General features: G+C 67.8%; 99 protein-coding genes and 1 pseudogene (2 of these 100 running past the window's edge). 40 read left to right on the top strand and 60 right to left on the bottom strand.

Going from position 1 to position 113,714, the window contains the following annotated elements; translation table 11 throughout:
- The 5 genes from ACFVVK_RS06710 to ACFVVK_RS06730 form a co-directional block, all read right to left on the bottom strand.
- Positions 1-227, bottom strand: the 5' portion of a protein-coding gene (locus tag ACFVVK_RS06710) for a DUF779 domain-containing protein (protein WP_390265169.1). Its footprint begins 181 nt before the window's first position; the window shows 227 of its 408 coding nt (coding positions 1-227); its start codon is at positions 225-227; the stop codon falls past the left edge of the window.
- Between the two features lie 109 nt (positions 228-336).
- Entirely contained in the window at positions 337-1,860 is a 1,524-nt protein-coding gene (locus tag ACFVVK_RS06715; RefSeq protein ID WP_390265172.1) for an aldehyde dehydrogenase family protein, read from the bottom strand.
- Positions 1,861-2,015: 155 nt separating this feature from the next.
- Entirely contained in the window at positions 2,016-3,389 is a 1,374-nt protein-coding gene (locus ACFVVK_RS06720; protein ID WP_390265175.1) for a GAF domain-containing protein, read from the bottom strand.
- Between the two features lie 95 nt (positions 3,390-3,484).
- Positions 3,485-4,255: an ion transporter gene (locus tag ACFVVK_RS06725; RefSeq protein ID WP_390265177.1), complete on the bottom strand. Its 771-nt coding sequence runs from the start codon at positions 4,253-4,255 to the stop codon at positions 3,485-3,487.
- Between the two features lie 62 nt (positions 4,256-4,317).
- Positions 4,318-5,754 carry an FAD-dependent oxidoreductase gene (locus ACFVVK_RS06730; RefSeq protein ID WP_390265179.1) on the bottom strand — a complete coding sequence of 479 codons (1,437 nt, stop codon included), beginning with the start codon at positions 5,752-5,754 and terminating at the stop codon, positions 4,318-4,320.
- Between the two features lie 173 nt (positions 5,755-5,927).
- Here ACFVVK_RS06730 and rarD point away from each other — a divergent pair, with 173 nt between their 5' ends.
- Genes rarD through ACFVVK_RS06750 form a run of 4 tightly spaced genes read left to right on the top strand, consistent with a single transcriptional unit; the run spans position 5,928 to position 9,713 of the window.
- Positions 5,928-6,923 (top strand): EamA family transporter RarD, encoded by a 996-nt coding sequence (gene rarD / locus ACFVVK_RS06735; RefSeq protein ID WP_390265615.1) that lies wholly within the window; start codon positions 5,928-5,930, stop codon positions 6,921-6,923.
- Between the two features lie 54 nt (positions 6,924-6,977).
- A complete protein-coding gene (locus tag ACFVVK_RS06740) occupies positions 6,978-7,379 on the top strand; it encodes an STAS/SEC14 domain-containing protein (protein ID WP_390265182.1) in 402 nt (133 codons plus the stop codon).
- Positions 7,366-8,889: a putative bifunctional diguanylate cyclase/phosphodiesterase gene (locus ACFVVK_RS06745; protein WP_390265185.1), complete on the top strand. Its 1,524-nt coding sequence runs from the start codon at positions 7,366-7,368 to the stop codon at positions 8,887-8,889. Before ACFVVK_RS06740 ends, ACFVVK_RS06745 begins: the two co-directional genes overlap by 14 nt.
- Positions 8,886-9,713 carry a class I SAM-dependent methyltransferase gene (locus ACFVVK_RS06750; RefSeq protein ID WP_390265188.1) on the top strand — a complete coding sequence of 276 codons (828 nt, stop codon included), beginning with the start codon at positions 8,886-8,888 and terminating at the stop codon, positions 9,711-9,713. Before ACFVVK_RS06745 ends, ACFVVK_RS06750 begins: the two co-directional genes overlap by 4 nt.
- Here ACFVVK_RS06750 and ACFVVK_RS06755 read toward each other — a convergent pair.
- From ACFVVK_RS06755 to ACFVVK_RS06765, 3 genes are all read right to left on the bottom strand, one after another.
- On the bottom strand, positions 9,710-10,582 hold the full coding sequence (locus ACFVVK_RS06755) for a universal stress protein (RefSeq protein WP_390265191.1): 873 nt from the start codon (positions 10,580-10,582) through the stop codon (positions 9,710-9,712). The genes ACFVVK_RS06750 and ACFVVK_RS06755 overlap by 4 nt on opposite strands.
- A 241-nt stretch (positions 10,583-10,823) precedes the next feature.
- Complete coding sequence (gabT, locus tag ACFVVK_RS06760; protein WP_390265194.1) at positions 10,824-12,179, bottom strand: 4-aminobutyrate--2-oxoglutarate transaminase; 1,356 nt, start codon at positions 12,177-12,179, stop codon at positions 10,824-10,826.
- Positions 12,180-12,273: 94 nt separating this feature from the next.
- On the bottom strand, positions 12,274-13,704 hold the full coding sequence (locus ACFVVK_RS06765) for a gamma-aminobutyraldehyde dehydrogenase (protein ID WP_390265197.1): 1,431 nt from the start codon (positions 13,702-13,704) through the stop codon (positions 12,274-12,276).
- Between the two features lie 156 nt (positions 13,705-13,860).
- On the opposite strand from ACFVVK_RS06765, the gene ACFVVK_RS06770 reads away from it, so the two are divergent.
- The 5 genes from ACFVVK_RS06770 to ACFVVK_RS06790 all read left to right on the top strand — a co-directional run bounded on the left by ACFVVK_RS06770 (position 13,861) and on the right by ACFVVK_RS06790 (position 21,301).
- Positions 13,861-15,303 carry a PucR family transcriptional regulator gene (locus ACFVVK_RS06770; RefSeq protein WP_390265200.1) on the top strand — a complete coding sequence of 481 codons (1,443 nt, stop codon included), beginning with the start codon at positions 13,861-13,863 and terminating at the stop codon, positions 15,301-15,303.
- Between the two features lie 97 nt (positions 15,304-15,400).
- A complete protein-coding gene (locus ACFVVK_RS06775; protein WP_390265203.1) occupies positions 15,401-16,642 on the top strand; it encodes an MFS transporter in 1,242 nt (413 codons plus the stop codon).
- A complete protein-coding gene (locus ACFVVK_RS06780; protein WP_390265205.1) occupies positions 16,639-17,319 on the top strand; it encodes a FadR/GntR family transcriptional regulator in 681 nt (226 codons plus the stop codon). Before ACFVVK_RS06775 ends, ACFVVK_RS06780 begins: the two co-directional genes overlap by 4 nt.
- A 339-nt stretch (positions 17,320-17,658) precedes the next feature.
- Positions 17,659-18,501, top strand: a complete 843-nt coding sequence (gene ppk2, locus ACFVVK_RS06785) for a polyphosphate kinase 2 (RefSeq protein WP_390265208.1) — start codon at positions 17,659-17,661, stop codon at positions 18,499-18,501.
- Between the two features lie 28 nt (positions 18,502-18,529).
- Complete coding sequence (locus ACFVVK_RS06790) at positions 18,530-21,301, top strand: cation-translocating P-type ATPase (protein WP_390265211.1); 2,772 nt, start codon at positions 18,530-18,532, stop codon at positions 21,299-21,301.
- Between the two features lie 77 nt (positions 21,302-21,378).
- Here the strand turns inward: ACFVVK_RS06790 and ACFVVK_RS06795 are convergent, their stop codons facing one another.
- Both ACFVVK_RS06795 and ACFVVK_RS06800 read right to left on the bottom strand, forming a co-directional pair.
- Positions 21,379-22,104: a YcnI family protein gene (locus ACFVVK_RS06795; protein ID WP_390265214.1), complete on the bottom strand. Its 726-nt coding sequence runs from the start codon at positions 22,102-22,104 to the stop codon at positions 21,379-21,381.
- 108 nt (positions 22,105-22,212) lie between these two features.
- The gene (locus tag ACFVVK_RS06800; RefSeq protein ID WP_390265217.1) at positions 22,213-22,824 is read right to left on the bottom strand and encodes a hypothetical protein; all 612 of its coding nucleotides are present in this window, start codon (positions 22,822-22,824) and stop codon (positions 22,213-22,215) included.
- 134 nt (positions 22,825-22,958) lie between these two features.
- Here ACFVVK_RS06800 and ACFVVK_RS06805 point away from each other — a divergent pair, with 134 nt between their 5' ends.
- Both ACFVVK_RS06805 and ACFVVK_RS06810 read left to right on the top strand, forming a co-directional pair.
- A complete protein-coding gene (locus tag ACFVVK_RS06805) occupies positions 22,959-23,846 on the top strand; it encodes a DUF1206 domain-containing protein (protein ID WP_390265220.1) in 888 nt (295 codons plus the stop codon).
- A 134-nt stretch (positions 23,847-23,980) separates the two neighbouring features.
- Positions 23,981-24,562, top strand: coding sequence for a hypothetical protein (locus ACFVVK_RS06810; RefSeq protein WP_390265222.1), 582 nt, complete (start codon positions 23,981-23,983; stop codon positions 24,560-24,562).
- Positions 24,563-24,581: 19 nt separating this feature from the next.
- On the opposite strand, the gene ACFVVK_RS06815 is transcribed toward ACFVVK_RS06810, so the two are convergent.
- The 12 genes and pseudogenes from ACFVVK_RS06815 to ACFVVK_RS06870 all read right to left on the bottom strand — a co-directional run bounded on the left by ACFVVK_RS06815 (position 24,582) and on the right by ACFVVK_RS06870 (position 38,184).
- On the bottom strand, positions 24,582-25,574 hold the full coding sequence (locus ACFVVK_RS06815; protein WP_390265225.1) for a DNA topoisomerase IB: 993 nt from the start codon (positions 25,572-25,574) through the stop codon (positions 24,582-24,584).
- A 120-nt stretch (positions 25,575-25,694) separates the two neighbouring features.
- Entirely contained in the window at positions 25,695-27,161 is a 1,467-nt protein-coding gene (locus tag ACFVVK_RS06820; RefSeq protein ID WP_390265228.1) for an FAD-dependent oxidoreductase, read from the bottom strand.
- A gap of 89 nt (positions 27,162-27,250) precedes the next feature.
- Positions 27,251-28,507: a uroporphyrinogen-III C-methyltransferase gene (gene cobA, locus ACFVVK_RS06825; protein ID WP_390265230.1), complete on the bottom strand. Its 1,257-nt coding sequence runs from the start codon at positions 28,505-28,507 to the stop codon at positions 27,251-27,253.
- A 244-nt stretch (positions 28,508-28,751) separates the two neighbouring features.
- The gene (locus tag ACFVVK_RS06830; RefSeq protein WP_390265233.1) at positions 28,752-29,048 is read right to left on the bottom strand and encodes a putative quinol monooxygenase; all 297 of its coding nucleotides are present in this window, start codon (positions 29,046-29,048) and stop codon (positions 28,752-28,754) included.
- A 161-nt stretch (positions 29,049-29,209) separates the two neighbouring features.
- Positions 29,210-30,148: an ABC transporter permease gene (locus ACFVVK_RS06835; RefSeq protein ID WP_390265236.1), complete on the bottom strand. Its 939-nt coding sequence runs from the start codon at positions 30,146-30,148 to the stop codon at positions 29,210-29,212.
- The gene (locus ACFVVK_RS06840) at positions 30,138-30,863 is read right to left on the bottom strand and encodes an ABC transporter ATP-binding protein (protein ID WP_390265240.1); all 726 of its coding nucleotides are present in this window, start codon (positions 30,861-30,863) and stop codon (positions 30,138-30,140) included. Before ACFVVK_RS06840 ends, ACFVVK_RS06835 begins: the two co-directional genes overlap by 11 nt.
- 58 nt (positions 30,864-30,921) lie before the next feature.
- Complete coding sequence (locus ACFVVK_RS06845; protein ID WP_390265243.1) at positions 30,922-32,112, bottom strand: ABC transporter substrate-binding protein; 1,191 nt, start codon at positions 32,110-32,112, stop codon at positions 30,922-30,924.
- 283 nt (positions 32,113-32,395) lie between these two features.
- Positions 32,396-33,844, bottom strand: a complete 1,449-nt coding sequence (locus ACFVVK_RS06850; RefSeq protein ID WP_390265246.1) for a sulfate adenylyltransferase subunit 1 — start codon at positions 33,842-33,844, stop codon at positions 32,396-32,398.
- The gene (gene cysD / locus ACFVVK_RS06855) at positions 33,844-34,815 is read right to left on the bottom strand and encodes a sulfate adenylyltransferase subunit CysD (RefSeq protein WP_390265248.1); all 972 of its coding nucleotides are present in this window, start codon (positions 34,813-34,815) and stop codon (positions 33,844-33,846) included. The genes ACFVVK_RS06850 and cysD overlap by 1 nt, the downstream gene beginning before the upstream one ends.
- On the bottom strand, positions 34,812-35,582 hold the full coding sequence (locus ACFVVK_RS06860; RefSeq protein WP_390265251.1) for a phosphoadenylyl-sulfate reductase: 771 nt from the start codon (positions 35,580-35,582) through the stop codon (positions 34,812-34,814). The genes cysD and ACFVVK_RS06860 overlap by 4 nt, the downstream gene beginning before the upstream one ends.
- Positions 35,546-37,294, bottom strand: a complete 1,749-nt coding sequence (locus ACFVVK_RS06865; RefSeq protein WP_390265254.1) for a nitrite/sulfite reductase — start codon at positions 37,292-37,294, stop codon at positions 35,546-35,548. The genes ACFVVK_RS06860 and ACFVVK_RS06865 overlap by 37 nt, the downstream gene beginning before the upstream one ends.
- A gap of 54 nt (positions 37,295-37,348) precedes the next feature.
- Positions 37,349-38,184: pseudogene (locus ACFVVK_RS06870) on the bottom strand (sirohydrochlorin chelatase).
- Between the two features lie 61 nt (positions 38,185-38,245).
- On the opposite strand from ACFVVK_RS06870, the gene ACFVVK_RS06875 reads away from it, so the two are divergent.
- Together ACFVVK_RS06875 and ACFVVK_RS06880 are read left to right on the top strand one after the other, a co-directional pair.
- Positions 38,246-38,911, top strand: coding sequence for a trimeric intracellular cation channel family protein (locus tag ACFVVK_RS06875; protein ID WP_390265257.1), 666 nt, complete (start codon positions 38,246-38,248; stop codon positions 38,909-38,911).
- A 20-nt stretch (positions 38,912-38,931) separates the two neighbouring features.
- Positions 38,932-39,360: a hypothetical protein gene (locus ACFVVK_RS06880; RefSeq protein WP_390265260.1), complete on the top strand. Its 429-nt coding sequence runs from the start codon at positions 38,932-38,934 to the stop codon at positions 39,358-39,360.
- Between the two features lie 221 nt (positions 39,361-39,581).
- Here ACFVVK_RS06880 and ACFVVK_RS06885 read toward each other — a convergent pair whose 3' ends face one another.
- The 4 genes from ACFVVK_RS06885 to ACFVVK_RS06900 form a co-directional block, all read right to left on the bottom strand.
- Positions 39,582-40,418 carry a type IV toxin-antitoxin system AbiEi family antitoxin domain-containing protein gene (locus ACFVVK_RS06885; RefSeq protein ID WP_390265263.1) on the bottom strand — a complete coding sequence of 279 codons (837 nt, stop codon included), beginning with the start codon at positions 40,416-40,418 and terminating at the stop codon, positions 39,582-39,584.
- Positions 40,419-40,939: 521 nt separating this feature from the next.
- Complete coding sequence (locus ACFVVK_RS06890) at positions 40,940-42,040, bottom strand: polyprenyl synthetase family protein (protein ID WP_390265266.1); 1,101 nt, start codon at positions 42,038-42,040, stop codon at positions 40,940-40,942.
- On the bottom strand, positions 42,037-43,413 hold the full coding sequence (locus ACFVVK_RS06895; RefSeq protein WP_390265269.1) for a geranylgeranyl reductase family protein: 1,377 nt from the start codon (positions 43,411-43,413) through the stop codon (positions 42,037-42,039). The genes ACFVVK_RS06890 and ACFVVK_RS06895 overlap by 4 nt, the downstream gene beginning before the upstream one ends.
- 12 nt (positions 43,414-43,425) lie before the next feature.
- Complete coding sequence (locus ACFVVK_RS06900) at positions 43,426-44,205, bottom strand: demethylmenaquinone methyltransferase (RefSeq protein WP_390265617.1); 780 nt, start codon at positions 44,203-44,205, stop codon at positions 43,426-43,428.
- A gap of 125 nt (positions 44,206-44,330) precedes the next feature.
- On the opposite strand from ACFVVK_RS06900, the gene ACFVVK_RS06905 reads away from it, so the two are divergent.
- From ACFVVK_RS06905 to ACFVVK_RS06920, 4 genes are all read left to right on the top strand, one after another.
- Complete coding sequence (locus ACFVVK_RS06905) at positions 44,331-45,746, top strand: isochorismate synthase MenF (protein ID WP_390265272.1); 1,416 nt, start codon at positions 44,331-44,333, stop codon at positions 45,744-45,746.
- A 217-nt stretch (positions 45,747-45,963) separates the two neighbouring features.
- Complete coding sequence (locus ACFVVK_RS06910) at positions 45,964-46,917, top strand: ABC transporter substrate-binding protein (protein ID WP_390265274.1); 954 nt, start codon at positions 45,964-45,966, stop codon at positions 46,915-46,917.
- 35 nt (positions 46,918-46,952) lie between these two features.
- Positions 46,953-47,912 (top strand): amino acid ABC transporter permease, encoded by a 960-nt coding sequence (locus ACFVVK_RS06915; RefSeq protein WP_390265277.1) that lies wholly within the window; start codon positions 46,953-46,955, stop codon positions 47,910-47,912.
- On the top strand, positions 47,909-48,685 hold the full coding sequence (locus ACFVVK_RS06920; RefSeq protein WP_390265280.1) for an amino acid ABC transporter ATP-binding protein: 777 nt from the start codon (positions 47,909-47,911) through the stop codon (positions 48,683-48,685). Before ACFVVK_RS06915 ends, ACFVVK_RS06920 begins: the two co-directional genes overlap by 4 nt.
- Positions 48,686-48,886: 201 nt before the next feature.
- Here ACFVVK_RS06920 and ACFVVK_RS06925 read toward each other — a convergent pair whose 3' ends face one another.
- The 5 genes from ACFVVK_RS06925 to ACFVVK_RS06945 form a co-directional block, all read right to left on the bottom strand.
- Positions 48,887-49,831 (bottom strand): hypothetical protein, encoded by a 945-nt coding sequence (locus tag ACFVVK_RS06925; RefSeq protein ID WP_390265281.1) that lies wholly within the window; start codon positions 49,829-49,831, stop codon positions 48,887-48,889.
- 78 nt (positions 49,832-49,909) lie between these two features.
- The gene (gene menD / locus ACFVVK_RS06930; protein ID WP_390265284.1) at positions 49,910-51,640 is read right to left on the bottom strand and encodes a 2-succinyl-5-enolpyruvyl-6-hydroxy-3-cyclohexene-1-carboxylic-acid synthase; all 1,731 of its coding nucleotides are present in this window, start codon (positions 51,638-51,640) and stop codon (positions 49,910-49,912) included.
- Positions 51,637-53,427, bottom strand: a complete 1,791-nt coding sequence (gene argS, locus ACFVVK_RS06935; RefSeq protein ID WP_390265287.1) for an arginine--tRNA ligase — start codon at positions 53,425-53,427, stop codon at positions 51,637-51,639. The genes menD and argS overlap by 4 nt, the downstream gene beginning before the upstream one ends.
- A gap of 251 nt (positions 53,428-53,678) precedes the next feature.
- Complete coding sequence (locus tag ACFVVK_RS06940; protein WP_390265289.1) at positions 53,679-55,763, bottom strand: PhoX family protein; 2,085 nt, start codon at positions 55,761-55,763, stop codon at positions 53,679-53,681.
- Between the two features lie 169 nt (positions 55,764-55,932).
- Positions 55,933-56,874, bottom strand: a complete 942-nt coding sequence (locus tag ACFVVK_RS06945) for an o-succinylbenzoate synthase (protein ID WP_390265619.1) — start codon at positions 56,872-56,874, stop codon at positions 55,933-55,935.
- 237 nt (positions 56,875-57,111) lie between these two features.
- Between ACFVVK_RS06945 and ACFVVK_RS06950 the strand changes: the two genes are divergently transcribed.
- The gene (locus tag ACFVVK_RS06950; RefSeq protein WP_390265292.1) at positions 57,112-58,053 is read left to right on the top strand and encodes a phosphatase PAP2 family protein; all 942 of its coding nucleotides are present in this window, start codon (positions 57,112-57,114) and stop codon (positions 58,051-58,053) included.
- A 223-nt stretch (positions 58,054-58,276) separates the two neighbouring features.
- Here the strand turns inward: ACFVVK_RS06950 and ACFVVK_RS06955 are convergent, their stop codons facing one another.
- From ACFVVK_RS06955 to ACFVVK_RS06970, 4 genes are all read right to left on the bottom strand, one after another.
- Complete coding sequence (locus ACFVVK_RS06955) at positions 58,277-59,488, bottom strand: MFS transporter (RefSeq protein ID WP_390265294.1); 1,212 nt, start codon at positions 59,486-59,488, stop codon at positions 58,277-58,279.
- A 52-nt stretch (positions 59,489-59,540) separates the two neighbouring features.
- Positions 59,541-60,278, bottom strand: coding sequence for a GAF and ANTAR domain-containing protein (locus tag ACFVVK_RS06960; RefSeq protein WP_390265297.1), 738 nt, complete (start codon positions 60,276-60,278; stop codon positions 59,541-59,543).
- 107 nt (positions 60,279-60,385) lie between these two features.
- Positions 60,386-61,672, bottom strand: a complete 1,287-nt coding sequence (locus ACFVVK_RS06965) for a MinD/ParA family protein (RefSeq protein WP_390265299.1) — start codon at positions 61,670-61,672, stop codon at positions 60,386-60,388.
- A 116-nt stretch (positions 61,673-61,788) separates the two neighbouring features.
- Entirely contained in the window at positions 61,789-62,604 is an 816-nt protein-coding gene (locus ACFVVK_RS06970; RefSeq protein WP_390265302.1) for an MBL fold metallo-hydrolase, read from the bottom strand.
- Positions 62,605-62,821: 217 nt separating this feature from the next.
- Here ACFVVK_RS06970 and ACFVVK_RS06975 point away from each other — a divergent pair, with 217 nt between their 5' ends.
- Positions 62,822-63,451, top strand: coding sequence for a TMEM175 family protein (locus ACFVVK_RS06975; protein ID WP_390265304.1), 630 nt, complete (start codon positions 62,822-62,824; stop codon positions 63,449-63,451).
- A gap of 26 nt (positions 63,452-63,477) precedes the next feature.
- On the opposite strand, the gene ACFVVK_RS06980 is transcribed toward ACFVVK_RS06975, so the two are convergent.
- The 3 genes from ACFVVK_RS06980 to pdhA are packed head-to-tail and all read right to left on the bottom strand — an operon-like array spanning position 63,478 to position 67,558.
- The gene (locus tag ACFVVK_RS06980) at positions 63,478-65,178 is read right to left on the bottom strand and encodes a dihydrolipoamide acetyltransferase family protein (RefSeq protein ID WP_390265306.1); all 1,701 of its coding nucleotides are present in this window, start codon (positions 65,176-65,178) and stop codon (positions 63,478-63,480) included.
- Between the two features lie 2 nt (positions 65,179-65,180).
- The gene (locus ACFVVK_RS06985) at positions 65,181-66,305 is read right to left on the bottom strand and encodes an alpha-ketoacid dehydrogenase subunit beta (RefSeq protein ID WP_390265309.1); all 1,125 of its coding nucleotides are present in this window, start codon (positions 66,303-66,305) and stop codon (positions 65,181-65,183) included.
- Positions 66,302-67,558, bottom strand: a complete 1,257-nt coding sequence (gene pdhA / locus ACFVVK_RS06990) for a pyruvate dehydrogenase (acetyl-transferring) E1 component subunit alpha (protein WP_390265312.1) — start codon at positions 67,556-67,558, stop codon at positions 66,302-66,304. Before pdhA ends, ACFVVK_RS06985 begins: the two co-directional genes overlap by 4 nt.
- 160 nt (positions 67,559-67,718) lie before the next feature.
- Here pdhA and ACFVVK_RS06995 point away from each other — a divergent pair, with 160 nt between their 5' ends.
- Positions 67,719-68,183, top strand: coding sequence for an Lrp/AsnC family transcriptional regulator (locus ACFVVK_RS06995; RefSeq protein ID WP_390265314.1), 465 nt, complete (start codon positions 67,719-67,721; stop codon positions 68,181-68,183).
- Positions 68,184-68,203: 20 nt separating this feature from the next.
- Here the strand turns inward: ACFVVK_RS06995 and ACFVVK_RS07000 are convergent, their stop codons facing one another.
- Positions 68,204-69,331, bottom strand: a complete 1,128-nt coding sequence (locus ACFVVK_RS07000; RefSeq protein ID WP_390265316.1) for a glycosyltransferase — start codon at positions 69,329-69,331, stop codon at positions 68,204-68,206.
- Between the two features lie 265 nt (positions 69,332-69,596).
- Between ACFVVK_RS07000 and ACFVVK_RS07005 the strand changes: the two genes are divergently transcribed.
- From ACFVVK_RS07005 to ACFVVK_RS07015, 3 genes are read left to right on the top strand one after another with little or no spacing between them, the layout of a single operon-like run.
- Positions 69,597-70,871 carry a glycosyltransferase family 4 protein gene (locus ACFVVK_RS07005; RefSeq protein ID WP_390265319.1) on the top strand — a complete coding sequence of 425 codons (1,275 nt, stop codon included), beginning with the start codon at positions 69,597-69,599 and terminating at the stop codon, positions 70,869-70,871.
- Positions 70,868-71,896 (top strand): GDP-mannose 4,6-dehydratase, encoded by a 1,029-nt coding sequence (gene gmd, locus ACFVVK_RS07010; RefSeq protein ID WP_390265321.1) that lies wholly within the window; start codon positions 70,868-70,870, stop codon positions 71,894-71,896. The genes ACFVVK_RS07005 and gmd overlap by 4 nt, the downstream gene beginning before the upstream one ends.
- On the top strand, positions 71,896-72,870 hold the full coding sequence (locus tag ACFVVK_RS07015) for a GDP-L-fucose synthase family protein (protein ID WP_390265324.1): 975 nt from the start codon (positions 71,896-71,898) through the stop codon (positions 72,868-72,870). Before gmd ends, ACFVVK_RS07015 begins: the two co-directional genes overlap by 1 nt.
- Positions 72,871-72,912: 42 nt before the next feature.
- Here the strand turns inward: ACFVVK_RS07015 and galU are convergent, their stop codons facing one another.
- The 7 genes from galU to paaA all read right to left on the bottom strand — a co-directional run bounded on the left by galU (position 72,913) and on the right by paaA (position 78,925).
- Positions 72,913-73,803: a UTP--glucose-1-phosphate uridylyltransferase GalU gene (galU, locus tag ACFVVK_RS07020; protein WP_390265327.1), complete on the bottom strand. Its 891-nt coding sequence runs from the start codon at positions 73,801-73,803 to the stop codon at positions 72,913-72,915.
- A 97-nt stretch (positions 73,804-73,900) separates the two neighbouring features.
- Entirely contained in the window at positions 73,901-74,680 is a 780-nt protein-coding gene (locus tag ACFVVK_RS07025; protein WP_390265330.1) for an enoyl-CoA hydratase/isomerase family protein, read from the bottom strand.
- Positions 74,681-74,721: 41 nt separating this feature from the next.
- The gene (gene paaE, locus ACFVVK_RS07030; protein ID WP_390265333.1) at positions 74,722-75,948 is read right to left on the bottom strand and encodes a 1,2-phenylacetyl-CoA epoxidase subunit PaaE; all 1,227 of its coding nucleotides are present in this window, start codon (positions 75,946-75,948) and stop codon (positions 74,722-74,724) included.
- 16 nt (positions 75,949-75,964) lie between these two features.
- Positions 75,965-76,522, bottom strand: a complete 558-nt coding sequence (gene paaD / locus ACFVVK_RS07035) for a 1,2-phenylacetyl-CoA epoxidase subunit PaaD (RefSeq protein ID WP_390265621.1) — start codon at positions 76,520-76,522, stop codon at positions 75,965-75,967.
- An 11-nt stretch (positions 76,523-76,533) separates the two neighbouring features.
- Entirely contained in the window at positions 76,534-77,481 is a 948-nt protein-coding gene (paaC, locus tag ACFVVK_RS07040) for a 1,2-phenylacetyl-CoA epoxidase subunit PaaC (protein ID WP_390265336.1), read from the bottom strand.
- Positions 77,478-77,891, bottom strand: coding sequence for a 1,2-phenylacetyl-CoA epoxidase subunit PaaB (gene paaB, locus ACFVVK_RS07045; protein ID WP_390265339.1), 414 nt, complete (start codon positions 77,889-77,891; stop codon positions 77,478-77,480). The genes paaC and paaB overlap by 4 nt, the downstream gene beginning before the upstream one ends.
- Complete coding sequence (gene paaA / locus ACFVVK_RS07050) at positions 77,888-78,925, bottom strand: 1,2-phenylacetyl-CoA epoxidase subunit PaaA (protein ID WP_390265342.1); 1,038 nt, start codon at positions 78,923-78,925, stop codon at positions 77,888-77,890. The genes paaB and paaA overlap by 4 nt, the downstream gene beginning before the upstream one ends.
- A gap of 189 nt (positions 78,926-79,114) precedes the next feature.
- Between paaA and ACFVVK_RS07055 the strand changes: the two genes are divergently transcribed.
- From ACFVVK_RS07055 to ACFVVK_RS07065, 3 genes are all read left to right on the top strand, one after another.
- Positions 79,115-79,753: a low molecular weight phosphatase family protein gene (locus tag ACFVVK_RS07055; protein WP_390265345.1), complete on the top strand. Its 639-nt coding sequence runs from the start codon at positions 79,115-79,117 to the stop codon at positions 79,751-79,753.
- A 91-nt stretch (positions 79,754-79,844) separates the two neighbouring features.
- The gene (locus ACFVVK_RS07060; RefSeq protein ID WP_390265348.1) at positions 79,845-80,903 is read left to right on the top strand and encodes an LCP family protein; all 1,059 of its coding nucleotides are present in this window, start codon (positions 79,845-79,847) and stop codon (positions 80,901-80,903) included.
- Positions 80,904-80,978: 75 nt separating this feature from the next.
- Positions 80,979-82,070 carry an LCP family protein gene (locus tag ACFVVK_RS07065; RefSeq protein ID WP_390265351.1) on the top strand — a complete coding sequence of 364 codons (1,092 nt, stop codon included), beginning with the start codon at positions 80,979-80,981 and terminating at the stop codon, positions 82,068-82,070.
- 46 nt (positions 82,071-82,116) lie between these two features.
- Here the strand turns inward: ACFVVK_RS07065 and ACFVVK_RS07070 are convergent, their stop codons facing one another.
- Entirely contained in the window at positions 82,117-82,452 is a 336-nt protein-coding gene (locus ACFVVK_RS07070; protein WP_390265354.1) for a hypothetical protein, read from the bottom strand.
- Positions 82,453-82,734: 282 nt separating this feature from the next.
- Here ACFVVK_RS07070 and ACFVVK_RS07075 point away from each other — a divergent pair, with 282 nt between their 5' ends.
- On the top strand, positions 82,735-84,963 hold the full coding sequence (locus ACFVVK_RS07075) for a S9 family peptidase (RefSeq protein ID WP_390265357.1): 2,229 nt from the start codon (positions 82,735-82,737) through the stop codon (positions 84,961-84,963).
- A gap of 55 nt (positions 84,964-85,018) precedes the next feature.
- Here the strand turns inward: ACFVVK_RS07075 and ACFVVK_RS07080 are convergent, their stop codons facing one another.
- Complete coding sequence (locus ACFVVK_RS07080) at positions 85,019-85,489, bottom strand: hypothetical protein (protein ID WP_390265360.1); 471 nt, start codon at positions 85,487-85,489, stop codon at positions 85,019-85,021.
- 310 nt (positions 85,490-85,799) lie between these two features.
- Between ACFVVK_RS07080 and ACFVVK_RS07085 the strand changes: the two genes are divergently transcribed.
- Positions 85,800-86,558, top strand: coding sequence for a peptidoglycan-binding protein (locus tag ACFVVK_RS07085; RefSeq protein ID WP_390265363.1), 759 nt, complete (start codon positions 85,800-85,802; stop codon positions 86,556-86,558).
- A 7-nt stretch (positions 86,559-86,565) separates the two neighbouring features.
- Positions 86,566-89,124 carry a hypothetical protein gene (locus tag ACFVVK_RS07090; protein WP_390265366.1) on the top strand — a complete coding sequence of 853 codons (2,559 nt, stop codon included), beginning with the start codon at positions 86,566-86,568 and terminating at the stop codon, positions 89,122-89,124.
- Between the two features lie 156 nt (positions 89,125-89,280).
- Here the strand turns inward: ACFVVK_RS07090 and ACFVVK_RS07095 are convergent, their stop codons facing one another.
- A complete protein-coding gene (locus tag ACFVVK_RS07095; RefSeq protein WP_390265369.1) occupies positions 89,281-89,844 on the bottom strand; it encodes a GNAT family N-acetyltransferase in 564 nt (187 codons plus the stop codon).
- Between the two features lie 113 nt (positions 89,845-89,957).
- Positions 89,958-91,127 (bottom strand): acetate kinase, encoded by a 1,170-nt coding sequence (locus tag ACFVVK_RS07100; RefSeq protein ID WP_390265372.1) that lies wholly within the window; start codon positions 91,125-91,127, stop codon positions 89,958-89,960.
- 383 nt (positions 91,128-91,510) lie between these two features.
- Here ACFVVK_RS07100 and ACFVVK_RS07105 point away from each other — a divergent pair, with 383 nt between their 5' ends.
- The gene (locus ACFVVK_RS07105) at positions 91,511-92,653 is read left to right on the top strand and encodes a globin domain-containing protein (protein ID WP_390265375.1); all 1,143 of its coding nucleotides are present in this window, start codon (positions 91,511-91,513) and stop codon (positions 92,651-92,653) included.
- Positions 92,640-93,155 (top strand): DivIVA domain-containing protein, encoded by a 516-nt coding sequence (locus ACFVVK_RS07110; protein WP_390265378.1) that lies wholly within the window; start codon positions 92,640-92,642, stop codon positions 93,153-93,155. Before ACFVVK_RS07105 ends, ACFVVK_RS07110 begins: the two co-directional genes overlap by 14 nt.
- A 9-nt stretch (positions 93,156-93,164) precedes the next feature.
- Here ACFVVK_RS07110 and pta read toward each other — a convergent pair whose 3' ends face one another.
- Positions 93,165-95,303, bottom strand: coding sequence for a phosphate acetyltransferase (pta, locus tag ACFVVK_RS07115; RefSeq protein ID WP_390265381.1), 2,139 nt, complete (start codon positions 95,301-95,303; stop codon positions 93,165-93,167).
- Positions 95,304-95,394: 91 nt separating this feature from the next.
- Here pta and ACFVVK_RS07120 point away from each other — a divergent pair, with 91 nt between their 5' ends.
- The 4 genes from ACFVVK_RS07120 to ACFVVK_RS07135 all read left to right on the top strand — a co-directional run bounded on the left by ACFVVK_RS07120 (position 95,395) and on the right by ACFVVK_RS07135 (position 98,908).
- Complete coding sequence (locus ACFVVK_RS07120) at positions 95,395-95,943, top strand: hotdog fold thioesterase (protein ID WP_390265383.1); 549 nt, start codon at positions 95,395-95,397, stop codon at positions 95,941-95,943.
- Positions 95,944-95,959: 16 nt separating this feature from the next.
- A complete protein-coding gene (paaK, locus tag ACFVVK_RS07125; protein WP_390265385.1) occupies positions 95,960-97,288 on the top strand; it encodes a phenylacetate--CoA ligase PaaK in 1,329 nt (442 codons plus the stop codon).
- Between the two features lie 95 nt (positions 97,289-97,383).
- Entirely contained in the window at positions 97,384-97,989 is a 606-nt protein-coding gene (locus tag ACFVVK_RS07130; protein ID WP_390265388.1) for a TetR/AcrR family transcriptional regulator, read from the top strand.
- Positions 97,990-98,053: 64 nt separating this feature from the next.
- Complete coding sequence (locus ACFVVK_RS07135) at positions 98,054-98,908, top strand: DUF427 domain-containing protein (RefSeq protein WP_390265391.1); 855 nt, start codon at positions 98,054-98,056, stop codon at positions 98,906-98,908.
- A gap of 173 nt (positions 98,909-99,081) precedes the next feature.
- On the opposite strand, the gene ACFVVK_RS07140 is transcribed toward ACFVVK_RS07135, so the two are convergent.
- Together ACFVVK_RS07140 and paaZ are read right to left on the bottom strand one after the other, a co-directional pair.
- Positions 99,082-99,489: a VOC family protein gene (locus ACFVVK_RS07140; protein WP_390265394.1), complete on the bottom strand. Its 408-nt coding sequence runs from the start codon at positions 99,487-99,489 to the stop codon at positions 99,082-99,084.
- A gap of 207 nt (positions 99,490-99,696) precedes the next feature.
- Positions 99,697-101,793: a phenylacetic acid degradation bifunctional protein PaaZ gene (gene paaZ, locus ACFVVK_RS07145; RefSeq protein ID WP_390265397.1), complete on the bottom strand. Its 2,097-nt coding sequence runs from the start codon at positions 101,791-101,793 to the stop codon at positions 99,697-99,699.
- A 140-nt stretch (positions 101,794-101,933) separates the two neighbouring features.
- Here paaZ and ACFVVK_RS07150 point away from each other — a divergent pair, with 140 nt between their 5' ends.
- Both ACFVVK_RS07150 and ACFVVK_RS07155 read left to right on the top strand, forming a co-directional pair.
- A complete protein-coding gene (locus tag ACFVVK_RS07150; RefSeq protein WP_390265400.1) occupies positions 101,934-102,350 on the top strand; it encodes a PaaI family thioesterase in 417 nt (138 codons plus the stop codon).
- Positions 102,351-102,610: 260 nt separating this feature from the next.
- Positions 102,611-103,813 (top strand): globin domain-containing protein, encoded by a 1,203-nt coding sequence (locus tag ACFVVK_RS07155; protein WP_390265403.1) that lies wholly within the window; start codon positions 102,611-102,613, stop codon positions 103,811-103,813.
- A 95-nt stretch (positions 103,814-103,908) separates the two neighbouring features.
- Here ACFVVK_RS07155 and ACFVVK_RS07160 read toward each other — a convergent pair whose 3' ends face one another.
- Both ACFVVK_RS07160 and ACFVVK_RS07165 read right to left on the bottom strand, forming a co-directional pair.
- Positions 103,909-106,707, bottom strand: coding sequence for a trypsin-like serine protease (locus tag ACFVVK_RS07160; protein WP_390265405.1), 2,799 nt, complete (start codon positions 106,705-106,707; stop codon positions 103,909-103,911).
- A gap of 9 nt (positions 106,708-106,716) precedes the next feature.
- Complete coding sequence (locus ACFVVK_RS07165; RefSeq protein WP_390265408.1) at positions 106,717-107,418, bottom strand: tyrosine-protein phosphatase; 702 nt, start codon at positions 107,416-107,418, stop codon at positions 106,717-106,719.
- 191 nt (positions 107,419-107,609) lie between these two features.
- Between ACFVVK_RS07165 and ACFVVK_RS07170 the strand changes: the two genes are divergently transcribed.
- The gene (locus ACFVVK_RS07170; RefSeq protein ID WP_390265411.1) at positions 107,610-108,455 is read left to right on the top strand and encodes an SGNH/GDSL hydrolase family protein; all 846 of its coding nucleotides are present in this window, start codon (positions 107,610-107,612) and stop codon (positions 108,453-108,455) included.
- A 13-nt stretch (positions 108,456-108,468) separates the two neighbouring features.
- Here the strand turns inward: ACFVVK_RS07170 and ACFVVK_RS07175 are convergent, their stop codons facing one another.
- The 5 genes from ACFVVK_RS07175 to ACFVVK_RS07195 all read right to left on the bottom strand — a co-directional run bounded on the left by ACFVVK_RS07175 (position 108,469) and on the right by ACFVVK_RS07195 (position 112,818).
- Positions 108,469-109,086, bottom strand: coding sequence for a GNAT family N-acetyltransferase (locus ACFVVK_RS07175; protein WP_390265414.1), 618 nt, complete (start codon positions 109,084-109,086; stop codon positions 108,469-108,471).
- A 58-nt stretch (positions 109,087-109,144) separates the two neighbouring features.
- The gene (locus ACFVVK_RS07180) at positions 109,145-110,032 is read right to left on the bottom strand and encodes a 3-hydroxyacyl-CoA dehydrogenase family protein (protein WP_390265417.1); all 888 of its coding nucleotides are present in this window, start codon (positions 110,030-110,032) and stop codon (positions 109,145-109,147) included.
- Positions 110,033-110,034: 2 nt separating this feature from the next.
- Complete coding sequence (locus ACFVVK_RS07185) at positions 110,035-110,763, bottom strand: enoyl-CoA hydratase/isomerase family protein (RefSeq protein WP_390265623.1); 729 nt, start codon at positions 110,761-110,763, stop codon at positions 110,035-110,037.
- Positions 110,764-110,834: 71 nt separating this feature from the next.
- Positions 110,835-112,046: a thiolase family protein gene (locus ACFVVK_RS07190; RefSeq protein ID WP_390265419.1), complete on the bottom strand. Its 1,212-nt coding sequence runs from the start codon at positions 112,044-112,046 to the stop codon at positions 110,835-110,837.
- A gap of 109 nt (positions 112,047-112,155) precedes the next feature.
- Complete coding sequence (locus ACFVVK_RS07195; RefSeq protein WP_390265422.1) at positions 112,156-112,818, bottom strand: pentapeptide repeat-containing protein; 663 nt, start codon at positions 112,816-112,818, stop codon at positions 112,156-112,158.
- A gap of 182 nt (positions 112,819-113,000) precedes the next feature.
- Between ACFVVK_RS07195 and ACFVVK_RS07200 the strand changes: the two genes are divergently transcribed.
- Complete coding sequence (locus ACFVVK_RS07200; RefSeq protein WP_090951487.1) at positions 113,001-113,177, top strand: CsbD family protein; 177 nt, start codon at positions 113,001-113,003, stop codon at positions 113,175-113,177.
- A gap of 147 nt (positions 113,178-113,324) precedes the next feature.
- A protein-coding gene (locus ACFVVK_RS07205; RefSeq protein WP_390265425.1) for a dienelactone hydrolase family protein crosses the window boundary here: on the top strand, positions 113,325-113,714 show its start. 402 nt of this gene lie beyond the right edge of the window; 390 of the gene's 792 nt are visible here — the first part of the coding sequence; the start codon lies at positions 113,325-113,327; the stop codon falls past the right edge of the window.

A 113,714-nucleotide genomic window follows, 5' to 3' on the forward strand; every position in this document is an offset into this window, starting at 1 on the left:
ATGTCGAACAGGCCCAGCAGGACGTCGGAATCGCCGGTCAGGAATTCCCCGGCGGGGTAGCACATGGGCGCGGACCCGTCACAGCAGCCGCCGGACTGGTGAAACATCAGGGGCCCGTGCTGCTCCCACAGTTTGCGCAGCAGATCGGCGGCTTCAAGGGTGAGCGCGACGCGGGAGAAGTCCTCGCCTTCGCGGGTGACGGCGGCGTGCAGCCTGGCGTGGGGCATCGGCGTTATTCCTCGGATTCGGCTGCGAGCAGGAACGGGGTGGTGCGGGCGGGGCGGATCATTCGAATCCCGCGGATCAGTTGAATCCGCCCCGCCCGGTCGTTGCGGCTTAGAAGAAGCCGAGCTTGTTCTCGTTGTAGCTGACCAGGAGGTTCTTGGTCTGCTGGTAGTGGTCCAGCATCATCGCGTGGTTTTCACGCCCGATGCCGGAGGACTTGTACCCGCCAAACGCAGCCCCGGCCGGGTACGCGTGGTAGTTGTTGACCCACACACGCCCGGCCTGGATCTCGCGGCCCGCACGGTAGGCAACGTTGCCGTTGCGGGACCAGACCCCGGCGCCGAGGCCGTAAAGCGTGTCGTTGGCGATCCCCATGGCGTCGTTGTAGTCGCTGAAGCGCGTCACGGACACCACCGGCCCGAAGATCTCCTCCTGGAAGATCCGCATCTTGTTGTGGCCTTCGAAGATGGTCGGCTGCACGTAGTAGCCGCCTGCGAGGTCCCCGGCGAGCTCGGCGCGGGCGCCGCCGGTCAGGGCCTTGGCGCCTTCCTGCTTTCCGATGTCGATGTAGGACAGGATCTTCTCCAGCTGGTCATTGGAGGCCTGGGCTCCGAGCTGCGTCTCGGTGTCCAGCGGGTTGCCCTGGATGATCTTCTGGGTGCGGGCCAGCGCGTCGGCCATGAAGGAGTCGTAGATGCCTTCCTGGACCAGAGCACGGGAAGGACAGGTGCAGACCTCGCCCTGGTTGAAGGCGAAGAGCGTGAACCCTTCAAGGGCCTTGTCGTAGAAGGCGTCGTTGTTCTCGGCGACGTCGTTGAAGAAGATGTTCGGGCTCTTGCCGCCGAGCTCCAGGGTGACCGGGATCAGGTTCTGGCTCGCGTACTGGCTGATCAGGCGGCCGGTGGTGGTTTCGCCGGTGAAGGCGATCTTGCGGATCCGCGGGCTGGAGGCCAGCGGCTTGCCTGCCTCGACGCCGAAGCCGTTGACCACGTTGACAACACCGGCCGGCAAGAGGTCGCTGATCAGTTCCATCAGGACCAGGATCGAGGACGGCGTCTGCTCGGCCGGCTTCAGCACAACGGCGTTGCCGGCGGCGAGGGCGGGTGCGAGCTTCCAGACAGCCATGAGGATCGGGAAGTTCCAGGGAATGATCTGGCCCACGACGCCGAGGGGCTCGTGGTAATGGTAGGCGGTGGTGTCGTCGTCGAGCTGGGAAAGCCGGCCCTCCTGGGCGCGGACGGCGGAGGCAAAGTAGCGGAAATGGTCGGCGGCGAGCGGAATGTCGGCGTTGAGGGTTTCGCGGATCGGCTTGCCGTTGTCCCAGGTTTCAGCGACGGCGAGCATCTCGGTGTTCGCGTCGATCCGGTCCGCGATCTTGTTGAGGATTGCGGCCCGCTCGGCCACGGAGGTCTTGCCCCAGGACGGCGCAGCCTTGTGCGCGGCGTCCAGCGCCAGCTCGATGTCCTCGGCCGTGCCGCGGGCGACCTCGCAGAATGCCTTGCCGGTCACCGGGGTGATGTTCTCGAAGTACTGGCCCTTGACCGGGGCGACCCATTCGCCGCCGATCCAGTTTTCATACCGGTCCTGGAAGGTAACCTTCGAGCCCTCGGTGCCGGGCTGGGCGTAAACAGTCATTGCTAGCTCCTTTGCTGTGCAAGTTCGGGGGGCAGCAAGGCGCTTCCGGCCCCGGTTGCACCCAGCGTAGGGAGAGAAAGGTTGCAGTCAGGTTGCAACCGTGTGAGGCGGATCACCCACTGGCGCCGGCGGCGCCAGGATTCAGGCGCAACGGCTCAGACGCCCAGTTCCCGGTCCAGCCGTTCCAGATCGGCGACGACGGCGGTCCGCTTGGGCGAGCGGGGCGGCAGCAGCTTGAGCGCGGCTATCCGGACCTCGACGTCGTCCCTCGCCTCGGGCAGCTCGGCGTACTTCAGGAGCGATTCGGCGCTGCCGTCGGTCAGCAGTGCTTCGCGCATGAGCGCGGAGACCCTGGTCCGCAGTTCCACAATGCCGGGGGCTTCGGAGCGCGGCAGCACGGCGCCGCGGTAGATTTCCAGTGCTATCCGGTGCGCGCCGCGCTGCAGGCAGTTCAACACCTGTCCGGCGTCCGGAACGAGGTCCAGCGGCAGCCGGTAGGGGCGTGACTCCGGGACGGCGTCAGGATTGAGCTCCTGGAGGACCTTGCGCAGCCGGACCATCTCGGCGCGCAAAGTCATGGTGGGGGCGTCCTTGGCGTAGAGGAGGGCGCCCAGTTCCCCGGCGGTCAGCCCTCCGGGGTGGGTGCTGAGCAGGGCCAGGATCTCACTGTGCCGGGCGGACAAGGCGACAGTACGGCCGTCGATGCTCAGCAATGCCTGATCGCGGCCGAGCAGCTGGAGGCTGTTGCGGTAGAGGCTATTCGCCCCCGCAGGTTTCGGTCCGGCCGGGCTCCGCCGCCTGGCTGGCGGGGATTGGCGTGCGGCTGCCAGCTGCAGCCGTTCCACCCGCAGATGCGCCTGGGCGGCGGCTACGGTGGCTTCAACCAGCGATAAGGTGTGCGGGGCCACGGCCGATTCTGTGCCGGTGATGTCCACTACCCCCAGCAGGGCGCCGGAATCCGGATCGTGGAACGGCACCGCCGTGCAGCTCCACGGATGCACCGACCGCTTGTAGTGTTCCGCACCGGAGATTTGGATGCCGCGGCCGAGGGCCAGCGCAGTGCCCGGGGCGCTGGTGCCGACTTTCGCTTCGGACCAGTCGGCACCCGGGACGAACATCATGCCTTCGGCCCGACGCTGCAGGCCGGCGTCGCCTTCCACCCACAGCAGCCTGCCAACCTCGTCCCCCACTGCCACCAGCATTCCACTGTCGTGGCTGGGCAGGACCAGGAGCTTGTGGATCACGGGCATGATCGCGGCCAGCGGATGCTGCCGGCGGTACTCCTCAAGTTCTTCGCGGTCCATGGCCAGCGGGGCCTCGGGGTGGTCAGGGTTGGCCAGCAATTCTACCGACCGCTGCCACGATTCCTGGACCAGCCTGCTGAGCCCGGGCAGGGGCAGGCTCGCGGGGAAATCGGGTCCGCGCGAGTCCAGTGCCTCGTGCCCGGCGCTGGCATGCCGCTGACGCAGCGCTGCGGGAACCCCGCCTGCTGGCGGCAACAGTGCTGCCGGACGGACCAGATTCGTCATTGAACTCCCACCGGACGGGCTCGACGGCGCGCCGGAGGCCGCCTCGTCCGGCCCAGTGTAATGCCGTCCGGGACGTTTGCAAACGCGCAGGTTCGCTAGGTTGGCTCGACGAGCAGCTTTCTGATCTCGGCAAGCTTGGCTTCGGACTCTTCGAGGCGCAGGCGGAGTCCTTCGACCGTCGCGGTCCCATTGTCGGCCGCATCGCCGTGGGGTGCGGGAGTCTTGGGAGACAGGAAGAAGTTGGCCAGGTAACCGGTGAATGTGCCGAAGATCCCGACGCCGAGGACGATGATGCCTGACCCGATGATGCGGCCCGCAAAGGTGACCGGATATTGGTCACCGTATCCAACGGTCGAGATCGTCACGATCGTGTACCAGATGGCGTCCGAGGCGCTCGTGATGTTGGCCCCTGGCGCGTACTGCTCGACGCGGAGCATCATGAGGCTGCCGAATTCCAGGACCAAAATGCCCATGAGCAGCAGTATGTACAGGGAACTGCCGGCCCGGTCTTTGACCAGCGCGCGGCCGATCGTGCGGGCGCCGAGCGCCCGGAGCAGGCGGTAGACCCGGATCAGCCGGAAGATACGCAGGATCTTGAACTGGGCGACAGGCACACTGGCCAACAGGTCTGCCCAGCCGAAGTGCTTGAAGAAATAGGCACCCGCCGATGGCGCGGTGACAATGCGGAGGAGGAAGTCAGCGAGGAAGATCACGCTGAAAAGGGCATTCATCACGGTGAGCACGGTGCTGAGGGCCTGGTCCTGCACCACATACAGGAGCACGAGATTGACGATCGACAGAACGGAAAGGATACCGATGAAGATCTCGTATCCGGTGCTCTTCAGTTCACTGCGTTCCTTGGTCATGGAAGGATTCTGGCACGCAGGCAGCGGCGTAGCCGACACTTTTTTCTTCTGGAAGAGTTCCCCTACCCGCGCGAAATCTCAATCATGTCCTCGCGCGGCACAACCTTGATTCGCTCCCGCTCGATCCCGCTCGCGGAATCCGCCGCGGACCACTCCGCACCGAGGGCGAGCTCGTGCGCATCGAGCTTGATCCACCCTTCCCAGGTGGTGTACTCGATGCCCCGCTCCTGGAGCAGGTCGATGATGGCCTGCGGGTCGGGGTTCTGCGCCGGCGGCAGCGTCAGCCGGTCCTCCAGCAGGCAGCCGATGGTCTCGAGGGCGTCGCCCTTGGTGTGGCCGATCAGCCCGACCGGTCCGCGCTTGATCCAGCCCGTGGCGTAGATCCCGGGCACCGGGTTTCCCTCGGCGTCGAGCACGCGGCCGCCCTCATTGGGGACGATGCCGCGGCGGGCATCGTATGCCAGTTCGTCCAGCGGCGACCCGTGGTAGCCGATCGCCCTGTAGACGGCCTGGACAGGGTAGTCGATGAACTCCCCGGTGCCTTTGACGTTCCCCGTGCCGTCCAGCTGCATGCGTTCAAACTTGATGCCGGCGACTTTGCCGGGGTTCTCGGCGTCGTCATGGATCTCGACGGGGCTGTGCAGGAAGTGCAGGTGCAGCCGGCGCGAGGACGGCTCGTCGGCCTCGGCGTGCTCCTCGACCAGCCAGTTCGTCAGCGTGTTGACCATGGTCCGGGTCTGGTTGTTGCTGCGGATGGCCTCGTCCGAGGCCTCGTCGAACTCGAAATCCTCCGGGTACAGGACGATGTCCACGTCCTTGGCGTGGCTGAGTTCGCGCAGCTCCAGCGGCGTGAACTTCACCTGGGCCGGTCCGCGGCGGCCGAACACGTGGACGTCCGTGACCGGAGAGTCCTTCAGGGCGCGGTAGACGTTGTCGGGGATTTCCGTGACCAGGAGTTCATCTGCATGTTTGACCAGCATGCGGGCGACGTCCAAGGCCACGTTGCCGTTGCCGATCACCGCGATTTCCTTGGCCTCCAGGGGCCAGTCACGCGCCACGTCCGGGTGCCCGTCGTACCAGGAGACGAAATCGGCGCCGCCAAAGGACCCCTCGAGCCCGATCCCGGGGATGTCCAGCTCCGCGTCCTTGATGGCCCCGGTGGAGAAGATGACGGCGTCGTAGAAGGCCCGGAAGTCGTGCAGGGTCAGGTCGCGGCCGTACGTGACGTTGCCCAGGAAGCGGATGTCCCCGCGGTCCAGGACCTTGTGCAGTGCGTTGACGATCCCCTTGATCCGGGGATGGTCAGGAGCCACACCGTAGCGGATCAGGCCGTACGGCGCCGGGTAGGCCTCGAAGAGATCGATGCTGACCTCGACGTCGCCTTCTTTGACCTCGCTGGACTTCGTCAGGATGTCCGCAGCGTAGACGCCGGCCGGGCCCGCGCCGACAATCGCAACACGGAGGGGACGAGGGGATGTGGATTCGGCCGAGTTGGACACCGGGAGCCCTTCTGAGTCTTAGGACAGCGCCAATAGATGCAGCGCACAGGCACCCATTCTAATGTCGCCGGGCCGCGCGGGGCCCGGTTGGCAGGAATAGGGTCCGCGCAAGTGGTGTTATTGCTCTTGTGCCTAAACCCGAAGGATCCTACTCCCCAGCTCCGCCGGCCGCCTTGCGCGCCTCGCCCCCTGCAGCCCGGCCGCCGGCGGGGCCAGAAGCGCTGCGGCCCGCGGGACCGGCACCGGTAGACAAGGAAACGACGGCGGGGATCCTGTTCGGGATCGGCGCCTACGGGCTGTGGGGCCTGCTGCCCCTGTACTTCTTCGTGCTCCATCCGGCCGGGGCCGTGGAAATCGTCGCCAACCGGGTGGTGTTCTCCCTAGTCTTCTGCGTCCTGCTGATCACCGTCACCCGGTCCTGGCGGGTGCTGGCGGCAGCGTTCCGGAACCGCACGGTGATCGGCCCGCTGTCCATCGCCGCGGCCCTGATCGCGGTGAACTGGCTGACCTACACCTACGGCGTCACCACCGGCCAGGCGGTCGAGGCCTCCCTGGGCTACTTCATCAACCCGCTGGTCTCCGTGCTGTTGGGGGTCTTTGTCCTGAAGGAAAAGCTGCGTCCGCTGCAGTGGGCGGCCGTCGGCATTGGCTTCATTGCGGTAGGTGTCCTGACGGTCTCCTACGGCAAACTCCCCTGGATTGCCCTGACGCTGGCGTTGAGCTTCGGCCTCTACGGCTTCGTCAAGAAGCGCGTGGGACCGCGGGCGGACGCGCTCACAAGCCTGACCGTGGAGACGGTTGTGCTGGCGCCGCTGGCCGGGGCGACCATGATCGTGCTCGCGGTCAGCGGGGCGGCCACGCTGGCGTCCAATGGCGCCGGGCACTTCTGGCTGCTGGCGGCGTCGGGCGTCATCACCGCCGTGCCGCTGCTGTTCTTCGGGGCCTCCGCGCGGCGGCTGCCGATGACCACCATCGGACTGCTGCAGTACTTCGCACCCGTCCTGCAGTTCATCGTGGCGCTGGTGGTGTTCAAGGAAACCATGACGCCGGATCGCTGGATCGGCTTCGGCGTCGTCTGGCTGGCTTTGCTGGTGCTGACCCTGGACATGCTGTGGACCGCCCGGAGAAACTCCGTGACCCGGAAGCTGGCCCGCGCCGGGGTGCACTAGCGTCATTGCGCTAGTGTCATTATGAACGGACACGCCGTGGCGGAATTGAGGATATTGGTGTCAGAATCGGATCTTGGAACTCCGGACGGGCGGGATATCTCTTCCCTGGGCTTCGACAGCAACGGCATCCTGCGCCTCGAGTGGACCCGGGGCGTCGTCATTGATGCCCCCAACGCCCAGCTGGCCATGGACCGCGTCAACGAGATGTGCGGCGGCAGGCCCACACCACTGCTGATCGACATGGCCACCACGGAGTCGGTCAGCCGGGCCGCCCGGGCCGTGTTCGCCAAGCGCTGCGACGCCTCTGCAATCGCCCTGCTCGGATCGTCCGCCGTCGACCGGGTCCTCGCCAACTTCTTCCTGGGCGTCAATGCGGCACCGGTTCCGACACGCTTTTTCACCAAGGACGATGAGGCGGTCCGCTGGCTGGCCTTACAGGGCAATGACGAGGCCTGATGATGAGCGCCGCCTCGAGGAACTCGTGGACGGCATCGTTGTACTGTCCTCCGGCGACCTCTCCAACCGCCTGCAAGTCTCGCCGGCACGCGACGGCATTGACGCCGTCACGACCGGCATCAACCTGCTCGCCGACGAGCTCCAAAGCATGTATGAAGAGCTCGAAGTCCGTGTTGCCCAGCGGACTGCGCTGTTGGAAGCAGCCAAGGCGGAACTCCGCCGCGTGATCGACACCGACGAGCTGACCGGGCTGGCCAGCCGCTCACTCCTGCAAGAAAAAGTGGCCGAGGCTGTAGCCGCGGCGGGTGGGGGCCGGCAGCCCGCGCTCATCCTGCTGGACCTCGACTCGTTCCAGCTCATCAATGACAGCCTTGGCCATGCTGCCGGGGACGCGGTCCTGCGGGAGGCGGCCTTGCGGCTTGGCGCGGCCGGGGCCGGACACCTGATTGCCCGCCTCAGCGGCGATGAATTCGCCGTGCTCGTTGTGGACCAGGAACCGGATGCCGTGCTGGAGATCGCGGCCCGGCTCGGCGACTCGCTGAAGGACAGGATCGATGCCGGCGGCGTCGCGGTCGCCCTCACTGCGGGAACCGGTGTCCGGCTGGGCCAACCCGGGCTGCAAAGCGAGGAGCTCATCCGTGATGCCGACATCGCGATGCACGAGGCCAAGAAGCGCGGCCGGGACACCCTTCTGGTGTTTTCCGCGGCCATGCACGAGGCCGCCAAGCAGCGTGTCCATCTGGTGGCCGAGCTCAGGACGGCGCTGACCGCGGACGAACTCGAGCTCGAATACCAGCCCATCATGGACCTGCGCACGGGAAAGGTCGCCGGCGCCGAGGCCCTGATCCGCTGGCAGCACCCTGACTTGGGTCCGCTGGCGCCGGCCACGTTCCTCGATGCCGCCGACGAAGCCGGTCTCACCGGGGAAATCGGCCACTGGGTGCTCCGGAACGCCATCGCGCAAACGGGCCGGTGGAAGTCCGATCCCGGGATTCCGGCGGACTTCCGCACGCATATCAACCTTGCGCCGGCGGACCTGCACCACGTCGATCTCGCGCCCTTTGTCGAAGGCCTGCTGGACCAGCACGGCGTCGAACCGAGCCATGTCTCGATCGAAATCACCGAAACCGCGATCATGCGCGGCGGCCCTGAAGTCACGGCCACCATGCAGTCGCTCAATGATCTCGGCGTCCGGATCGAGATCGACGACTTCGGCACGGGCTATTCATCCATCAGCTACCTGCGTGCCCTGCCCGCAGCGCAGGCGAAGATCGACAAATCCCTGTTGGACGGCCTGAACACGGACCGGCAGCAGGAGGAGTTCGTCGCGGCCATCCTGCAGTTGATCCATTCGGCCGGACTAAGCGCCGTGGCCGAGGGAATCGAGGACCGCGAGCAAGCTGAGAGGTTGCGGCAACTCGACTGTGAATTCGGCCAGGGGTACTTTTTCAGCCGGCCGCTCCCCGTTGCCGGCATGACGGAACTTCTGGCGGGCAGGGACGCCGCATGAGCGCACCCGTCCGGACCGGAGACACGGCCCGGCTGGTGGCCAGGGTCGCCGCACTGTCGCTGCACCGGCCCCGGCACCCGGACCGGCGGTGGGATGACTTCTGGCGCGGGGTGTCGCAGGGATCCCTCACGGAACCGATTATCTGGGACGCCGCCGGTGCCGGGCACGAAGAGACCCGGAATCACCTGCAGACCATGGCTGATCTGATGGACACCAGCCTCCCCGTGATCGATCTCGGCTGCGGAAACGGGGCCATCTCCCGGCAGCTCGCCGACCTCTTCCCATCGGTGCTCGGAGTCGACGTCTCCCCCGGGGCCGTGGCCGCGGCGGGGTCCGCCCACGCGCGTATCCCTGGCCTCAGCTTCCGGAGCCTGGATGCCACGCGGCCGGCCGACGCGGCCGGGCTCGCACAGGAAATCGGCGACGCCAACGTCTTCGTCCGCGGCGTTTTCCACGTGCTCAGCCGGCGGCGGCAGGCGGGCCTCGCGGCCTCGGTCGAGGCGCTGCTCGGCGCGGGAGGACGGATCTATCTGGTGGAGACGAACGTCCCGGGCGGGGCGCTGAGCTACCTTCGACGCCTGGGCGCCACAGGCGACCGGATTCCGGGACCGCTCCGCCAAGCCATTTCCGCTCTGCCGAAACCCGGCCACTTCGGCGCCCGGCAACGCTCGCGCGTCTTCCCCGCCAGCCGCTGGACACTCGTTGCCGAGGGTTCCACCTTTCTGACAACCGTGCCGATGGAGCCCGGCGGACGGCCCGGCAGCATTCCGGCGTACTGGGCGGTCTTGGGCCGCAGGCCGCCGGGCGGGTTCGCCCGGCCCTAGACCTCCGGGAAGCTATCCACCCGCTGGTAGTCGCGCGGGATCACCACCATCGGCACGGGGAGAGCCCGGAGCACCTTGTTGGCGGTACTTCCGATGAACAGCTTGTACTTTTCCGCCAGGCGGGAGGACCCCACGATCATGACCTCGCCCTCGTCCCACTCCAGGCCCTCGATCGCTTCCTCGATCGTGCGGCCGTGGGCGACCTCGACACTGACATGATGGCCCTCGGGCAGACGGTGCGCGGCGGCGGTAAGAACGGTGTTGGCGTGGATGTGCGCAGCATTGACGTTCTCGCCGCTCTCGCCCTCGACGTCGAGCTCCACCAGGGAAACGAGCCGGAGTGGCACACCGCGGCGCTCCGCGGATTCGATCGCGACGTCGATGGCCGCCTCTGCTCCGACGCGCTGGCCCACGGCGAGGGTCAGTCGGCTAATGGCTTCGTTCCGGCGGTAGCCGCGCGGCGCCAGCGCCACCGGCACCGGGGCCGCGTGCAGGAGTGAGTTGGCCACGGTGCCCACGGTGTGACGCTTGAACAAGCCGTCGCTCGCAGCGCCGACCACGATCAGGCCCGCCCGGTACTCCTGTGCTGCGTCGATCAGGCCGGCCGCGAACGAGTCCGCCTGGCGGACGTGGAAGTGCGCCTCCAGGCCTTCCGGGACCAGCGCCAGGCCCTCGCGTTCCGCCGCCAGGACCCGCTGCTCGGCGGCGCTCCCCCGGTTTCCTTCCGGGTTCATGGTCACATGGGGCGTGTGCCGGTCCGCGACATAGACAAGGTCGAGATGAGCTCCCTGGGCCCGCGCCATGGCCGAAGCCAGTGCAACGGCGTCCGCGCCGCTTTCGGTGGGCGTATAGCCGACTACGTATCGCATGTGTGAACCCCTCTATGGGTCTGTGGCAGCAGCCAGTTGCGCCCGGGATACCGGGCGACGTCGGCCGGTCTGCGTTCCTGCAGTGGATAGGAACGACTCTAGTCCAGCTGGCGCAAGAAAGGGGATGGCTTATGGCCCTGAGCAGGGCAATCTTCCACGAAGAGCCGCGGACGAGGTGTCCGCGGCTCTTCGTATGTCCGGCAGGGCCGGTCTCCGGGACGGGGGCCCGGCGGTTGCTGGCTTAGGCGTTCGCCTTGATGGCCGCGGCCAGGACCTCCAGGCCGTCCAGCAGCAGTTCGTCGCTGATCACCAGCGGCGGCAGCAGGCGGATGACGTTGCCGTAGGTGCCGCAGGTGAGGATGATGACGCCCTCCTTGAGGCAGGTTGCCGCAACGGCCTTCGTCAGCTCGGGGTTCGGCTCCTTGGAACCGGCCTGGACGAGTTCGATGGCCAGCATGGCTCCGCGGCCGCGGACATCGCCAATCACGGAAAGCTCGGTTGCGAGCTCGCGGAGCTTGCCCAGCGCGATCTCCTCGATGTGGCGGGCACGGGCGTTGAGGCCGTACTGCTCCATCGAGCCGATTGACGCCAGCGCGGCGGCGCAGGCCACCGGGTTGCCGCCGTAGGTGCCGCCGAGGCCGCCCGGGTGGACGGCGTCGAGCAGGTCGGCGCGGCCGGTGATGGCGGAGAGCGGCATGCCGCCGGCGATGCCCTTGGCCATGGTGAGGATGTCCGGGACAACGCCTTCGTGGTTCACCGCGAACCATTCGCCGGTGCGGCAGAAGCCGGACTGGACCTCATCGGCGATGAAGACGATGCCCTTCTCCTTGGCCCAGGCGGCCAGCGCCGGCAGGAAGCCCTCGGCCGGGACGATGAAGCCGCCTTCGCCCTGGATGGGTTCGATGATGATCGCGGCAACCTGTTCGCCGCCGATCTGCTTCTCGATCATGGTGATGGCCCGCTTGGCGGCCTCGGCGCCGGTGATCTCCGGGTTTTCCTCGCGGAACGGGTAGCTCATCGGCATGCGGTAGACCTCGGGCGCGAAGGGGCCAAAGTTGGTCTTGTACGGCATGGCCTTGGCGGTCAGCGCCATGGTCAGGTTGGTCCGGCCGTGGTAGGCGTGGTCGAAGGCGACGACGGCGTCCCGGCCGGTGGCGAGGCGGGCCACCTTGACGGCGTTTTCGACGGCTTCGGCGCCGGAGTTGAAGAGCACGGTGCGCTTCTCGTGGTCGCCCGGCGTCAGCCGGTTCAGCTGCTCGGCGACGGCGACGTAGCCTTCGTAGGGCGTGACCATGAAGCAGGTGTGGGTGAAGTGCTCCACGGCTTCCTTGACGGCCCCGACGACGGCGGGATCGGAGGCACCGACGCTCGTCACGGCGATGCCGGAGCCGAGGTCGATGAAGGAGTTGCCGTCGACGTCGTGGATGATGCCGCCGTCGGCGTCGGCGACGAAGACCGGAACGCTGGACGCGACGCCGGCGGCGACGACCGCTTTGCGGCGCTCGGTCAGGGCAACGGACTTGGGGCCGGGGAAGTCAGCCTGGACGCGGCGTTTCTGCTCGAGCCGGTAGGTGATGTCGTGCGCGGTGGTGGTCATGGGAAGGCCTTTCTTTACTGAATGGGGCACGCCGGCAGGGTTCACTGGCCGAAGCGGAGCGAGGTTAGGGCGCCGGTTGGATCATGCGGTAGCGTCATGCGTCCAGCGCACTCATGACGTGCTTGATGCGGGTGTAGTCCTCGACGCCGTACATGGACAGGTCCTTGCCGTAGCCGGACTGCTTGAAGCCCCCGTGCGGCATTTCGGCGGTGAGCAGGATGTGGGTGTTGATCCAGACGGCGCCGAAATCCAGGTCCCGGCTCAGGCGCATCGCCGTGCCGTGGTTCGAGGTCCAGACGCTGGAAGCCAGGGCGTAGTCGACGTCGTTCGCCAGTTCCACGGCCTCGTCCTCGGTGCTGAACTTCTGCACCGTGATGACCGGGCCGAAGGTTTCCTTCTGGACAATGTCGTCGCTCTGCTTGGCGCCGGTGACGATGGTGGGTTCGAAGAAGAAGCCCTTCTCCCCCGCGCGGTGCCCGCCCGTCTCGATCTTGCAGTTCGCCGGCAGGTGCTCCACCACGGAGGTCACCGCGTCGAAGTGGTTGATGTTGTTCAACGGGCCGAAGTAGTTGTCTTCATCGTTCTGGGAACCGGTGTGGAGGGTCTTGGTGTGCTCGACCATCGCGGCGACGACGTCGTCGTGCACCGAATCCTGGACCAGCACACGGGTGATTGCCGTGCAGTCCTGACCGGCGTTGAAGAAGGCGAACTCGGCGATGGCCGCGGCGCTCTTCTTGATGTCGGCATCGGCGAACACAATGGCCGGGGCCTTGCCGCCGAGTTCGAGGTGGGCCCGCTTGAGTCCCTTCGCGGCGCCCGAGGCGACGGCAATACCGGCGCGGACCGAACCGGTGATGGAGACGAGGCCGGGGACCTTGTGCTCCACCATCATGGCGCCGGTCTCGCCGGTGCCGAGGACAACGTTCAGCACCCCGGCCGGGAAGATCTCACCGGCAAGCCGGGCCAGCACCAGGGTGGATTCGGGGGTGGTGTCGGAGGGCTTGAGGACAACGGTGTTGCCCGCGGCCAGGGCGGGGCCGATCTTCCAGACAGCCATGAGGAACGGGTAGTTCCACGGGGCCACCTGGGCCACGACGCCGATCGGTTCCCGCCGAACGTAGGAGGTGTGGCCCTCGAAGTACTCGCCGGCGGACTTGCCTTCGAGGACGCGGGCGGCACCGGCGAAGAAACGCAGCTGGTCGGCGCCGGCGGCCACTTCCTCGGCGGCGATCAGGGAGCGGACCTGGCCGGTGTTGCGGTGCTGGGCCTCGACGAGCTCGTCGCTGTTGGCCTCAACCGCGTCGGCGAGCTTGAGCAGCATCAGCTGGCGCTGCCCCGGCGTGGCGCGCTTCCAGGTCTTGAAGGCGTTCTTGGCGGCGGTCATCGCGGCGTCGACGTCGGCCTGCACCGAGATCGGCGACTGGGCCACGACTTCGCCGTTTGTCGGGTTCACGATGGGCAGCAACCCGGTGCCGGCGGGGGTGACGAACTCGCCGTTGATGAAGTTCTGCAAGGTTTGAACCACGGTGTACAACCTCTTTCCTACTGCCAATGACTGCCAACGACTGATGTGTGACTGGTCACGAGCCTATGCCAGGCGACCTAGCCAGGGAATAGGCACCTGCACACCGGGCGCGCAATACTTTAGTGCGCTTGACCAGCACGCGGTTATGCTGACTTTATGGCCATTTCACTCGCCGCCCTGCTGGGAGTTCCGTCCCTGAAACTCGCCAAGGCCGGCCTCGCCGAAACCACCTGGCACGAGGACATCCTTTGGGTAGCCGTCACCGAACAGGAGGATCCGCAGCGGTTCCTCAACGGCGGGGAGCTGATCCTGACGACCGGGATGCGGCTCAGGAGCGCGGCAGAGCAGCGCCGCTTCGTCCGCCAGGTCCAGCGGGCCGGCGCTGTGGGGATCGGTTTCGGCGTCGGCCTGACCCATGACGCAGTGCCGCAGGCCCTCATCGCAGAGGCCAACCGCTGGGGACTGCCGGTGGTGGAGGTGCCCTACGAGACGCCCTTCATCGCCATTGGAAAGCTGGTGGCCGACGCGCAGTCCGCGGACCATTTCGTCAAGCTGGAACGGCTCATCGCCGGGCACCAGATCCTGGCGCGCGCGCTGCTGACCGGCGGCGGCCTCGCCGAACTCCTGAAACACCTGGGCTCGATGCTGCGCACCGAGATTGTCCTGACCCAGTTCACGGCCCAGCTGTACGACAGCATTCCCGGCCATCCAGCGCCCACGGCCGAGGCCTGGGCGTCCTACCCGATCCCCACGGGGCGCCGTGATGCCTGCACGCTGTGGGTGAAGCAGCCCTTCGAGGACTCGGGCATTGTGGGCTACGCCCAGAACCTGATCAGCGTCGAGCTCAACAACATGGTCAAGCAGCGGCAGGCCCAGCGGGCGCTGGCCGGTCAGGTCCTCGACGACGTCATCCACGGAACGCTGGAGACGTCCGAAGCCACCCGCCGACTTGCCGGCGTCGGCATCAACAGCACCCGCAAGAACGTGGTCCTACTCGCCGAATCGGCCGCCCATCACAAGCAACTCGGGAGTTCCTCCCTGCCCCAGCCGCTTGAGGGGGCGGTCAGCGCCGTCGTCGGGAAGGACCTCGTGGTGGTCATGCCCGACGACGGCAGCGGCGCCAGCGCCCTCGCCCGCAGTCTCAGCGGCCACCTGGCCGAGGCTGGGATCCACGCCACGATCGGCATCGGCGGGGCGTATACCAAGCCGAACGGCCTGCGCTGGAGCTATTTCGAGGCCCGCGACGCGGCCACCCATGGCCTGCCGGTCAACGAACCCGAGCGGCTGAGCCTGACGTCGCTGCTGCTGGCCAGCGAAGACGTTCCGCTCTCGGACATGGCCAACGAATCGCTGAACCCCCTGCGGGCCTTCGACGCGACGCACGGCGCCGAACTGATGGCCACGCTCGGAAGCTACCTCAACAACAACGGCTCGGTGGCAGCCGTGGCCGAGGAACTGACCCTGCACCGCAACACCGTCCGCTACCGCTTGGCGCAAATTACGGAGCTCACCGGCTACGACCCGGCCCAGACAGCTGACCGGGTGCAGCTCTGGCTCGCATTGGCGGTGCAGCGCCTCGGCGCCCGACAGCCGCACTGACCGCCTCAGCCCTTCCCTCGCCGCCGCCCCGGCTACAACCGCGAGATTTTCGCCACTAAAGGCTGCAGCCCAGACATCAAACGTCTAACCTTTGAATATGGTAAGCATGGCCAGCAGCACGGCGGTTTCCGCCCTTTCCCAGACAGCCCCACCCGGCGCCGCGCGCCCGCGCGCCGTGTTCGCCGCCGGCGTCGTGGCGCTCGTGCTGATCGGCCTCAACCTCCGCGCCGGCATCACCGGCTCCGCCGCGCTCTTCCACGACCTGCAGGCAGTCCTGGGCTACGGCCCGCTGATCGCCGCCGTGCTCCCCTCGATCCCCACCCTGTGTTTCGCCGTGGCCGGCGCGGCCACGTCCTGGCTCACCCGGCAGCTGGGCCTGGAAAAAGCCATCCTGCTCTCCCTCGTAATGCTGGCCGCGGGCCTGCTGCTGCGGGGCGTTCCGTCCACTGGAATGTTGCTCGCGGGGACCGTGGCGGGGATGTCCGGGCTGGCCGTCTGCAACGTGGCGATGCCTGCCTTCATTCGGGTTCACTTCGCGGACCGCACGTCGCTGATGACCGCCCTCTACACGGTGACCATGACCACCGGCGCCACCGTCACGGCCATGCTTATCGTGCCGGTGGCGCAGGCCCTGGGCTCGCCCTCCGCAGGCGTAGGGTCTATTGGCATCCTCGCGCTGTCCGCCTGCCTCGGCTTCCTCCCGATCGTGGTGCACGCCCACCGCAATGCATCCGGCGGCAGGGCTGCCCGGGTGTCCCCGTGGCCCCTGCTGCGGACCCGGACCGGGGCGCTGATCACCCTCGGCTTCACGGTGCAGGCGCTCTTGGCCTATGCCGTCCTCAGCTGGTTCCCCTACATGCTGGTCACGATGGGACTCACCGCCTCCGGAAGCGGACTGATGTTTGGACTCATGCAGCTCGTGTCCGTCCCCGCCGGCATGGTGCTCGTGGCCATCGGCTCGCGTCCGCGGATGCTGCGGACCTCGTTTTACCTGGCCACCGTGACCATGGCGCTGGGCGTCCTGGCGATGCTGGTCCTGCCGGTGGACTGGGCGCCGCTGACGGCGGTGCTGCTGGGCTTCGGGCTCGGCATCTTTCCCCTGGTCATGGTGATGATCAGCCGCAGCGGCCGCACCACGGCCGAGACCACCGCGTTGTCCACCGTGGCCCAGTCCGCCGGGTACCTGCTGGCGACCCTCGGCCCGTTCGGCATGGGTCTGCTGCACAGCGCCACCAACTCCTGGACGCTGCCGCTGGCCCTCCTCCTGGCCGTGGCCGCGGGCCAGATCGCCGTGGGCCACCTGCTGACGGCGCGGCCCGCAGAAGGGAGCCGGCGATGACCCTCACCGCATCGCACCGGCCGCCGCTGGCGGAGGAGATCACCGCCAAGCTGCGGGCGCTGATCCACTCGGGTGACTGGGCGCTGCAGCAGCGCATTCCGGCTGAACCGGAGCTCATGGCCGCGTTCGGCGTCTCCCGCGGCACCCTGCGCGAAGCCGTCAAGGCGCTGGCCCACAGCGGCATGCTGGAGGTCCGCCGCGGGGACGGTACCTACGTGCGCGCCACCAGCGAGATCGCCGGGGCCACGCAGCGGATGTATGCGGACCATTCCCAGGAGCACATCCTCGAGGTCCGCGTCGGGCTGGACACCCAGGCCGCCCGGCTCGCTGCCCGTCACGCCACGGCCGACGACGTCGCCGCCATGCGCGGACTGCTCACCGAACGCCGCGCCGCGTGGCTGGCCGAAGACTACGCCGCCTGGGCCCAGGCCGACTGGGACTTCCACGTACGGGTGGCGCAGGCCTCCGCCAACCCCCTGCTGCACGAGCTCTATGTCAGCTTCGGCGCCGTCTTCCATAACGACCTGCTTCGGCAGCAGCGCCGGGCCGGCTTCAACGGACTGCCCCATGAGGGCCACGACGAACTCGTGGATGCCATTGCTGCCCGGGACGAGGCGGCCGCCGTCGGGAGCGTCACCAGGAACCTGAATTCCTGCGCCGAGTGGCTGCAGGAGTAGCTTCTCAGGGTTTTCCTAAGGTGGCGGGAAGATGCTCTCTCTCAGCCGTCCCCTTGCGCCCAGCAGCAGGGCCACGGCAGGTCAGAGGCCCCCGGGCAGGAACCTATGTTCCGGCCCGGGGGCCTTTGCCGTGTTCCGCGGGCAACGCGGTCCCGGCTGGCTCCTCAATAGGGTCTTAGTGCCGTAGACCCGGCCCTGGCCTGGGTCAATACTGACAGGTGCAGGACGCGAGTGTGCACGCGTTGGCCGGATGTGCCGTGCGCACGTAAATGCCGGACTCGCCGGACCTCGCAGTGCGGCTTCTGGATTCGCCCCAGCAAGGACTCGGCGAGGAGGTCGATGGTGGGCAAGAAGAAGAAGAAAAAGAAAAACACGGGCGACGCGGCAGGGCCCGACGGGCAGCCCGGAACAAAGATGAGCCGCAAGGAATACGAAGCCGAGATGGCCGAGCTGCAAGGCGAACTGGTCGCCCTGCAGGAGTGGGTCAAGTCCGCCGGGGCCAAGGTCTGCATCGTGTTCGAAGGACGGGACACCGCCGGCAAGGGCGGAACCATCAAGCGCATCGTGGAACGGGTGAGCCCCCGGGTGTTCCGGGTGGTAGCGCTCCCCACCCCGACCGAGCGGGAGAAATCCCAGATGTATCTCCAGCGCTACATGTCGCACTTTCCGGCGGCGGGCGAGGTGGTCATCTTCGACCGCAGCTGGTACAACCGCGCGGGAGTGGAGCGCGTGATGGGGTTCTGCACCCCGGAACAGACCCAGAAGTTCCTCGACCTGGTCCCGCAGGTTGAGAAGGCGATGGTTGACTCCGGCATCATCCTGCTGAAGTACTGGCTCGAGGTCAGCCCGGACGAGCAGACCCGGCGGCTGGAGAGCCGCATGGACGATCCGCGCAAGACCTGGAAGTTGTCGCCGATGGATCTGTTGTCCTACAGCCGGTGGTACGACTACTCCCGCGCGAGGGACGCCATGTTCGAGGCATCGGACACCGCATGGGCGCCCTGGTATGTCGTGGACAACAATGTCAAGAAGCGCGGGCGGCTCAACATCATCAGCCATCTGCTCAGCCAGGTACCCTACGAGCCGTTCCCAGGGCTCGACGTCGAACTGCCAAAGCGCCAGAAGGCCGGCAACTACAGCGAGCCGCCCCTTGTAGTACGGCGCATTCCGACCCCGTTCTGAGCTGCGCGCCCGCGAGCAGGAGGAAGCCATGAATGACAAGACCGGAGCAGCACCAGCAGGGGTGGCACCGGCCGAGGCGGACGCAACCTGGTATGCGCTCTCACCAAGGGACGTCGCAGGCCGGCTGGCCGTTGATCCGTCCCTCGGGCTGACCACGGCCGAGGCGCAGCAGAGGCTGCAGGAGCACGGCCCCAACGCGCTGGCCGCGGCCAAGCAGGAGCCGGTATGGGTACGGTTCTTCAAGCACTACCGCGACTACATGCAGATTGTCCTCGTCGGGGCCGCGCTGGTCAGCCTGCTGATCGGGGAATACGGGACCGCCATCGGGCTCGCGCTGCTGACGCTGTTTAACGCCTGGTTGGGCTATCACCAGGAAGGCAAGGCGGAAGCGGCCGCCGCCTCGCTGGGGGCGATGATGAAGTCGATGGCCAAGGTGCGCCGTGACGGTGACGTTGTGGAACTGGCCGCCGACCAGATTGTGCCCGGGGACATTGTGGTGGTCGACGCCGGCGACCGTGTCCCGGCCGATGGCCGGATCATCATCGCGGCGACCCTGCAGATCGAGGAGGGCGCCCTGACCGGCGAGAGCGTCGCCGTCGAGAAGGACACCGCCGCCATCGGGCGCCACGACGTCGGCATCGGCGACCGCCTGAACATGGCGTTCATGAACACCAACGTCACCCGGGGCCACGGGGAAATCCTGGTCACGACCACCGGCATGGGGTCCGAGGTCGGCCACATCGCCCACATGCTGTCCGGCCAGAAAGTGGAGAAGTCCCCGCTGACCAAACAGGTGGACCGGCTCACCATTTTCATCATCCTCGCGGCACTTTTCGCCTTCATCGCGATCGTCGTCATGGGCCTGGCACAGGGCGAGTCCTTCGTGGTGCTTTTCGGGATCGGCGTGGCGCTGGCCGTCGGCTCGATCCCGGATGCGCTGCCCGCCGTCGTGACGACGATCCTGTCCGTCGGCTCGGTCAACATGGCCAGGAAGAACGCCATCATGAAGGTCCTGCCGGCCGTCGAGACACTCGGTTCCACGTCGGCGATCAACTCGGACAAGACCGGCACGCTGACCCTGAACCAGATGACGGTGCGCGAAATCACCACCGTGCAGCACCGTTACACCGTGGGCGGTGAGGGCTACAGCTTCGAGGGCCAGGTCCAGCGGACCACCGGCGACGCCGAGCGGGACCTGGACTACGTGATGTACTCCTGCGCGTTGTGCAACGACTCCGACATCCAGGACGGCGAGGTGGTCGGGGACCCGACGGAGGCCGCGCTCTACGTGCTCGCGCAGAAGGGCGGCGTGGACGTCAGGGAATTCCGCAGGAACAACCCTCGCGTGGCGTCGGTACCCTTCGACTCCGACTACAAATTCATGGCCACGTTCCACCTGATGCCGCGCGCCGACGGCAAGGCCGTGGTCCGCGCCTATGTGAAGGGGGCACCCGACGTCCTCCTCAGCAGGTCATCGTTTGCCCGGATGCCCGGCGGCAGGGCCGAGCCGCTCACCGAGGAGATGCGCGCGAAAGTGCTCGCGGAGAACAACCGGATCGCGGGTCAGGGCAGGCGCGTCCTGGCGCTGGCGCAGCGCGAGTTCGATCCCGCGACGTTCGATCCGACCGGGGACCTCATGGGCCTCATGCAGGATTTGGAGATTTCGGCACTGATCGGCGAGGTCGACCCGCCGCGGGCCGAGGCGGTGGCTGCCATCGCCAAGGCCAAGCACGCCGGAATCCGCGTCCGGATGATCACCGGCGACCACGCCGTCACCGCGGCGGCGATCGCCGACGAGCTGGGCATCCGGGGCCGCGCCGTGACCGGGGCCGAGTTCGCGGCGATGAGCGATGCCGAGGCCGAGAGCGAGGTGGACGGGATCGGTGTGATCGCCCGGGTGGCACCAGAGCACAAGGTCAGGCTGGTCGAGGTGCTCAAACGCAAGGGCAACGTCGTCGCCATGACCGGCGACGGCGTCAACGACGCCCCGGCGATCGCGGCGGCGGACATCGGGATCGCGATGGGCATCACCGGCACCGACGTTGCCAAGGGCGCGGCCAAGATGATCCTGGCCGACGACAACTTTGCCACCATCGTGGCGGCCGTTGAAGAGGGCCGGCTGGTATATGACAACCTGCAGAAGTTCATTCGGATCCAGGTCGCCAACCTGTTCATGTTCATCCTGGCGTTCATCGGGTCATCGGCGTTCGCGATCGCCGGCACGGCCCTGCTCAGCCCGGCCCAGGTGCTGTGGATCCACATGGCGATCGTCGCACCCATCGGTGCGGTGATGGGGCTGGACCTCGCGACGCCCGGCATCATGGACCGCAAGCCGCGACCCTTCAACCAGCCAATCATTGTCCGGTCAATGATGGTGCGCCTGTTCATCGTCGGGCTCTTAATGGCGGCCGCGACGCTGATCCTCGTGCAGATCGGCAAGACCACCTACGGTTCACTTGAGATCGGCCAGACCATGGCCGTCGTGGGGCTGGGCCTGATGAACATCTTCGTCGCGCTCAACCTCCGGTACCCCACGGAGAGTGCCTTCGGGCCCGCCACGGTGTCCAATCCGAAACTGCTCTGGGCGTTCGCGTGGGCCGTCCTCGGCTCGATGCTCATCAGCCAGATGCGGGTGCTGCAGGATCTGTTCGGCACCCAGCCGCTCACCGGGGAACAGTGGCTGATCTGCCTTGTGCCTGGCGTGGTGCTGCTGCTCCTCGGCGAGCTCTTCAAGATCGTCCTGCGGGCCAGGCAGCGGAGCGGCAGGACCAAAGTCGTGGCCCCTGCCCTTTCCGCATGAGCCACCGAAACCCCGGCCAACTGCTGCCAGCCGGGGTTTCGTTGTCTCGGGTTACTTGATCCCGGTGCTTTGTCCCGCTACTTGGTGCGGGCGGGACGAGTGCGGATCAAAGCCGTGACGCCGGCGGCGAGACCCAGCAGGCCGGCCACCAGCCCGATCCAGCCAGCCGCGGAGCCGGCATCACCGGAGTCGGGTGCTGTGGAGCTGCTGTCCGCGGCCGCCGGCGCCGTTCCTGCCGGGGCGGGCTCGGCGTCCTTGGCTGTGGTCACGAACGAGGGCGCCGGGTGTTCGGGTTCGGCCTGGCCGTCTACCGTTTTCTCGTCCCATTTCGCCACCGTCCCGTCGGTGTACGTCTGGGTCACGGGCAGGACCACGGTTGTGCCAGCATCGGGAAGGACGCCGACGGAGAGAGCGAACGCCTGGTACTCGTTCTGGCCGATCTGGTGGGCCTCGTCGGCCGTCCAGACGACAGAACTGGGCGCCTTGGTGACAGTGGCGCCAGCGACGGTGACGGGCTTGGGCAGGTCGCTTGTGGTGACTACGGCTTTCCAGCCCTCGACCGGCTTCACCGACACTGAGGTGAGCGGGGTGTCCGTGGGCAGGGTGACTTCGAGCTTGCTGGTCTTGGCCGTCGGGGATTCGTTGGGCACGTTGAAGGTCAGGTGGGTGTAGCCGCCGGCGGCGGTGTTGTCCGGGTCGACGTGGACGTGGGCCGAGGCGGCTGCGGCGCCGACGGCGAGCAGGCCGGCGGTCACTGTTGCGGCTGCGGCGGTCTTGAGGGTACGGCGGAGAGAGGTCTTCATGGCAGGGTGCCTTTCACAAAACGGGTCGGGAAACAGCCGGCGCATTGTCCGGCCGGGAAGCAGGCCGCCGCCCCACTCCCGGTCCGCAGCGTGAACGGCGGGATGGTCCTAGGCGGCGCGAAGGCACGCCGGAGGTCCCCGCCGGGCAGGAAGACGGCAGCCGGCACGTCCCAGCGGGATGGTTCTGAAGGCCATGAAGGGCCAGGTGACCGGGGCGGGCGCAATGGCGTCGGCCTCCGGAGTGCAGACCAGCGGCCGGAACCACGAGGCCAGGGCGGCCAGGGCGCGCTCCCCGCGGGCCAGCAGCAGGGCAGTGCCGAGGGTCGCCACCGCATGCGCGGCGAACATGGCGGCGTCCATGCCCGCCGGGGTGGCGGGCATGACGGCGTCGATCAGCTCCGGTGGCAGTGCGGCGGCCGCATGGCCGGGATGGCTGTGCGGCACAGTTTCGGCGACCGGCAGGGGGCGCGCGGCTGACAACGCCTCGAACGACCAGTGAAGCCAGGCCTGGCCCGCGCCGAGCAGCCCGGCCAGGACAGGAAAGGAGAGCCGGAACCGGGTCAGGAACGCCGTCGGAATCATGGCCACGGCGCACACCGCAGTCAGGATCACCGGATGCGGGAGCAGGCCCCCGCCAGCCAGGTGCCCGCCCGCGGCCAGCGCCACGATGACGGATCCGATGAGGCAGGTGCGGAAGAGCCGGAAGGAGGCACGCGTCATGGGGGCGGTCCTTTCCGGGTTCTTGGCTCAACGTTGGACTTCCCTTCACATCCTACCGATCGGCCCGGCACGTGCCATTCCCCCGGCCAGGCATAATGCGGCCCGGACGGCCGCGCCTGAGTAGACTCGGCACCATGGAATTTTCGGCGGCGGGGAACGAGCCCCCGGTTCTGCGGGAAACAGGCCAGGCAGCAGATAGTGGCGGAAAGCCTGCCGGGGAAGCAGCCGTCGACACCGCCGAGGCGGTGTCGAACAGCCCCGTGCTCGACGCCGTCGCCCGCGCCGGTTTCGCCGTCATGGCGCTGCTGCATGTGGTGATCGGGGCCATCGCCGTCGCCCTGGTCCTGGGCGCCCCGGGCCAGGCCGACCCCAGCGGTGCCATCGAACAGCTCGCCGCCAACCCTTGGGGCCCGGCGGTGATGTGGGCCGGGTTCGTCGGCTGCGCGGGACTCTCCCTCTGGCAGCTATGTGAAGCGACGCTGCGGGCGCGTCGGCTGCCCCGCGGCCAACGGGTCGGCAAGCTCATTTCCTCCGGCTTCCTCGCCATCGCGTACGGCAGCATCGGGCTCAGCTTTGCCGGGTTTGCGATCGGCCAGCCCGGCGATTCCGGCGACTCGACGCGTGACTTCAGCACCGCCGTCGTCCACAGCCCCTTCGGCGTGCCGTTCCTGATAGGCCTGGGCCTGACGATCATCGGCATCGGCATCTACTTCATCGTCAAGGGCTTCGGCAAGAAGTTCAAAGAAGAGCTGCACCATTTCGAGGGCACCAGGCGCGGACGGTTGGTCAGCGCGTTCGGCGTGTGGGGCCACACGGCCAAAGGAGCGGCACTGATCCTCACCGGACTGCTGTTTGTCATCGCCGCGGCCACCAATAACCCCGAGTCCTCCAGAGGTCTGGACGGGAGCCTCAAGGCCCTGCGGGACCATCCCTTCGGCCCGTACCTGCTCCTGGCGATCGGCGCGGGCTTCATCGCCTACGGGGTGTTCGCCCTGGTCAGGGCCCGCTTCGGGCGGATGTAGCCGGACGCCTCCCCCTGCTCAGGGGGACGCCGGGGCGCGGTTTCCTTGTTGGCTGCCACGCTCGGGGCTATCGTGGAGCTACCCCTCGGGCCGGGCTGGGCGCCTACCGGCGGCAGGTCTCGCAGAGGTACGTCATGAGTTACATCCCGGTCAGCAGACGCACTCTCAGACGGCACCGTGAATCCGAGCGGTCCACCCGCCGCCTTGTGGCCGCCTTGTCCGCCGCGGCCGCCCTAGCCTGGCTGTTGACCGTCATGTTGTCCTCCGCCGTCCATGTCGGCGCCCTCGTCCACACGATCGCCGTCGTACTGCACGTCCTGTCCTTGGTGCTGGCTTTTGGCGCCATCATCCTGGTGGACTGGCACGGCTTCCTGTGGCTCATCGGCCGGCGCGGGCTCGCCGAAATCATCCGCCTGGACGGTGCGGCCACACCGCTGATCTGGGGCGGCCTCGCCGGCATGCTGGCCACCGGCGTGTTCTTGAACCCGCACCTGACGAATCCCATGACAGACGTCAAGCTCGCCGCCGTACTGGTGCTCAGTTTGAATGGGATCATGCTCATCCCGCTCATGCGTCGGCTGGCCCGGCTGCCCACCAGCTCCTCGTTCAAGGACCTGACCGTCGGGCAGCGGACCCATCTGCTGCTGTGCCTGGTGATCTCGCAGGTCTGCTGGTGGACGGCGATTGTTGTCGGGTTCATCAACGCCGAGTTCTGAACTGCGAGCAGGCGGTGCCCTAGGCACCCAAGGGGACAACGTCCTCGCCCTGGTACAGCAGGGCCCGGATCTCTGATTCGGCCGAGTCAAGCCGTTTAGGGTCGATGGTCACGCCGGAGGCGTAGTGGTCCAGCACCCGGGGGTCCACGTAGCTCTTGCGGGCGATCGACGGCGTGTTGCCCAGAACCGCGGCGGCATCGACCATGGCCCGGCTCACCGCCCGTTTGCGCGCTGAGGTCTTCGTCTGGGGCCCGCTCGCCGCGAGGCTGACGGCGGCAGCCACCGTTCCCCGCAGGGTGCGGAAATCCTTGGCGGTGAAGTCCTCCCCCGTGCGTTCCTTGACGTACTCGTTGATTTCCGCGCTTGATACCGGATGCCAGCGGCCGCCGGTCTTGTAGGCCAGCAGCCGGGCGTTGCCGCCGCGGCGCTTGAGCTGGCGCACGACGGCGGCGAGGTCGGCGTCGTCGATCCGGGATTCCCAGGTCTTGCCGCTCTTGGCGGGGAAACTCAGCCGGAGCTCGTCCTTTCGCACGCGGACGTGCGCGCACAGCAGGGTGGCAAGGCCGTGGCTGCCGTTCTCGTTGGTGTACCGCTCGGACCCCACCCGGAGAGATCCGCTGTCCAGCATCCGGAAGGCGGCCGCCAGCACGCGTTCGCGGGTGAGCCCCTGGGAGCGCAGGTCCATGGTCACGAGGCGGCGGGCTGCGGGGAGGGTTTCGGCGAGTTGGAGGGAGCGGTCAAACTTGAGCCGATCTTTCTTCTCGCGCCAGCCGGGGTGGTAGATGTACTGCCGACGGCCCACGGCGTCGAGCCCTGTCGCCTGGATGTGCCCGTTGTCGTAGGGAGCGATCCACACGTCGGTCCAGGCCGGCGGAATGCCGATTTGTTCCAGCCGGTCCCGCACCGGGCCGGGTGGCAGCGTGGACCCGTCCAGGTCCTTGTAGCTAAAGCCGGTACCGGAGGGGACCCGGCGGTAACCGCGGCCGGATGCGTTGCTGTGACGGAGCCTCATGACAGTAAGCCTACTGACCACCGGCCGGTTTCCGCCCGCACACAGCAACGCGAGGTCACTTCGCGCCCATGATTGTTGTCGATTGGGCGCGAGGTGCCCCGCGTTGCTTGGTGTCTGGGGTTAGAGCTGGGCGGCGACTCCGCCGCGGGAAATGGCCACCATCTCCTCGCGCGGGACCACCTTGACGCGTTCGCGGGCTACCTCAACACCGTGGGAGGTGCCGGCTTCCGTCGCAGCCTCGCCCAGGCTACGCTCGTGCGCGTCGAGGGCCAGCCAGCCTTCCCAGCTGGTGAACTCCACGCCGCGGCTCTCCAGGAGTTCGACGACGGCCTCGGGCGCCGGTGCCGCGGCCAGCGGCAGGTTCTCGCGGTCCTCGAGCAGGTAGGTCACGGTTTCGAGGGCGTCGCCCTTGGTGTGGCCGATCAGGCCCACGGGTCCGCGCTTGATCCAGCCGGTCGCGTAGATCCCGGGGACGTGTGTGCCGGAGGCATCCAGGACGCGGCCGCCGTCGTTCTGCACGACGCCCTTGCTGTGGTCAAACTCGACGTCGGGCAGCGAGGAGCCGAAGTAGCCGATGGCGCGGTACACGGCCTGGACCGGGTAGTCGACAAACTCGCCGGTGCCACGGGCGTTGCCGGTGCCGTCCAGCTCGGTGCGCTCAAACTTTATCCCCGCGACGCGGCCGGGAGTCTCGGCGTCGTCGTACACCTCCACGGGGCTGTGCAGGAAGTGCAGGTGCAGCCGGCGGGATGCCGTGAGTTCGGAGAGGTCCTCGGGCTGTTCGGCGATCCAGTTGGTGAGCGTGCCCACCATGGTCTTGGTCTGGTTGTTGCTCTGGATCTGCCGGTCGGATTCGGCGTCGAACTCGAAGTCTTCAGGGTAGAGGATGATGTCGACGTCCTTGGAGTGCGAAAGTTCGCGCAGCTCCAGCGGGGTGAACTTGACCTGGGCCGGTCCGCGGCGGCCGAAGACGTGCACATCGGTGACGGGAGAGGACTTCAGCCCGGCGTAGACGTTGTCCGGGATTTCCGAGACCAGAAGGTCATCGGCGTGCTTGGAGAGCATGCGGGCCACGTCGAGGGCCACGTTGCCGTTGCCGATCACGGCGATTTCCTTGGCCTCCAGCGGCCATTCACGGGACACGTCGGGGTGGCCGTCGTACCAGGAGACGAAGTCGGCGCCGCCGTAGGAGCCCTCGAGTTCGATGCCCGGGATGTTCAGGTCCGCGTCCTTGATGGCGCCGGTGGCGAAGATGACGGCGTCGTAGTGGGTGCGCAGGTCCTCGATGGACAGGTCCGTGCCGTAGTCCACGTTGCCGAAGAACCGGATGTCGCCGCGGTCCAGGACCTTGTGCAGGGCGTTGACGATGCCCTTGATGCGGGGGTGGTCGGGGGCCACACCGTAGCGGATCAGGCCGTAGGGTGCCGGGTAGCGGTCAAAGAGGTCGATGCTGACGGTGAGTTCACCGCTCTTGACGGCCTCGCTCTTGGTCAGGATGTCCGCGGCGTAGACGCCGGCGGGGCCGGAGCCGACGACGGCGACGCGCAGCGGGCGGGCAGCGGTTCCTACGGTGGTGCTAATTGACACGGCTGTGTTCCTTTATTCTTCGGCATCCGCTGCTCCGTAGCTGCCCTTTTGATGCTTGATAAGGGCGGCTATGGAGCAATCGACGGGTTTTAGGCGGTCAGTACTCGGGGTTTGTTCGGGGCGGTGGTGCTGTAGTCCGCGGTCTTGAAGTGCGACGGCGCAAACGGGCTGACGCGGACCACGTCGCCGATCACGATCACGGCGGGGTTCGCGACGCCGACGGCCTCCGCCTGGTCCGCGATGGTCCCGAGCGTCCCGATGGTCACCCGCTGGTCGGGCAGGTATCCATTCTCTACGATGCCAACCGGCGTGCCCGCTGGCAAACCGGCCTGCGCCAGGGAAGCCGCGGAATCGCGGAGCTGGCCCACGCCCATGAGCAGGATCACGGTGTGGTCGGCGCGCGCCGGGACCTCGGAGAGCTCTTCGTGGCCGGTGACCACGCTGAAGCCCTTGGCCAGTCCGCGGTGGGTGACGGGGATGCCGGCCGCGGCCGGAACGGAGATCGCGGAGGTCACGCCGGGGACCACTTCAACGTCGACGCCGTTTTGCCGGCAGAACTCGGCTTCCTCGCCGCCGCGGCCCAGGACATACGGGTCGCCGCCCTTGAGCCGGACCACGCGGTGCCCCTGGCGGGCTTCGTCGACCAGGATGCGGTTGATCTCGGACTGCGGGACCGGGTGGTGGCCGGGGGTCTTGCCGACCTCGATGACACGGACGTCCGGGGCGAGTTCGTTCAGCAGTTCGCGCGGGCCGAGGCGGTCTGCGACCACGACGTCGGCCTGGCCCAGGAGCCGGCGGCCGCGGACGGTGATCAGCCCGGTGTCGCCTGGCCCGCCGCCGACAAGTGCCACGGTGCCGGTGGAAGCCCGGCGCCGGCGCAGCGGGAGGTCTCCGGCGTCCAGGGCGGTGGCGACGGCGTCGCGCAGGGCCATGGCGCGGCGCGGGTCTCCCCCGGCGTTGACGGCGATCTTGACGTCGTCGACGACGGCGACGGCGGGGGTCCAGGCGGCGGAGGCTTCGTGGTCGGAGGCGTTGACGCACCAGATGCGCTGCGCCTCGGCGTCGGCGGCGACCTGCGCGTCCACGGCGGGGTCGCCGGTGGCGGTCTGGACGAACCAGACGCCGCCGACGTCGGACGCACGGTACGGGCGGGGCTCCCAGCTGAGGAGCCCGGCGCCGGCGAGTTCGGCCATGGCGGGTGAGGCATCGGGCGCCACGACGGTGACGCGGGCGCCGGCGTCGAGCAGGCCCTTGGCGCGGCGCGCGGCCACCGGGCCGCCGCCGACCACCAGCACGGGACGGCCGAGGAGGCGCAGCGCCGTGGGGTAAATGTCCTGAATTGCCATGCATCGACGATAGGGCGCCGTCACATTACGGAACAACGGTACGGAAACACCAGTTCACGCAAGGTAATGCCGCGTCACATAATTGGGCGTCCCTGTGGGCCCCAGCGGCACGCGGGTGGCACACCGAGGACCCGGGCGACGGTCCGGGGGCACTTTGACGGCCGGATTAGCCAGTTCGGGCGGAAACCCCGGCGTGTCCGTGTCAATGTGCCCCCGCTCCGGACCCAGCGGAGCGACACTGCGGCTATTTCACCGCGATGAGTTCGATCAGTCTGATGTCCGGGTCCTTGGACAGCAGGGTGGGTCCGTGTTCACCGAGGGCCGCGGGGATGGCCCCGTTGAGGTGCGCCTGCCGGTCTTCCTCGGTGTCAAAAGTGTCGAAGATGCCGAAGGTGTAATCGTTGACCCTGAAGGCATACCAGGTCCGGGTCCCCGGTTCTTTCAGGACGACCTCACGGGCCCCGTTGAGGAAATCCCAGACCTCTTGCTCCTTCCCCAGTTTGGCTTCGACCAGTGCCAGCACTCCATATTTTGCCGCCACGGCTACCTCCTGAACAGTTTTGGGATGGGGCCGGACGCCGGCCTTGTCGTGAGTCTAGGCACGCGGTCTCGGCGGTACAAGGGTCCGCCGGCGGACAGCAGAAAGCCCGACGGCGAACATCGCCGTCGGGCATTCTTTTTGTTTGGTATTGCCGAGGTGCTTTACCGGGTGCTGCCGGCGAGGAGGCCCCGGCGGCGGAGCAGCCGCTTTTCGACCGGGGCGAAGACGAGCAGCTCGATCAGGATGCCCACGGCGAGGATCAGCAGGATGGCGCACATCACGATGGTCATGTCGGACAGGACCCGGCCCTGGTCCAGCAGGGAGCCGAGGCCGAAACCAATGGTCCCGCCCACGGCGATGATTTCCGCGGCCATGAGGGACCGCCAGGAGAAAGCCCACCCCTGCTTCAGGCCGCCGAGGTAGCCGGGCAGGGCGGCCGGCAGGACGATTTGCAGGGCCAGCTGGAACCGGGACGCGCCCAAGACCTTGCCGACGCTGCGGTACTGCGGCGGAATCTGGTCCACGCCGGAGATCAGTCCGTTGATGATCGACGGGATGGCACCCATGAACACCACGAAATACACGGTGGCATCGGTGATCCCGAACCACAGGATGGCCGCGGGCACCCACGCCACGGACGGCAGCACCTGCAGCCCGGAGATCAGCGGCCCGAAGGCACGCCGGAGCGGTGCCACCTGCGCCAGCAGGAGCCCCACCGGCGTCGCGACCACCACGCTGATGAGGAAGCCGACAACTCCGCGCTGCAGCGAGGTCCAGACGGCCTCCTGCAGCTTGCCCTCACCCCATAGGGTTCCGACCTGGCCGAGGACGTCCAGCGGTCCGGGCACCACGTCCCGGCGCTTGAAACCAAGAGATACGTAGAGCTGCCACGCCACCACCAGCACGGCCAGGGCCGCGACGGGTAAAAGGATCCGGCTCCAGTCAATGCCGGCCTTGCGCCCGGCGTCGGACTGCAGGGAATCGAGCCCGGACTCCAGTTCGCGCAAGTCGGCCGAGCCGGTGGAAGACCGGGTCAGGGCCGCGTGCACTTTGCGGGCCTCGGCCGGTGCTTCCACCACGGGGAGTTGGTTACTTGGCATGGCGGCGGATCTCCTCGCGTAGCCGGGCCGTGATGACCCCGGTCAGTTCACCGGCGAGGCTGGCGTCGGTGCGGTGCTCTTCGGTGACGTGCCATTCCTGTACCACCCGGCCGGGCCGGGAGGAGAGCAGCAGCACGCGCTGGCCAAGCCGGACGGCCTCACGGACGTTGTGCGTGACGAAGACGATGGTGCGGCCGGTTTCCTTCCAGATGCGTTCGAGCTCGTCGTGGAGCAGGTCGCGGGTAATCGCGTCCAGCGCCGCGAAGGGCTCGTCCATCAGGAGCAGCTGCCGGTCCTGGGCCAAGGAACGGGCCAGGGACACGCGCTGGCGCATCCCGCCGGAAAGCTCGTGCGGGCGTTTGTCGCCCGCCCCGCCCAGGTGCACCAGGTCCAGCAGCTCCCCCGCCCGGACCCGGCGCTCAGCCTTCCCGACGCCGCGCAGCTTCAGGGCCAGCTCGATGTTCTCCCGCGCGGTCAGCCAGGGAAACAGTGCGGCGTCCTGGAACATGAAGGCTGCGCCGTCGCTGGGCACCTCCAGGGCGCCCGACGTCGGTGCCTCCAGCCCCGCCATAATGTTGAGCAGAGTGGACTTGCCGCAGCCGGAGGCACCGAGGAGGGCAACGAACTCGCCCTGCCCGATGGTGGCGTTGACGTCGTCCAGCACCGGGGCGCCAGCGCCGAAGCGCTTGCCCAGGTTTTCCAGTACGACTGGCATGGTCAGGTCCTTACTGTTGTGGCGGAACTGTTGTGGCGGATGGCTGGTGGCCAGGAAACTAGTCCTTGCCAAGCCCTTCGGCGGAGACCTTCTTGCCTGCAGAACTCTCGCCCAGGACACTGTTGAGCGCCGTGAGGTCGAAGATGCCGTTGATGTCGGCCTGCTTGGTGGTGCCAGCGTCGACGCCGTCCTGAAGCAGCTTCTTGTACGTCCCGGCGAGCGGGTCGGTGGTGAAGACGATGTTCTTCAGGGACCGGTCGATGACGTCGGCCGGCAACGCCTTGCCGGCGGCTGCCTTGAGTGCGTCATTGAGGACCGTGGCCTTCTCGGCGGCGGGCGCCGCATTGAGCCAGTTGACAGATTCCACATGGCCCTTGAGCAGCGCCTGCACGGTGGCGGGGTGTTCGGCCGCGAACTTCTTGTTGACGATGAGGACGGTGGTGATGAATTCGCCCTTCTCCCACAGGTCCTTTTCGTCGACCAGAACCTTCGCGCCGGCCTGGAGCACCAGGCGGGAGGCCCAGGGCTCCGGCAGCCATGCGCCGTCGAGCTTGCCGTCCTGGAACAGTTTGAGGGTCTGGGCGTTCTCGGTCGGGTTGATCGCGACGTCGCCGCTGCCGTCGGTGGAGGTCTTGAAGCCCTGCTTGCCCAGCCAGGCCCGGAGCGCGACGTCCTGGGTGCCGCCGAGCTGCGGGGATGCGAGCGTCTTGCCCTTGAGGTCGGCGGCGGAGTTGATACCGGGCCTGACCACCAGCTGGGCACCGCCGGATGCTGCGCCAGCGATGATGCTGATGGATTGGCCGTTGCTCTTGACGTAGGAGTTGATGGCCGGGTTGGGTCCGATGTAGGTGGCGTCAATGGCGCCGGCGTTGAGGGCCTCGATCGCGGCCGGGCCTGCGTTGAAGGTCTGCGTGGTGAGCTTGGTTGCGCCGAGGTCCTTGGCGATGAGGCCCTTGCTGACGCCGACCAGGGCCGGGGCGTGGGTGATGTTGCCGAAGTAGCCGAGCTTGAGTTCGGTGGCCGGGCTGGTGTTCGCGGCGGCCACTGCCGGGGCGGCCTCCGGACCGCGGGACAGCGTCGAGGCCACGGCCGCGCCGGCGCCGATCAGGAGCACCAGCCCCGCGATCAGGGCGATTTCAAGGGTGCGCTTGCGCTTGGGCTTGGTGTTCTGGCCGGCGACGATCCGCGTGGTGCCGGCCCGCGGTTCCGGCTGCGAACCGGGCGCGGGGTTTTCGGGGGTGCGTGACATGGGAGAAGTCCTGTTCTGGGGATGTGTTCGGAAGGGCCGGGCGGATGCGTCAACGCCGGCGACATCGCCCCGGGAGATACCTGAGGGGGCGGCTTAAGAACCGTTCCGATGAAGTCATGAATTCACCATAGGGAGTGTCACGAACGCGGTTCAATGGTCCGGAAACCCGGGGTCACGGGGGTTCACGCAGCGTCATATTCGGCTGCAAAAGACGGCAGCCTGCCTCCCGGCCCCGCACTTCGCGTCGGGCCGGGAAACAGGCTGCGTCTGGGCGCCCGTGAGCCTAGATCGAGTAGCGCTCGTCCTCATGGTCGCCGGGGTGGTCCTTGACCAGGCCGGCGGCGAGGGTGTTGCCGTCCAGCGGGTCGATCACGAGGAACGCCCCGGTGCGGCGGTGGTGCAGGTAGTTCTCCAGCGGCAGCGCGGCGGCGAGCCGCAGCTGCGCGTGCCCGATGTCGTTCAACTCCAGGGACGTAGTCGGCTCCAGGCCAAAGCTGGCGAGGTCCAACTTGCCCGTCACATTCCGGACCAGGGCCTGGACCGTGCGGGTGCCGTGCTTGACCAGCACCTTGGCGCCCTCCCGGAGCGGCTTCGGGGACAGCCAGCAGAGGGCGGCGTAGAGGTCGGCGGAGGCCTCGCGGACGGTGCCCACGGCCGCGATGGTGTCACCGCGGGCGACGTCGAACTCATCTGCCAGGCGCAGCGCCACGGACTGCGGGGCGGCGGCCTCGGCGAGCTCGCGGCCGGCGAAGTCGATCCCGGTGACGGTGGTGGTGCGCGGGGACTGGCCCGGTGTCAGGATGCTGACCTGGTCACCGAGTTTCACGGAGCCTTCGGTGATCTGGCCGGCGTAGGCGCGGTAGTCCCGGTACGCCTCGGGATCGAGGCCGCCGTCGATGGCGTCGGGAGCCAGGGCGCCCTGCGGCCGGATGACCAGCTGGACCGGGAAGCGGAAGCTTTCCAGATGGCTTTCGAGTTCGTCGGCGGCCGGCAGGGTCTCGAGGACTTCCAGCAGCGCCGGGCCCTCGTACCACGGGGTCCGCTCCGAGCGGTCCACGACGTTGTCGCCGTCGAGCGCGGAAACGGGGATGACGAAAAGATCGGCCACCCCGCCTGTATTTGATTCTTCACGGCCCAGTCCGAGTTCGCGGCCGACCTGATGGACGTCCGCCTCGATCCGGCGGAACACGTCCTCGCTGAAGTCCACGAGGTCGATCTTGTTCACGGCCACGATCACGTGGGCCACGCGCAGCAGCTGCAGCACGGACAGGTGCCGGCGGGTCTGCTCCAGGACACCCTTGCGGGCGTCGATGAGCACGACGACGGCGTCCGCGGTGGACGCGCCGGTCACCGTGTTCTTGGTGTACTGCACGTGGCCGGGGCAGTCCGCGAGGATGAAGCTGCGGCGGTCCGTGGCGAAGTAGCGGTACGCGACGTCGATGGTGATGCCCTGCTCGCGCTCGGCACGCAGGCCGTCGGTCAGCAGGGCGAGGTCAATCGCCCTTGTCCCGGTGGCTCCTTCGCCGCCGAAGCCGCGGTCCGCAGAGGTGCGGGCGACGGCGTCGAGCTGGTCGGCGAGGATCGCCTTCGAGTCGTGCAGGAGCCGGCCCACCAGGGTGGACTTGCCGTCATCGACGGAGCCGGCGGTGGCGAAACGGAACAGGGAAGCGGACGCCAGCGGGGCCTCGTCCAGGAGCGCCGCGGCGCGGGCGGTGTCAATGTCGGTAGTCATCAGAAATAGCCGTCCTTCTTGCGGTCTTCCATGGCGGCCTCGGAGATCCGGTCATCGGCCCGGGTGGCGCCACGTTCGGTGATGGTGGAGGCGGCAACTTCAACGACGACGTCGCGCACGGTGGCGGCGGCCGATTCCACGGCGCCGGTGCAGGACATGTCCCCCACGGTCCGGTAGCGGACCGTCTTGGTGAGGACTTCCTCGTGCTCGCGCGGCTGGGAGACCTCGCCGACCGCGCGCCACATGCCGTCGCGGGCGAAGACTTCGCGGTCGTGGGCGTAATACAGGCCCGGCAGCTCAATGTTTTCACGCTCGATGTAGCGCCAGACGTCCAGCTCGGTCCAGTTGCTGATCGGGAACGCGCGGACGTGCTGGCCCACGGTGTGCCGGCCGTTGTACAGGTTCCACAGCTCCGGGCGCTGGTTGCGGGGGTCCCACTGGCCGAACTCGTCCCGCAGGCTCAGGATCCGCTCCTTGGCCCGCGCCTTGTCCTCGTCGCGGCGGCCGCCGCCGAAGACGGCGTCGAACTTGTTGCGCTGGATCGCGTCCAGCAGCGGGACAGTCTGCAGCGGGTTGCGGGTGCCGTCGGCACGCTCGGCCAGCTCACCGGAATCGATGAACTCCTGGACGGAGCCTACGACGAGCTTGAGGCCCAGCCGCTCCACGGTGCGGTCACGGAAGTCGATGACTTCGGGGAAGTTGTGGCCGGTGTCGACGTGCAGCACCGGGAAGGGCACCTTGCCCGGCCAGAAGGCCTTGGTGGCCAGGTGGAGCATGACCACGGAGTCCTTGCCGCCGGAAAACAGCAGCGCGGGCTTCTCGAACTCGGCAACGACCTCGCGGATGATGTGGATGGCCTCGGACTCGAGGGTGTCCAAAGACGACAGCCGGGCGGTGGAGGTTGGCGTCTCAGCCGCGTCAGTTTCCAGCACAGACAGCTCCAGGTCCTCGGTGGTGATTTGAGTGCTCATACGTGTAGTCCGCATTCTGTCTTGTCGGTTCCTGCCCAGCGGCCGGCGCGGGGATCGTCGCCGGGCGCCACCTTGCGGGTGCAGGGCTGGCAGCCAATGGACGGGTAGCCCTGTGCCAGCAACGGGTTGACGGGAAGGAGGTTGTCATCGGAGTACTGCACCAGCTGGTCGAAGCTCCAGGCCGCCACGGGGTTCACCTTGACCAGGCCGTTGGCCTCGTCCCAGATGATCAGCGGGGTGTTGGTGCGGGTAGGCGCCTCGTCGCGGCGGACTCCGGTGAACCAGAGCTCGTAGCCGGCGAGGGTGCGGCGCAGGGGCGCCACCTTGCGCAGGGCGCAGCACTGGGCGGCGTCGCGGGCGAAGAGGTCCTTGCCCAGGAGCCGGTCCTGCTGCTCCACCGTGTTCTCCGGCAGCACGTCCACGACGTTGACGCGCAGGTTCGCCGCGACCTCGTCGCGGGTCGCGTAGGTTTCCGGGAAGTGGTAGCCGGTCTCCAGGAAGAGAACGTCGACGCCGGGAAGCTGGTCCGCGACGAGCGCCGGCAGGACGGCGTCGGCCATGGAGCAGGCGACGGCGACGGCGGGCAGCTCGAAGTTGCGGGCCACCCAGGCGATCACATCGCGGGCCGGGGCATCCCAGCCGAGCTCGGCGGCGCCGGACTCGGCCAGCGCCTTGAGCTCGTCGTGTGAGCGGAGGGCGGGGCCGGTGGCAGGCGATGCCTGAACCCCGCTCACTGCAGTGCCTCCTCGTCGGCTGCGTGGGCCCATTCGGCGAAGGTCTGGCCCTCGACCCGGTCCGCCACGAACCTCCGCACCACGCGTTCGACGTAGTCCGGAAGGTCCGCGACGTACACCTTCAGGCCGCGGACTGTGCGTCCCAGGCCGGCCTCTTCACGGTCCGAGGACGCGAGCCCGCCGCCGAGGTGGACCTGGAAGCCGGGCGTCGGGTCGCCGTCGGGCGTCGGAAGCATCATGCCCTTGAGGCCGATGTCGGCCGTCTGGATCCGCGCGCAGGAGTTGGGGCAGCCGTTGATGTGCAGGGACAGCGCCTGCGGCAGCTGCTTGCTCTCGGCGAGGTCGGCGAGACGGCGCTCCAGCTCGGCAACCGCGGTGGCCGCGGTGACCTTGGTTTCGACGATCGCGAGCTTGCAGAACTCGATGCCGGTGCAGGCGATGGTGCCGCGCCGGAACACGGAGGGACGGGCGGACAGGCCCAGGGCATCGAGCTCGGCCACGAGCGGTTCAACCTCGTCCTTGGCCACGTCGAGGACCACGATCTTCTGGTGCGGGGTGGTGCGCAGGCGCCGGGAGCCGCGGGCCTCAAGGGTGTCGGCGAGCTTGACGAGCTGGCTGCCGGAGAGGCGGCCGGCCAGCGGGGTGGCGCCGATGAAGAACTTGCCGTCCTTCTGCTCGTGCACGCCGACGTGGTCGCCGGGCGTGGACGGCTTGGGCGCCGCCGGGCCGTCGGAAAGCTTGAAGCCGAGGTATTCGTCCTCCAGGATCTGGCGGAACTTCTCCGGCCCCCAGTCGGCCAACAGGAACTTCAGGCGCGCCTTGGTGCGCATGCGGCGGTAGCCGTAGTCGCGGAAGATGCTGGTCACGCCGAGCCAGACCTCCGCGGCCTCCTCGGGCTTGACGAACGCGCCGAGCCGCTTGGCCAGCATGGGATTGGTGGAGAGCGCCCCGCCGACCCAGAGGTCGTAGCCGGCGCCGAGTTCGGGGTGGACCATGCCTACCAGGCCGAAGTCGTTGATTTCGTGGACCACGTCCTGGCTGGGGTGCCCGGTGATGGCGGTCTTGTATTTCCGGGGCAGGTTGGCCAGCTCCGGGTCGCCGATGAAGCGTTCCGAGAGTTCCTGGATCAGCGGCGTGGGGTCGATGATCTCGTCCTTGGCGATGCCTGCCACCGGGGAGCCGAGGATCACGCGCGGGACGTCGCCGCAGGCCTCGGTGGTGGACAGTCCCACGGCCTCCAGCCGGCGCCAGATTTCCGGCACGTCCTCGACCCGGATCCAGTGCAGCTGGATGTTCTGGCGGTCGGTGAGGTCGGCGGACTCGCGGGCGAAGTCCACGGAGATCTGGCCGATGACGCGCAGCTGCTCGGTGGTGAGGGCGCCGCCGTCGATCCGGACGCGGAGCATGAAGTACTTGTCTTCGAGTTCGTGCGGCTCCAGCGTGGCGGTCTTGCCGCCGTCGATCCCGGGTTTGCGCTGGGTGTACAGGCCCCACCAGCGGAAGCGGCCGTGCAGGTCCGTGCCGTCGATGGAGTCGAAGCCGTGCTTGGCGTAGACGGACTCGATACGCTCACGGACATTGAGGCCGTTGTCTTCCTGTTTCCAGGTCTCGTTGGCGTTCAGCGGCTCAGTGCCGTCCACTTTCCACTGCCCGTGCGGCTTTGCGGCGGGACGTGAGGTGGGGCGCTTGGTACGGCCGGGTGCAGCCTGGTCCGTGGACGCTCCGGCTAGAGCTGTATCAGTCATGCATCGACTGTAGGGCGGCCCGTAATGCCGTCACAAAGGGTCAGAAACGGGAGGTCACCTAGGGAAATATTTCGTCACGAACCGCCGTAAAGCCTTGAACAAGCCCGGCCGCTGTGCATCCGCCGGTGCATCCGCCGGGCTCGCTACGCGCCGGGTCGGGAGGCCGCCGCGAGGGCAGCGTCATAGCGTTCCAGCGCGATCTCGGCGAGCACAGGGGACGGCAGCAAGGGCTCGGTCACGAGGTCCGCGCCTGCCTTGCCGAGCTGGTCGTGGAAGAAGCCGTGGGCCAGCAGGTAGGAGGCGATGACCACGCGGCCGCCTAGGTCCACCGCACCGGCGGACTCCCCGGCGCCGGCCCCGCCAGCGGCCTCTTCGCGGAGCATGGCGACGGCCTCCGGGACCGAGGGTTTGGCGGAAGCGCCGTAGGCGGCCACGATCCGGTTGGACCGCAGCGCCCGCAGCTGGTCGGCGAGTTCCTCGACGTTCCGCGACGCATTGGGGTCGGAGGAGCCGGCGGCGGCGAGGATGACGGCGTCGTTGTCTGTCACACCGGCCTCGCGCAGGCGCTGATCCAGCAGGGCGGCGAGCCGGGGGTCCGGACCCAGCGGCGCCGCGGCCCGGGTGCCCGGCCGGCTCTTCACGGCCCGGGCAATGTCCACCTTGACGTGGTACCCGACGCTCAGCAGCAACGGAACCACCACGGCGGCCTCCCCCGCCGGAAGCCCTGCCACGACGGCCGGCAGGTCCGGTTCCTGCACGTCGACGTAGGCCTCGCCGACGTGCAGCCCCGGCCGGAGGGCGGCGATTCCGTCCCGCAGGGCATTGACCTCCGCGGCTCCCTGGGGGCTGGACGTGCCGTGGGCGCAGGCGATCAGGATGGGGCTATTCATAGCGGCTAGCGTAACCTTGGAGCCGCCCTATCCGCCCTCTTGCTATCGACCGGGACGCTTCATGACCTTCTCCTTCAGCTTTGTCCTGGTCTGGCTCGAACTCGCCGGAGTCTTCTTCTTCGCGGTCTCCGGATCGCTGCTCGCGGCGCGGAAACAGTTCGACCTGATCGGCTCGCTGCTCCTGGCCTCGGTGGTAAGCCTGGGCGGCGGCGTCATCCGCGACATCATCCTGAACACCGGGCCGCCCGCCGCCTTCACCAACCCGGCTTACCTGGCCCCTCCCGTCCTTGCCGTGGTGCTGGTGTACTTCCTCTTCTCCAGCGTCCAGCGCTTCACCTCGCTCCTGGTCCTCTTCGACGCCGGCGGCCTGGCCCTGTTCTGCATCACTGGAACCCTGAAGGCCCTGTCGGCGGGGATGAATCCTGTGTCTGCCGTGCTGCTGGGTGTCACGACGGCGGTGGGCGGCGGCCTGCTCCGGGACATCACGGCCAACGAGGTGCCGCAGCTTTTCGACCCGCGGGATCTGTACGCCGTTCCGGCGTTCGCCGGGGCCACTGCGACCGTGGTCCTGTCCCTGACGGGCGCCTTCACCGGGGTCACGGCCTGCGCCGTCGCCGCCGTCGTGTTCGCCTTCCGGATCACGGCCTGGCGGTTCCGCTGGCACCTTCCGCTGGCAGTGCGCGGCTGGCACCGGCTGGGCTTGGATACGGCGGAAAACGGCAGCTGAAGTTTGGCTAGGATAAGACCATGACTGACATGTTCCTCGAGAAATTCCGCGCGCTTGTCCCGAAGTATCTCGAAGACGAATGGCAGGAAGAGGATGGCCTCGCAGCCGATGAACTCGACACCGCTCTGGCCGAGCACCAGTTCCAGATCCCGCTGGTCCTGCGCGAGTTCTACCTCGCGATCGGCGGCTGCGAGGACCTCATGGAGGCCTACCACTACTTCTGGGACCCCGAAGAGCTGGAAGTTGATGACGAGGGCTTCCTGATGTTCCTCGAGGACGAGGAAGAACAGTTCACCTGGGGATTCCGCGTGGGCGATCTCAGCGTCCCGGATCCGATCGTGTACCGCCGCAACAACGCCCGCGCCCAGTGGAAGAGCGAGGAAGGGACCTTTTCCGAATTCGTCTTCGACATGTTCGAGTGGGCCTTCAACGACGAGGACGAAGACTAGGGCAGCTGCCGGTTGGGCCCCGGGGCCACAAACACTGTGTGACCTCCAAGCCGCCAGTACCTTGGGAAATCGGCGGTGCGGGGGCACTTTGGCGCCGGACACGCCGCCACACAGCCGGGAAACCCCCACTGAGGCCTCAAAGTAGCCCCCGACGGCGGCCCGCCCCCCGGTCGTCACTGCTGGAAGTCGCACGGGGCGCCGACGACGGCCACGACGGCTCTTCACGGGTGGAAGCCACCCCCACGCCACAGCTCCAAGACCGCCAAGACCTGCGCAAGCATCCGTTCGGGGTGGTGGACGACGAGGTCGTAGCCGAATCTGAGAACCAGGTATCCTGCGACGACGCTTGCGTTGTTCCGCCCCCGGTCTTTCTTCACCTGCTGCGGCGCCAGATGCGATTCGCCGTCTGTCTCCACCACGAGGAAGTCCTCAATGAGGAAGTCCACCTCGCCGACTCCGGGGATCTCCACATGTCGCCGGACATGCAGCCCGGCCCGGCAAAAGGCGGTGTTTGCCAGAACTTCCAGCAGCGAATCCGCCCGGGGAATGACCAGGTCCAGCACCGCTCTGGCCCGGCCGTTTCGGTTGCCATCGAGTTTGCCGCGCAGGAAATCCAGACTGATGTCTCCACGCCCTACGGCACATTGAACCATGACCAGGGATTCCAACTCGGGAAGACAGTGGAGTGCGTGAATCAGGACATCGGCGAGGCCGGCCACAGGCAACCACGGGTGCCGAGGATGCCGGCAACGGCCATGCGCTATGGAGCCGGGCGGCGGCGTCCGATGGCCAACAGATAGATGCAGGCTTTGCGCCGGCATCAGCGTCCACAACGCGTAGTCCGGAGCGGCCGACAGACAAGTCAGCAGACCCGTCACCTCGCACGCGGCCCGGTACGCGCTGGGATCCAGCGGCAGTCCGTATTGACCGCGGCGGATCCGCACAATGGTGCCGTCCGCCACGGCTGCGGATATCCGGTGGCGGCTCAGTCCAGCGAGTCTAAGGTCAGCAGCGGTGGCTGTTCCTCCCCGCGAGGCAAGATAACTGGCAATGTTCATTCCGCCAATTTGCTCTGCCGCGGGGCAGCCCGGCCCACCACGGATGGGCTATGTGGAGAACTACGGACCGGACAACCTCGACACAACCAGGGCACTTTGACGCGGACACGCCGGTTGACCAGCCGGGTCAGAGCCCGCAGGGACCCAAAGTTGCCCCCGGCGGCCGCGGCCAGGCCGACCGAGGCGCGCTCTTACACTGACACGACGGCGGACCGGCCGAGTAGGGTCCCACAGGGGTTACAGGGCTTCCAGAGGGCGCCGCTCCGGTTCAGAAAACCCCGTGACAACCAATTTACAAAAAGTGCTGGACAACATGACAAATCTGTCATAGTCTCTTTCTTGGGTTCACCAAATGCCTCCGGTGGATCTGATGCGAACGGAGAAATGGCCCCGGTTCGGCACAACGGAAGACTCGAACGTTGTGAGGAACCGGGGCCATTCCGTTTAAGCCGGGGGGCCAGCAGGCGGGTGGGCCGGCACCGGAAACCGGCGGGATGCCGTAAACCAGCGGCGGCGGAAGCCTAGCTGCTGCGGTCCACCACGGCGTGCGCGAAGCTGGTCAGCGAGGCCTTCACGACGCCTTCGGGCAGCGGCGCCAAGGCGGCAATGGCCTCGTCGGCCCAGGTGCGTGCCACCACCCATGACTGGGCGGTGACGGGGTGTTCCCGCAGCCCGGCCACGGCGGCCGCCAGCGCCTCGTCCGAGCTGAGGTCGCCGTCGACCAGCGTCAGGAGTTCCACGGCGGACTGGTCACCGTCGCGGGCGGCCTTGCGCAGCAGCAGCACGGGCAGTGTGGGGACGCCTTCGCGCAGGTCGGTACCCGGGGACTTGCCGGACTTGACCTTGATCCCGGTGACGTCGATGACGTCGTCGGCGAGCTGGAAGGCAACACCCACCTTTTCGCCGTACTCCACCAGCAGGGCCTCGTAGGCCTCGTCGGCGCCGGAGAAGATGGCGCCAAGCTGCCCGGAGGCCGCCACGAGCGAGCCCGTCTTGTCCGCGATGACGGAGAGGTAGTGCGCCAGCGGGTCCTCGTCCGGCCGCGGCCCCACCGTCTCGTGGAGCTGGCCGAGGCAGAGCCGTTCGAAGGTCCGCGCCTGGATGCCCAGGGCACGGGAGCCGAGCTCCGAGACCAGGATTGAAGCGCGCGCAAAGATGAGGTCGCCGGTCAGGACGGCGACGGAGTTGCCCCACACTTCGTGGGCCGTGGGCGCGCCGCGGCGGAACGGCGCGGAGTCCATGACGTCGTCGTGGTAGAGCGTGGCGAGGTGCGTGAGTTCCACGACGACGGCGGCCTGCACCACGGCGGGCAGGGATGCGTCGCCGAGGTGGGCGCACAGCAGGGTCAGCAGCGGGCGGATCCGCTTGCCGCCGGCTTCCACGAGGTGACGCGACGTTGCGTCGGCCAGCGGATCGGAGTTGGCAATGGCTTCGCGCAGCTTCTTTTCGACCCGGGCCAGGTTGGTGGTGATCGCGGGGCCGAGATCGGGGTCCCCCGCAATGGCTGTGAAGCCTGTCGGCAACTGGAGTCCGGTGGCGATCGCCGTGGTGTTAAGGTCGGGTTCAGAGCTCGGCAGGCCGTGTCCGGCGTGCTCCCAGCTTTGGTCTGCAGAGTTGGTCACGGGTTAACCCTAACTTTAGTCGCGGAAACCGCGGAGTTGGTGCCGGTGTGCGAAGCGCTGCCCGCGGCGGGGTTGGTCTGGTTGGAGGTGGCGGGGACCAGGGATTCCAGGACGCGGATGACTCTGTCCTCAAAGCCGTTGGCGGCCGGATCGGTGAGGTTGGCCAGCATCCGGACCACGAACCGCATGAGCACGGGGATGGGCATGCCCGTGCGCAATGCCAGTTTCATCACGGCGGGTTTGCCGATCAGGGCGGCGAATGCCCGGCCGAGCGTGAAGTGGGAGCCCCATTGCTGCTGCACGTAGCCGGCATACCGCGCGAGGTGCGCGTCGGCGGCCCTGGCGGCCGCCGTCCCGGAACCCCAGCCTGCCGAGGCGGACCGGGCGGCGGTGTCGGCGATGAATTCGGCGGCGAAGCGGGCGGACTCCATTGCGTAGGAGATGCCCTCGCCGTTGAACGGTGACACCATGCCGCCGGCGTCGCCGAGCAGGAGCAGACCGGGAGAGTAGTGCGGCGTGCGGTTGAAGCCCATGGGCAGCGCGGCGCCGCGGATCTCGCCCACCTGGTTCTCCGGGGTGAAGCCCCATTCGGCGGGCATGCCGGCGGTCCACTCACGCAGCACCTGCTTGTAGTCCAGCTTGCCGAACTCCTTCGAGGAGTTCAGGATGCCCAGGCCCACGTTGGAGGTGCCGTCGCCGACGCCGAACACCCAGCCGTAGCCGGGGAGGAGCTTGCCGTCCTGGCCGGGAAGTTCGAGCCAGCCTTCCATCCAGTCGTCGTCGTGCCGCGGCGAGGTGAAGTAGGTCCGCACGGCCACGCCGAGCGGGCGGTCGTCGCGTTTCCGGATGCCCAGGGAGACGGCGGTGCGGGTCGAGTTGCCGTCCGCGGCGAGGACGACGTCGGCAGTGAAGTCGCGCGTTTCGCCCGTCTTCCGCCCGGCGTCGTCCAGCAGTGCGGCGCGGACGCCGGTGACGCGGCCGTCCTCGGCCCGCAGGGCTTCGCTGACGCTGTGGCGCTCGAGCACGACGGCGCCCGCCGCCTCGGCGTGCCGGGCCAGTTGCTCGTCGAAGCCGAGGCGGGTCCGGATGAGCCCGTACTGCGGGAAGTCGGAGACCTCGGGCCAGGGCAGTTCGATCGTGCGGCCACCGGCGATCAGGCGCAGGCCCTTGTTCCGCCGCCAGCCCTCGGTTTCGGGATGCGGCAGTCCGAGCTTCTGGATCTCGCGGACCGCGCGCGGCGTCAGCCCGTCGCCGCAGACCTTCTCGCGCGGAAAGCTGGTCTTCTCCAGCACCGTGACGTCAATACCGGCTTTGGCAAGGTAGTAGGCGGCGGTGGATCCGGCCGGGCCCGCCCCGACAATCAGTACATTCACAACGGGTATCGGCTAACGCCCGGGCCGGACGATGTTGCGGCGCAGTTTGGCCACGGGCCCGGTGGGCGCGCCCGCGGCAGGGTCAGCCGCGGCGCCGGAGAGCGGCTTCTGGGCGCGGTGCACGGCGACGATGCCGCCGCTGAGGTTCCGATAGGTGACGGATTCCCAGCCGGCTTCCTGCAGCCACGCGGCCAGGTGGTCCTGGTCCGGCCACGCACGGATGGATTCGGCAAGGTAGACGTAGGCGTCCGGGTTTGAGGAGACCTTGACGGCGATGGCCGGCAGAGCCCGCATGAGGTACTCGGTGTACATGGTGCGCCAGAGCGGCACCACGGGCTGGGAGAACTCCGCGATGACCAGCCGGCCGCCGGGCTTGGTGACCCGCAGCATCTCGGCCAGGGCCTTCTTCGGCTCGTTGACGTTGCGCAGGCCGAAGGAGATGGTGCTGGCGTCGAAAGTGTCGTCCGCGAACGGCAGGCGCGTGGCATCCCCGGCGATGAAATCGATGTCCGGGCGGCGGCGTTTGCCGACCTTGAGCATGCCTAGGGAGAAATCACATGCAACGACGTTGATGCCGGCGTCCGCGTACGGTTCGCTGGACGTGCCGGTGCCGGCGGCGAGGTCCAGCACGCGCTGGCCGGTCGACACCCCCACGGCGTCGACGACAACCCGGCGCCAGCGGCGCGTCTGCCCCATCGACAGGACATCGTTGACGACGTCGTATTTGGGCGCCACGTCATCAAACATCGTGGCTACTTCGTCCGGACGCTTATCCAAGGATGCTCGGTTCACCATGTAATTGTCTCAAATGATCGGGGCGCCTACGAACCACGCCCTGAGCAGGGACTCTGCGCGCAGATTGTCACCGCCCGGCCCTGAAACCCGGCGGCGAAACGCAGTAGTAGTGTTGTGCCATCATGACGAGCACGTTCCGCACCTTGACAGTAGCCCTCGATGCCGAAACTTTCCCCGGGGGCCTGCCGTCGTTTCTCGTCCGGGACGATGTCCTCTGCTGGACGCGGCGCGAGGCCGGGCTCGTGGGCTTCGGTGAGATTGCCCGGTTCACCGCCACGGGCCCCGAAAGGTTCCTGGAAGCGGACATCTGGTGGCGCCACCTGGTCCTGGAGGCGGACATCGAGGATGCTGTGGACTGCCCCGGCACCGGCCCGGTTGCCTTCGGCTCCTTCGCGTTCTCCAAAGCATCCGACCACGAGTCCCGCCTGCTGGTCCCCGAAATCGTCGTCGGGCTCCGTGACGGCCAGGCGTGGCTGACCCAGTTGACGTTCGACGACGGCGAGCTCACCGCCGTCGGGGCCCGCGCCGCGCTGGAGCGCTGGCTTGGCAGCGTCAGTGGCGAGGCCGGCGGCGCCGGCGGCGGCAGTGCGATAAGCGAAGGTGCCGTGGCCGGCGCCGCCGTCGTGGACCCTCCGGCGCCGGGAGCCGCGGAGGCCGGGGCCGCCGTCGCCCGTGGCCTGCCGCTGGCGGCAGAGGCAACGCTGCACACCGGCTCGCTGAGCGAGGAAGGCTGGATGGCCGCCGTCGCCGCCGGGGTGGACGAGATCCGGGCGGGAGCGCTGGAGAAGCTGGTGTTGGCGCGGGACATCGTGGCCACCGTGCCCACGGGCGTCAATGCAGCGCAGGTGCTGCGGGAACTGTCCGCACGGTACCGCGAATGCTGGACGTACGGCGTGGACGGGCTGGTGGGGGCCACACCGGAGATGCTGATCCAGGTGGAGGGCCGGACCGCCCAGGCCCGCGTCCTGGCCGGCACCCTGGACCGCCGCGACGCCGAGGGCCTGGCCGGTTCTCCGCTGGAATTCGCCGAACGCGTGCTGGCCGGTTCCGAGAAGCAGCGCCACGAACACGACATCGCGATCCAGTCCCTGACCACGCAGCTGGCCCCCTTTTCCGAGGCCATGAACGCGCACAGCGAGCCGTTCATCCTGGAGCTGCCCAATGTGTGGCACCTGGCGTCGGATGTGAAGGCCGAGCTGGCCGAAGTGGAAGGCCATGTCCCCACGTGCCTGGCCCTGATCAATGCACTGCACCCGACCGCCGCCGTCTGCGGCACTCCCACCTCGGTCGCGGGCGCCTTGATCCGCAAGCTGGAGCATCTGGACCGCGGCCCGTACGCCGGGCCGGTCGGCTGGCTCGACGCGGCCGGCAACGGCGAGTGGGGCATCGCGCTGCGGGGCGCCGTCATCGAGTCGCCGCAGAGCGTCCGGCTTTACGCGGGCTGCGGCGTGGTGGACGGCTCCGTGCCCGAGACCGAGCTCGCCGAGACGTGGGCGAAGTTCCGCCCGATGCTGGAGGCGCTGGGCATCAGCAGCTAGCCTTTTTGAACCGGAAAGCTGGCTTGCACGCCGCCGTCGGCAGCAGCCCCCAGGGTGAATCCGGGATCACAGACGGAACGGGCGCTGGCGGCATTGCAATCGGGTCTGATTTAGTTATCCAATAGTGAAACTTAGTTTTCTGTGACGTACATCTCCTGTTCGGCGCTACACTATAACCGGCCTCGTTACCATCCCTCCGGCAACAAAAGGTAAGAAAATGCAGATCTCCCGTTCGTTCCTGAGCCACCCCGCGCTGAAGACCGCCACACTCCTCGCCGTTAGCGCCCTGGCCTTGTCAGCCTGCACGAACGCCTCCGAGACCGGCACCACCGGCGCGGCTTCCGCGTCCGGCAGTGCCGCAGCCAGCTTTGACCCCAGCACCGTCAAGAAGGACGATGCGCTGGCGGCCATGGTGCCTGAGGCGATCAAATCCAAAGGCACGCTGACCGTCGGCTCGGACACTTCCTACGCACCCGCAGAATTCCTCGGCACCGACGGCCAGACCCCCGTGGGGTACGACGTCGACCTCGCCAAGGCGATCGCTGCCACGCTGGGGCTGAAGGCACAGGTCCAGACCGCAGAATTCACCGGCATCCTTCCGGCCCTGGGCCCGAAGTACGACCTCGGCATCTCGTCCTTCACGATCAACCCGGAGCGGCTGGCCGCTGTGAACATGGTCAGCTATTTCAACGCAGGCACCGGCTGGGCTGTTCAGAAGGGCAACCCGAAGAAGGTCTCGCTGGATGACCTGTGCGGCAAGTCCGTCGGCGTCCAGACCGGGACGGTCCAGGAAGATCCGGATGTCTCGGGCCGCAACAAGAAGTGCACCGCCGAGGGCAAGCAGCCCATCAACGTGGTGACGCTCAAGAACCAGACGGATATCACCACGCGCCTGGTCAACGGCAGCATCGACGCGATGGCCGCCGACTCCCCCATCATCGGCTACGCGCTGACCCAGACCAACGGCCAGATCGAGAAGCTCGGCGATGTCTACGACGCCGCGCCCCAGGGCATTGCCGTCGCGAAGTCCGACAAGGCCCTGGCCGACGTCATCCAGAAGACCGTCACGAAGATGATGGAGGACGGCTCCTACAAGAAGATCCTTGAGGGCTGGGGCGTCGCTGACGGCGCCATCACCAAGTCTGCGGTCAACCCGGCGGCTACGTCTTGAGCCTCCCCTCAACCGAGCACACAGCAGGTGCAAAGATGGACAGCCAGGCCGCACCGGTACTGAATAATGCAGTACCGGTGCGGCACCCGGGCCGGTGGATCAGCGCCATCATCATCGTTGGCGTCCTTGTCGCCTTCCTGCAGAGCCTGTTCACGAATCCCAACTTCCGCTGGGATGTCGTCGGCACTTACATTCTGGACACCAAGGTGGTCCAGGGTGTCATGTGGACGCTCGTCCTGACGTTTGCCTCCATGGTCCTGGCCATCATCCTGGCCATCCTGCTGGCCTTCATGCGGCAGTCGGACAATCCCGTTTTCCGCTGGTCCAGCTGGACCTGGGTTTGGTTCTTCCGCGGCACCCCTGTCTACACCCAGCTGCTTTTCTGGGGACTCGCCACCGTGCTCTATCCGACGATCACTTTGGGAATCCCCTTCGGCCCGGACCTCATCACCTACGTGACCTCGGACCCGACGCGCGGCCTGATCCCGGCCATCCTTGGCTTGGGTCTGAATGAATCCGCGTACCTCGCCGAGATTTTCCGGGCGGGCCTGAAGTCCGTGGATCAGGGTCAGAGTGAGGCTGCCGAGGCGCTGGGTATGACCAAGGGCAAGATCATGCGCCGGATCATCCTTCCGCAGGCCATGCGAGTCATTGTTCCGCCTACCGGCAACGAGACCATCGGCATGCTGAAGACCACCTCCCTGGTGCTGGCCGTGCCGTTCACATTGGACCTGACCTTCGCGACCAACGCCTTGGCCAACCGCATTTACCTGCCCATTCCGCTCCTGATCGTCGCAGCCTTCTGGTACCTCGTCATCACCAGCATTCTCATGGTGGGCCAGCACTTCCTTGAGGCGTACTACGGCAAGGGCGTGGACAACCGTGCCCCCGCCATGGTGAACCCCGCTGCCGCCAAGGCCGCAGCAGCCGGTGTTCCAAGTGCCGACGCCGAGCCGGCCCTCAAAATGGACTTCCCTGGGGAGGACTCAAAATGACCGTCACCACTGAGAAACCGCTGGTTCAGATCGAGGGCCTGCACAAGTACTACGGCCACCACCACGTGCTGCGCGGCATCGACCTGACCGTCAAACAGGGCGAGGTGTCGGTGGTGATCGGCCCGTCCGGTTCGGGCAAGTCCACCATGCTCCGCTGCGTGAATCTGCTGGAGACCATCAGCGCCGGCCGCATTTCCGTGGGCGGCGAGCTGATCGGCTACCGCGAGGTCAAGGGCCGGCTCCACGACCTGAAGACCAAGGAAATCGCTGCGCAACGCCGCGAGATCGGCATGGTGTTCCAGCGCTTCAACCTGTTCCCGCACAAAACGGCCCTGCAGAACATCATGGAAGCCCCGATGCAGGTCAAGGGACAGTCCAAGGCAGAGGCTCGGAAGCGGGCCCTAGAGCTGCTGGACCGGGTGGGTCTCGGCGACCGAGCCGGGCACTACCCCTCCCAGCTGTCCGGCGGCCAGCAGCAGCGGGTTGCGATTGCCCGGGCCCTGGCCATGGAGCCGGAGCTCATGCTCTTCGATGAGCCCACGTCCGCGCTCGATCCTGAACTCGTCGGCGATGTCCTGAACGTGATGAAGGACCTCGCCAAGTCCGGCATGACGATGATCGTGGTGACCCACGAGATCGGTTTCGCCCGGGAGGTCGGGGACCGGCTGACGTTCATGGACGGCGGCGTCGTCGTGGAGTCGGGCGACCCGCGGGAGGTCCTGGCCAACCCCCAGCACCCGCGCACCAAGGAGTTCCTGAGCCGGGTGTTGTAACCCGACACTCAATTCGCCTAACGATGCGCAAATGCCCCGTCGCTACCGGAATTCCGGTAGCGACGGGGCATTTGCGCATCGCGGGCCAACTGCAGCGTCATGGCCACCGCGCGGATCGGGCCCGACGGCGGGGCGCACCGGACGCGGCCAGCTTCTGTTCCAGCCGGCCGGCCTCCATGAGGTCCGCCCAGACCCACCTGACTACGCGGAGCCCTGTGGCCCGGATCCGGTCTTCACGTTGCTTTTCGTCCACGACAGCCTGCGACGGGGTCCGGCCTCGGAGATATTCAGGTTCAGATATTTTTCGACGCCGTCGAACTCTCCCACCAGCCGTGCACCTCTCCAGTAATAGTCCGTGTAGGCCACGAAGCCGGAGCCGTCCCGGACTTCGTGCTGCAGTTCCGGTGGCTGGAAACCGGCCACGGACATGAGTGCGCGGCCGTAGGATTCCCCCGGGGACCCGGACCGCGGATCCGCGAAGTCCACAGCAGCCCGGATCCGGCGCGCGGCCGCCGCAGTGTAATTGCCGTCGACCCCGGCAAGAAGCTCATCCTTGGTGAGCGCGGGCAATCTCTGTGCCGCATCTGGCCCGAGCACATGGTCCAAGGGAACGATGGCTTGAGCAAAGGGTGTGAAAGCTGCGAGATCCAGCACCGTGCGCGCCCTCCCCGTCACCAGAAGCCCTTCGCGCCGGAAAACCTTGAGCCGGTCCGGCGCTGCATAGTGCCGCAGGACGCCAGCACGCGAGCGTCCGCCATCGTTCTGAAGCGTCAGCGCATGAACGGGGTGGCGCTGCCCAATGGTCGGGACGCCCCACACAGATGCGGCGGAATGCCGAGCAAAGACTGTGGGCGCCGTGAACGACTCCGCGGCGGCGCCTACGCGGAGCCGGTACTGTTGCCACGGCTGCAATGCCCTCCACGCCTCTCCGTCGACGTAGACGCCTTGGCGCACGCGAACGAGCGCACCCAACCGGCAACGCTCGGCCAGCTCTTTCGGCGTGAGCCCATGCTGGATGTGCTCACGCGCCAGGATCAGCCTGGGCAATTCGTTCATGAATTGAAGATCGCAACCGGGGGTCGGTAACACCAGAACTGAATGCCCGGGTGTGGAAAACCGACGCACATTCGGTTCGGCGACGCGCAAATTTCCCGGCGCTGCTTGTAGTCGGGTATCGGTGGGTATTTTGCGCGTCGCAGGGCACGACGCGCGTCCAATTCCGAGCTAGGCCTGTGGGAGGCCTTCCACGGCGGTGGCCACGGCGGCGCGGATGGCCCGGTGCAGCTCCCCGAGCCGGTGCCGGTCCGTGCGGACTTCGATGATGCTGCGGCCCTCCACCGGGGCGGACAACGCGTCGGCGAGTTCCGCCGTCGTCCCGACCCTGCGGTGAGCGACGCCGTAGGCCGCGGCAAGCGCGGCGAGGTCCACCTGCTGCGGGGTGGCGAAGAGGCGTTCGACGGCGGTGCCGTAGCGGCCGGACGCGGCCACCGCGCCGTGCTCCAGGAGCCCGAAAATGGCACCGCCCGCGTCGTTGAGCACCACGATCCGCAGCAGCGGTTCGGCCTCCCCGGCGCCGAGCAGGAGCCCGCCGGCGTCGTGCAGGAACGTCACGTCCCCCATCAGCACGGTGGTTTCCTGCCGTCCGCCGAGCGCGATGCCCGTGGCGGTGGAGGTGGTGCCGTCGATCCCGGCGAGTCCGCGGTTGGCGTACATGGTGGCCTGGGGCTCCGCCGGCGGCGCCGCCGCGAGGTCGACGTCACGGATCCCGTTCGAGGAGCCCAGGACAAGCTGGCCGCGGCTGTGCTTCCAGACCTCGGCGCCGACTGACGGTCCGGTCGCGGCGTCGGCCCCGGCGAGGACCAGGTCGACGGCGTGCTGCGCTGCGGCCCCGGCCAGTAGCCAGGCATCGAGCCACGCGGCGGACCCGCGGCCGGCGAAGTCGGCCAGGTCCGCGAGGGTTTCCAGCGGCAGTTCGGTCCGGCGGCCGGGCTCGTACCATGCGACCGGCACGGGCTGGTACAGGGCAGAGGGCACGTCGGCCCTGGCCAGCAGCTCGGTGACCGGGCGGGACAGGGTGGGCCGGCCGAACAGGACCACACGCTCGATCGGCTGTGCCGCGTCCGGGCCGAAGTGCTCCAGCAGCAGCCGGTAAGGCCCCACGGCGTTGGGGCCGAACCTGGCATTCGAGGAGGGCTCGGCCAGCAGCGGCAGGCCGTGCGCGCGGGCGAACGCCTCGGCGACGGGACCGGCGTCGTGCCCGGCCAGCACCACGGTGCGCCGCTCCGGCAGGTCCGCCGACGCGGCCGGAAAGTCCAGCGCCAAGGGGTTCCGCGCGGTCCGGTACACGCTCCGCCCCGCGGCGGCTGGCAGGCTGTCTCCCGCGGCCGGGACCAGCGGGTCGCGGAAGGCCAGGTTGAGCTGGACCGGCCCGGGCGGCGTGTCCTCGAAAGCACCGGTGGCTGCGCTGAGGGCCGTTTCCACCGCACGCCGCGGATCGCTGCCTGCCGGCACGTCGACGGCGAAGCGAACGTGCTCGCCGAACAGGTCAAGCTGCACGGTGGTCTGGTTGGCCCCGGTCCCCCGCAGTTCCTCCGGCCGGTCCGCGGAGATGACCACAAGCGGCACGGCGGCGTGGTTGGCCTCCATCACGGCCGGCATGAGGTTGCCGACCGCCGTGCCGGACGTGGTGAGGACGGCGGCGGGGGCACCGGTGGACAGGGCCAGGCCGAGGGCCGTGAAGCCGGCGGAGCGCTCGTCGGTCCGGACCAGCAGCTCCACGCGGCCGGCGGCGTCGGCCTCGGCCAGGGCGTAGGCCATGGGCGCCGAGCGGGAGCCCGGGGACACCACGACGTGGCGCACCCCGGCGTCGAGCAGCGTGTCGACGGCGATCCGCGCCGCCGCCACCGCGGCCAGGCCGCCCGAGGCGGGCGCGGCGGCCGGTTCGGCCGGGCTCACATGTTCTCCGGCGTCTCGATGCCCAGCAGGTCCAGCCCGAGGGACAGGCGGCGCAGCACGAGCGCGCACAGGGCCAGCCGCGAGTTCCGGACGGATTCCTCGGCCTTGAGCACCGGACACTGGTCGTAAAAGGACGTGAACAGCTGCGCAAGCTCGAAAAGGTAGCCGCAGAGACGGTGCGGCTCGAGCGTGTCCCGCACCTTGTTCAGTGTCGTGGTGAATTCCAGCAGGTGCAGGGCGAGCGCGCGTTCGGCGGGTTCGACGACGGCGATCGCCGTGGCTGGCCCGTCGGGGCCAGTCTCGGCGGCACCGCCGCTGGTGAACTGTTCCAGCACGCCGGCTTTGCGCAGGATGGAGCGGATCCTCGCGGCGGCGTACTGCACGTAGGGGCCCGTATTGCCGCTGAGTGCGAGCATGCGGTCGAAGTCAAAGACGTACTCGGTGTCGTGGCCGGTGGAGAGGTCCGCATACTTGACGGCGCCGATGCCCACCTGGCGGGCGGTCACCGCGCGTTCCTCGTCGCTGAGCTCGGGACGGCTCGCGTCAATGACGGCACGGGCACGGTCCACGGCTTCTTCGAGCAGGGCCATGAGCTTCACCGGGGCGCCCGAACGGGATTTGAGGATCTTCCCGTCCTCGCCCAGCACGTTGCCGATCTGCACGTGCACGGCCTGGACCGTGTCCGGCAGCCAGCCGGCGTCGCGGGCGGTGGCCATGACCATCCGCAGGTGGACGTTCTGCGGGGCGCCCACGACGTAGAGGATCCGGTCGGCCTGCAGATCGCGGACCCGGTAGCGGATGGTGGCCAGGTCCGTGGTGCCGTAACCGTAACCGCCGTCGGACTTGCGGATGATAAGCGGCAGCGGCTGCCCGTCCCGGCCGGTGAAGCCTTCGGGGAAGGTGCACAGGGCGCCGTCGCTGGTCCGGGCCAGGCCGCGTTCCTCGAGTTCTTGGCACAGTTGTGCCAGATGAGCGTCATAGGAGCTTTCGCCGGCGATGTGGTCGTCGGTGAGGCTGATGCCCAGCGTGGAGTAGATGGCGTTGAAGTACCGCTTGGACTGGGCCACGAGCCGCTGCCAGACGGCGAAGGTCTCCTGGTCACCGCCCTGCAGGGCCACGACGCGGAGCCGGGCCCTGGTGGCGAAGCCGTCCGCGTCGGTGGCGGAGGCATCGAACTTGGCCCGGGCCGCCTGGTAGAACGCGCTGGGATCCTCCACCAGCAGCGCCGCCTCCGGGGAGTCCTCGCCGATCTCCAGCCAGTGCTCGATCAGCATGCCGAAGGGGGTGCCCCAGTCGCCGATGTGGTTCTGCCGGATCACCGAATCCCCGAGGGCTTCGAGCACCTTGACGAGGCTGTCGCCCACCACGGTGGTGCGCAGGTGGCCCACGTGCATTTCCTTGGCCACGTTCGGGGAGGAATAGTCGACGACGACGCGCTGCGGTGCTGCGGCGGGCGGGACGGCTTTGGCGGGGGTCGCGGCTTCGGCGGATTCTGAGTTGAGCAGTTCCTCGATCCAGGTGCCGTCGTAGCTCAGGTTGATGAATCCCGGCCCGGAGATTTCCACGCCGGTGCAGATGCCGTCCAGATTCAGGGCGGCCACGATCTTTGCGGCGGCGTCCCGCGGCGGCAGGCCGGCCTTCTTGGCCAAAGCCATGGCGGCGTTGACCTGGATGTCGGCGAACTGAGAGGGCCTGACCACCGGGTCCGTCTGCCGGAACTCGTCGCCGAACGCGGTGGCAATTGCAGCCTGGACTCTGGGGACAACCAATTCGGCCGGATTATTCACAGTCCCAAATTATCAGTTCGCACCTCCCCCGACGCTCCCTCACCTCCGGTCCCCAAACAACCGACGCTCCCTCACGTCCGGCCGGCGAACGCCCGACGCTCCCTCACGTCCGGCCCCCAAACGACCGACGCTCCCTCACGTCCGGCCGTGAAAATTCCAAACGTGAGAGAGCGTCCGGAGAAAACCTGCCAAATGTGCGGGAGCATCGACACCGAACCCGGCAAACGTGAGAGAGCGTCGGGGGTGGGGGGCTATGCGTCGGTGCGGAACACCTGGACCACGGACGGACGCGGGGCGCGGACCTGGCCCGGCCGCGGCGCCGCGCCGGCGGCAACGTAGTCGGGGAAGTACGAGTGCTGCTCGGCGAACGTGCCTTCCTCGCCCGGGTGCTGCACGGCAACGAAAACGGTCCGTTCGTCGTCGTGGATGACCGGGCCGCAGGTCTCGGCGTCGCGCGGGACGGCGAGGAACTGCTCCACCTTGCCGCGTTCCGCACCGTCCAGCGTCACCTTGAAGAGGCCGTCCGCGTAGCCGACGGTGGAGGGCGCCCCGTCCGTGGAGATCCAGAGGTTGCCCACCGAGTCGAAGGCGACATTGTCCGGGCAGGAGATCGGCGAGACCCGGTCCGCGGGGAAGCCGGCGAAGTACGTCGCGGAGTTCCTTGCCGGGTCGCCGCAGACCATCAGCAGGTTCCAGCCGAAAGTGGTGGACGCCTGGTCCCCGGTTTCGGTGATTTCCACGATGTGGCCGTCACGGTTGAGGTTGCGCGGGTTGACCTCCGTGGCCGCCTCCTTGCCCGCCTTGCCGCGGTCCGTGTTGTTGGTGCAGACGACGTACACCTTGCCCGTGTGCAGGCTGGGCTGGACGTCCTCGCAGCGGTCCATTTTGGTCGGGCCGACCTTGTCCGCGGCGAGGCGGGTGTAGACCAGCACCTCTTCCACGGACATCCCGGCCACCTTCGACTGGCCGCCTACCACGAGCGGCAGCCACACACCTGCGCCGTCGAAGGCGCCGTCGGCCGGGAGCTTGCCCGAGCCGTCGATCTCGGCCGGGGCGGAGCTGCCCGTGAACTTGGCGACGTAGAGGTCGCCCGCCGAGAGGAGGGTCAGGTTGTGCCGGCGGTCGCCTTCCCGGTACGTGTCCCTGGAGACGAACTTGTACAGGTAGTCGAAGCGCTCGTCGTCGCCCATGTACGCCACCACGTGGCCGGACTTGGCGACAATCACGTTGGCACCCTCGTGCTTGAAGCGGCCCATCGCCGAGTGCTTGCGGGGTGTCGACGACGGATCGAAGGGGTCAACTTCCACGATCCAGCCGAAGCGGTTGGCCTCGTTCTCGAACCCGGCGTTGCGGGTGTCGAAGCGCGGGTCATCGAGTTCCCACTGGCGGGCCGTCGGTTTGCTGGTCAGGCCGTAGCGCTTATCGGCGTCGGAGGTCCCGGGCGTGGCGAAGTAGCCGTTGAAGTTTTCCTCGCCCGAGAGGATGGTGCCCCAGGGGGTGGTGCCGCCGGAGCAGTTGCCCAGGGTGCCCTTGATGGCCCGGCCGGACGGGTCGGCGACGGTCTTCAGGAGCGCGGATCCTGCGGCGGGACCGTCGAGCTGGTACGTGGTGTCGGTCAGGAAGCGGCGGTTCAGGCGGGCGCCCTTGACGTAGCTCCACGGCTTGTTCTTGTTCTTCCGTTCCAGCTCCACGACCGTGAGTCCGTGCGCGGCACGGCCGATCGCGCGGGTTTCGGCGGGGTCGAAGCCGGCCGGGACCATGATGTTCTCGTTGGTGTACTCGTGGTTCGTGAAGAGCACCGCCCGGCGGTCCTTGGCGCCTTCGATCGGCAGGATGTCCGTGTAGTCGTTGTTGTAGCCGAACTGGCGGGCCTGTGCCGCCGCGCTCTGGTGCTCGAGGTCGAAGGCCGGCGAGTCGTGGAACAGCGGGTCGCCCCAGCGGATGACCGGCTGCCAGGTGAACCCGGCGGGGACGGTCAGCTTGTCCACTGCGGCGTCCACCGGTGCGATGGCGGTGAACTGCAGCTTGGAGGGGCCGAAGCCGTTCTTGGCGGCGGCAGCGAGGCCGGGACCGCCGTCGGCAACGGCCGTTCCGGCGGACGTCACGGCGTTTCCGAGCACGACGGCGAGCGCGCCGGCGGCGCCGAAGCCCAGGGCGGCGCGGCGGGACATTGTGGCGGAGGCGATGTCACGGAAGTAGCTGTTGGAGCTGGTGTTGCAGACCTCGCCCGAGCAGGCGTTGTCGCACTTCAGGGCACACGTGACGGGGCTGCGCTTGCCCTTCGTGTGGCCGAGCATGGGGAGCAGGGAAAACTTGCGTTCGGAGGATACCGACATGGAGAGACCTTCCATGGGAGTGAGATGCGGTCGCGCTCACCCTTCCAGCCGCGGGCTACCGAGAGACGTCTCCTAGATGAAGAACCGGTGAACGCTTCCCCCTGTCCCGAACCCCATCCGCTGCTCCGTAAAAGCCCTGTTCAGGGCCGGTAAAGGTCGAAAAGAGTCGTTACTGAGCAGTCGATGCGGCCAGCACGGCGTGCACCCGCCGCAGCCGGTCCAGCCACCAGTCCCGGCGCTCCGGGGATGCCGCGTGCTCGGCCAGGAGTTCCGGTGCCGGGCGGACGTCCCGGAGGGCGATAGCGCCGTCGTCGGGGACCATGCAATCCTGCGTGACGTCCGCCGCGAGCAGCGACACCGTGCCGAGGCCGCAGGCGTACGGCAGCGCCGGCAGGGCGGCTGCGAGGGCCAGCCCGGCCCGGATCCCCACGGAGGTGTCCAGCGCCGAACTCACGACGGCGGGAAGGCCCGCCTGCGCCACGATGTCCAGGGCGCGCCGCACTCCCCCAAGCGGGGCAACCTTGACCACGATCAGGTCCGCGGCGCCGGTGCGCGCCACTTTGAGGGGATCGTCCTCCTTGCGCACGCTTTCGTCCGCCGCGATCAGTACGGGGACCCCGGAGGCCCGCAGCTGCCGCCGGACTTCGGCCAGGCCCGCGATGTCCGGCACGGGCTGTTCGGCGTATTCGAGCCCGACGGCGGCCAGCCGGGTCAGTGCCGGAACGGCCTCCGCGACGTCCCAGCCGCCGTTCGCGTCCACCCGGATGACGGCGTCCGGGAGCGCCTCGCGGACGGCGACGACCCGGGCGGCGTCGTCGTCGAGGCTCTGGCCGCGCTCGGCGACCTTGACCTTGACCGCATCCACGCGGCCAAAGCGGGCCAGGACTTCCGGGACCCGGTCCGCGGGCACGGCCGGCACGGTGGCGTTGACCGGGATGCTGTCGCGCAAGGGCTTCGGGAACCCTGACCAGCCGGCCTCGACCGCGGCGGCAAGCCAGCGGGAAGCCTCGGCGTCCCCATATTCCGGGAACGGCCCGAATTCGCCCCAGCCCACGGGTCCGTGGAGCAGCAGGGCCTCACGCTGCAGGATGCCCCGGAACTTCACCCGCATCGGCAGGCTCACCACATGGGCGCCGGCGAGGAGTTCGTCGAAGCTGGGCAGGGCCGCGGCAGGAGGCGTAACGGGGTCCAAGGGGTGCGGGGCGTCTGGGTTTAGGGGAAGGGCGGGCATGATGCCACTGTACTGGGATGCTGTAGTGCGAGGCTGTCCCGGACTTGGCCGGGCCGTGCAGTCGTGGCCGCGGTGTCCATCAGGCGGCGTGCAGGGTTCTGTGCGACCCTTGATGCCATGACTTTTCGGCAGCAAAGCACCTCCGGGGACCTGCCTGCCCAAGTCCCCGAGAGCCCGGCCGCCAAGCCGCGGCCGGAGTGGTCCCCCCGCAAGGGCATTGCCATGTTGTTCGCGCTGGCAACGGTCGCCTGCGTCGCCGCGCTGGCGGCCACGTATGTCTTCTTTGTTCGCACCACCACAGGCCAGTTCATTGACGAATCGGCCCTCGTGGAAGCCGTGGAGCTCAGCGGTACCGCGGGCAGGGCCGCCACCAAGCTGTTGGACTGGCTCCCGGCGCTTTCCGTGGTGATCGCGTCGGTCGTGGTCATTTTCGTCACCATCCTCAGGCGCCGGTGGGCCGCGGCGGGGATCGCGGTGGCGGCCTGCGTGGGCGCCAACCTGGCCACCCAGATCCTGAAAGACCTGCTCCCGGTCCGGCCGTACCGCGGCGTCGAAACTCTGGAGCTGAATTCGCTGCCCTCAGGCCACACCACCATGGCGGCCTCGGCCGCCGCCGCCGTCTTCCTCATGGTCTCGCCGCGCTGGCGGCCGCTGGCCGGTTTTCTGGGCGGCAGCTTCGCCGTCGCCACCGGGGTATCCACCCTGATCAACCAGTGGCACCGGCCGGCCGACGTGGTGGCGGCCTTCCTGGTGGTGGGCGCCTTCATGATCCCGGCCGGCTGGCTGGTTATCCGCACGGGCCCGCGCTGGAACGTCTGGGATGGCTACAACCAACACTGGGCCTCAGCCCGGGTGTGGCTGGCGCTCCCCGTCCTTGTTGGCCTTGCCGCGGCCGGTGTGGCGGTCTTCGGGCTGCTGAGCATCGCCCCGGGCGGGCAGGAGAGCAGCACTACGACTTACTTCTGGGCCGGGACGTCGCTGATCGTCATTACGGGTTACCTCGGCACCGTGGCGGGCGTCTGGCTGTTCGGGCTCGCCGCCCGGCAGGGGGACACCTAGCCGCCGCAGGAGGGGCACCGGCCGGCGAATCTCGCCGCACCGCCCGAGGGCGATTCGGAGCCGCCGGCGAACCCCGCGGCACCGTCCGGGGGCACTTTGACACGGACACGCCGGGGAAACCCGGCCTCTCCCCTGCAAAGCCCGTCAAAGTCCCCCCGCACGGAGCGCACCCCGGCTGAGCAAGCGAGGGTGCGGTGTTGACCCGGCGGCGAGGCCCAGGGAATCAGTAGTTCCGGCCGTGCCTGAGGCGCGGAATGGTAACGGCGAATACTGCTGCGGCGGCGGAGCCAATCACACCGGTCGCCGCCACGCCGGCACCCAGGGACGCGGCAGCGGTGACGGCCGAGAGCAAGACCGGCCCGCCGGTGGCACCGGCGTCGGCCATGAAGCGCCAGATGCCGAGGAACTGGCCACGGCCGTTGTCCGGGGAGAAGTCGGCGCCGAGCGTCATGTTCAGGCCCGAGCTGATCCCGTTGCCGAAGCCGATCAGGAGCGCCGCCAGCATGAGCGAGACGAAGTCCGTGCTGAGCGGGATGAGCACCATGGCCGTTCCCATGATGAGGGTGGACGGGACCGCCACCCACAGCCGGCCCTTGCGGTCCATCAGTTTTCCCGCCGGGTAAAAGACGAGCATGTCGATGGCGCCGGAGATGCCGTAGATGAGGGCGGCCTGCGTGGCGTCCAGGCCCAGGTGATCGGCCCACAGCGGGATGACCGCCTGGCGTGAGGCCCGCAGCGCGCTCAGCAGCAGGACCCCCGCGCCCACGGTCAGGAAGACGCCGGAGTGGGATACCGCGATGCTGCGCAGGGTCGGCTGGTTCGGCGAAACGCCGTCGGCCGGGGGCGGCACCTCGAGATCCGGGATCCTGAGGGATACGGCCGCCGCCGCAGCCATCGCCAGGACGCCCACCCAGTAGGCCCCGGCGATGCCGGCAAACTGCATCACCCCGGCGCCGACGAACGGACCAATGAAGATGCCGATCCTGGTGACGCCGCCGAGCGTTGACAGGGCACGCGCCCGGAGCGTGACCGGAACGGCTTCGGTCAGGTACTTCTGCCGGGCCCGGCTGAAGACGCTGGCGGCCATGCCGACGACGACCATCGCCGCCGCGAGCACCCAGATCCCGCCGGGGAAGAGGGGCGCCACAGCCGCGGCAGCGAGGGCGACGGCGCTCGCGGCCGCAGCCCCCACGATCGCCCAGCGTTCGCCGAACTTTAAGGTGATCAAAGACGCCGGCAGGTTGAAGAACCAGGATCCGAGTCCGATCAGCGTAACGATCAGGGCGGCACCGGCCACGGAGGCGCCGAGGTCGCGGGCGGACAGTGCGACCACGGGCAGGATCGCGCCTTCGCCAAGGCTGAACATGAGGGCCGGTCCGAAGGCGGGAACGGCGATGGTGCGGAGGCTGAAGGGGGCGAGGCTTGTTGCGGTCATCCCCTTCATCCTAGGGGCCGCCGGGACTCCGCCCCTGGCGCCCCCTCCGGGGTTACGCGTCGAAGTGGGTGCGGACTTCCTCGTTTGTGAGGTTGCGGAGCACGTCGGCGGCGACGTCCCGCAGCTTCTGGTTCCGGTTGCTGGAGACCCGGGTCAGGATGGCCATGGCTTCGTCCTGTGAGCAGCGGTTTTGCGCCATGACCACGCCGCAGGCCAGATTGATCGACGTGCGGTTCTCCATGGCGGCCTGCAGATCTTCTGCCCGGGTTTGCATGGTTCCCATCCGGACGGCGAGGCGCAGGGCCCGGCCGGCGAGATCGGCGAATCCGGCGGCCGCGGCGATGGCCTCCTCGGTGAACAGTCCAGTGTCCGAAGCGAAGAAGTTCAGGGCGGCCGCGGCGTCCGGGCCGATTTCCAGCGGAACGCCCAGCGTACTGTGGCAGCCTTTGTCCGCGAGCTCCCGCTGGTATCCGGGCCAGCGGGGATCCTCGTCCACGTCCGCCAGCAGGACGACCTCCTTGATCCGCAGCGCCAGGATGCAGGGGCCGTCGCCATAACTGTGCTCAATCCGGTCGAGAATGACCGCGTGGGGGCTGCTGCCCGCGACCGTCGTCATCCGCTTCCGCCGTTGCAGGGTTACCCCGCATTCGATCTCTGCTCCGGTGGTGCGGCTCAGGGTGACCGCCGAGAACTCCGCAAGACGGCCGAGGAAGTCCTCGACGTTGTCCGTCGACATGAGCAGATCCTGCAGTTGCAGGGCGGCTTCGTCCCCGGCGTAGTTGTTTGCCATGCCTAAATCTAAGGCGGGATACCACCGCCGGACAACCCGAACAACCGGGTTACGCCTTTGGCGCACTCCGGCTCAGCAGTCACTTCCGGAGCAACAACAGCTTTGACCTAGACGTAGCCGTCCACGATCGCGGCGGCAATTTCCCGGTAAGCGCGCCGCGTTTCCGGCCGCAGGACGTCCAGGGTCACGAGGTCGCCGTCGGCCACGCCGCGGTCGTGCGGGACCGCGATCAGCTGGCGGCAGATGCCAGACAGGTGTTCCTCGATGGCGTCCTTGTCCACCCGGCTGGAGACCTCGTCCTTGTCCGTGATGACAACGACGGCGTTGCTGGCGAGGTCCGCGTAGCCGTGGCTGGCCAGCCAGTGCAGCGTGCTGCGGGCCCGCTTGGCGCCGCTGACGGCATAGCCTGCCGCGATGATCAGGTTGTCCGCCGACTGCAGGATGCCGCTCATCGCGTTGTGAGTCACGCCGGTGCCGCAGTCAATGAGCGCCACCGAGTAGTAACCGGAGATGAGTTTGCGGATCCGCAGGTACTCCTCCGCCGTCAGGGAGTCCGAAACCTCGGGATCCTGTTCGCCGGCAATGAGGTGCAGCCTGCCGGCATGGTGCATGTACCGGGCAAGGGCCGTGAGGGAATCGATGGATTCGATGTTCTTGAGCAGGTCCGTGATGGTGCGGGGACTTTGTTGCTGGTAGATCCCCTCGCCGAGGGCACGCTCTACGAGGTCCCCGGAGTCGGGGTTCGCGTCGATCGCACAGGGCGGATCGCCGCGGAATTCGGCCAGGGTCAGGCCGACGCCGACGGTCGTGGAAGTCTTGCCGATCCCGCCCTTGAGGCTCAGGACGGCCGTGTTGTAGCTGCCCTGGAGTTGGCGGGAGATCCGCCGTGCCAGCTCGTCCTCTTCGCGCTGCCGGGCGCTCGGGCCGAGGTTCAGGCCGCCGCCGGTCAGGTTGTAGAGGGCGCCGCGGAATCCGCCGACAGGCCGCGGTTTCTGCTCGCGGACAAAGAGGCCGGGGGAACTGATGAAATCGGGCACCGGCGCCTCGGCGAGGGCCGCAGACCGACTGGCCGAACGGGTGGAGCGGCTCGGCTGTGCCGGCACGGCTGGGGCAGCCCCGGGGGCGGGCGGCGTTACGACCGGATCCTTGGACGGCTTGGCCGGCTGCGGGCGCGCGGGGGCGTCGGCAGCGGCGGCGGCCTCCGCCCAGGAACTGCTGGGGGCGGTGGGGCGCTGCTCGGCCTGGTCGCTGGAAATGATCGGCATGGTTCCTGTCCAGGCGTCGGAGTCATCGCCGCGGCGGCGGTCTCGCCGTCGCGGGAGTTGGGCCTGCTCTGCGGCTGCTTGAGCGTCGGCAAGGGCGTCGGCGGTCTTGTTCTCGACCGGTTCTGGCATGTTCGTTCCCCCCAGGGATCACAGCGCAGACCGCTGCAGTGCTCGATTGACATCGTTCAAGGAACAAGTCTAGGGGCAATGATGAGCACCCTTACCATCGGGTGCCCATCCCGTCCCTAGTGGTTCGCCCGCGTTTCCTGCAGGCGTTTGATGAACCAGCGCGACTGCTCGGGCCCGTACGGCAGGATCGGGATCGCCTTGGTCGCGTCGTCCGGAGTTTCCCGGGTGGCCTGGGTTGCCTGCCGCGCCGCGGTGGTCATGGTGTCCGCCATGGTCTTGACGAACTCATCCGAGCACGGCTCGCCGTGACCGGGGACCAGGAACTCGTAGCGGTGCCGCAACGCGGACAGGTGCCGGAGGGCGTCCGCCCAGTCTTCCGGGAAGGAGTCCTCGAAGGAGGGATGCGAACCCTGTTCCACCAGGTCACCGGCGAAAAGCGTGCTCGCCGTGCCCACGAGGAGGTCGCCGTCGGTGTGGCCGTTGCCCAGATAGAACAAGGTGGCGGTCTGCCCACCCAGGTCCACGAGGACCGGCTGGTCCTTCACGATCGCGTTCGGAACCACCAGCTCGACGTCGGTGCCCTGGCCCGCGGCCATCTCAGGCTCGTCCGCGGTCACCAGCCGGCGCTGCTCGTCGCCGTTCTCTTCAATCTCTGCCGCACAGTTCTCGTGCGCCCAAAACTCCGTAACGCCGTCGGCGGCAAAGACAGCATTGCCGAAGAAGTGGTCGTAGTGGGCATGCGTATTGACGACGACGAGCGGCAGCGCGGTCTTTTCGCGCACGGCGGCCAGGATCTCGCGGCCCTGCCGGGGGCCGCCGCCGGTGTCGATCACCATGGCGCGTTCAGTGCCGACGACCAGTCCCGTGTTGAGCCAGGAACCTTGAGTTGTCAGTACGTAGTTGTCCGGACCGACCTCGAGCCAACGTGACATTAAATCTCCGTAATTCCGACGCTTTTCGTGTTGCTTGGTGCGATGTTCAGGCCTCGATTCTACCCACGGCCGGCCGGCAATGCCCGGAGGCGGCGCCGCCGGAACTGCTCCCTGTCCGCCCGGGAGCCATCGCCGTGCGCACCCGGAGGGTGTAGCGTGTGGGCTACCTTATTTGATCCGCCATGTGCTCCGCCGAACGATCGAAAGGTGGCTCCCGTTGGATTCCGGCACATCGCTGGAGCGGCTGGTGTTCTTCAGCGATGCCGTCTTCGCCATCGCCCTGACCCTCTTGGCCCTGGACTTGAAGCTGCCCGAGGGTATTCCCGCAGCCGATCTGGATGACGCCCTCGTGGAGGCTTGGCCGCAACTGTTCGCGTATGCGCTCTCCTTCCTCATCATCTCCAGGACCTGGATGTCCCACAGGGCCGACTTCGCCAGGATCGAGCATTTCAACGTGAATCTGGCCAGGCTGAATCTGGCCCTCCTGTTCTTCATCGCCATGCTTCCCGCGCCCACGTCCATCCTCAGCGACTACGGGGACGACCCCACCCCCTGGCCAAGCGTGCTGTATGCCACCAATATCGCAGCGGTCTATCTCACGATGGCGGCCATCTGGGCGTATGCCGAGCGGGCTGGCCTGATGGAGCCGGAGATGGCGCCGCGGGTCCACCGGCCGGTACTCAATGCCCGGATGGTCGGTGCCGCAATCTTCCTGTTCTCAATTCCGGCGGCGTTTGCGCTTAACTCCTACACCCCGCTGCTGTGGCTGCTGCTCTTGCCGGCGCCCTGGGTGACGCACCGGCTTTCAGCCCTCCGGCACGCCGGGAAGGGGACCGCGCAGGGCTGACTGTGCGGCCCCCTCACGCGCCAAACTCACAGGTCCGCGAGGGCCGTTCCCGGAGTCTCGATCGCGTCGGCGACGTAGCGCAAGAAGCCGCCGGCTGTGCCGCCGTCGCACACGCGGTGATCAAAGGTCAGCGTCAGTTCGGTGACCTTGCGCACGGCAAGTTCGCCGTTGACCACCCAGGGCTTGTCGATGATTCGTCCGACGCCGAGGATGCCCACCTCGGGGTGGTTGATGATCGCGGCGGAGCCGTCGACACCGAACACGCCGTAGTTGTTCAGCGTGAAGGTGCCGCTGCCCAGTTCCGCCGGGGTCGCCTTGCCTTCGCGGACGACGGCGGTGAGGCGGCGGATCTCGGCGTCCAGTTCGCGGGCGCTGAGCTTGTCCGCATTGCGCACCGACGGCACCATCAGTCCGCGCTCGGTCTGCGCCGCGAACCCGAGGTTGATGCCGTCGAACTCGACGATCTCCTGCATCGTGCCGCCTGCGGCATCCTCTACGGTCACGATCCTGGTGTTGAGCGCGGGGTACTTCTTCAGCCCGGCGGTGACGAAACGGGCGATGAACGCCAGCAGGCCCGGCGTGTTGTGCGGATCCTGCTTCTTCAGGGCAGCGCGCATCTCCACGAGCGCCGTGGCGTCCACGTCCACCCACACCGTGGCTTCCGGGATCTCCGACCGGCTGCGGGTCATGTTCGCCGCAACGGCCTTTCGCACTCCCCGAACGGCGGTGCGCCCCGAAATGCCCAGCCCGGTCCGGGCATCCGTGCCCGCGGCGGCGGTGTCCGCGACCGGCACGCCGGCAGGCTCCTCGGCACGGCTGGCCGCCACGGGGGCGGGCTGGATGGCCGCTTCCACGTCCCGCCGCATGATGAGGCCGCTGGCCCCGGACCCCTGGAGTCCCCCCAGGTCAACCCCATGATCGCGCGCCATCCGGCGGACCAGCGGAGAAATAACGGCTCCCAATTTCCCGGGAACCCGGGTCCGCAGAAGCAGAAGGTCATCGGCAGCCTTCTCGGCCTCAGACACGCCGCTGGCCGGCTCGACGACCGAAGTAGCGGCGGCCCGCCTAGGAGCCCGGCTCCGCCGAGCAACCCCCTGCCCGCCGGGAGTCCCATACCCAATGAGGACATTCCCAGACCCAGCCTTCTCCTCCTCACGGTAAGCCTCAGCGGCAACAGCGGCCGGCGAGTCAGCAGGAGCGCCAGGCGACAATCCAGCATCAGGCGACTCGGCGACAGCGGAAGGCGAGCCAGCGGCGAAACCAGCCGGCGCGGATGATGCCGCCCCGGGAGTGGCATCGGGCCTGTCGGAGCCGGACGGCATGCTGCTTGCAGCAATGCCGTCCGGCGAAGGGGCGGGGGCGGCATCATCCGCGGCGGCCCCCACGGCGGAACCACCCGCGGCGGGCCCCGCACCGGAAGCGGCGGCGGCCCCACCAGCGCCGGCGGCCCCACCAGCGGAAGCACCGCCGGAGACGGAAGCCCCAGCAGGCATCACCGAGATCAGTGGCTTCCCGACGTCGAGCGTCTGCCCGGGTTCGCCGTGCAGTATGGCAACGGTTCCGGCGTACGGCGAGGGCACCTCCACCATGGACTTGGCCGTCTCCACCTCGGCAATCGGCTGGTCCACGCGGATCTCGTCGCCCACGGCCACGAGCCAGCTGACGAGTTCGGCTTCGGTCAGGCCCTCGCCGAGATCCGGCAGGAGGAATACTTTCGGTTCGCTCATGGTCAGTCTTCCCACTGGAGGTCGTCAACGGCGTCGAGGATGCGGTCCACGCCGGGCAGGTAGTAGTGCTCGAGCTTCGGCGCCGGGTACGGCACGTCGAAGCCCGTGACGCGGCGGATCGGCGCGGCGAGGTGGTGGAAGCAACGTTCCTGCACCCGGGCCACGATTTCCGAGGCGACGGAAGCGAAGCCGTGGGCCTCGGCGATGACCACGGCGCGGCCGGTCTTGCGCACCGAGGCGCAGACTGTCTCGTCGTCGAACGGCACGATCGAGCGGACGTCGATCACCTCCAGCGATCGGCCTTCCTCGGCCGCGGCGGCCGCGGCGGCGAGCGCCGTCGGGATGGAGGGTCCGTAGGCAATCAGGGTCGCGTCCGTGCCGGGGCGGGCGACGGCGGCGCGGCCTTCGGAGGACGTGCCGCGCGCGGTGTTGGCGGCGTGCTCGGAGCGCAGCGCCTCCAGGTCCACCTGGTCCTTGGACCAATACAGCTTCTTGGGCTCCATGAACATGACGGGGTCATCGGAGTCGATGGCTTCGCGGAGCATCCGGTAGCCGTCCGCCACGGTGGCGGGGGTGAAGACCTTCAGGCCGGCGGTGTGCGCGTAGTAGGCCTCGGAGGAGTCGCAGTGGTGTTCCACTCCCCCGATGCCGCCGGCGTACGGGACGCGGATGACCATGGGCAGCTTCACGGCACCCTTGGTGCGGTTGTGCATCTTGGCGACGTGGCTGACGATCTGTTCGAAGGCCGGGTAGGCGAACGCGTCGAACTGCATCTCGATGACCGGGCGCATCCCGTTCATGGCCATGCCCACGGCCATGCCGACGATCCCGGATTCGGCCAGCGGGGTGTCGAAGCAGCGGCTCGGCCCGAACGTCTTGGTGAGGCCGTCGGTGATGCGGAAGACGCCGCCGAGCATGCCGACGTCCTCACCGAAGACCAGGACCGAGTCATCTGCGTGCATGGCGTCGGCCATGGCGGTGTTCAGGGCCTTGGCCAGGGTGATGGTCTGTGGTCCCGTCTTTGCTGCCTGCTGCTCAGCGGCGGCCGCCGCGGTGGCGGCGGCGCGGGCCGTGGCGGCGCTGACGTTGTTGTTCGCCTCGGAGGACGTGGTGACGGTGGGGCTCATTTCCCGGACCCCTTTGCAATGGATGCGGCTGAGGTGGGTGCGGCGTCGCGGGCCAGTTCGTCGGCGAGCATGGCGGACTGCTCCTTCAGCTGCTGGGTGGGTGTCGAGAAGACGTGGTTGAACAGGTCCTGCGGGTCCACCGGGACGTCTTCGCCGAGGCCGTCGCGCAGCTGGGTGGCTACAGCCTCGGCTTTCCCGGCGATCCGGTCGGCGGCTGCGTTGTCGAGCAGGCCGCGGCCGCTCAGATAGGTCTGCATCCGGCTCAGCGGGTCCTTCGCGACCCATTCGGCGACCTCGCTGTCCTGCCGGTAGCGGGTGGCGTCATCGGCGTTGGTGTGCGCCTGCATCCGGTAGGTGTGCGCCTCCACCAGCAAGGGGCCGGAGCCTTCGCGTGCGAGCTTGACGGCGCGGCCGAGCACGGCGAGCAGCGCGACGACGTCGTTGCCGTCCACGCGTTCGCCGGCCATGCCATAGCCCACGGCCTTGTGCGCCAGCGACGGCGCGACGGACTGGTGCGCCAGTGGCACCGAAATGGCGTACTGGTTGTTTTGGACGAAGAAAACCACCGGCAGATGGAAGACGGCAGCGAAATTCAGGGCTTCATGGAAGTCGCCCTCACTCGTGGCGCCGTCGCCGCACATGGCCAGGACCACCGTGTCCTCGCCGCGCAGCTTGGCGGCGTGGGCCACGCCGACGCCGTGCAGCAGCTGGGTGGTCAGCGGAGTGCACTGGATGCCGACCTTGTGTTCGGCGGGATCGTAGCCGCCGTGCCAGTCGCCGCGGAACAGCGTCATGGTCTGGACGGGGTCCACGCCGCGGGCCATCACGGCCACGGAGTCGCGGTACGTCGGGAACAGCCAGTCGCCCTCGGCGAGGCACAGCGCCGCAGCAACCTGGCAGGCCTCCTGTCCGTGGCTCGAGGGGTACACGGCCATCCGGCCCTGCCGCACGAGTGCGGAGTTCTGGTCATTGACGCGGCGCCCGACGACGAGCTGCTCGTAGGCAGCCAGCAGTTCGGTATCGCTGGGGAGGCCATATTCGTGTCCGGGCTGGGTGCCCTGCTCAGTGTGCGGGTTCAGCGTCCCGTCGGGGCCGACCATCTGGATCTGGTGGCGGGCAGGGAGCATGTAGTCCTCGGCCGTGATGCCAAACTTGTGCACGGCCTCGCTGGCTGGATCCTGTTGCCCGGCCGGCTGTGGCGCCGTGTCTTTAATCGCAGGCTCCTGGGCGGTGTGGTCCGCGGAGATCGTCATTGGTCCGTCCTTCTGTTGCCACTAATCTTTCCCAGTATGGCGCCGGCCGATGTTTCGTATCCACCGTTGCCGGAAATCGTGGAGAAGTCCCAGAATTTGCCCTAATCTTGAAGACAAATTGTAAGTGTGAGCTGGATTACGGGCAGGGGTTGTGGACGAAATGGCGGAGCTTGAGGAGGACCAGGCGGCGGTGCCACTGGACCATGTGGACCGGAACATCATTGCCGAGCTCACCCGGGACGGCCGGATGTCTGTGACGCAGGTGGCGGAGAACGTCCACATTTCGCGTGCCCACGCCTATACCCGGATAGCCCGGCTCACCGGCGAAGGCGTCCTGACCAAGTTCACTGCGCTAGTGGATCCCATCAAGGCCGGCCTGAAGTCCTCCGCCTACGTAACACTGAAGGTGCGGCAGCATTCGTGGCGCGAGCTGCGCGAACTCCTGCGCGCCATTCCCGAGGTCCACCACATCGCCCTGGTGGGCGGGGACTTCGATGTCATCCTGCTGGTGCGTGCCGTCGACAATATTGACCTTCGCCGGGTGATCTTCGATCAGCTGCAGTCCATGCCGGGCGTCCTGGATACCCAGACGTTCCTAGTGTTTGAGGATCTCGATACGAGGTAGGGCTTGCGCAACCCCAGCCGCTAGGCCTGTGGTCCGTAAAGGGCCAACAATTGCGCACTGACTGCCTCAATGCTGAACGTCGTTGCGAGTCCCTTGTACCCGTTGGATACCAAGCTGTCCCGCCGCGCCTTCCCGGACAGGATGCGCTCGACGGCGTCCGCCAAGCTCTCCGGCGTGCCGTCCGTCAATTCGGCGGCTTTGAGGAACGCCAGTTGAGGGGCGATTCCCGAGTCGAGAGTGGTCACCACCGGAGTCCCCGAGGCAAGGGACTCGAGGACGGTCATGGGGAAAACCTCCGCCGTGCTCGGGAGCACGTAGACGGCAGCCTGGGCAAGACGATTCACGGCCTGTCCCGTCGGCAGCACTCCTTCATAGAGCAACGACTTTTCGAGGGATTGTTCCTTCACAAAGGCCATGAGGGGCGCCAAGTCGCCCTCATCCGGCCCCACGACCACACAGGTCACGGGGACTCCCCTGTCGACCAAAATTTTACTCATCCGGGCAAAGTTCATAACCCGCTTTCGCGGGTGCAGTCGCGCGAGGAACAAGACCTCGTCCGACTTACGCCGGAGTTCCCGGACGGGCCGAACGGAGATGCCGTTAGCGACCCTTGCAACGACGACGGGCCCCCCGGCGACCTCCTCGAGACCCAGTTGCTCCCTTGCAGTGAGTGCCAGGACGCTTCGCGCACGCGATAGAACCTCCCTGGTTAGCAAGCGGTCCAGAAGCCGGGCAAGAAGCCGGCCGTCCGGCATAACCATGCCGTGTGTCTGCACCACCGGCCTGACGTGCCGCGACACGGCCCGAGCTGCCGGAAGCGTGATCAGATCGCGGGCGAGATGGATGTGAACCACGGCGCCGCTTCGGGCGCGAGCGTGTGCGGCTCGTGCCAGGCCCGGCGCCCAGAGCCCGCTAAACCCGTGAGGCCAAACCCGGAGCACTTTGAAAAGGGTGACTTTGACACCTTCGGCTTGGACAACGGCCTCCCCGTCCCAACCCGCCATCAATTCCACGTCGTGTCCTTGGCGGGCAAGTTCGGTCAACTGGGAAATGGCCACCGCGATGGGCCCCCCGAATGCGCCGTCTGCCGAAACGTACGTGACTATGTGGACGATTCTCACTGCTGCCCTCCCACTCCAGGCCTGCACCCGACAGGGAGCAGGCGTGCCCAGTCTCAGAACTTTTGTCCGGAATTCCCCTGGGCATCATTCTTACATTCGGAAGCAGAAAGGGCGCATGGCCGGCACTAGCGGCTGGGCTCGTGACCATGCGCGGCATTGCCTAGGAGATTTTCCCGGGGAAGACAAGTGGTCGGTACTCGTGCCGGGGCTGACTTGCCGCTCATAGGATCATCACCAGCACCCGGATTTTCCTATCAGGATCACAAGTTTCTACCAGTATTTGGCGGTCTCATTGGCAAGAATCACCATCATCGGGCTAAATTACGCTCCGGAGCGGTCCGGTAATGCTCCGTACACCACAAACCTGGCGAAAAACCTCGCCGCTGCCGGCCACTCCGTGAGTGTTCTGACGGGCTATCCGCACTACCCTGAATGGCAATGTCATCAGGGCTACGACGGCTGGAAGAAAACGGAGTCCCGTGACGATGTCAGGATAAAGAGGCTTCGTCACTATATTCCAAGAAAGCCCACCGGTTTCCGGAGAGTTCTGATGGAACTGACTTTCGGGTTGCGGGTTATCGCCGCCCGCTGGGACGAGCCCGATGTCATTGTCTTGGTTAGTCCCGCGCTCATCTCCACGGGCCTGGCGGCCGTCTGGGCCCGGCTGACCAAGAAGAAGACGCCTTGCCTTATTTGGGTGCAGGACCTGTACAGCGCGGGCGTCGTGGAAACAAGCATGGCAACCGGCCGGTTGGCGCGCCTGGCCATCCGGCTGGAGTCAACGATTCTGGGCCGTGCCGACGGCATTGTGGCCATTCACGAACGGTTCCGCAGGTACATCGCCGACGCCTTGGACATTTCCGATCGCAAAGTCCGAGTCATCCGGAACTGGACCCACCTGCCGCCGGCCCCGGCCGCAGGGCAGCAGGATCTCCGAGAAAAGCTCGGCTGGAATAACGACGACACGATTGTTCTCCACGCCGGAAACATGGGCAAGAAACAGGGACTGGAAAACGTCGTAGCAGCCGCACGCCTGGCAGAAGCAGGCAACAGCGCTGTGCAATTCGTCCTCATGGGAGACGGAAACCAGCGGGCGGCACTGGAGGTGGCCGCCGAAGGAATACGCAACATATCCTTTGTCGATTCACTTCCGGACGCTGAGTTCCAAACTGCACTTACCGCCGCGGACGTCCTGCTGGTGAACGAACTCCCCGGCGTAAAGGAAATGTCGGTGCCGAGTAAACTCACGTCCTACTTCAATGCGGGCGTGCCGGTTCTCGCAGCCACAGACCGGGGCAGCGTTACCGCGGAAGAAATCGCCGCCGCCGCAGCCGGAGTTCGTGTCGATGCAGATAATCCAGCCGCCTTAGTGGCAGCCGCCGAGGTGCTCGGCTCCGACAAGAACCTTTCCCGTGAACTCGGGGGAAACGGCCTGAGGTTTCGGCAGTTAACACTCTCCGAAGCAACAGCTATGGCCAAGTACAACGAATTTATTCACAGCTTTATTCAGGCGGGCAGCCTAAAGCCCGCGCACTTGATTCTTTCGCACATATGGGGGACAAAATGACCAAGCGCGCACTTATCACCGGCATTACGGGCCAAGACGGTTCTTACCTGGCGGAACTGCTCCTGAGCAAGGGGTACGAGGTACATGGCCTGATCCGCCGGGCCTCGACGTTCAACACCTCCCGAATCGATCACCTCTACGTCGATCCGCATGACCCCAATGCCAAGCTGTTCCTCCATTACGGGGACCTGAGCGATGGTGCCCGCCTCGTTACGCTACTGGCCCAGATCAGTCCGGACGAGGTTTACAACCTGGCCGCCCAGTCCCACGTTCGCGTTTCGTTTGACGAGCCCGAACACACGGCCGACACAACTGGCGTCGGCACCATCCGGCTCCTGGAGGCCGTGCGGATGTCGGGCATCGAAACGAGGTTCTATCAGGCGTCCTCATCCGAGATGTTCGGAGCAACGCCCCCTCCCCAGAACGAAGAGACGCTCTTTTATCCGCGGTCGCCCTATGGCGCGTCCAAGGTCTACAGCTACTGGATCACCAGGAACTACCGCGAGGCCTACGGAATGTTCGCGGTGAACGGCATCCTCTTCAACCATGAGTCTCCCCGCCGCGGCGAAACGTTCGTAACTCGCAAGATCACCCGCGCCGTCGCTGCCATCAAGGCCGGCAAACAGGACCTGCTATACATGGGTAACCTCGACGCAGTCCGCGACTGGGGCTATGCCGCAGAATACGTAGAAGGCATGTGGCGCATGCTTCAGGCCGACGAGCCGGAGGACTTCGTGCTCGCGACTGGCGGCGACTATACCGTCCGCGACTTCCTGCGGATCTCTTTCGATCATGCGGGCCTGAAGTGGGAGGATCACGTGCGCTTCGATGAGCGGTACCTCCGTCCGACCGAGGTTGATGCCCTGATTGGCGACGCCTCCAAAGCCCAGGAAATACTCGGATGGAAAGCCTCCGTCCATACGCCGGAACTCGCCCGCATCATGGTGGACGCCGATATCGAAGCCCTTAAGCACGCGGGAGACAGCTGGATCGACGGCGTGGACCTCGAGAGCTGGAAAAACTAGTGGGGACCGAGGTCCCCTTCGAGCCCGCCCCCTTGGACCGTGCAGGGACGTTCTACGTGGCGGGCCATCGCGGGCTGGTCGGCTCGGCAATCTGGCGGCATCTCGAGGACCAAGGATTCACGGACCTGGTCGGGTGCACCTCAGAGGAGCTGGACCTGAAGAACCGGGCCGGCGTCTTCGAGTTCTTCGCTGCCACCAAGCCCCGCTACGTTGTGCTCGCGGCAGCCAAGGTGGGCGGCATCCTGGCCAACAGCACCTACCCCGTGGACTTTCTCAGCGACAACCTTCGCATCCAGGTGAATGTTCTGGACGCGGCACGTGAGCACGGGGCTGAGCGACTTCTGTTTCTGGGTTCGTCCTGCATTTATCCGAAGTTCGCGGAGCAGCCCATTCGAGAAGAATCCTTGCTGACCGGCCACCTTGAACCCACCAATGATGCTTATGCAATAGCGAAAATTGCGGGCATCATGCATGTCCAGGCCATCCGACGCCAATACTCGTTGCCCTGGATCTCGGCGATGCCGACGAACCTTTATGGGCCCGGGGACAACTTCTCGCGGGAGGGCTCGCACGTTCTTCCCGCCCTAATCCGCCGGTTCGACGAGGCTGCGGCTGCGAAAGCCAGGAGTGTCACAAACTGGGGGACGGGTTCGCCGCGGCGGGAATTCCTGCACGTGGATGACATGGCGTCGGCCTGCCTGCATCTGCTGGAGCACTATGACGGAGCGGCCCAGGTCAATGTGGGGACGGGGACGGACGTCACGATCAAGGAGCTGGCCTCCATCGTGGCGGAGGCTGTCGGTTACGACGGACGGATATCCTGGGACGCAGCCAAGCCCGACGGCACGCCGCAGAAGCTGCTGGATGTATCCAAGCTCGCCGACGCAGGCTGGTCGGCCCGGATCAGCCTGGCCGACGGGGTCAAGAGCACCGTCGAATGGTACAGGGCGAACAGCGACCGCCTCAGGGCCTGAACCCCCGATGGACTGATCGGTCAGCTTCCCTGGGTTGACCGATCAGCTGAGGAAGTCCTTCATCCAGGCCCGGAGCTCTTCGCCGAACTCCACCCGGTCAGCGGCGATCGAGAGGACGGCCTTGAGGTAGCTCAGTTTGTCTCCGGTGTCATACCGGCGGCCCTTGAAGACCACCCCAAATACGCCGCCGCCTGCGCAGTCGGATACGGCGAGGGTCTGCAGCGCATCGGTGAGCTGGATTTCGCCGCCACGGCCGGGCGGGGTGTCCTCCAGGACGTCGAAAATCTCCGGATGCAGGACGTAGCGGCCGATCACGGCCAGGTTGGACGGCGCGTCGGCGGCGTCGGGTTTTTCCACCAGGCGGTTGATTCGAACGTGGTCCTGTCCCCGCACTGCCGAGATGTCGGCACAGCCATAGGCGCTTATTTGCGCCGGGTCCACCTCGATCAACGCGACGACGGAACCCCCGGTCCGGGCCTGGACCTCAATCATGGCAGTCAGCAGTTCGTCCCGCTCATCGATCAGGTCATCGCCCAACAGGACGGCGAACGGCTCGTCCCCCACGTGCTGGCGGGCGCACAGGACAGCGTGGCCGAGGCCCTTGGGGTCGCTCTGGCGCACGTAGTGCAGCGGGCCCAGGCTGGAGGCGTGGCGGACGGCTTCCAGCCGGTCGGTGTCGCCCTTAAGTTCGAGCGCCCTCTCCAGTGCGGGCTCTCGGTCGAAGTGGTCCTCCAGCGCACGCTTCTGGCGTCCGGTCACCATCAGCAGATCGGTCAGCCCGGCCCGGACGGCCTCTTCCACCACGTACTGGATGGCCGGCTGGTCCACCACCGGAAGCATCTCCTTGGGCATGGCCTTTGTCGCCGGCAGGAAGCGCGTTCCCAGTCCGGCGGCAGGTATGACAGCCTTAGTTACAGTTTTGCCCAGAGTCATAACCGAACTTTACAAGCGGCTACGGGAAATGAGAATGCCTCGGGGCAAAGACGAGTAGCGCTTCAACCCGGGCCGGCACCGCCTGTGCGGTCGCCTGTCAGCCCTTGAAAACCGGGCTGCGCTTCTCCTGGAAGGCACGGAAACCCTCGGCATAGTCCTCGCTCTTGCACAGCCGCGCCTGCTCGGCGTTCTCTTCTTCCATGGCCGCCCACAATCCCAGCCGCTGGTCCCGGATGTGCGCCACGAGCTCCTTGCTGGCCCGGAACGCTCCCGTCGCGCCGGTGGCCACCGTGGCCACGATCGACCGGGTGGCCTCGAGCAGGTCCGCCGCGGGCATGGCCCGGCTGAAGAGGCCCTGCGCCACGGCATCGGCGCCGCTCATGAGTTCGGCCGTATAGATCAGGTCCAAGGTCCGGTGCATGCCGAGGCGTTCGCTGAAATACCAGTGCCCGCCGGAATCGAGGGTGGCGCCGAGCTTCGCGAACGGCGAGCCGAACTTGGCGTTTTCCGCCACGTACACCACATCCGTGGCCAGCAGCAGGCCGAGCCCGACGCCGAGGCAGGCGCCCTGGGCGGCGGCGAAGGTGGGCGCGGGGAAGGCGCTCATTTTCTTCAGCAGGGGCTGGACGAGGCCGCCCAGGTATGCCTGCGCGTCGTCGCTTTCCGGGGTCACGCCCGCGATGTCGCGGCCGGCGCAGAAGGCGCGCCCCTCGCCGCGGAGCAGCAGGGCCCGCACCTCACCGCGTCCGGCGGCGTCAGCGGCATCGTCGTACGCCCGGGAAAGATCCGCCAGGGCCTGCTCGTCGAGGGAGTTCAGCTTGTGCGGCGCGTCGAGCACTACTTCGGCGACGCCGCCGTCGATGGAGAGGGAAATCATGGGGCTCCTTGGTTGGGAAAGGCCTGGCGGTTGAAGGAAACCTAGACGTCGAAGTCGACCGTGACTTCCGGGGTGGTGGGGTGGGACTGGCAGGTCAGGACATAGCCCTTGTCGAGCTCGTCCTGCTCCAGGGCGTAGTTCTCGTCCATGGTCACCTTGCCGGTGACGACCTTGGCGCGGCACGTGCCGCACACGCCGCCGGCGCAGGCGAACGGCACGTCGGGGCGGACCCGGAGGGCGGCGTTGAGGATGGATTCCCGGGCGTGGGTGGGGCTCGCGACTTCGCCCTGCAACCCGTCCAGCTTGAAGGTGATCTTGTACGTGTCCTGCGACTCATCGGCGATCACGGGCCGGCCGATGTTGCCTTCGGGGCGGTCCGGCTTGCCGGAGGTGAACAGTTCGAACCTCACGTGCTCCGGGGCGACGCCGCGCGCGGCAAGGGTGTCCCGGCACAGCTGGACGAGTTCGAACGGCCCGCAGAGGAACCATTCGTCGACGTCGTCCGCGTGGATGGCGGTGCCCAGCAGCGCCTGGAGTTTCTCGGCGTCGATCCTGCCGCTGAGCAGCGGCGCGATCCGCTGCTCGCGGGAGAGCACGTGGTGCAGCGCCAGCCGGGACGGGTACTTGTCCTTCAGGTCCGCGAGTTCCTCGAGGAACATCACGTCCATGGCGGCCTTGTTGGCGTAGATGAGGTCGAAGCGGGTCTCGGGGTGGGCCGCCAGCAGGGTGCGCGCGATCGCGATGACGGGGGTGATGCCGGAGCCGGCGGCGATTGCGACGAAGGAACCGGGCTCCCCCGCCAGCTGTTCCGGATCGTTCATGGAGGTCATCACGTTTTGCTCCACGGACCTGCCGTCGCGGCCGTGCTTGGAGACGAAGGCGCCCATGGGGCTCATGACATCCAGGACGTCGCCCGCCTTGAGTTCGGCGTTGGCCCAGGTGGAGAACTGGCCGCCGAGGTCTTTCTTGATGGCCACGCGGATTTCGCTGCTGCCGTCCGCGAAGCTGCGGGGTTCGGCGCAGATGGAGTAGCTGCGGCGGATCTCGTGCGGCTGCCCGTCGGCGTCGGGCAGGGTGGTGCGCAGGGCCACGTACTGGCCCGGGAGGTAGTCGTATTGTCCCGCGAGCCCGGCCGGGACCGCGAACGTCACCTCGATGGCGTCGTCGGTGAGCCGGCGGACCTCGTCTACCGTCAGGGAGTGAAAGGACGCGCGACGGCGGCCGGCGGCTGCGGCCGACTCCGCGGCGGTCTGGCGGACAACAGTCATTTCAGGCACCTGTTCCTTACAAAACTTTGAAGTAGTCGAACGGTTCCTTGCAGTCCTGGCACACGTAGAGCGCCTTGCAGGACGTGGAACCGAAGCGGGTGAGTTCTTTGGTGTTCAGCGATGAGCACTGGGGGCACTTGACGGCGAGCGAGAGCCGGACCGGGCCGGCGTGCCGGGAGGCGTTGGAATGGCCCGACGGCGGGGCGATGCCGTAGCGCTCGAGCTTGGCCCTGCCGGCCTCGCTCATCCAGTCGGTGGTCCAGGCCGGGGACAGGACCAGCTCCACGTGCACTGCGGGATAGCCCGCCGTCGCGAACGCCGTGGTCAGGTCATCGCGGATGGCGTCCATGGCGGGGCAGCCGGAGTACGTCGGCGTGATGGTGACCTGGACGGCCGGAACCATGCCGCCGTCGTCGAACAGTTTCACGTCCCGGAGGATGCCCAGGTCGGCGATGGTGAGGACGGGGATCTCGGGGTCGCAGACGGTGGCGGCCACCGCCCAGGCCTTCTCCTGGGCGGTGTTGCCCTGGGCGGCGGTGCGGCGATGCGCGGTTTCCGGCTCGGAGACAAACATTTCCATGGCGCCTACCAGCTGGCCCCGGGGTGCTCGCGGGCGAGCACCTGCATCTCGGCGAGGATGTAGCCGAGGTGTTCTGAATGCTTGCCTTCGCGGCCGCCGCCGCGCGCGGCCGGCACCTGCGGAGCCTCCAGTTCCGCCTCGGCCAGCACCTCACCGGTGAGCCGGTCGAAGTCCTCGCGCAGGCTCGACGGCTGCGGCGCGGCACCGGCTGCGCTGAGGCGGCCGGTGAGCTCGTCGTCGCGGAAAAGCTCATCCACGTAGGGCCAGATGACCCTGAACGCGCGGGTCATCCGCTGGCGTGACTCGTCGGTGCCTTGGGCCAGGCGCAGGACCCACTGGGTGCTGTGGTCCCGGTGGTAGTCCACCTCCTTGACCGCCTTGGCGGCGATGCCGGCCAGGGTGGCGTCAGTGGAGGAGGCCAGCCGGCGGTAGAGCTCGAACTGGTAGTAGCTGACCACGAACTGCCGGGCGATGGTGACGGCGAAGTCCCCGTTGGGCTGTTCGAAGAGCTCCACCGAGCGGAATTCTTGCTCGCCGCGGAAGTAGGCGAGGTCGTCTTCGCTGCGCCCGTCCAGTCCGCCGGCGTAGCTGAGGAAGGACCGGGCATGGCCGAGCTGGTCCAGGGCGATGTTGCCCAGGGCGACGTCCTCTTCAAGCTCGGGGGCCCGTGAAATCCAGTGCCCGAGCCGCTGGGCCAGGATCAGGGCGTCGTCGCCGAGCCGCAGGGCGAGCTCCGCTGCATCTTCGTCCGGCATGGCGGTGCCGCGGCTGACCGCCAGCGCGATGTCTTCGGGGCGCAGGGCGTTGCCCGGGGTGATCCGGGTGGCGCTCGCGGTGCCGTCGCCGCTGGCCCCGGCGCCGGACACGCCGACGGAGATGTCGCCGTGGCCGCCGTCCTGCTGGTCTGCGTGCGCGTCTGCGCTGGCGGGGACCGCCGTTTCGGGAGTGCTCACAGGTGCTTCACTCCCTCGCTCTTGGTGTAATACGTGGCGTGGCGGTAGTCCTTGCCCTGCGGCGACTCGAAGAATGCGCCCTTGGCGTCGGGGTCGCTGGAGGCGATGGCGTCCGCGGGGACCACCCAGATGGATACGCCCTCGTTGCGGCGGGTGTAGAGGTCCCGGGCGTTGCGCAGTGCCATTGCCGCGTCGGGGGCGTGCAGGGATCCGGCGTGGACATGGGAGAGGCCGCGGCTGGAACGGACGAACACTTCCCAGATCGGCCAGACGTTGCGGCCCGCGGCTCCGGCCTGGGCCTCCGCCGCTGCCGCCGCCGGGGTGGCGGGGCCAGCGGGGACCTTCGCCGCCTCGTTTGCTATTTCGGCGGCGGAACCGGCCGGAGCTTCGGGGTTGCCGTGTGGGCTCATGCTGCGTATTCCTTCTGCTTGGCGGACTGTTTTGCTACCTGTTTCGCCGCATACGCGGCCGCTGCTTCACGGACCCAGGCGCCGTCATCGTGCGCCTGCCGGCGCCGTTCCAGCCGCTGGGCGTTGCAGGGGCCGCGGCCGGCGAGGACTTCATGGAATTCATCCCAGTCCAGCGGCCCGTGCTCCCACTTCTTGGTTTCGTCGTTGAACCGGATGTCCTTGTCCGGCAGGGTCAGGCCGAGGACCTTGACCTGTTCCATCATCATGCCGACAAAGCGGTTGCGGAGCTCGTCGTTGCTGAACCGCTTGATGTTCCAGGCCATGGACTGCTTGGAGTTGGGCGAATCGTCATCCGGCGGGCCGAACATCATCAGGGCCGGGGCGTACCAGCGGTTCACGGCGTCCTGTGCCATCTGCTTCTGCTCGGGGGTGCCGTGGGAGAGTTCCAGGAGGATCTCAAAGCCCTGGCGCTGGTGGAACGACTCTTCCTTACAGACGCGCACCATGGCACGTCCGTAGGGGCCGAAGGAGGCCCGGCACAGCGGCACCTGGTTGGCGATCGCGGCGCCGTCGACCATCCAGCCGATGGCGCCCATGTCGGCCCAGGTCCGGGCCGGATAGTTGAAGATAGAGGAGTACTTGGCCTTGCCGTCCATCAGGTCCTGCATCATCGCATCCCGCGGCTGGCCGAGGGTCTCGGCGGCGGAGTACAGGTAAAGCCCGTGGCCGGCCTCGTCCTGGACCTTGGCCATCAGGATGGCCTTGCGCTTCAGGCTCGGGGCGCGCGAGATCCAGTTGGCTTCTGGCTGCATGCCGATGATCTCCGAGTGCGCGTGCTGTGAGATCTGGCGCAGCAGGGTCTTGCGGTATGCCGGGGGCATCCAGTCCCGCGGCTCGATCCGGGAGTCTTCCGCCATGACCCTGTCAAAGTAGGCCTGGCCTTCAGCATCACGCCGGGCCACATCTTCCGGGCTCTGTTCGTGGCGTGCCGGCGCTGGCTCGGCGGGCACTGACTGCAGGGTCTGCGATGCCATGGTTGCTCCTAATGCATTTCCGATAAATAATTACCGACCGTTCGTTCAGGATATGCGGGCAGCTGGAGATGCGTCAAGCACCGGCCCCGCCGCCGACGCGGCGGCGGGAGGGCAGCCGTGTTAAGTTGTTTGTTAGGGATCGCGAGGGATCGCGCCGACCTGCCAGCAACTCCGGAAAGAACCCGCACCGTGGAATCGCCTATGCCTGTAAGAATCCTCACCGTCTGCACCGGCAATATCTGCCGCTCCCCCGCGGCTGAACGCTTGCTGCAGGGTGGACTGGACAGACTGCTCCCAGGAGCCTTCGATGTGAGCAGCGCCGGCACCCGGGCCATGGCAGGCGACGCCATCCAGCCATTGTCCGCCGAGATCATCCGGCGCCTCGGTGGAACAGCGGAAGGATTCGCCGCCCGGCAACTCACCCCGGCGATCCTCCGCGAGGCCGACCTAGTGCTGACCATGACCGCCCGGCACCGGAGCGAAGTGATCCAGATGGATGCCTCCTTGCTCCGGCGCACATTTACCGTCCGCGAGTTCGCGCGACTGCTGACAGCGCTGGAACAGCGGGACAGTATGCGTGCTCCCGGGGCTGATCTGGTGGGCCTCTGGCGCGAATTGCCCGCCCAGGCCGCCGCAGTACGGCACCTGGCCCTCGCTGCGGACGCGTCAGAGAACGACGTCATCGACCCTTACGGCCGCGGCCCGGAAATATACCGGCAGATGGAAAACGAGCTCGCGCCCGCCCTCCTCACCATCCTGCGCTTCGCGCGGCTGAACACGGAACGATCAGACTGGGCCGAAGCGGACGTGGCTGGCACCCGGAAGTAGTGATCGCCGTGCCCGGTGTACTGTATTGGGGGCCGCCACCGCGCCTTCCGGCGCCTCCGGGCATCAGGGCCCGGCCGATTCAAAGGAACACATGACTCATCCGATCGACAGCGAAGAAATCACCGCCGAGACGCGTTCCCGCGGCCGCCGGCCAGGCAAGAAACGCAAGGGCCGCGGGGTCCTGATCGCCGTCGCCGTGGTGGTGGCGCTCGTCGCGGTAGTGGCAGGCGGCTACCTCTTCAACCTCGCCCACACGTTCGACTCCGCCAGCAGCAAGATCGAGCAGGCCTTCCCGGAGGAGTCCACGCGCCCGCAGAAAACGGGCACGGCCATCAACATTCTCGTGATGGGCAGCGACAGCCGTGGAGCCACGGAGTCTGACTCCGCGGCCGGAACTCCCACAAACCAGCGCGCGGACACGCTAATGCTCATGCATATCCCTGCGGACCGTAAGAACATCTACACCATGTCCATCATGCGCGATCTCTGGGTGAACATCCCCGGGCACGGCGAGGCGAAGATCAACTCGGCACTGGCCCTTGGCGGCACGCCCCTGATGGTGCAGACCGTCGAGTCGATCTTCCAGCAGCGCATCGACCACGTGGCGATGATCGACTTTGAGGGCTTCAAGGGCCTCACCGACGCACTGGGCGGCGTGACCGTGAACATCAAGGTGCCGTTTACCTCGACCGCACTGCCGGGCCAGTCCTTCGCCCCGGGCCAGCACACTTTTGACGGAACGCAGGCTCTGGCCTTCGTCCGCGAACGCCATGCCTACGCCGACGGCGACTACCAGCGGGTCCGCAACCAGCAGGAGTTCCTGCGGGCCATCATCAAGAAGTCGATCGCAGGCCAAACGCTGAGCAACCCGATCACCATCAACAACATGGTGGGTGCCGTCTCGCCGTTCGTCACTGTCGACAAGTCCCTGGATTCCGGGGCAGTGGCGGCCCTGGCGCTTGAGCTTAAGGACATCCGCGCGCAGAACACCGTCATGTTCACACTGCCCACCGGTGGCATCGGAACGTCCTCGGACGGCCAGTCGATCGTGCTGACCGACCCAAACGCCATCCAGCACATTTCTGCGGCGATGACCTCGGACACTCTGGGCGAGTACGTCGCGGCGAACAAGTTCGAGAACGGGAACTGATGCCCGCCAGCTGAGCCCGCGGGAGAGGCCCTTGGACCCATAGTCCGCGCCGGGCCGCGGTGGTAACGTCCGGTCATGGAGAACGCTCCGGAGCCCGATGCCGCGGCTTCCGCGGCGTCGCCGCCCCCTCCCCCGCCGGGCGAAGCCAGCCACCGTCGCCGTCGGATCATCCTGATTCTGGGGGTCCTGCTCGCGCTCACCGTCGGTGGCGCCGCCCTGGCGTACCTTCTCGCCCCGCCCCGGCCCGGCGCCCCCGCGACGGGCGGAGTTGAACTGCCGGCGGCCGCGCCCTCGACGCCGGCCAGCCCCGCGCCGTCGACGCCGACCCCCAGCCCCAAGCCTCGCCCCGTCGCGGTCAATATCCTGCTCGTCGGCAGCGACAGCCGGGTCAATGCGCGGGCGGCGGCGGCCGCCGGCACCGCCTCCGACCAGCGCGGGGACGCCCTGGTGTTCATCCACCTGCCGGCGAACCGGCAGGGAGTCTACGGCATCTCCATCATGCGCGACATGTGGGTCGATATCCCCGGCCACGGCAAGGCGAAAATCAACCTGGCGCTCGCACTAGGCGGGCTGCCCCTGATGGCGCAGACTGTCCAGGCGCTGTTCGGCCAGCACATCGACCACACCGTAATGCTGGATTTCCAGGGCTTCGCGGCTCTGACCGACGCACTTGGCGGAGTCGACGTCGACATCAAGCAGCCGTTCACCGGCACCGTGGATGACAGGGTGCACTTTGCGGCGGGCGTGAACCGGCTCAACGGGGTCCAGGCCCTGGCCTTTGTCCGCGAGCGCCACGCGTTCGCTGACGGCGACTACCAGCGGGTCCGGAACCAGCAGACGTTCCTGAAAGCCGTGATGGCCAAGATGGCGGCCGAAAGCAGACTGACGGACCCCGCTACCGTCCGGAAGCTCATCAAAACGGTGCTGCCGCATGTGACGCTGGATCGGAGCTTCACTCCGGCGTCGCTGGAAGACCTCGTTTTCAGCCTCCGCGGTGCGGCGCCCGGACGGGGAGTGTTCTTCACCCTCCCGACCGCCGGCACCGGTTTCAGCGCCGACGGCCAGTCGATCGTGCTGCCCGACAAGTCCGGCATCGCGGCTGTGTCGGCCGCGTTGGCCGCGGGGCGGCTCCCGCAGTACGCGGCCGTCCACCGCCTCGGTAACTGAGGTCCGGCGGAGCGGGCTTTCGATTGCGGAACTGGCGCTCCCGGCCCTACGCGGCGAGCCCCAAGGCCCTGGCGCGGCTACTGATCGGGGTGTCCCCGGCCGGGGCCAGGACGCTGATCTTGCATTCTGACTGGAGCGGATCGATGGCCCGCGGCAGATGGTGGGAAGCGGAGCACTCCTGCAACTGCTCCAGGGCCGCCGGCTCTACCCAGGCGTTGCTGACGTCCACCACCAGGCGGAGCCCTTCCTTCAAATGATTGGCTCGCTTTACCACCACATACAGCGCCTGGAGGCTCTTGGCCGTCACATGGCCCTGCGCTGCTACTTCTGCCTGACCACAATCGAGATCAAGCCGGACTAGGACTCGGAGTTTGTCGTTCAAAGGCTTCCCCTGTTCGTGCTCCTGGCCGCGACGCTGCGGCCGAGTACTCCTGGCCGCGACGCTGCGACCGAAGTCCAGCCTAGGGAGGCGGTGTGACGCAGGCAACATTTTGCTTCATATCCCGAAAGGGGGCGTTATCTTCGGCTTTATAGGCCCGGAACTGTTGATTGCCGGGTCAGGGGTGCGGTAATGGCGCTTCGCCGGCACGGCAGGGAGCACGGCGGCGCTCGCCCGGTAGCGAACGCGCCCCGCCCGCGCCGCCTGGCTTTATATATTGGGTCCATGACCCAGACTCCCGTGCAGCCCACCCCGCAGCCTCCCGTCGCCCGGAAGGTGCCCTCGATGCGCACCCACCATGGCGACTCGTTCGAGGACAACTACGAATGGCTGCGGGACAAGCAATCCGCGGAGGTGGTGGACCTCCTCAAGGCCGAAAACGCCTACCAGGAGGTGGTGACGGCGCACCAGGGCCCGTTGCGCGAGGCCATCTTCCAGGAAATCAAGGGCCGCACCCAAGAGACGGACCTCTCCGTTCCCAACCGCAAGGACGGCTGGTGGTACTACACGCGCTCGGCGCAGGGCAAGGAGTACGGCATCCACTGCCGGGTGCGCGGCCAGGACACCGGAGACCGTGTTGCGGACTGGACCCCGCCGGCCGTCGAGGCCGGCGTCGGGATCCCCGGCGAGGAAGTGCTCCTCGACGGCAACCTCGAGGCGGAAGGCAAGCCGTTCTTCGCCGTCGGCGGGGCCGCCACGACCATCGACGGCACCCTCTATGCCTACGCGGTGGACAACGCAGGCGACGAACGCTTCACGCTGCGCATCAAGGACCTGCGCACCGGCAAGTTGCTGCCGGACGTGATTGAGAACGTCTTTTACGGCATTTCCTTTTCCCCCGATGGCAGCCGGATCTTCTATACCGTGGTGGACGAGTCCTGGCGGCCGTACCAGGTGAAGTCGCACGTGCTCGGCACCCCCGTCAGCGCTGACGAGGTCATCTACCAGGAGGACGACGTCGCCATGTGGCTTGGCTTCGAACTCTCGGCCGACCGCAGGCACCTGGTGCTGAGCATTGGCTGCTCCGAGTTCAGCGAAACCCGGCTGCTGCGCTTTGATGACCCCGACGCCGGACTGCGCACCGTGATCTCCCGCGACGAGCGCATTCTGTACGAGGCCGAGCCGTTCCTGCTGGCTGACGCCGCCAGCGCTGGCGCTGGCGCTGGCCAGGAGCGGATCCTGCTCACCCACAACAAAGACGCCATCAATTCCATGGTCTCGCTGGTGGACCCGGACGAACTCGCAAAGCCGCTGGCCGAGCAGCACTGGAGCACCGTCGTCGCCCATTCAGACCAGGTCAGGGTCAACGGCGCCGGCGTGACCTCGACGCACGCCGTGGTCTCGGTCCGCAAGGACACCATTGAACGGGTGCAGGTCCTGGCCTTGGCCGGGCTGGGCACGGCCGACCAGGGCGCCGCGGTGGAGCCGGCCTTCGACGAGGAGCTGTACACCGCCGGCGTCGCGAGCTCCGATTACGAGGCGCCCGTGATCCGGATCGGCTATACCTCGTACTTCACCCCGTCCCGGGTCTACGACTTCGTCCTGCCCACCCCGGAGCTGCCTGCGGGCGAACTGCTGCTGCGCAAGGAGAGCCCGGTGCTGGGCGGCTACTCGCCGTCGGACTACGTCGCCACCCGCGAGTGGGCCACCGCCGCGGACGGGACAAAGATCCCGCTCTCGGTGCTCCGCCACGCGTCGGTCCGGCAGGATTCGACGGCGGCCGGCCTGGTGTACGGCTACGGCTCCTACGAGTTGAGCATGGATCCGGGGTTCGGGATCCCCCGGCTGTCCCTGCTGGACCGGGGCGTCGTGTTCGTGATCGCGCACATCCGCGGCGGCGGCGAGCTGGGCCGGCACTGGTACGACGACGGCAAGAAGCTGCGCAAGAAGAACACGTTCACCGATTTCATCTCGGCCACGGACTGGCTCGCCGGATCCGGCTGGGTGGATCCGGGCCGGATCGCCGCGATGGGCGGTTCCGCGGGCGGGCTGCTGATGGGCGCCGTCGCGAACCTCGCACCGGAAAAGTATGCCGCGATTGTTGCCGCGGTGCCGTTCGTGGACGCGCTGACCACCATCCTGGACCCCGAACTGCCGCTGTCGGCGCTGGAATGGGAGGAATGGGGCAACCCGATCACGGACCCGGAGGTGTACGCGTACATGAAGTCGTATACGCCGTACGAGAACGTCCGCGCCGTGGCCTATCCGAAAATCGCCGCGGTCACGAGTTTCAACGACACCCGGGTGCTCTACGTGGAACCGGCCAAATGGGTGCAGCGGCTGCGTGAAGTGAACACCGGCAGCGAGCCGATCGTGATGAAGATCGAGATGGAAGGCGGCCACGGCGGCGCCTCGGGCCGGTACGTGCAGTGGCGCGAACGGGCCTGGGACTACGCGTTCGCCGCTGATTCCTTGGGCGCCACGGAACTGCTGCCGGGGGCCGGGCTGAAGTAAAGCACCCTCCCCGGCCCTCATTGCCGGCCGTGGCTGGCCCGGGGTCTGGATTAACTCAGGGCCGGGCTTCACCTGGGGCGGCGTCCGGGTCGGGGTTCACCCCGCTGCTGCGCTGCACATTCGGGGACGGCGCCGGCTCGTCATCGGCCGGCCGCAAGGAGAACCAGATCGCAATTCCGGCGGTTACCGCGACGGCCACCGCCCCGGCAATCAACCATGCTTTCCCGGACGGCGTCCGGCTCGTCGCTACCGGGGCAGCCTTCGGCGCAACCCGTTTCAGGCCCTCGTGAACACGGGGAGCCAGAGTTTCCACTCCGCCGGCGAGCTCGTCAGCGAGCCGCCGCAAACCGGCCTGGATCCTCGGGGACGCAGATTCAACCCCGGAATCGAGCCCCGCCACCACTCGTTGCAGTGCCGCCTCGACCCCGGGAGTGGCCCACTCCCTCCCCTTGGTGAGCTGCGACAAGAGATTCTCTGAAAGATGGCGGACCTGATCCGCCTGGGCCGTAGGTGTTGCCGTGCGCATGGGTGCCTCCTCGATGAGTTGGATCCACCTAGCCTACGGCGGCCGGCGCCGTCGAAACAGGCCCCTCCCGGCGGCAGCGTTGGCGCTGGATCCGGCACTTGACCGGACCGGTTACGACCTGCAGCCGGTCCAGCGGGTCCTCATTACCGTCGCCGGCGCCGGGAAGCACCCCGGCCCGCTATGTACAAAAAATTGGTCACCATGCTTACTATTTACTGGCATATGGCACTCCGAACGTGGAACCTGCCCGCTGGGGGCGGGGCGTCGGAGGGTCCGGACCGGGCACACTGTGCCGGAGATGGAGTTTGTTATGAGCGCTGAGCAGGAACTGACCCCGCTGACCGATGATGAGCTGATGGCGCAGGGCGGAACGGCCCTTCCCGCGAAGGAAGTCGCCTCCGTCCTGGACCTTAACGCAGACCTGAACCTGGGCATCAGTGCCGCAGCACCGATCGACCTCGGCGTAGCAGCCAACGCCAACGTCGCCGCACCGATTGGTGCCGGCGCGTCCGCCAACGTCCTGTCCCTCGGTTCGGAATCCCAGGCGCTCGCAGACCAGGGCACCATCATCAACCAGGGCATCACGGGCGACGCCACGGCGCATTCGGTGCAGGACAGCACCCTCGACCAGGCCGCGGGGACCACCGGCGCCGATGGAACCGCCGACGCCGGGGCCGCCACTGCCGCGGATGCTCCCGCCGCGTCCACCGCCGGGGCCGCCCTTCCAAGCGACCCTTCGGGCGTTCTGCCGGACGGGACGGTCCCGGATCTGGGGGGCGCCTTGCCGGCCGACGTGCCCACGGCTGCCGGCGCCGCGGGCGCACTCAATGGCAATCTGCTCAACGTCGACGTGAATCTGGACGCCAACGCCGGCATTGCGGCGCCGATCAACGGTGCCGTGGCCGCCAACGCCAACGTCGCCGCGCCGATCGATGCGGCCGTCGGCGCCAACATAGGCTCGGTCGACAGCAACGCGTTCGCCGTCGCCCAGCAGGATGCCATCATCAACCAGGACATCCACGGCAATGCCACGGCCTCGGCTGACCAGCAGTCCAACCTGAAGCAGTAGCACCAAGATGAGCACTGTGCACGGAGGGCCGTCCGGGCAGGACGGCCCTCCGATCCCGTCTGCCACTGGCACCGGAACTGCCGCCGCGCGACCCGACGCGGGTGCCGGACCCCTTGCCGCACCGGGCACCGGTGCCGCCGGCCCGGCGTCGTCCGTGGCTACCGGCCAGCGCCCGGTGCCCGTGCAGGCCTCCGGCGTCCAGCTTCTCGGCGGCACGAAAGGCTCCGGGTACAAGGAGGCGCCCTCCCTGGTGCGGCGCGCCGACGGCCAGACCATCCAGCTGACCCGCCTGCTGTATCTGGTGCTCGAGGCCATCGACGGCCGCCGGGGCCTGGATGAGATCGCCGAGCACGCGAGCAGCAGGTTCGGCCGGCTGGTCAGTGCCGACAACGTGCAGACGCTCATCGACTCCCAGCTTCTCCCCCTCGGACTCCTGCGGCTGGCGGACGGTTCCGAGCCGGAGGTCAGGAAATCGAACCCGCTGCTGGGCATGCGCTTCCGGTGCTCCGTGACGGACCCCGACCGCACCCGCAGGCTCACGGCACCCTTCGCCGGGCTGTTCAACCCCTTGATCGTGGTGGCCGTGACCGCGGCCTTCCTCGCCACGTGCTGGTGGGTGCTGATGGTCAAGGGGCTGGCCTCGGCCACCCATGAAGCGTTTGCCAACCCCGGCCTGGTGCTCCTGATCCTGGTGGTCACGGTGTTCTCGGCCGGCTTCCACGAGTTCGGCCACGCCGCCGCCGCCCGCCGGGGCGGCGCCACCCCCGGGGCCATGGGAATGGGCCTGTACCTGATGTGGCCAGCCTTCTACACCGACGTGACCGACTCCTACCGGCTGGATCGGGGCGGCCGCCTCCGCACGGACCTGGGCGGCCTGTATTTCAACGCCATCGTGGCCGTCGCGATCATGGGCCTCTGGTGGGCCACCGGGTTCGATGCGCTGCTGCTGGTGGTGGTGACCCAGATTCTTCAGATGGTGCGGCAGCTGATGCCGATGGTCCGCTTCGACGGCTACCACATCCTCGCCGACGCCACCGGGGTCCCGGACCTGTTCCAGCGCATCAAACCCACCCTGCTGGCCCTGGTTCCGTGGCGCAAGACAGATCCCCAAGCCCGGCTTCTCAAGCCCTGGGCGCGAGCCGTCGTCACCATTTGGGTGCTGGTCACCGTTCCCTTGCTCCTTTTCAGCCTTGTCACGATGGTGCTGACGCTGCCGCGCATCCTTGGCACCGCCTGGGACAACGGCTGGAAGCAGCAGGCCATGCTCTCCCATAGCCTCTCCACCGGGAACGTTGCCGACGCCGCCGTCCGGGTCATCGCGATCGCCTGCATTGTCCTGCCGGTCCTGGGCATCTTCTACATCCTGCTGCGGCTGGTCCGGCAGTCCGCCACCGGCCTGTGGCAGAAGACCCGCGGGAAGGCCTGGCAGCGCGCCACCGCGCTCGCCGCCATCGCGGCGGTGGTGGCCGGCCTCGCGTGGGCGTGGTGGCCCGGCGCTGAGACCTACCGCCCGGTCCAGCCGTACGAGCGCGGCACGCTGGCCGATGCCACCGCTGCCGTGTTCCCGGCTGCGGCGGCGGGCCGGCTCGCAGAGGGCCAGGCCGGGCGGACCGTTGCCCTGTGGCCGGAAGGCGCCCGCAAGCCGACCCGCGACGAGCCCCAGCTGAGTATGGTCCTGGTGCCGCGGCAGCCGGCCCAGGCCGCAGCGGCAGGCGGCGGCACCGGCGGCCCCGTGGCGGCGCCGGCTGCCCCTTCCTGGGTTTTCCCCTTCGACAAGCCCGCCGCCGCCAAGGACGACGGCAACCAGGCCCTCGCGGTGAACACCACTGACGGTTCGGTGGTCTACGACGTCGCCTTCGCCCTGGTCTGGGCGGACGACGGCGACACCGTGGATACCAGGAACGAGGCCTACGCCTTCGCCAACTGCCGGGACTGCGCCGCCGTGGCCGTGGGCTTCCAGGTGGTCCTGATCGTGGGCCAGGCCGACGTGGTTGTCCCCGAAAACCTTTCCGCGTCCGCCAACTACAACTGCCTCCGCTGCCTCACCTACGCCCTGGCCAGCCAGCTTGTCCTCACCTTGGACGGGCCCCTGAGCGCTGACGGCATGTCCAAGCTCGACGCGTTGTGGCAAGAAATTGCCGCCTACGGCCGCGACCTGCGCAACGTCCCGCTCTCGGAGATCCAGGGCCGGCTGAGTGCCTACAAGGAACAGCTCATGGCGGTCATCAAGAGCGATCCCAGCGCCACCCCGGCAGGATCCGCCGGCCCGGCCGCGACGCCGGCGGGCACGCCCGGGGCAACTTCGGGCGCGTCACCGGCAGCAACCCCCGGCAGCACGCAGGGCCCGGCCCCGGCCAGCACCGGGACCGCGACGAGCACGGCGCCGGCCGGCAGTACGGCGCCGACCGTTCCCGAGCCGGGCACCGGCGCCACGGTGCCGGCACCGTCAGAGCCCGCAGAGACAGGGCAGCCCGGGGGCGCCGGTACGGAACCGGCGACTGCACCGGCTTCCACGCCGGGCACGGCCTCACCCGCCACGACCGCTACCGCACCTCCCGCTCCCTAGGTCATCCGGATGGTGGCGCTCCATCCCAGTTGCTGGCGGCCGGAACCGATTCCGGGCCCGCGGCACCCCGGGATTCCTGGGGTCCGGGGTTCTCCGGGCAGAAGCAACTGGGCGGGAGCGTCGGCCCCGAAGTTCAATCCGATGAGTGTTGCCCGGCTAGCGGGCCTTCCATTCGTCGGCGAGGAGGGCGTACACCACTTCCGTGGCCCACTGCCCCTTGTAGTGCCACTTGTCCACCTGGCGCGATTCCAGGCGCATGCCGAGGCGTTCGCAGAGCGCCGCCGAGGCAGTATTCAGGGCGTCCAGCTTGGCGTCGATGCGGTGGAAGCCCAGATCCTCAAACCCGAGTTTGAGCATTGCCCGGGCGGCCTCAGCGGCGATTCCTCGTCCCCGGGCCTCCGGGGCCAGACTCCAGCCGATCTCGGCCTGCCCGCACCCCTCCAGCCACTTCAGCACCACCTCGCCGAGCAGGCCCGGCGTATCGGCGGCCTCGATGGCCAGCGCCACCCAGTCGCCTTCCTTCTCGAAGGCAAAGTTGGCGTACCGGCCCACGGACTCCATGGACTTGGTGTAGCTCTTCGCCTCCCCCGGCAGGAACCGCGCGGTCTCGGGCAGCGAGTGGTAGGCGTGGAAGGCGTCCAGATCCCCCGCCTCGAAGCGGCGCAGGACCAGGCGCTCGGTGCGGAGGGGCAGCGGCGGCAGAGGTTTGGGCTCGGTCATCCCCTAACGCTACCCATCCATTGCTCCCCACCGGCCCCCTCGCCCCGCAAGCTCGGCCAGGGAACCCTGCCGGCGTGGGCCCAAGGCGCCGTTTTGAGCCGACTAAAGGGCACCTACGGAGCAACCGACGCGTGGGCGACGACGGCGGCCGTCGCCTCGGCGATCGCGCGTTCCTCGTCGGTGGGGACCACGAGCACCGGCAGGGCCGAGCCAGCAGTGGAGATCACGCGCGGATCCTTTGAGCGCTCACGGTTCAGGCCGGCGTCGAGCTCGACGCCGAGCGCCCCCAGCCGCTCCGCCACGAGGGTGCGGAACTGGTGCGAGTTCTCGCCGATACCGGCCGTGAACACGAGCGCCTTCGCGCCGCCGACGGCCACGTGGTACCCGCCGATGTACTTCGCGAGCCGGTAGGACGCGACGGCCAGGGCCATGGACGCCTTGGCATCACCGGCTTCCGCGGCCTCCACCACCGAGCGCATGTCGTTGTTTCCGGCCAGGCCCTTGAGCCCGGACTGCCGGTTCAGCATGGAATCGATGTCTTCCGGGGACCAGCCGGCGCGGCCGAGGAAGACCAGGATCGACGGGTCGAGGTCCCCGGAACGGGTGCCCATGACGAGCCCCTCCAGCGGGGTGAATCCCATCGAGGTGTCGATGGACTGGCCGCCGCGGATGGCCGTGACGGACGCGCCGTTGCCAAGGTGCGCGATGACGGCGTCGAACTCCTCCACCGGGACATCCAGCAGTGCCGCGGACCGGTGGGCGACGTACTCATGCGAGGTGCCGTGGAACCCGTAGCGGCGGATCCCGTGGTTCGTGTACAGCTCGTCGGGCACCGCATAGCGCCAGGCGTGCTCGGGCAGGGTGCGGTGGAAGGCGGTGTCGAACACGGCAACCTGCGGCAGTTCGGGCCACTTCTTCGAGATCGCCCGGATGCCCAGGACGTTGGCGGGGTTGTGCAGCGGCGCGAGCGGGTTCAGCCGTTCGATGGCCCGGGTGATCTCGTTGTTGACCAGCACCGGCTCGGCGAAGCGCTCCCCGCCGTGCACCACGCGGTGCCCGACGGCGTCCAGCGCCCGGTCCCCGAGCGCCTCGTGGATGTCCGCGTCCACAAGTTCGAGCGCCTCTGCGTGGTCCCGCGGGCCCTCGATCTCGCCGTCGCCCTCGCCGCCGGCGCCCATTCCGATCTTCTCGACCAACCCTTCGGCGAGCACGCTGCCGGCCTCGACGTCGCGGACCTGGAACTTGAGCGAAGACGAGCCGGAGTTGATGACGAGCACGAGCATGGGGCCTCCTAAGCCTTGGCTTCGACGGTTGCAGCTGACGGGGGTCGAGGATCTGGCTTCACCGCGGAGCCTGGCGCAGCGCTCCGTAGAACCCACTATAAGTTGCCGGGCTCACACCGGGCCGAATGCGGGTCTCCGGAACGGGCCGATCCGGGGCAAAAGCCGAGGTGAGAGCCCGGAGCCGGGCCTGAACGGCCCTCCCGAGATGCGGCGGAAACGGCTCCGGCGGCGGCGTGGACGCCCTCAATCCGTTGGACCCGCCCACCGGCGGTGCGGTAAGTTTGCCGCGGTGCTTTGGGGGGCCCGCTCCGCCGCACCGGCGGAGACCGACCCCGACAGAAGGACTTTTGATGGATGCCGTTGGGCTGAAGAGGACTTGGTCCATGGCAGCCGCGCTCGGGGACGAAGTCCCCATGTACTTCTATTCCCACTTGTTCCTGTCGCACCCGGAGCTGCGCGAAATGTTTCCGGTCGCGATGGCCGGGCAGCGGGACAAACTCTTCGCCGCCCTCGGACACATCGTGAGCCATGCGGACCAGATCGACGAGGTGGCCGGGTTCATCGGCCAACTCGGCCGCGACCACCGCCGCTTCTCGGTGGAACCTGAGCAGTACTCCATGGTCGGGTCTTCTTTCCTGGCGACCCTGCAGAAGTACCTCGGCCCGGAATGGACCCAGGAGGTCGCGCAGTCCTGGGCTGACGCCTACGGACTGATCGCCAAGGTCATGGTCATGGCCGCCGAGGAGGCCTCGGACACCACGCCGCCGTGGTGGGAAGGCGAGGTCACCGCCGTCGAGCGCCGCAGCCTGGACGTCACGGTCCTGGAGGTCCGCGTCGCGGACGGCTTCACCTACTCGCCCGGCCAGTCGGCCGCGGTGGAGGTCCCCGCCCTCCCGCGGACCTGGCGCTACCTGAGCCCCGCCAACGCCCCCCGCGCCGACGGCACCCTCGAACTGCACGTCCAGCTGATTCCCGGCGGCCTCTTCAGCACCGCCGCCGTCCGCCGGACCAAGGTCGGCGACACGGTGCGCATCGGCGCCCCCGTCGGTGACCAGCTCGCCCTCGAAGGTCCGCGGGATTTGCTCATGGTTGCCGGCGGGACCGGGCTCGCCCCGATGGCCGCAATGGTCGACGCCGTGCGGCAGCAATGGGACCAGACCGGCAGCGGGCCGCGGGTGGACCTCTTCCACGGGGCCCGGGTCCCGTGGAACCTCTACGACCAGCAGCGGCTCGCCGAGCTCGCCGCGCGGGAGCCGTGGTTCAGCTACCACCCGGTCGTCTCCGATGACGCGACCTTCCCCGGCGCCCAGGGCTACGTGGGCACCGTGGCAGCGGCACACCCCGAAGCACCCCGCCGCCTGGCCCTCGTGGCCGGATCAACGGCGATGGTCGGACACACCATCAGCGAACTCGTCGCGGCGGGCACGCCGCGCGCCGACATACGGTACGAAGACTACGCAGGGGTCGAGGACAACTCCTCGGCCACCGGCGCAGACCAGGGAGAAGTAAACCATGAGCACCGCTAACCCAGAACGCCGCATCAGCCCCTCCGACATCCGCGACGCCTCGTTCGAGGTGGTGGGCCGCGGCTACGACCAGCAAGCCGTCCACGAGTTCCTTCGGACCATAGCCGACCAACTCGAGGCGGACCTGCGCCAGCCCGGCTCAGCAAGCCCGGCAGCCAAGGACGAGATGGTCAAGGTCATCACGCAGGCGCAGATCCTCGCGGAGAAGTTCGTCGCCGAGGCCGAACAGTACTCCAAGGACCTCGTCGCCAGCGCCCGCACCCAGTACAGCGAGATCCTGCGCCGCGCCGAGGACTCCGCCGCCACCCGCCAGGCCGTTCCGGTCCCGGCTCAGAGCACGGCCGGCGACACCAACCCCATCCAGGAGATCGAGTACGTCCGCACCTACACCAAGGTGGCCCAAGTCCAGCTGCGCGCCGTGATCGACGCCCTGGCCGAGCAGGTGGACAAACTCGGCGACCTCCCCCTAACCCGCACCGACCGCCCCGACGACAGCCGCTAACACGACGCACTACCCCCCGGCGCGCCCCGCCTCCACGGGCAACGCGTCGGAGTCTGGCGTCCCGGCCGGCGCGCCGGTCACCGACTGGGCCTGGATGGCGGTGATGGCCACGGTATTCACGATGTCCTCCACCGTGCAGCCGCGGGAGAGGTCGTTGACGGGCTTGCGCAGACCCTGCAGAACGGGCCCGACGGCGACGGCCCCGGAAGACTGCTGCACCGCCTTATAGGTGTTGTTGCCGGTGTTGAGGTCAGGGAAGATGAACACGGTCGCCTGGCCGGCGACCGAGGAGCCGGGCATCTTGGATGCGGCGATGGCCGCGTCGACGGCGGCGTCGTACTGAATGGGTCCTTCCACGGCCAGGTCCGGGCGGCGGGATTTGACCAGCTCCGTGGCCTGCCGCACCTCGTCCACGGCCTCGCCCGCGCCGGACCCGCCGGTGGAGTAGGAGAGCATGGCCACGCGGGGGTCCACGCCGAACTGGGCGGCCGTTCCCGCCGAGGCCAGGGCAATGTCCGCCAGCTGTTCCACATTCGGGTCCGGGTTCACGGCGCAGTCACCGTAGACCAGCACGCGGTCCGGCATGAGCATCAGGAACACGGAGGAGACCAGTTTGACGCCCTCGCGCGTCTTTACGAACTCCAGCGCCGGCCGGATGGTGTGCGCGGTGGTGTGCGCGGCTCCGGACACCATCCCGTCCACCACGCCCAGCTGCACCATCATGGTGCCGAAGTAGCTGCCGTCCAGCATGACCTCCAGCGCCCGGGCGAGGTCCACGCCCCGGTGTGCGCGCAGTTCCGCGTACTTCTGCGCGAACTGCTGCCGCAGCTCCGAGGTGGCCGGATCGATGATGGTGATGCCGTTGAGGTCGATGCCCTGGGTGGAGGCCAGCTCCCTGACCTCGGATTCGTTGCCCAGCACCGTCAGGTCGCAGACGTCCCGGCGGTGCAGGATCTCCGCGGCGCGCAGGATCCGGACATCCGTCCCCTCGGGGAGCACGATGTGCCGGCGCTGGGAGCGGGCCCGCTCGATGAGCTCGTGCAGGAACCGCAAGGGCGTCATCCGCTCCAGCCGCGGCAGGTGCAGGCGTTCCACGAGCTCGGCCTCGTCCACGCGCCTGGCCCAAAGGCCGAGGGCCGAGGCCACCTTGCGGCGGTGGCCCGACCAGATTTCGCTGCGCACCTCGGCCACCTGCTTGGCGGTGGTGTAGGTGTCATCCGACCCGGCAAAGACGGGGAACGGCGCCTGCGCCAGCAGCGAGTAGATGTTTGGTTCAGGGGCCAGGCCGCCGGTGAGGATCAGCGCCGAGGGCACCGGAGATTCGGGCGAGAAGGAGGACGCCAGGCACGCCACCATGACGTCCGCGCGGTCACCCGGGACGATCACCAGCGCGCCGTCGTCGAGCACGTGCAGGAAGTTGGCCACGTTCATGGCCGCCACCTTGACGGAGTGGACGTCCCGTTCCATGTCCGGGCGACCTGCCACCTGGCGGATGCCCAGGGCGGTGGCCACCTCGCCGGTGGTGGGCCTGGCAATGTCCTCCAGCTCGGGGAAGATGTAGACGGGCCGGCCGGAGGCGCCGGGCTTCAGGGCCGCCGCAATGGCATCCACGTCCTCCGGGTCTGCGCGGTTCACCATGATGGCGAGCAGGCTGCAGCGCTCCGCGGCGAGTTCCTTCCTGGCGACCTCGACGGCGTCGGCGGTCTCGGCTACCGTGCGGTCTTTCGCCCCCACCACCGCGACCACGGGAGCGGCCAGGTTGTTGGCCAGGCGGGCATTCAGGTCGAACTCGACGGCGGCATCCTGGCCCGTGAGGTCGGTCCCCTCCACGATCACTACGTCGCAGTGCCTCGACATCTCGGCGAAGATTTCCACGCAGCGGGCATCGATTTCCGCCCGGTTTCCCTCCGCGAGGAGACCGCGGACCTCGGCGAACGTCAAGCCGCCGCGGCAGCGGGCGTCGTCGAGGTCGAACCGTGACTTCATGAGGGCAACCATCGGATCCGCAGCGGCATCGGCGCCGTGGACGACGGGCTTGAAGAAGCCGATCCGGTCCGCGTGCCGGTGGAGCGTGTCAGCCAGGCCCAAGGCTATGAGGGACTTGCCGGAGCCCGGGGTGGTCGCGCTGACGTAGATTCCTTTGGCCATGTGTCCCAGCATACTTACACCTCTTGACAGCGGGCACCGAAATGGGATTACCTAATGAACATTCGGTAAATAAAGCTGGAGGCAACGACGCATGGCTGAACTGACCATTTCCGGTGACACCCACCCCATCCTGAAAGACGACTACGCCTCCGAATGGATGGGCATCAAGGTGCTGTCAGTGGGCGACGGCCACGCCACGGTCCGGATGACGCTCCGGCAGGAGATGCTGAACGGTTTCGGCATGGCGCACGGCGGCATGGTGTTCGCCTTCGGGGACACGGCCTTCGCCCTCGCCTGCAACCCGGCCGAGCCGGAGGCCGACACCATCACGGTTGCCGCCGGCGTCGACATCAACTTCCTCAAGCCGGCCTTCCGGGGCCAGATCCTCACGGCGGTGGCCACACGCCGCGCCAGCACGGGGCGCAGCGGCCTGTACGACATCCAGATCTACGCCGCCGATCCCGGCGCTGCCCCAACCCGCTCCACCCCTTCAACCACGGCAGCGCCCACCACCGGCGCGGCTTCCCCTACCGCTGGCGCGGGCCCCGCGGCTGCCGCAGCAGATATCCCCCCGGCCGCCTATCCGGGCGAACTCATCGCCGAGTTCCGTGGCCGCAGCCGCACCATCTCCAAGAAATAGAAGCAGGGAACCACAGATGACCCAAGAAACTGTCGCCGCCGCTACCGACGCCGTCCTGGACCGCGAGGAAACCATTTCCCGCGACGAACTCGAGGCGCTCCAGCTCAGCCGCCTGCAGCACACGGTGGCCTACGCCTATGACCGTGTTCCCCTGTACAAGCGCAAGTTCGACGAGGCCGGCGTGCACCCGACGGACCTCCGGGAGCTCGCGGACCTCGGCAAGTTCCCCTTCACCACGAAGGAGGACCTGCGCCTCGAATACCCCTTCGGCATGTTCGCCGTCCCGCAGCACGAGGTCGCCCGCATCCACGCCAGCTCGGGAACCACGGGCCGCGCCACGGTGGTGGGCTACACGAAGAAGGACCTCGAGGACTGGGCCAAGCTCGTGGCCCGTTCGCTGCGCGCCTCCGGCGTCCGGCCGGGCATGAAGGTGCACAACGCCTACGGTTACGGGCTGTTCACCGGCGGCATGGGCGCGCACGCCGGCGCCGAGGCACTCGGCTGCACCGTCATCCCCATCTCCGGCGGCCAGACCGAGCGCCAGATCACGCTGATCCAGGACTTCAAGCCCGACGCCATCCTGGCCACCCCGACGTACCTGCTCACCATCGCCGACGCCATGATGAAGCAGGGGATCGATCCGGCCTCCACCTCACTGAAATACGCCGTTCTCGGCGCCGAGCCGTGGACCGAGGAGATGCGGCACGAACTCGAGACCACCATGAACCTCAAGGCCTGCGACATCTACGGGCTTTCCGAGGTCATGGGCCCGGGCGTGGCCGGCGAAGCCGTGGAAACGCAGGACGGCAGCCACATCTGGGAGGACCATTTCCGGCCCGAGATCATCGATGCCTTCGACCCCACGGTGGTGCTGGGCGACGGCCAGCCGGGCGAGCTGGTCTTCACCTCCCTCACCAAGGAAGCCCTTCCCATCATCCGGTACCGGACCAAGGACCTCACCCGGCTGCTGCCGGGCACCGCGCGTCCGGCGCACCGGCGCATGGGGCGCATCACGGGCCGCAGCGACGACATGATCATCCTGCGCGGCGTGAACCTGTTCCCGTCGCAGATCGAGGAAATCGCCCTCCGCATCCCCGAATTGAGCCCGCACTTCCAGCTGGAGCTCACCCGGCCCGAGGGCCAGCGCATGGACCAGCTCACCGTCCGGATTGAACGCCGCGACGCCGTCACCACCGAGGGCAGTGCAGCCGCCGCCAAGATCCTGCAGCAGCAGATCAAGATCCACGTCGGCTCCTCCTGCAGCGTCGACGTCGTCGAGCCCGGTTCGCTGGAGCGTTCCAACGGCAAGCTGCGGCGGATTTACGACATGCGTCCGAAGGGCTGACCCGGCCCTGGTCCAGCATCGGGCCGGCCCGGCTGGCGCCTCCCCTTCGGGGCAGCTGGCCGGGCCGACCGACCGTTCATGAGAAACTAGCGAGTATGTCCAGCACAGCAACCAGCACGAAGCGCGGCCGGCCCGGCTACGACCAGCAGTCGGTCCTGCTGATCGCCGTCGACGTCTTCAACCGCCACGGCTACGACGCCACCTCGATGGGCATCCTCGCGGAGAACCTGGGCATTTCGAAGTCAGCGATCTACCACCACGTGCCATCCAAGGGCGATTTGCTCAAGCTCGCACTGGACCACGCGCTCGGCGGCCTCGAGGCAACGCTGGAGCGGCCCGAGGCGCAGACCGGCTCGGCCGAGGCCCGGCTGGAGTTCGTGGTCCGTGAGACCATCTCGGTTCTGGTGGAACGGCTGCCGTTCGTCACGCTGCTGCTGCGCCTGCGCGGAAACACCGACATCGAACGGAATGCCCTGGAGCGCCGCCGCACATTCGACCACAAGGTCGCCGCCCTCATTTCCGACGCCCGGGACGAAGGGTCGCTGCGCAAGGACATCGATCCCCGCACCGTGACCCGCCTGCTGTTCGGCACCATCAACTCCATTGTTGAGTGGTACAAGCCCGGCGGCTCGCTGTCCCCGGAGAAACTGGCCGACGACGTCATCACCATGGCGTTCCACGGCCTCCACGTCCCGGACTGACGCCCGCCGGCAGATGGCCGGGACAGTCATTGACGGAAGGGTAACGGACGCCCACCCTGTAGTCATGGCCACGAAGCTATCTGAAGTCCTGTTCAGCAAGTTCCCCGACTTGCGTTACCAGCCCACCGCGAAAAGGGTCCGGGCCATGGTGGGCGGGAGCGCCGTCGTCGACACCCTTCAGGCGCTCTTGGTGTGGGAGCCCAAACGCGTCACCCCCATCTACGCCGTCTCCGAAGGCGACCTCCGGGCTGAACTCGCGCCGCCGGAGCAGCAGGCCGGCGACGTCCCGGAACATGGCTTCCGGCTGGGCCGGGAGGGACCGCCGGGCTTGGATCCGCGCACCGGATTTGGCAGGCACACGGCGGCCGGCGAGGAGCTCGACGTCGTGACCCCCAATGCGAGGTTGCCCCGCGCTGCCTTCCGGCCGGCGGACCCCGACCTCGCCGGATATGTGGTGCTGGATTTCAACGCGTTCGACTGGCTGGAGGACGACGAGGAAATCATCGGCCACCCGCGGGACCCGTTCCACCGGGTGGACATCCGCGCGTCCTCGGTCCCGGTGGAAGTCGCCGTCGACGGCGTCACCCTGGCAAGCACCACGAGCGGCCAGTTGCTCTACGAAACGATGCTCCCGGTGCGGTATTACCTTCCGCGCGCCGATGTGCGGCTGGAGCTGCTGCAGGAAAGCCCCAAACGCACCTTATGCCCCTACAAGGGCCGTGCCAGCTACTACACCTACCCCGGCTCCGAGGAAGGCCGAAACATTGCCTGGGCCTATGACAGCACTTTGCCCGACGCCAGCCAGATCCAGGGCCTGGTGTGTTTCTTCAATGAACGGGTGGACCTGACGGTGGGCGGCGTGCTCCAGCCCCGGCCCGTGACCCCCTGGTCCCGCCCGAGCGGTCCGGGGGGACTTTGACGGCCGCCACGTGCTTTTCGCCGCCGAACCCCGGCGTGTCCGTGTCAATGTGCCCCCGCAAGGCCCGGGACCACTGTCCGTCGCGGCAGAAGCGCAGCCAAACAGCGCGGAGATAAACAGCGGGGCACAGAAAAGGCGCCCGCTGAGCCGGGGCGCCTTGCTTCTGTGGGACCTCAGAGCTGGTAATCAGCAGCCGTGGTGATGTTCTCGTGCACGCAAAGAATATTGTGCTCGGAGTCCATGAACCAGGCACACTTCTCGGAATCCGTTGTGCAAATGTGGTTCTCGGTCTTGAGGTCGGGGAGATCGTAGTCCTGGAAGGCGACGCCCTTGGCTTCCATCTCCTGGACCGTGCGTTCGATCTCGCTGACTTCGAAACTCAGGGTGGTGTGCTCTGAATGCATCCCATCCTTCACAGGCATCAGCTGCAGCATCGGGCCGCCCTCTGAGCCGAACATTTCGCTTCCGTCGTCCGCCACGCCACGGTGTGGGAGCCCCAACGTGTCCGCATAGAAATGCCGGGCACGTTCTGCATCATCGACTGGCAGGACTGTTGTGGCTTTGTTGAGTACTAGGGTCATTTCGCCACCTCCTACGCTCAAGATTTTACGCCGGAGCGGGATGGAAAGAGCCTGCCGGTTGCGCCCCGAACCCCGACGCTCCCGCAGATCCGGCGCCCCAACAGCGAACGCTCCCTCACGGCATGAGGGAGCGCCTGCCCCAGACCCGCCGGACGTGAGGGAGCGTCGGCCCCAGACCCGCCGGACGTGAGGGAGCGTCGGCAGGGGTTACTTTTCGACGAGGGTCAGGACGTCGTACGTGGCCACGATTTCGTCGTTCTGGTTGGTCAGGACGGCGTCCCAGGCCACCTCGCCGTATTCGTCGGTTTCGCGCGGGGTGATCTTCTTGGCCGTCAGCGTGACCCGGATGGAGTCGCCGGCGGCCACGGGGGTGATGAAGCGCAGGTTCTCCAGGCCGTAGTTGGCCAGGACCGGGCCCGGTGCGGGCTCGACGAACAAACCGGCGCCCCAGGCCAGGAGCAGGTACCCGTGCGCCACGATGCCGGGGAAGAACGGGTTGGCCGCGGCGGCCTCCGGGTTCGTGTGGGCGTAGAAGGTGTCGCCCGTGGAGTTCGCGAACTTGGTGATTTCATCCAGGCTGACCTCGCGGAGGCCAGAGCGGATGGCATCACCGATGCGCAGCGTGGCCAGGGACTTCCGGAACGGGTGCTGGCCCTCGGTCTCCAGCGTGAAGTTGCGGTCTGCGCCGGTGTGCCAGACTCCCGTGACGGCGGTCAGCATGTTGGGCGAGCCCTGGATGGCGGTGCGCTGCATGTGGTGCATCACCGAGCGGATGCCGCCGAGTTCTTCGCCGCCGCCGGCGCGCCCGGGCCCGCCGTGGACCAGGTGCGGGACCGGCGAGCCGTGGCCCGTGGAGCTGCGGGCGTCCTCGCGGTTGAGCATGAGCACGCGGCCATGGTGCGCCGCGATCCCGGTGACCAGCTGCTGCGCCACGGCGGGATCATTGGTGCAGACCGACGCGACGAGCGAGCCGCCGCCGCGGGCGGCGAGCCGGACGGCGTCGGCCAGGTCCGTGTAGCCGAGCACCGATGACACCGGGCCGAAGGCCTCAAGCGAGTGGACCTCCTCGGCCTCCGGGTCGGCCCAGCTCAGCAGGACCGGGGACATGAAGGCACCGCCGTCGACGACGCCGATGCTTCCGTCGGCGCTGGTGACCTTCGGCGAATCCAGGGTGCCGTAGGCGAGCTCGCCGCCGGCGTCGAGCATGGACTGGACGGCGGCGCGCACGTCGGCGAGCTGTTCGAGGGAGGCCAGGGCGCCCATCGTGACGCCCTCCGCGCGGGGGTCACCGAGCACGACCCGTTCGCGGATGCGATCCCCCACGGCGGCTACGACGTCGGCAACGAGCTCCTGCGGGACGATCGCGCGGCGGATCGAGGTGCATTTTTGTCCAGCCTTGGCCGTCATCTCGGTGACGAGTGACTTGATGAAGGCGTCAAATTCCGGGGTGCCTTTGACGGCGTCCGGGCCCAGTATCGCCGCGTTGAGCGAGTCGGTCTCGGACGTGAAGCGGATGCCGCCGCGAACCACGTTGGGGTGGGACTTGAGCGTGTTGGCCGTGGAGGCCGAGCCCGTGAAGGCGACGAGGTCGCGGTAGTCCAGGTGGTCCAGCAGGGTGCGGACGGAGCCGGAGATCAGCTGCAGCGAACCCTTGGGCAGGATGCCGGATTCGTCGATCGCCTTGACCACGGCGGCGGCCACGTAGCCGGTGGGGGTGGCCGGTTTGACGATGGTGGGCACGCCGGCGAGGAAGGCCGGGGCGAGCTTCTCCAGCATGCCCCAGACCGGGAAGTTGAAGGCGTTGATCTGCACGGCCACGCCAGGAATGCGGGTGTAGATGTGCTCGCCGGCGAACGACCCGTCCCGGGACAGCACCTCCATGGGGCCATCCACCACCACCTGGGCGTTGGGCAGTTCCCGGCGGCCCTTGGAGCCGAAGGTGAACAGGACACCGATGCCGCCGTCGATGTCGATCATCGAGTCGATCTTGGTGGCGCCGCTTTGTGCCGAGACCTCGTAAAACTCCTCGCGCCGGCCGTTGAGGTACTGCGCCAGCTCCTTGAGCTTAAGTGCCCGCTGGTGAAAGGTCAGCGTGCCAAGTTCCGTCTGGCCGGTAGTGCGGCCGTAATCCACGACGGCGGCAAGGTCCAGTCCCTCGGTGCTCACCTTGGCCAGGAGTTCGCCGGTGCTGGCATCCAGGACCGGCGCCGCACCGGCGTCAGCGTCGGGAGTCCACCAGGAACCCCGGATGAAGCTGGGAACGATCTCTACGGTGTCGAGGGTTGGTGCGGCTGTGGTGGTCATCGTTGACGGGTCCTTCCAACGGGGGCAAGATCAACGGGGCCGGAACATTACTGACCGTCCGTTCGGTAATATGATCTACAGTACATGAAGGAGGCCGGCCGCACACTAGCCGCCGGCCCGCCGACGATAAAGGAGATGTTATGACGCCCGAGGCCGGCAGCACCGAGTTGTGGAAGATCACCCTCGGCGAGCTCGACGAGAAGATGGGCGTGAAGATCGTCGAGGAGTCCGTGGACCGGGTGGTGGCGACCATGCCGGTGGAGGGCAACCGGCAGTCGTTCGGGCTCCTCCACGGCGGCGCCTCGCTGGCGGTGGGCGAGGCCGTGGGGTCCTGGGCGGCCGTGATCCATGCCAGCACACTCGGCAAGACTGCCGTGGGCGTGGATGTCTCAGCCACGCATCACAGGTCGGCGCGGGAGGGGACCATCACCATCACGGCAACGCCGATCCATCTGGGCAGCACCCTGACCACCCACGAGGTGCTGATCACCAACGAGGCCGGCCAGCGGCTTTGCACGCTGCGGATCACCAACCTGCTGCTGGACCGCAAGGCGTAACGGGGGCACCGGTAACGGGGGCACCGGTAACGGGGGCACCGGTAACGGGGGCACCGGTAACGGGGGCACCGGTAACGGGGGCACCGGTAACGGGCGCGCATCGAAAGAGCGCCCACCCCCCACCTCTTGGCCCATCCCGACGGGGGCGCGGGTAGGGCCAATAGACCCGATAGGCAGGACCGTTGCCGACGGTAGATTGGAAGCGCCATTGAGTCTCGCCCAATGCCCCCGCATCATCCTGTCGCCGGAAGGGAACCACCATGCTCTCGGACACCTCTCTCCCCGTCATCAAGGCCACGCTGCCCGTAGTGGGTGAGCACATCGAGGAGATCGCCAAACGCTTCTACAAGCACATGTTCGAGGCGCGGCCGGACCTGCTGGACGGACTATTCAACCGGGGCAACCAGGCCGATGGCCGTCAGCAGCAGGCTTTGGCAGGATCCATCGCTGCGTTCGCCGGGATGTTGGTGGACAAACCTGACCAGCTCCCGGACCACCTCCTCTCGCGCGTGGCTCACAAACACGTCTCGCTGGGGCTTGCTCCGGACCAGTACCAGGTTGTCCACGACCACTTGATGTGGGCCATCGTGGACGTGCTCGGGGACGCTGTCACGCCCGACGTCGCCGCCGCCTGGGACGAGGTCTACTGGCTGATGGCAAACCTGCTCATCAACAAGGAGCGCGGGCTCTACAACGCCGTGCACTTGGCCCCCGAAACGATCTGGCGGACGTGGCGGGTGGCCCAGCGGATCCAGGAGACGGCCGACGTCGTGACGTTCATTGTTGAACGGACCGACGAACGCGAGGTCAAGCCATCCCTCCCGGGGCAGTACGTGACCATCAAAATGCGCATGCGCGACGGCGTGCACCAGCCCCGGCAGTACAGCCTGACCAGGGCCGACGACGGACTGCACCGGTCGTTCGCGGTGAAGAAGGTGCACGGACTGCCGACCCCGGACGGGGAAATGTCCAACCTGCTCCACGACGATATCCAAGTGGGCGACGAGGTGGTGCTGTCAGCACCGTTCGGCGACGTAGTGCTCGAATATACTGACCGGCCCCTGGTCCTGGCCAGCGCCGGGATCGGCATCACGCCGATGGCCGGCATGCTGTCCCACCTGGTCAAGTCCGGTTCCCAACGACGCGTCATGCTCCTGCATGCCGACGACAGCCCTGACTCGTTCCCTCTCCGGGCGCAGGTCAACGAGGACCTCGCGAAACTTGCGGACGGGTCACTGCACACCTGGTTCCTCAACGCCGACGAGGGCGCAGAGCCGTCCGCATACTCGGGGTTCATGGATGTCAGCGTGCTAGACCTGCCCGAGGACGCCGAATATTACCTCTGCGGGCCGCTGCCCTTCCTGAAAGCAGTCCGGAGCGCCCTCGTGGCCGGCGGCGTACCGGCCAAGGACATCCAGTACGAGGTGTTCGGCCCCGACCTATGGCTGGCGGACTTCGCGTAGGGGCGGATGGCAAACCGCCGAGGTCGCGGGAGACCTGCGGGGGCGCCGGAAGTTCCCCGTGTGTCAGGCTGTCCAGGGTCTGGAGCCCGCCGCGGCTAGCTGACCTTCCGACGCCGGCTGAACGCCAAGAATGCCGCGCCTAGCAGAAGTGCGCCGGCTCCCAGACCGGCGGCAGTCAGGAGCCCGCCAGTTCCCGTGCTGGCCAGCTGTCCCCCTCTGCCAGGGGCCGTGCCGCCGACCTTGACGGGGGTGTCCGACGGCGGGACGGGAGCCGGCGGGTTTGAGGGCTCGTTAGGCGCCCCAGGCGCCCCCGGCCCCTCCGCCACGCTGGTGGGCGGCTGGTTGGCCGCCGGCTGGCTTGGCTCTGTCGGCTGGCCGGGGGCCGGGCTCTCTTCCGGAGCGCCGGCGGAAGCGGGGGCGGCGTCGATCGTGAAGGCAAGGACGGCCGGAGGCGAAGTGACGTTGTCCGTGGCCTGGGTCACCGACAGCATGTGTGCCCCGACGGCAAGTCCGTCGGGGAATGGCACACTCCACGGGGCGCCGCCGGAGCGGGCCGTGGCGGATCCAATAACCTTCCCGTCCACGGAGACGGTCACCTCGGCACCATCTACGGCGGTGCCGGAAATGCTAGCGGGCAGGGCGTCCTGGCGCAGGTGCTGGCCATCGCGGATGCTTGACACCGCCGGGGCCGGCGGAAGGACGGTGTACCGGTTTGTGACCGAGGGGCTGTCCGCCTGCCCGGGGGCGGTCAGAACGGCCGTGACTGAGACGTCTCCGAAGGCAGGCTGACCGGACACCCCGATGCTCCAGCGGCCGTCTGCAGCGACCACGCCGGTCCCGGTGAAGTCGCCGGAGAGCCGCACGGTGCGGCCTGCCTCGCCGGTGCCCTCAATCGTTTGGATTGTCGTCAGCCTGCGGCCCTCCGCGGGAGCCGTGATGACCGGAGCCGCGAGGCGGGATAGCTGCACGGACATGGCGGTTGCGCCGGAGCGGCTGAACCCGTTCACGGTTTCCGCCGAAAACCTGAAAGGCCCTGCCGCAGCCGGTGCGGCGAACGACCAGTTTCCCGACGCGTCGACGGGCACTTCCGCCGGCTGGCCGGACTTCTGGCCTGAACCGTTGCCCAGCACGGTGATGCGGACCCTGGAGTGTGGCGCCACCACGGAAGCCGGCTCGGCAGCCACACGGCCGGTGATCGGCCCACCGGCGGTCACGGTGCCGTTGCCGGGCGCAGTGAGTTCCGGCTTGTTCAGGAACAGCTGCAACTGGACACCGCCGGGAATCCGGGCGGCCGCGTCCACGAGCGTCGTAGCGATGGCCCGGATCTGGACACGGCCTTCGCCTCTCGGCTCATATTCAGCTCCGGTGTGCGTGCCAACCGCAAAGTTGCCGCTGATCCACGGGCCGCCCGAGTCGCCGCCGCTGGACGTGACAGACGTCGAGTCGAAGGCCTGGATCGCGCGGAGGTCGTTGTCGAAATTCGGCGGCACGGAATTTGGCCCGGGGATGGCCCAGATGCCGACCGAATCCACCGTGCCGCATCTCCACCCGGTGGTCCGGCCGGACCGGCACACGGGCTGGCCCTGGAAGGGCGCTACCGTTCCCACAATCTTCACGGACGTCGGCCCTGGATCGGCGGGCAGGTCCCAGCGGGTAACGGCTGGCTGTAGGTCCAGGCCGCTTCTGATGCCCTGGAGGACGGCAATGTCCGTGCCCACGTTGGTCCCGTCCGGCGCAACCTTCGAATTGCCGGCGCCGCCAAACTGGCTGAACCCGAATGTCCCCAATGCTCCGGCGGTCGCGCCCGAATTGGTCCCCTTAGCCGCTGCCGCACTTGCCAGCGCTTCGACCTCCGTTTGAGTGACGGCGCCGTCATCGGCACAGTGTCCCGCCGTTAGGACCAGTGGCTCGCCCGCGGGGCTGAAGGCGCCGAACCCGGCCGAGCAGAGAGCCCGGCCGTCGGGGCCCTCAGTGATGTACCCCTCGCCGCCAAAGAGATCCTGTTCCGTGGTGATCCGCGCTCCTTGCTCCAGGACTACGTTGGCGTAGCGGGCCACGAAGTCCGCCGGGGACATCTTTGGCTTGGCGCCCGGCATACCCGCCGCCGCTGCGCCCAGCTCCCCCGACGCGGGACCGGAGCCTGAAACGGATCGGGCTGGATCGGATTGGGAGGGATCGGATTGGGCTGTGGTGGTGCCGCCCGTGCGGATGGTGAAGTGGCCGTTGGCGTAGGTTACTGCCTGCAGTCCGGCGGCGCCGACGTCTCGCACGTAGGCCTCAAACAGTTGCTGGGCGCTAGAGGCCAGGAGCTCTGCGGAGGGTGCCGTGCCTGCAGGGGCCGTGCCTGCAGGGGCCGTGGCCGAAGGGGCCGCCACGGCTGGGGCGGCAAGCACGAAGGCGGCGGTACCGGCTTTCAGCCTTGCCTGGTTCTTTTCGTCCGCCCCCTTTTCGTCCGTCCGGTTCAGTTCGTCCACGCGCGCCTGGAGTCGGGCGCCGCTGCCTTCAACGACGATCGTGCCCCCGTCCAGCCGCATCCCCACGTAGCCGGGAAGCCCGCGCAGGGACGGCACAGCGCCGGCGGCCTGCGTCGCCAGCGCACCGGCGGCGTCGAATTCCGTCATGGTCATGCCGAGGTCCCGCTGCACCGCCTCGGCCAGGCCGTCGCCGCTGGGCGTTGCGCCGGGTGCCGGGGACGTCCCCAGGAAGTCGGCGGACGGCGCGGCGACCTGCGCCGTCGGCTCGGCCGACGGCGTAGGGACCGCGTACGAAGGGGCCGGCGTCGGCGTGCCTGTGCCGGATTCGGCCAACGCCGGGACGGCGGAGAAGGAACCGGCGAGCGCGAGGGCGAGGGCAGCGGCGGTCCGCACCATCGGCTGGAACTTCGGAGTCTGCACTCCGCTACCCTATCTGCCCACCTTGGCCAGGATGGCCGTAAACTCCCGGCCCGTGACCCCGTGGCGGCGCAAGAAGTCCACGGTGTTCAGGGACCGGACGAACTGCAGCAGGCTGGCGCCGCGCTCTTCCAGCAGCGGGGTCAGGACGTCGTCGGGCAGATAGCGCTCATGCGGATGCGGGACGGCCGCGCCCCGGTGGTGATCGTTGATGCCCCGCATGGAATGCTGGTACGCCTGCACGATCGCCTCGTCGCTGTGCCCGGCGAGGTCTTGGACCATGGCGGCAATCATGCCGCTGCGGTCGCGTCCCGCGGAGCAGTGGATGACCACGCCGCCCCGCGCAGCAGCCAGTGCCTTGAAGACGCCGGCCAGCAGGTCAGGGAACAGTCTGGCGTTGTCGGCATAGGCGGCCGGATGGTTGAGATACGGCACGCACAGCTCGCGGAACTCGGTGTTGGCGGGGTCTTCGGTAGGGGCCAGTACGACGTCGAAGCCAGCCAGCGCGGCCGACCTCACCGGCGGATCGGTCTCCCGGCGCCGGATCTCGGAGTCGTTGCGGAGATCCACGACGGTCCGGATGCCGGCGTCGTAAGCCTGGCGCCAGCCGGCCTCGGTCAGCCATTCCCGGCGTCCCATCCGGTACACATCACCGGCGACGTGCCAGGCATTGACCGCGCCGTCCCAGTCAGCGGCCCTCCCAGAGTCTTCCACTCCGCCAGCTAACCACACTGCCCGCGTAGTCTGCAGCCGTCGTGGGGTAGCCCACCCGAAGGCCGCTCCGAAAAACGGGTAGGAGGCACCGTGGTGCGTCGGGCGGGCCCCGAGTACGGTTGCCCCAAGTTTGCCCGCTGTTGCAAAGCCCGATCTCCGCAGCGACAACCGACCAGCCAGGGGGCTCCGCCATGAGCAACAACTTGATCTTCCGCCGCCGGTCCGGGCGCCTGGCTGGCAGCCTGGCCGCCATTGCCCTCATCGCCGGGTTCACGGCCGCCCCTGCCTCCGCAGCGCCCGGCCCGGTCTACATTGCCCTGGGCGACTCATATGCCGCGGGCACCGGCGGAGGCCAGTATGTCGGTCCGCCGCCCCACCTCCCGCAGCAATGCCTGCAGACAGCAGCCGCTTATCCAACGGTCCGCGGCGCCGCCCTCAACCTGGGTTGCTTTGGCGCCACGACGACAGACGTGACAGCCGTCGCCAAGCTGTACGCGCCGGCATTGGCCACTGCCTCGGTGGTGACCGTCACTGTCGGCGGCAACGACGTCGATACCGGCCGGGTGGCGGTCGCCTGCACGGTCCCGGCTGCCGCAGACTGCAGTTCAGCCTTGTACAACACCTTGGCGGTGAAGCTCCGCCAACTGCCAGGCAAGATCAAGGACATGGTGTCGACCCTCAAATCTGTGGCACCCGACGCCAGAATCGTGCTGACCGGCTATCCCCGGCTCTTCACCGTCAGTGCCGCGCTCACCGCGCAGCAGGCCCTTACTGCGAAGTCCATGAACACCGCCGCCGACCTGCTCAACGCGACCATTGCCCTCTCAGCCCTGACGAACGGGGTGGGGTTCGTGGGTGTCACGGAGCGGTTCGCCGGGCACGGAATCGGTTCCGCGGATCCCTGGATTGTGGCACCGGCGGGCCTGTGCAACCAGGCCGTCAACTGCAGCCCGAGCGCGGCGGACGCCTTTCATCCCACGGCGGCCGGGTACTCGGGCGGCTATGCCGAGGCCCTGAAAGCGGCGCGTATACCGTAGCCGCGGCGGCAGACTACCGATTCGCCAGCCGGGCCTCCAGGCCGTTGCGGACCATGGGCCATTCGTGTTCGAGGATGGAAAACACGACGGTGTCCCTGAGGACGCCGTCGGCCGTGCGGGCGTGGCTGCGCAGCACCCCGTCCTGCTTGGCGCCCAGGCGTGAGATCGCGTCACGGGACTGGTGGTTGAGCCAGTGCGTTCGGAATTCGACGGCGGGGCAGCCGAGGGTCTCGAACGCGTGGCGCAGCAGCAGGAGCTTGGAGTCGGGGTTGGTGCCGCTGCCGTGCGTGGAGACGGCGTTCCAGGTGGACCCGATCTCCACCCGGGGCGTGGCGGCGTCGATATTCATGAACGTCGTCATCCCGATCACTTTCCCGGGACCGCCCGTGGCCGGGTCGATCAGCCGGGTGGTGAACGCAAGCATGGACCCGCGCTCCTGCAGCGCCAGACGCCGGTCAATTTCGGCCGCCATCTGCTCGGGGGCGGGCACCGCGGTGTACCAGAGCTTCCAGAGCTCACCGTCGCGCACCGCCTCCACGAGGCCGTCGTGATGGGCACGGCTCAGCGGCTCGAGGATGACCAGCTTGCCCCTGAGGGTGACCGGAACGATGCCGGTTTCGATGGACGTCACCGCACCATCCTAGGGGCCGGGCCCAGCCAGTCCGGCCGGAAGATCTGAGGCGGGCTGGTCAGGCGGTCCAGTCGAAGAAGCCCTTGCCGGACTTGCGGCCCAGTTCACCGCGGGCCACCTTGTCGCGGAGGATCTGCGGCGGGGCGAAGCGCTCGCCCAGGGCGGACTGCAGGTATTCCGCGATGCCGAGGCGCACATCCAGGCCCACGATGTCGGTGGTCCGCAGCGGTCCGGTGGGGTGCTTGTAGCCCAGGACCATGGCGTTGTCGATGTCTTCGGCGGTGGCCACCCCCTCCTCCACCATGCGCATCGCTTCGAGGGCGATCGCGACGCCAAGTCGGGAGGAGGCAAAGCCTGGAGCGTCGTTGACCACGACGGCGGTCTTGCCGAGGGACTCGACCCAGCCGCGGGCGGCCCGGGCCAGGGCATCGGACGTCTGCTCGCCGAGGACCACCTCGATCAGCGTCGACGCGGGCACCGGATTGAAGAAGTGCAGGCCCAGGAAGTTCTGCGGCCGCTTCAGCTCACGGGCCAGGCCGTTGACTGACAGCGACGACGTGTTGGAGGCGAGGCAGGCGTCCTCGCCGAGCCGCTCCTCGATGCCGCGCAGGGCGGTGACCTTCAGGTCCCAGTCCTCCGGTACGGCTTCGACCACCAGCTGCCGGCCGGCGAAGTCGTCGTAGTCCACGGTGACGGCGAGCCGGGAGACCATTTCGTCGAGGTTCCCGTCCACGGCCCCGCGCTCAATGCTCTTGGCAGCTGCGGATTCGACCCGCTCGCGGGCGGCCTCGGCCGAAGCCTCGTCGCGTTCCACGACCAGGACGTCGGCGCCCTTGACCAGGAAGGCGTGCGCGATCCCGGCGCCCATGCGTCCGCCGCCGAGAACCCCCACGGAGTGGGGAAGACCGCTGCCTGGAACCTCTGTCGGGAGTTCGGAGTTGCTCATGTCTACTTCTTCCCGGATTCTTGGGCGGACTTCTTGCTGGATTTCTTGTCCAGGAAGGCCTGCATGCGGTCGAACTTGGCCTGGGATTCAAAGAGGATCCCCTGCGCGAGCTGGTCGATGAGCGGATGCGCCTCGGCCGGGGCGTGAAACACGGATTTGGTGATCCGCAGGGCGAGCGGGTCCTGGGCGGCGATCCGGTCGGCGAGCCGGTGCGCGGCGTCCATGAGCTCGGACGGGTCGTGGATTTCGGTGATGAGGTTGACGGCGAGGGCCCGGTCAGCGCGCAGCACGGCGCCGGCCAGGAGTATTTCCTTGGCGACGGGCTCCCCCACGAGTTCCTTGAGGCGCCAGCTGGCTCCGGCCGCAGCCAGGATTCCGAGGCCGGTTTCCGGGTTCCCGATCCGGACGGACGGGGTGCCGATGCGGAAGTCGGCCGCGTATGCGAGTTCGGCGCCGCCGCCCAGGCAGAAGCCGTCCAGTGCCGCGATCACGGGCAGGGGCAGCTTGGCGATCCGGACGAAGATGGTGGAGTTGATGCCCTGCAGGGCATCGTCCCGGCGGCGTTCGCGCAGCTGGCCGATGTCCGCGCCGGAGGCGAAGATCCCGTCGGTGCCGGCGATGATGAGGACCTTGGGCTGCTGTTCGAGGTGGGCGCACACGGCGTGGAGCTCGTCGACCATCTGCTGGTCGATCGCGTTCCGCACGTCGGGCCGGTTGAGCCGCACGACCATCCGGTCCTCACGTTCCTCGACGAGAAGCGTGGCGAACCCGGCGGCGTCGAGGGCCGTTTCCTGCGCCCCCACTACACGCGCTCCAGCAGCATGGCGGTGCCTTGGCCGACGCCGATGCACATGGTCGCGAGGCCGATCCTGGCGTCTTCGCGTTCCATCCGGCCCAGCAAAGTGATGGCGATCCGCGATCCGGACGAGCCGAGCGGATGGCCCAGGGAGATAGCGCCGCCGTCGCGGTTGACAAGCTCGGGGTCCAGGCCGAGGCGCCGCATGCTGGCCAGCGACTGAGTCGCGAACGCTTCGTTGAGTTCGACGGCGCCCAGGTCACCGACGCTCAGGCCGCTGCGCTTGAGGACCTTCTGCGTGGCCGGGACCGGGCCGATGCCCATGATCTCAGGCTCGCAGCCGGCCGAGGCGCCGTCGATGATGCGGGCGCGCGGCGTCAGTCCAAGCCTCTGGATCGCGGCCTCCGAGGCGACGATGATGGCGGAAGCGCCGTCGTTGAGGGTGGAGGAGTTACCAGCGGTCACAACCGAGCCCCCCGCGACGACGGGGCGGAGCCCGGCGAGCACGTCCATGGTGGTCCCGGCGCGGGGGCCTTCGTCGGTGTCCACCACAGTCTCGCCCTTGCGGGATTTGACGGTCACGGGAACGATCTCGTCGGCGAAGCGGCCGGCGTCGATGGCTGCCAGGGCACGTTCATGGGAGCGGACCGCGAAGGCGTCCGCGTCCTCGCGGGAGATCCCGTCAACCCGGCCCACCTCTTCGGCCGTCTCCGGCATGGAGTAGGTCATCTTGCCGTCGCGTGACAGTTCGCCCTTCGTGAAGAGCGGGTTGGCGAACCGCCAGCCGATGGAGGTGTCGAAGATTTCGCCCGGTTTGGCGAAGGCCGTCCGCGGTTTTTCCTGGACCCAGGGCGCCCGGCTCATTGATTCGACGCCGCCGGCGACTACGACGTCGGCGGCACCGGACTTGATCATCTGGCTGGCCAGAATGATGGCACTAAGCCCGGAGGCACACAGCCGGTTCACGGTGATGCCGGGGATGTGGAGCGGAAGCCCCGCGAGGAGGGTGGCCATGCGGGCGACGTTGCGGTTCTCCTCGCCGGCACCGTTGGCGTTGCCGAGGATCACCTCGTCGATGCTGTCCGGATCGACGCCGGCCCTGGCCACGGCCTCGCGGACCACCAGTGCGGCCAGGTCATCGGGGCGGACGGCGGAGAGGGCGCCGCCGTAACGGCCGACCGGGGTGCGGGCACCGCCAACAAGAAAAGCCTCGACCATGAGAACATCCTTCACCGAGAAAGCGGGGCCGGCAGCAGACTAATTTACCGACCGTTCGTTCTATAAAGATTACACGGCACGACAGCCGGGTCAACCGGCCGCCGCCGGATTACGCGACGACGACGCCGAGGTGCGTTGCGAGCAGCGGGGCAAGCAGGGTGAGCTGGTAGTCGTCGATCACGAGGCCGGCCAAGTGCCCCAAGCCACTGATCGTGCGGAAGTCGGTGCTCCGGAGGTCGAAGTCCTTGAGCCGGGCGCCGCTGAAGTCCAGGGTTCCGATGGTGCAGTTCTCGAGTGCGACCCGGGTGGCGGTGCAGGAGCCCAGGTCCAGTTCGTTGATGATGCAGTCGCTGATCTGCACGTCGGTGAGCTTGGCTCCGCGCAGGTTCACGTAGTCCAGCTTGCCGCCGTCGATCCGCACGGATTGCCAGCCGCTTTCATAGAGTTCCGCCGATCCCCAGCGGGGGTTGCCGATCTCCACGTCCCGCAGGCTGGACCGGGCGGCGGTCAGCACGGGGGCGTAGACCTCCGTCAGGAGGCAGTCGCGGAAGGTGGCGCCGCGCAGCTGGGTTTCATTGAAGGACGCGCCGGCGAATTCGCACTCGGCGAAGACTGCGCCGCCAAGGTCCAGCCCGTCAGCCGACGCGCGGCTGTACCGGACGCCGTCGTACCGTTCACCCCGCCGGAAATCCGGGGCGGGATCGTCGCGCAGCTCCCCCGGCCGGACCGGCGCGAGGCGCGGGGCGGTAATCTTCGCGGTCTTGTGTGCCATGGCTTCGAGCCTAGCCCGTGGATCCGGCAGATTTCACCGGCACGCTTCGCGCGGGGCCGGGAGGCCCCGGGAACATTGCGGCCGACACGGCCTGCACTCTTGCCGCTTGAATTAGTAAGCATGCTTTGTGTTATGGTGATTGAACGTTGAATTTCAACCGGAAACGAAAGGTGGATCACACCATGGGTATCGGCGACAAGATTCAGAACGAAGCAGAGAACCTGGGCGGCAAGGCCAAGGAAGCTGCTGGAAACGCCACGGACAACGACCGGCTTCGGGCCGAGGGGCAGAAGGACCAGGTTGTGGCCGATGCGAAGAAGGTTGGCGAAGACGTCAAGGACACCTTCAAGAAAGACTAGCCACGCGCAGGCAGGCGGCGTCCGACTTTCCTTGGGGGATGTCTGGCGCCGCTTTTTGCTGCGCGGATTTGGTACAGGTATTGGCGCCCGGTTCCTGCGCCGGGTCCTACCTGCAAGAATGAGCCAACAGCCGACAAGGGGGACCGCATGGCAGGGACAGGTGCAGGCCAGGGCAGGGGCGCCGGCCGGGAGCCTGGCAACGATCTCAGCAACCTTGACCTGAGCCAGGCCAGCGCCGCAGCCGGCGGTTCGCCAGTGCTGCGCGGCTACCTGGCAACGCCGGAGGGCGATGGGCCTTTTCCGGCGGTCCTGATGATCCACGAAGCTTTTGGCCTCGACGGCATCACCGTCCGACACGCGGACCGGCTGGCGGCGGCAGGGTACCTGACGCTGGCCGTTGACCTCTTCAGCGACGGCGGGGCGCGCAGGTGCCTCGTCTCCACCATGCGCTCGCTCTCCGCCGGGGAGGGCCGGGCATTCACCGATCTGGCCACCGCGCGGGCATGGCTGCTGGAGTCCGGCATGACCACTGGCAGG

It is taken from the genome of Arthrobacter sp. NPDC058192 (assembly GCF_042883665.1).
Lineage (GTDB): Bacteria > Actinomycetota > Actinomycetes > Actinomycetales > Micrococcaceae > Arthrobacter.

Excerpts from the sequence above, each read along its gene's own strand:
- ACFVVK_RS06905 (WP_390265272.1), top strand. The coding sequence starts at position 44,331 with ATGACGAGCACGTTCCGCACCTTGACAGTAGCCCTCGATGCCGAAACT.
- ACFVVK_RS06795 (WP_390265214.1), bottom strand. The coding sequence starts at position 22,104 with ATGAAGACCTCTCTCCGCCGTACCCTCAAGACCGCCGCAGCCGCAACA.
- ACFVVK_RS06750 (WP_390265188.1), top strand. The coding sequence starts at position 8,886 with ATGAGCGCACCCGTCCGGACCGGAGACACGGCCCGGCTGGTGGCCAGG.
- ACFVVK_RS06915 (WP_390265277.1), top strand. The coding sequence starts at position 46,953 with ATGGACAGCCAGGCCGCACCGGTACTGAATAATGCAGTACCGGTGCGG.
- paaE (WP_390265333.1), bottom strand. The coding sequence starts at position 75,948 with ATGACTGTTGTCCGCCAGACCGCCGCGGAGTCGGCCGCAGCCGCCGGC.
- ACFVVK_RS06885 (WP_390265263.1), bottom strand. The coding sequence starts at position 40,418 with ATGAACATTGCCAGTTATCTTGCCTCGCGGGGAGGAACAGCCACCGCT.
- ACFVVK_RS07130 (WP_390265388.1), top strand. The coding sequence starts at position 97,384 with ATGTCCAGCACAGCAACCAGCACGAAGCGCGGCCGGCCCGGCTACGAC.
- ACFVVK_RS07185 (WP_390265623.1), bottom strand. The coding sequence starts at position 110,763 with ATGGTCGTGCGGCTCAACCGGCCCGACGTGCGGAACGCGATCGACCAG.
- ACFVVK_RS06800 (WP_390265217.1), bottom strand. The coding sequence starts at position 22,824 with ATGACGCGTGCCTCCTTCCGGCTCTTCCGCACCTGCCTCATCGGATCC.
- ACFVVK_RS07120 (WP_390265383.1), top strand. The coding sequence starts at position 95,395 with ATGGCTGAACTGACCATTTCCGGTGACACCCACCCCATCCTGAAAGAC.
- pta (WP_390265381.1), bottom strand. The coding sequence starts at position 95,303 with ATGGCCAAAGGAATCTACGTCAGCGCGACCACCCCGGGCTCCGGCAAG.
- ACFVVK_RS06980 (WP_390265306.1), bottom strand. The coding sequence starts at position 65,178 with ATGAGCGAACCGAAAGTATTCCTCCTGCCGGATCTCGGCGAGGGCCTG.
- ACFVVK_RS06805 (WP_390265220.1), top strand. The coding sequence starts at position 22,959 with ATGGAATTTTCGGCGGCGGGGAACGAGCCCCCGGTTCTGCGGGAAACA.
- ACFVVK_RS06945 (WP_390265619.1), bottom strand. The coding sequence starts at position 56,874 with ATGCGGGTGAAGTTCCGGGGCATCCTGCAGCGTGAGGCCCTGCTGCTC.
- ACFVVK_RS06995 (WP_390265314.1), top strand. The coding sequence starts at position 67,719 with ATGGCGGAGCTTGAGGAGGACCAGGCGGCGGTGCCACTGGACCATGTG.
- ACFVVK_RS06745 (WP_390265185.1), top strand. The coding sequence starts at position 7,366 with ATGACGAGGCCTGATGATGAGCGCCGCCTCGAGGAACTCGTGGACGGC.
- paaB (WP_390265339.1), bottom strand. The coding sequence starts at position 77,891 with ATGAGCCCACACGGCAACCCCGAAGCTCCGGCCGGTTCCGCCGCCGAA.
- ACFVVK_RS06960 (WP_390265297.1), bottom strand. The coding sequence starts at position 60,278 with ATGGCAAACAACTACGCCGGGGACGAAGCCGCCCTGCAACTGCAGGAT.
- paaK (WP_390265385.1), top strand. The coding sequence starts at position 95,960 with ATGACCCAAGAAACTGTCGCCGCCGCTACCGACGCCGTCCTGGACCGC.
- ACFVVK_RS07135 (WP_390265391.1), top strand. The coding sequence starts at position 98,054 with ATGGCCACGAAGCTATCTGAAGTCCTGTTCAGCAAGTTCCCCGACTTG.
- ACFVVK_RS06965 (WP_390265299.1), bottom strand. The coding sequence starts at position 61,672 with ATGCCAGAACCGGTCGAGAACAAGACCGCCGACGCCCTTGCCGACGCT.
- ACFVVK_RS06845 (WP_390265243.1), bottom strand. The coding sequence starts at position 32,112 with ATGTCACGCACCCCCGAAAACCCCGCGCCCGGTTCGCAGCCGGAACCG.
- paaZ (WP_390265397.1), bottom strand. The coding sequence starts at position 101,793 with ATGACCACCACAGCCGCACCAACCCTCGACACCGTAGAGATCGTTCCC.
- ACFVVK_RS07095 (WP_390265369.1), bottom strand. The coding sequence starts at position 89,844 with ATGACCGAGCCCAAACCTCTGCCGCCGCTGCCCCTCCGCACCGAGCGC.
- gabT (WP_390265194.1), bottom strand. The coding sequence starts at position 12,179 with ATGACCACCACCGCGCACGACATCACCTACCGGCTCGAGCAGAAACGC.
- ACFVVK_RS07085 (WP_390265363.1), top strand. The coding sequence starts at position 85,800 with ATGAGCGCTGAGCAGGAACTGACCCCGCTGACCGATGATGAGCTGATG.
- ACFVVK_RS07170 (WP_390265411.1), top strand. The coding sequence starts at position 107,610 with ATGAGCAACAACTTGATCTTCCGCCGCCGGTCCGGGCGCCTGGCTGGC.
- ACFVVK_RS06775 (WP_390265203.1), top strand. The coding sequence starts at position 15,401 with ATGGTAAGCATGGCCAGCAGCACGGCGGTTTCCGCCCTTTCCCAGACA.
- ACFVVK_RS06880 (WP_390265260.1), top strand. The coding sequence starts at position 38,932 with ATGACTGACATGTTCCTCGAGAAATTCCGCGCGCTTGTCCCGAAGTAT.
- ACFVVK_RS07025 (WP_390265330.1), bottom strand. The coding sequence starts at position 74,680 with ATGATTTCCCTCTCCATCGACGGCGGCGTCGCCGAAGTAGTGCTCGAC.
- ACFVVK_RS06715 (WP_390265172.1), bottom strand. The coding sequence starts at position 1,860 with ATGACTGTTTACGCCCAGCCCGGCACCGAGGGCTCGAAGGTTACCTTC.
- ACFVVK_RS06875 (WP_390265257.1), top strand. The coding sequence starts at position 38,246 with ATGACCTTCTCCTTCAGCTTTGTCCTGGTCTGGCTCGAACTCGCCGGA.
- ACFVVK_RS06720 (WP_390265175.1), bottom strand. The coding sequence starts at position 3,389 with ATGACGAATCTGGTCCGTCCGGCAGCACTGTTGCCGCCAGCAGGCGGG.
- ACFVVK_RS06725 (WP_390265177.1), bottom strand. The coding sequence starts at position 4,255 with ATGACCAAGGAACGCAGTGAACTGAAGAGCACCGGATACGAGATCTTC.
- ACFVVK_RS06780 (WP_390265205.1), top strand. The coding sequence starts at position 16,639 with ATGACCCTCACCGCATCGCACCGGCCGCCGCTGGCGGAGGAGATCACC.
- ACFVVK_RS06865 (WP_390265254.1), bottom strand. The coding sequence starts at position 37,294 with ATGACTGATACAGCTCTAGCCGGAGCGTCCACGGACCAGGCTGCACCC.
- paaA (WP_390265342.1), bottom strand. The coding sequence starts at position 78,925 with ATGGCATCGCAGACCCTGCAGTCAGTGCCCGCCGAGCCAGCGCCGGCA.
- ACFVVK_RS07155 (WP_390265403.1), top strand. The coding sequence starts at position 102,611 with ATGCTCTCGGACACCTCTCTCCCCGTCATCAAGGCCACGCTGCCCGTA.
- ACFVVK_RS07190 (WP_390265419.1), bottom strand. The coding sequence starts at position 112,046 with ATGGTCGAGGCTTTTCTTGTTGGCGGTGCCCGCACCCCGGTCGGCCGT.
- ACFVVK_RS07195 (WP_390265422.1), bottom strand. The coding sequence starts at position 112,818 with ATGGCACACAAGACCGCGAAGATTACCGCCCCGCGCCTCGCGCCGGTC.
- ACFVVK_RS06860 (WP_390265251.1), bottom strand. The coding sequence starts at position 35,582 with ATGGGCCCACGCAGCCGACGAGGAGGCACTGCAGTGAGCGGGGTTCAG.
- ACFVVK_RS06840 (WP_390265240.1), bottom strand. The coding sequence starts at position 30,863 with ATGCCAGTCGTACTGGAAAACCTGGGCAAGCGCTTCGGCGCTGGCGCC.
- ACFVVK_RS07105 (WP_390265375.1), top strand. The coding sequence starts at position 91,511 with ATGGCAGCCGCGCTCGGGGACGAAGTCCCCATGTACTTCTATTCCCAC.
- ACFVVK_RS06850 (WP_390265246.1), bottom strand. The coding sequence starts at position 33,844 with ATGACTACCGACATTGACACCGCCCGCGCCGCGGCGCTCCTGGACGAG.
- ACFVVK_RS06835 (WP_390265236.1), bottom strand. The coding sequence starts at position 30,148 with ATGCCAAGTAACCAACTCCCCGTGGTGGAAGCACCGGCCGAGGCCCGC.
- cobA (WP_390265230.1), bottom strand. The coding sequence starts at position 28,507 with ATGGCAATTCAGGACATTTACCCCACGGCGCTGCGCCTCCTCGGCCGT.
- ACFVVK_RS07100 (WP_390265372.1), bottom strand. The coding sequence starts at position 91,127 with ATGCTCGTGCTCGTCATCAACTCCGGCTCGTCTTCGCTCAAGTTCCAG.
- ACFVVK_RS07080 (WP_390265360.1), bottom strand. The coding sequence starts at position 85,489 with ATGCGCACGGCAACACCTACGGCCCAGGCGGATCAGGTCCGCCATCTT.
- ACFVVK_RS06955 (WP_390265294.1), bottom strand. The coding sequence starts at position 59,488 with ATGACCGCAACAAGCCTCGCCCCCTTCAGCCTCCGCACCATCGCCGTT.
- ACFVVK_RS06755 (WP_390265191.1), bottom strand. The coding sequence starts at position 10,582 with ATGCGATACGTAGTCGGCTATACGCCCACCGAAAGCGGCGCGGACGCC.
- ACFVVK_RS07065 (WP_390265351.1), top strand. The coding sequence starts at position 80,979 with ATGGAGAACGCTCCGGAGCCCGATGCCGCGGCTTCCGCGGCGTCGCCG.
- ACFVVK_RS07150 (WP_390265400.1), top strand. The coding sequence starts at position 101,934 with ATGACGCCCGAGGCCGGCAGCACCGAGTTGTGGAAGATCACCCTCGGC.
- ACFVVK_RS06940 (WP_390265289.1), bottom strand. The coding sequence starts at position 55,763 with ATGTCGGTATCCTCCGAACGCAAGTTTTCCCTGCTCCCCATGCTCGGC.
- ACFVVK_RS07075 (WP_390265357.1), top strand. The coding sequence starts at position 82,735 with ATGACCCAGACTCCCGTGCAGCCCACCCCGCAGCCTCCCGTCGCCCGG.
- ACFVVK_RS06970 (WP_390265302.1), bottom strand. The coding sequence starts at position 62,604 with ATGTCACGTTGGCTCGAGGTCGGTCCGGACAACTACGTACTGACAACT.
- ACFVVK_RS07180 (WP_390265417.1), bottom strand. The coding sequence starts at position 110,032 with ATGAGCAACTCCGAACTCCCGACAGAGGTTCCAGGCAGCGGTCTTCCC.
- ACFVVK_RS07200 (WP_090951487.1), top strand. The coding sequence starts at position 113,001 with ATGGGTATCGGCGACAAGATTCAGAACGAAGCAGAGAACCTGGGCGGC.
- ACFVVK_RS06810 (WP_390265222.1), top strand. The coding sequence starts at position 23,981 with ATGAGTTACATCCCGGTCAGCAGACGCACTCTCAGACGGCACCGTGAA.
- pdhA (WP_390265312.1), bottom strand. The coding sequence starts at position 67,558 with ATGACGATCTCCGCGGACCACACCGCCCAGGAGCCTGCGATTAAAGAC.
- ACFVVK_RS06950 (WP_390265292.1), top strand. The coding sequence starts at position 57,112 with ATGACTTTTCGGCAGCAAAGCACCTCCGGGGACCTGCCTGCCCAAGTC.
- ACFVVK_RS07140 (WP_390265394.1), bottom strand. The coding sequence starts at position 99,489 with ATGACCCTAGTACTCAACAAAGCCACAACAGTCCTGCCAGTCGATGAT.
- ACFVVK_RS07090 (WP_390265366.1), top strand. The coding sequence starts at position 86,566 with ATGAGCACTGTGCACGGAGGGCCGTCCGGGCAGGACGGCCCTCCGATC.
- ACFVVK_RS06770 (WP_390265200.1), top strand. The coding sequence starts at position 13,861 with ATGGCCATTTCACTCGCCGCCCTGCTGGGAGTTCCGTCCCTGAAACTC.
- cysD (WP_390265248.1), bottom strand. The coding sequence starts at position 34,815 with ATGAGCACTCAAATCACCACCGAGGACCTGGAGCTGTCTGTGCTGGAA.
- ACFVVK_RS06985 (WP_390265309.1), bottom strand. The coding sequence starts at position 66,305 with ATGAGCCCCACCGTCACCACGTCCTCCGAGGCGAACAACAACGTCAGC.
- ACFVVK_RS06815 (WP_390265225.1), bottom strand. The coding sequence starts at position 25,574 with ATGAGGCTCCGTCACAGCAACGCATCCGGCCGCGGTTACCGCCGGGTC.
- ACFVVK_RS06910 (WP_390265274.1), top strand. The coding sequence starts at position 45,964 with ATGCAGATCTCCCGTTCGTTCCTGAGCCACCCCGCGCTGAAGACCGCC.
- paaD (WP_390265621.1), bottom strand. The coding sequence starts at position 76,522 with ATGTTTGTCTCCGAGCCGGAAACCGCGCATCGCCGCACCGCCGCCCAG.
- galU (WP_390265327.1), bottom strand. The coding sequence starts at position 73,803 with ATGACTCTGGGCAAAACTGTAACTAAGGCTGTCATACCTGCCGCCGGA.
- ACFVVK_RS06920 (WP_390265280.1), top strand. The coding sequence starts at position 47,909 with ATGACCGTCACCACTGAGAAACCGCTGGTTCAGATCGAGGGCCTGCAC.
- gmd (WP_390265321.1), top strand. The coding sequence starts at position 70,868 with ATGACCAAGCGCGCACTTATCACCGGCATTACGGGCCAAGACGGTTCT.
- ACFVVK_RS06790 (WP_390265211.1), top strand. The coding sequence starts at position 18,530 with ATGAATGACAAGACCGGAGCAGCACCAGCAGGGGTGGCACCGGCCGAG.
- ACFVVK_RS07110 (WP_390265378.1), top strand. The coding sequence starts at position 92,640 with ATGAGCACCGCTAACCCAGAACGCCGCATCAGCCCCTCCGACATCCGC.
- ppk2 (WP_390265208.1), top strand. The coding sequence starts at position 17,659 with ATGGTGGGCAAGAAGAAGAAGAAAAAGAAAAACACGGGCGACGCGGCA.
- ACFVVK_RS07060 (WP_390265348.1), top strand. The coding sequence starts at position 79,845 with ATGACTCATCCGATCGACAGCGAAGAAATCACCGCCGAGACGCGTTCC.